The following is a 115,343-nucleotide window of genomic DNA, read 5'->3' on the forward strand; positions in this document are numbered from 1 at the left end:
CGGCCTGCAGCAGCTCGTAGGGCGCCGCCGAGGCGTCAGCGACGCTCAGACTCAGGGTACGACTGATGGCGTCACGGAACAGCGGATGGTCATCCGCGATCAACAGACGGTACATGGAGGCTCCTGGCCGGTAACGGGCGATATCTTGAGCATAACGTCATGGCGTGGTGTCGTGCCTTGCGGCCTTCGCGGTATGGCGGCCTTCGCGGTATGGCGGCGTTCGTGTCTCCTCGCTTTTCTCCTCCCAAGGGATGAGACGGTCTCCACCCATGGGGGCATGTCGGGATCGGCGTGAGTGAACAAGACTGTGAAAGTCGTCTGATCAAGTAGTCATTGATGCAGTCATTGACGGTCAGGTGATGGACAGGAGCGCCACCTCCTGTTCAGGACATCGACAACAACAGGCCGTCGATCACGAGCGCCACTCGTGAATCCGGCCAACAGGAGTTCGCCATGATCTACGCCTCCCCGGGCAGCGCCGATGCGCTGGTCACGTTCAAGGATATCTACGGCAACTATATCGGCGGTCGCTTCGTCGAGCCGGTGAAGGGTGAGTACTTCGACAATGTCAGTCCGGTGACGGGCGAGGCCTTCTGCCGTATTCCGCGCTCCAGCGCGGAGGATATCGATCTCGCGCTGGACGCCGCTCACAAGGCAGCGCCTGCCTGGGGCAAGACCTCGGTGCAGGAGCGCTCCAACATCCTGCTCAGGATCGCCGATCGCATCGAGCAGAACCTCGAGATGCTGGCCGTCGCCGAGACCTGGGACAACGGCAAGGCGGTGCGCGAGACGCTGAACGCCGATATCCCGCTGGCGGCGGACCACTTCCGCTACTTCGCCGGTTGTCTGCGCTCCCAGGAAGGCACCGCGGCGGATATCGATGCCAATACCGTCTCCTATCATTTCCATGAGCCGCTGGGCGTGGTCGGGCAGATCATCCCGTGGAACTTCCCGATCCTGATGGCGGCCTGGAAGCTCGGCCCGGCGCTGGCGGCCGGCAACTGCGTGGTGCTCAAGCCGGCGGAGCAGACCCCGGCCTCGATTCTGGTGCTCGCGGAGCTGGTCGGTGACCTGCTGCCGGCGGGCGTGCTCAACATCGTCAACGGCTACGGGGCCGAGGCCGGCCAGGCGCTGGCCACCAGCAAGCGCATTGCCAAGATCGCCTTCACCGGCTCCACTCCCGTGGGCTCGCACATTCTCAAGTGCGCCGCCGACAGCATCATCCCCTCCACGGTGGAGCTGGGCGGCAAGTCGCCCAACATCTACTTCGCCGACATCATGAATGCCGAACCCGAGTTCATCGACAAGGCCGCCGAAGGCCTGGTACTGGCGTTCTTCAATCAGGGCGAGGTGTGTACCTGCCCGTCACGTGCGCTGATCCAGGAAAGCATCTACGACGACTTCATGGCTCGGGTGATGGAGCGCGTGAAGACCATCAAGCGCGGCAACCCGTTGGACACCGACGTGCAGGTCGGCGCCCAGGCCTCCCGCGAGCAGTTCGACAAGATCATGTCCTACATGGATGTCGCCCGCGAGGAAGGTGCCGAGGTGCTCACCGGTGGCAGCAGCGAGCAGCTGGAGAACGAGCTGGCCAACGGCTATTACATCCAGCCGACCCTGCTCAAGGGCAACAACTCGATGCGTGTCTTCCAGGAGGAGATCTTCGGGCCGGTGGTGGCCGTCACCACCTTCCGTGACGAGGCCGAGGCGTTGGCCATCGCCAATGACACCGAATTCGGTCTCGGCGCCGGCGTCTGGAGTCGCGACATGAACGTCGCCTTCCGCATGGGGCGTGGCATCCAGGCCGGCCGCGTATGGACCAACTGCTACCACCAGTATCCCGCCCATGCCGCCTTCGGTGGCTACAAGAAATCCGGTGTCGGTCGCGAGACCCACAAGATGGCACTGGAGCACTACCAGCAGACCAAGAACCTGCTGGTCAGCTACGACATCAATCCGCTCGGTTTCTTCTAGACTCCAGGTTCCAAGTTCCGGGTTCCAGGCTCGAATGCCAGACACGACAACGCCAGCCCTCGGGCTGGCGTTGTCGTGTCTGGCGTGTGCGTGACGGGGCAAGCGGGCGTTTTACCGAAATCGGCTCTTGCTCACAGCGTGCCGAATTTCTCGTTCTCGCCCATGTCCGGGGTGTGGTCCTTGTCGAGGTTGGCGCGGGCGATCTCGTAGAGTTGGTAGGCCTTGCTTTCCTTGGCCTTCCAGTACTCGCCGGACTGTACCTTGACCTCCAGCAGGGTGACATCGGGGTCATCCTTGCCTTCCGGGAACCAGGCGGCCACGAACGGGTTCCAGAACTTGTCGATCAGGTCCTGATCACGCTTGAGGTTGGCATGGCCGTTGAGCGAGACGTAGACGCCATCATCCTGATCGGAAAAGCTCAGGCAGACCTCGCTGTCCTTGCTGGCCTCGAAGACCTTCTCGGCGCTGGCACGGGTGAAGAACCACAGGGTGCCGTCGTAGTCATCCTGCACCAGATGCATCGGGCGGGCATGGGGCAGGCCGTCGCCCTGCGTCACCAACATGCCGACCTTCACGTCCTTGATCAGCTTCCAGATCTTCTGCTTGTGCTCCGGGCTCGACATCGTCTGTCACTCCTTTGCGTCATGCGAATGAAAATCCGGCTGGCTAGCCGTTGCACAAGACCTTGGAGCGACACCCCACAACTTCAAGGGATGATGGTGAAGCTTTCGCTTGATGAGTCAGCACTTGATCAATCGGCGCTTGATTCAGGCGTCGAGGTGACTCACTGCGCTGCCGGTGCCTGCCAGGCGTCGCTGCCCCATAGCGGCACGCTGCTCAACGCGTGCTTGAAGCTGCCACTGGTTTCCTTGGTGCTGTAGGCGATGTAGAGCAGGCTCTGTGAGTCGCGGTCCAGGATACGGCGAATCTTGAGGCTCTTGAGCAGCACGCTCTTGGACTTGCGATAGACCTCCTCGCCACTCTTGGAGGTGTCGATGTCGGCGATCATCGCCGGGGTGATCGGGCCGGTCTGACGGCAGGCGATGCTCATGTCGGAAGGGTCGGAGAAGTCGAGGTCCGCCTCGATGTTGCTCAGGTGGCAGGTCACGCCTGGCACCTTGGGGTCGATCAGGCTCTCGATCTTGATGTCCTTGGTGGTGAACAGGCCCAGCGAGACATCGCCGACCTCGTTGTCATCACAGCCGGCCAGCAGCAGGCCCGAGGCGATCACTCCGAGCAGGGCAGTACGCGAGGTAAAGCGACGCAGTCGTGTCATGGGGTCATCCTTGAGTCAGTGGGTAAGGCGAAGGGACAAGGCAAAGAGGCAAGGCGATGGTAGCGTGTCAGGCCCGCCGCGGGCATCAAGCAACGTCGTGGCATTGCTGCGTCGTGCGGTCTCACTGGCTGGTGAAGGCGGCGAGATTCAGCGCATGCGAGTTGCCCAGCCACATCACGCCCTGGGTGTGATCGAAGAGGTCATCGTCGGTGCCGACGTGCACGAAGATGTCCAGCGAACCACGGTTGAGTGCCAGCCACGGGATGATGCGGCCGAATTCTTCCGGGGCAAATGACAGCTGACAGCTCCATAGCGGATGCGGGCCTACCGGCTGCTGGTGAAAGCGGCCGACGCGCAGCGGGAACTGCTGCTCGGCGCGTGCCGCCAGCTCGCGAGCGGCGGCCAGGCCCTGCTCATCGGTGTAGTAGAGATGTGCATGGTAGTAGCTGATGCGGCTTGTCATGGAGTCGCTCATGGCGTTGTCTCGATCGTTCTCATGGGGCATTCCGGTACTCGGCCTCAAGGGCCGTACCGGGAGTTTTCAAAGGCTGGCGGCAATGGTCGTCAGGGCGTGATGGGCCTTGCGGCCCTCAGCCCCAGGCCCTGTAGATCAGCTGCACGCCCACCAGCGCCATCGCGATGATGATCAGGCGGAAGAACAGCGTCTCGTTGACGCGGGATTGCAGCCACAGGCCGCTTCTGACGCCCGCCCAGGCCACCGGTACCAGCAGCAGCGAGGTGGAGAGGCTGGTGAGGTTGATCTCGCCCAGCGCCACGTAGGGGCCCAGTTTCATCAGGTTCATGCCAGCGAAGATGATCACCGTGGTGGCGATGAAGGTTTCCTTGGGATGCTGGCGCGGAATCATGTACAGGTTGTAAGGCGGCGCGCCGGCGTGGGCGAAGAAGCTGGTGAAGCCCGCCGTCGCACCTGCAGGCACCGCCAGCCAGCGCGGCAGCGGTTTCCTGGCAGTGGGCTTGAACAGCATATAGGCGGCGAACAGCAGCGAGATGACACCCAGCAGGCCGCGAATCATGTTCTCGTCCAGCTCGTCGAACAGCACCACGCCCACCGCGATGCCGATGGCGGCGCTGGGCAGGATGATGCGCACCTCCGACCACAGCTGCTTGCCCCACCAGGCGCGGGAGCTCAGGAAGTCCATCACCAGCAACAGCGGCAGCAGGATGCCGGCGGCTTCCAGCGGCCCGATGGCCAGCGCCATCAGCGGCACCGAGAGCGAGCCGAAGCCACCGGCGAAGCCGCCCTTGGAGATACCGGTCAGGTAGGTCGAGAAGATGATCGCGCTCCAGGCCAGCGCAGAGTAATCGGGCAGTGTCAGCAGGGCATCGAGAGAATCGGTCACGGGCATCTCATGTCGAGAGGGCGGGCAAGGTGAGTCGTGAAGGCCCATTGTTGAACAATTCTGCCCGCGCTTCATCCCGATACGCTGCAATGAAGTCTTTCCCTTGGCGCACCAATGCGCTAAAAGGCGCATGTCGCACAGTGTTTTCTTTCGAGACACTGAGCGAATAGCCTGATCTGTCGGGCATGTCGCAATGCCTGTCGCTCGTTGGTCGAACAATCTCTGAGGTGGCGATGTCACGCGCTCCATTTGAAATCAGCGGTACCCGCATCGCGCCGGGAACGCGGGCCCAGGTCGATGTGCCTGTCGCCAAGCTCTACACCCATGCGCCGCTGCACATCCCCGTCGAGGTGGTGCATGGTCGCCAGTCCGGCCCGGTGTTGCTGGTATGTGGTGCCATCCACGGTGACGAGATCAACGGCGTCGAGATCGTGCGGCGGCTGCTCAAGAGTTCCAGCCTTGCACGGCTGCGCGGCACCCTGATCGCGGTACCCATCGTCAACGTCTTCGGTTTCGTGCAGCACACGCGCTACCTGCCGGACCGCCGCGACCTCAACCGCTGCTTCCCGGGCAGCGAGAGCGGCTCGCTGGGCTCGCGGGTGGCGGCGCTGTTCCGTGAGGAGATCGCCGATCAGGCTACCCACATCATCGACCTGCACACCGGCGCGATCCACCGCACCAACCTGCCGCAGATCCGCGCCACCATGACGGGCAGTGATGCCACGCGTCAGATGGCGGATGCCTTCGGCGCACCGGTGCTGCTGAATGCCGAGCTGCGCGAGGGCAGTCTGCGTGCCTATGCCAGCGAGCGCGGCGTGCCGGTCATCACCTATGAGGCCGGTGAGGCACTGCGCTTCGATGAGTGGGCGATTCGCCCGGGCGTCAGCGGCGTGAAGCGCGTGATGCGCTCCATCGGCATGCTGGCCAAGGACCGCGACCGCAAGCCCAGCTCGCGTGCGGTGGAGATGTCCAACGGCTCCAGCTGGGCGCGGGCCTCCATCGATGGCATCGTCCAGAGCCGCGTGGGCCTGGGGGACCGCGTCGAGAAGCATCAGGTGCTGGGCATCGTCGCCGACCCCTTCGGAAACAGCGAAAGCGAGGTGCTATCACCCGCCGACGGCATCATCATCGGCATGGCCAATCTACCGCTGGCCAACGAGGGCGAGGCGCTCTATCACGTGGCGCGCTTCCATGCGATCGACGATGCCGAGAGCGCCGTCGACAACTTCCAGCAGCTGTTCGTGCCGGACTCCATCTAGGCGTCTCGTTTCACTTCAGGCCCCCTCATGGTCCTGGTTGCCGGCAGTGACAACGCAAACGCCCCGCTCGATGAGCGGGGCGTTTGCGTTGCAGCAGTCTGTGATGTCGTCGCAGCAAGATGACGACGAGTACGAGATCAGCCGTGACTGCTCTGGGTCTCGAACGGGCCGTCATGACGCGCTTCCGCGCCGTGCATCCAGTCCACCAGCTTGCCGGCGAATACCAGCAACAGCAGGCCGCCGAGTACGCCGGTGATGGCGATGCCGCCGAACACGCTCATGGCACCGGCTTCGCCGACCAGCGAGCCGATCATTCCGGCCAGGTAGTTGGCCAGTGCCACGAAGGCGAACCAGGCGCCCATCATCAGCGCACCCATGCGCACCGGTGACAGCTTGGTGACCATCGACAGCCCCACCGGCGACAGGCACAGCTCGCCGAGGGTGTGGAAGAAGAAGGCGCCGACCAGCCAGATCATCGAGGCGCTGCCTGCGGCTTTCTGCTCCAGCACCGCGCCGATCATGCACACGAAGCCGATGCCGAGGGCGATCAGGCCGAAGGCGAACTTGACCGGCGAGCTGGGCTCGCGGTTGTCCATGCGGGTCCACAGACCCGCCAGCAGCGGCGAGAGCAGGATGATGAACAGCGGGTTGAGCGACTGGAACCAGGCCGCCGGCACTTCAAAGCCCATCAGCATGCGGTCGGTGTAGTCCTGCGCATACAGCGCCATTAGGCCGCCGCCCTGTTCGAAACCGGCCCAGAACAGGATGGTGAACAGGCCCAGCACCAGAATGACCTTGATGCGGTCACGCTCTTCGCGGCTCAGCGGCGTCTTGCGCTCGTGGCTCTTGTTCAGGCGTGCCTCGCGGCGGGCGCTGGGCTCCATCCCGAGATCCCCCAGATGGCGCGGCGCGAAGATGAGCTGGATGACGACTGCCAGCAGCATGCCGATACCGGCCACCAAGAAGCCGGCATTCCAGCCATAGCCTTCGGCCATGGAGCCCGCGACGATACCCGACAGCAGCGCACCGATGTTGATGCCCATATAGAAGATGGTGAAGGCACCATCACGGCGGTGATCGCCCTGCTGGTAGAGGTCGCCGACCATCGTGGAGATGTTGGGCTTGAACAGGCCGTTGCCGATGATCAGCAGGCCAAGGCCGACATACAGCAGCATCTCGGCATCGAGCCCGCTCATGGCCGGCGGCACGGCGAGCACGAACTGTCCGGCCGCCATGATCAGCCCGCCGATCAGGATCGCACGGCGTGCGCCCAGCCAGTTGTCGGCCAGGGCGCCGCCGAACATCGGCGTGATGTACACCAGGCCCGTGAAGATGCCATACAGCTGCAGGGCATCGCCCTGACTCCAGCCCAGACCGCCACTGGTGACGGCATCGGTGAGATAGAGCACCAGCAGGGCGCGCATGGCGTAATAGGAGAAGCGTTCCCACAGTTCGGTGGAGAACAGCAGATAGAGTCCGGCCGGATGCCCGAACAGCTCACGGCCGTTGGCTCCGGAGGAGGAGGATGTGGACATGGAACCTCGAAGGAAGTGTCAGCAGAAGCAGCGCAGCCCGGAGGACGGGACTGCATGGACCGGCCCACAGGTCGCAGAGGAGGACTGTGGAGGAATCGCCGATGACGGAGCAGTTGTGTGGCTGACGTCACTCGCGCAGGGCGTAACGATGTCGAGACCTGTTGTTGTCCGTATGGTCAATCATTTTGCGTGAGATGTCTTTGTCAGACAATCAAACGAAAGTCATGTATGTCATTGGTATTCAAAGAGTTATTAGCTTAGATGGCGACGCAGGGTTGCGTCGGATGTCACGTCTGCCCGTGCCGCGTCGCCACTTCCTGACTGCCAAGACGACGACACCCGGCGTGAGGGCCAGGTGTCGGGGACTGACTTTTGACAGCGCTGCTCTCAAGAGAGGGCAGAAGAGAGAGCAAGAAAGGACAGAAGAGAGCAGAAGCGGCGCGAACAGGCCAGCTCGATCAGGCTTGCTCGACCTGCGCCTCGGGCCGCTGTTCCGGTACGCGCGCCATGGCGTCATCGATGACCTCGATGCCCGCGCCCGGCTTGTGGGCGTTCTCGGAGACATGGCGGCGGAACTGGCGACCGCCCGGTTGGCCCTGGAACAGTCCCAGCAGATGGCGGCTGATGTGGTTGAGACGCACGCCCTCGGCGAGGCGCTTCTCGATATAGGGGCGGAAGGCACGCAGCGCATCGTGGCGGCTGGTGTGCGGATTCTCGGCCTCACCGTACAGCTCGCTGTCCACCGTCGCCAGCAACCAGGGGTTGTGGTACGCCTCACGGCCGACCATCACGCTGTCGACGTGCTCCAGCTGCTCGTGCAGCTCATCCATCCGTTTCAGGCCGCCATTGATGCCGATATGCAAGGACGGGTGCGCCTGCTTGAGGCGGTGCACGCGGCCGTAGTTCAGCGGGGGAATATCGCGGTTCTCCTTCGGCGACAGGCCCTGCAGCCATGCCTTGCGCGCATGCACGCTGAAGGTGTCGCAGCCGGCGTCGGCCACGGTGGTGATGAAGCGCTCGAGATCGGCGTCCTCATCCTGATCATCGATCCCGATGCGGCACTTCACCGTCACCGGAATCTTCACCTGCGCCTGCATCGCCGCCACGCATTTTGCCACCAGCTCCGGATGGCCCATCAGACAGGCACCGATCATGTTGTTCTGCACGCGATCGCTCGGGCAGCCGACATTCAGGTTCACCTCGTCATAGCCCCAGCTCTCGGCGATCGCCGCACACTCGGCCAGCGCCTGCGGATCGCTGCCACCCAGCTGCAACGCCAGCGGATGCTCCGTCTCGTCATGGCCGAGGAAGCGCTCGCGGTCCGGATTGAACAGCAATGCCCCGGTGGTCACCATCTCCGTGTACAGCAGCGTACGACGGCTCAACACGCGCGCGAAGGCGCGGTAGTCACGGGTCGTCCATTCCATCATCGGCGCAACGGAGAAGGTGCGGTCAATCGGTGTCATCGGCATGGCAGTCATATCGGCTGGTGTGGGAGCAGGGATCGGAGCATCAGGCGCTGTCGAGACAAGCGGGCGGTGATTCTAGCAGCTTGTGAGGCGAAGCGCCGAGTCAGAGGGAGCCGCGAGCCAATGCGCCGCTCATGGCTCAATGCGTGTTGTTGACCTTCAGCGCTTCGATATCCTGGGCGATGTCTTCGGCGAGCTGGCGGACGGCGTCGCTTTCGCCTTCACGCTGGGCGTAGGCGCGCAGGCCCATGACTTCGGCCTGCAGGCGGCGGCCGAGGCGTTCCGGCTGGTGAGCGGGGCGCTCGGGGTCGATGAGTTCTCCGGCGTCGCGGGCGTCCGCGAAGGCCTGGCGGAAGCGGGCTTCCATGTTGGCGAGCAGCGTCTCGACCTTGTCGCGGGCGGCCTGTTCACGCTCGCCGAGTTCCAGCAGGCTCTTGGCCAGCATGCAGGCGCGGGACGGCACTTCGCAGTCACGTAGTCCGCCGAGCTTGCGGATATAGGTGGCGAGGGCGGTCAAGGGTGAGTCGTGACTGGCCATCAGGCTTTCCATCTCGCGCAGGCTGCGCGCGGAGTAGCAGTCCAGCGCTTCCTGGAAGAGGCCGTCCTTGCTGCCGAAGGTGGCGTAGATGCTGCCGGGGCGCATGTCGAGCGCGCGCTCGATGTCCTTCAGCGAAGTGGCATGAAAGCCCTTCTGCCAGAAGAGATTGAGCGCCCGTTCGAGGGAATCCTGGCGGTTGTGCAAGGTCGCGCGTGGCATGGCTGTCCTGACGATGGGGCTCGCGAGCGACGCCTGTCTTCGCGCGGCATGGCGAAGCGGGCGGTCTGCAAGGAGCAAGGTATTGAGTGAGTACTCAAGTTTAACTTGAATGATCGCTCAAATCCAGCTAGTGTGTTCCCCGACAACGCAGTGCAGCGGATGGTCAGGCTTTATTTTGAGCGTTTGCTCATATCTTGCCCTGCATCCTCAGGGGCGCCGCTGGAGGCTTCATGCCACTGACTGACAGCCCCTGAGGTTCCGCGCATCTCGCTCATCATTCCGAAGGAGTTCTCATGACTGATTTCACACTCTATACCGCCGACAATGCCCCGCAGGACAGCAAGCCGCTGCTTGGCAAGTCCGTCGAAGCCTTCGGCATGGTACCGGGCCTGCACGCCGTGATGGCGGAAGCACCGGGTCTGCTGGAAGGCTACCAGGTGTTGCACCAGCTGTTCCTCGATAGCAGCTTCGATGATGAAGAGACCACCGTCGTGTGGCAGACCATCAACGTCGAGCACAACTGCCACTACTGCGTGCCGGCGCATACCGGCATCGCCAAGTCGATGAAGGTGGATGACGCCATCACCGAAGCACTGCGCAACGAGACGCCTCTGCCGACCGAGCGTCTGGAAGCTCTGCGCACCTTCACGCTGGCCGTGGTACGTGAGCGTGGCTTCGTGGATGACGCTACCGTGCAGACCTTCCTCGATGCCGGTTATACCAAGCGCAATGTGCTGGAAGTGATTCTGGGCCTGTCCCAGAAGGTGATGAGCAACTACACCAATCACCTGGCCGAGACGCCGATCGACGAGCCGTTCAAGAAGTTCGAGTGGCACAAGCAGGGCTGAAGCTGAGGTGAGAGGCGGCGGCAAGTGCCTGACTCTCCAATACTAATGAAAATATTTCTCATTAGTATTGACGTCTGAGTCCGCGGGTCATATTCTGGGGTCATCGCTTCCCCGCCATGGGTAGCGGTGTCCCGGCCAGCGGAGTCAGGCCCCTGTCCGGGAGGCTTCTCATCAGACAGTTTTACGGTCCTTGCCAGCGGCTCATCCTACGGGGTGGGCCGCTTTTTTATGCGCAAAAAAAGACGCCTCCTTCGCTTGCACGAGGGAGGCGTCCGGAAGCGCTTCTCGAGTCATTCGCTTTCCGTCTGCCAATGACAGGGAGGAAGGCTTGCGAGTCGAGCGGTGCTTCGTGCTCACCAGATTTGGATGTCAGGTCCCTGGCAAGCGTCTCATCAGGCCAGTCACGACCTTGATATTCTGGCGCCATGATACGTCAGCCGGTGAGGGGAGGCCAGCGGCGCGTGAGATAAACGCTGACTCAATGTTAATGAAAATATTTCTCATTAGTATTGACGGCGTCAGCCGGAGAGCATAATCTGGATTCATCGCTTCCCGCCATGGAATGCGGTAGCCAGAACAGCGGAGTCAGGCCCCTGTTCGGGTTTCTCCTCATCAAGCTAGTCACGGTCTTAGGGCGACTCTCACGGGTCGCCTTTTTTCATGTCTGGCGCTTCTCCATTTCGTGTCTGGCACTTCTCTGGCGATTTACCTCGATCTTCCTTCCGTCGCTCTCCCGCTTGCCTCCTCATCTACGCTTGGTGCGCCCCGTCGCTCTGCCTCCGCTGGCGCGCCATCTCGTTTAGAATGACGACATCCTATTCCCACGCCGCCAAGGTGCCCGGGTTCCGCTGCCTTTTCAGAGGGTTGGCCATTGCGGTCAATCATTGTCATCAGTCAGAGCACGGGCGCGACCCGCGGGGCTTTCCGAGGAAGTCATCATGATCACACTCTATCGACTGCACGATGATGGGCGCCTGCGCGGTGAACATATCGTGTTGCCCGACCCGCAGCCCGGCCAGCCCGATACGCCGCCGCGCCTGGCGGATAGCGCTGAAGAGGCGGCAGCCCTGCATGCCGGGTTGCTGGCCGATGACGAGCTGGCGCCACCGATTCTGGTGCGTAGCGATGTGCTGTGGATCGATCTCTGTGAGCCGGATGAGCAGGAAAAGCGCTGGGTGAGCGAACAGTTCACGGTAGAGCTGCCTGATGTCGAGGAGCTGGAGGAGATCGAGTCGTCGTCGCGCTTCTATCTGGAAGGCGATGGCATCCACGTCGTCTCGCTGTTTCCGCATCGCAAGGGGCGCGAGCCACAGACGGCCAACGTCGCCTTCCATCTGCATGGGCGCCAGTTGATCAGCATGCGCCACGAGGATATCGGCCTGCTGCGGCTGTTCCGCAATCACCTGCGTCGCCAGCGACTGAGCCCGGAGGATGGCTGGGAAGTGCTGTTGGCGCTGCTGGCGATGAAGGTCGATTACCTGGCCGATGAGATCGAGGATATCTACCGGGCCCTGGAGGCGTTGGGCAAGCAGGCGGTGCACCCCGAGGCGCTGGAAGACACCCTGCACGGCATCCTGTTGCAGGAGCGCTACAACGACAAGGTGCGCCAGTCGCTGCTGGACAGCCAGCGCCTGCTGCGTCAGCTGACGCGCCATCTGCCCTCGGCGCCACGTCAGAAATCGCGACGTCAGGAGATTCGCGACATGTTGCGCGACATCGACTCGCTCAATCCGCACACCACCTTCATCTTCGACAAGGTCAACTTCCTGCTCGATGCCTCGATCGGTTTCACCAACCTCGATCAGAGCCGCATCATCAAGATCTTCTCGGTGGCGGCGGTAGTCTTCATGCCGCCGACCTTGATCGCCAGCATCTACGGCATGAACTTCCACTGGATGCCGGAGCTGGACGAGAACTGGGGCTATCCCTTCGCGCTGTGCCTGATGGGGGTATCGGCGCTCTCGACCTATCTGTTCTTCAAGTGGAAGAAGTGGCTGTAAGTTGCTGAAGACAGGCATAAAAAAGCGCCTGGCGTCGTGAGACGGCCAGGCGCACAAGAAACTTGCATTACAACACTGAAGATCGCCACCGAGGCCCAGGATGGGCCGACAGCGAAACCGCGCGTGGGGGCGTCGCCATGCAGACCAGTCACCGGGAATCGGTGGGATGAGCAGTGCAACTACCTGAGCGCGAACCTGGACGGTCGGGCTGCGCCACGCAGGCCCGGCCGTCTTCGGTCTAGTCCGGAAGCAGGCGGCCGATGCCGCGGCGCGCCTGCTCCCGCATGTTCGTGGCGCACAGTATAGGGTGCCGCGCTTTGGAGAATAAGCGCGTACAATTGAAAACTAGGGTTTCCAATATGGAAACCTGAGAGATTGATGGGGTGTCTGGCCGTGTCCGGAGGGCCATGGCGGTTGCAGAGCGAGGGAAAGGGAGACACATGGCGACACTTGATGCATTGCGCGTCTTCGTCGAAGTCGTGCGCGCGGCCAGTTTCACTGCGGCGGCGCGCCGACTGGGAATTTCCAAGTCGCTGGCGTCCAAGCGGGTGGCGGCACTGGAAGAGCAGCTGGGCGTCAGCCTGATCAATCGCTCGACCCGCAAGCTGCATCTCACCGAGGCGGGGCGCATCTACTACGAGCACGGCCTGCGCATCCGCGAGGAGCTGGAATCCGCCGAGGCCCGCGTACAGTCCGTGACCTCGCAGCCGATGGGCCAGCTCAAGGTCTCGGCACAGGTGTCGTTCGGCTTCATGTATCTGGCCGCGCCGACCACCGCCTTCATGCGTCGCTACCCGGATGTCAGCGTCGAGATTCTGCTCGAGGATCAGCGCTTCGAGCCCATCGATGAGTCGGTGGACCTGGCGATTCGCATGGGGCCGCTGCCGGATTCCTCGATGGTCTCGCGGCCGCTGTGCAAGGTGGTCTACGGCCTGTACGCCGCACCGGATTACCTGGCGCGCGTCAATTCACCGCCGGTGCAGCCCCAGGACATCCGCGCCTTCGATACCATCTTCTACGGCAATTACGACCTGGGGGCGCATTGGCGCTTCACGCTCAATGGTCAGCCCTTCGATGTGGAGCCGGAGTCGCGGCTGGTGATCAACAATCTGCTCGGCGTGGTGGAGGCGGCCAAGGCCGGCTTCGGTCTCGCCTACCTGCCGACCTTCTCGGCCCGCGCGGCAGTGGAAAGCGGTGAACTGGTGCCGCTGCTGCAGCCCTACTGGAACGAGCATGGCTCGATGGTGGTGCTGTTCCGTTCACGCAAGTACCTGCCTGACAAGACCCGCGCCTACCTCGACTTCATCACCGAGTGGTTTCAGGAGCATCTGCAGCTCTGAGTCGCCTCTACCGAGAGGGTTACCACTCGATGGCCTGGCCGGCCCAGTCGTAGAAGCCGCCGCTGGCGGTGGGCGAGAGTTCGCAGGCGACGCGCAGCAGACGGCGCGCCACGAAGCCCGTCGTGAATAACTTGCCCTCGGGCACGCGGGACTGGAAGGGAGTCGACAGGCCGGTGTCGGTGGTGCCGGGATGCAGCGCGACCAGCAGCGCCTCGGGATTGCGCCGTGCGATCTCGATGGCGGCGGTCTTGAGCAGCATGTTGTGGCTGGCCTTGCTGGCGCGATAGGCATACCAGCCGCCGCTGCGGTTGTCGGAGATCGAGCCGACCCGCGCCGACAGCGAGGCGAAGATCACTGGCGTGCGTCGGCGCAGACGTGGCGCCAGCATCCCCAGCAGCAGGGCCGGGGCGAAGGCATTGACCTGATGCAGACGCGTCAGGGCCGCCAGACTCAAGTCTTCCAGACGCTTCTCCGGCCATAGCTGCTCGCGCTCGTCATGCAGCAGGCCCAGCGCGTTGAGTATCAGCGCCGGTGGCTGCCCCGTCTCGCTCTCGCCATCCAGTTGCTGTGCCAGCCACTTCTCAAGGCGTGCGGTGCCTTGCTCGGTGGTCAGGTCGGCCTCCAGCGTCTCGAGCTCGGGATGCGTCGAAAGGCATGAGACATCGCGACTCACCGCCAGCACTTTTCCACAGTGCGGATGGGCGAGCAGCTCATCGATCAGCGCCCGCCCGATCCCGCCGCTGGCGCCGGTGACCAGTGCGCAGAAGCCCCGTGGCAGGCGCGCGAAGGTGTCCGCCGCCAATGGCTGATCTTCCAGTCTGCTGTCTACCATATATGTCTCCCTCTGTAGTGGCTGAACAGGATTATCGTCAGGCAGTGCGCTCCATCAGCCTGGCGAGGCGGGAATCGCGGCTCAGTGTGGTCGGGGTGGTGTCTTCCTGCAGTCGGCCCGCTTCCAGCAGCGCCAGACGCGCAAAGCGCTCCAGCCCCAGCGGCTGATGAGTGATCATGATCAGGCTGCGGCCCTCGCAGGCGGCGAGAATCGCGCTCATCACCTGCTCGGCGCTGGTGCGGTCCAGTCCTTCGCAGGGCTCATCGAGCAGCACGATCGGCGCCGGTGACAGCAGTGCGCGTGCCACGCCGAAGCGGCGCAGCTGGCCACCGGACAATGAACGTCCCCCTTCATCCGGGAAGCCGGCCAGTCCCTGTGGCTGGCGGGCCAGCCAGTCGCCGAGGCCAAGGCTTTCCAGCATGCGCGTCAGTGACTTATCGCTGGCCTCGGGAGCGGCCAGGCGCAGGTTGTCGGCGTAGCTGGCACAGAACAGGTGCGTGTCCTGCGGGCAGACCGCGAAGCTTGCACGCAGCGTGGCCTCGTCGAGCGAGTCCAGCGCCACGCCACCCAGCGTGATCTGTCCGGCACTGGGGGCATGGAAGCGACTGAGCACGTCCAGCAGGGTGCTCTTGCCGCTGCCGGACGGGCCGAGCAGTGCCAGATGCTCGCCTGCGGCCAGTGTCAGTGACAGCTCTTCAAGCACCGGCGTGTCGCCGTGGGTGACGCTCAGCTGCTCGATCTCCAAGGCGTGTCCCACCGGCGTGGCAGCCTCGGAGTCACTGGGGAACTGGGCCGCCGGCGTATTGGCCTGCACGCGGTTGAGGCGCGCGGCCGCCGACAGACAGCGACCGAGACCCTGCCAGGCCAGCGGCAGTGGCGCCAGTGCCTCGAAGGCGCCGAGTACCGCCAGCAGGAACAGCGCCAGCAGACGACCATCGAGCAGCTCGCCAGAATGCGTCGTGATGTCGTCGTTCGCATATGGCGCCATCTGCATGACGCCGAGCAGGGCGACCCCGGCCAGCGTCAGCCCCAGCAGACTGTGACTCAGCCAGCTGGCCAGTGCCTGACGGCGTGCCTGGGTGCGCTCGATGCGGTCCCGCTCGGCCTGTTGCTCGGCCAGGCGCTCAAGCTCTTCATTCCAGCGATCATAGATCACCAGCTCGCCCAGTCCCTGCAGGCGCTCCAGCAGGCGTGCGCGCAGGCGGCTGGCCGAGGATTGGTGACGCATGGCGTCACGGCTACCACGCCACCAGGCCAGCCACGGCACCAGTCCGCCGGTCAGCACCAGCCCGATCACTGCGACCAGCGCCAGTGTCGGCGCGAAGATGCCGATCAGCGTGCCGGCGGCGAGGATGGCGCAGACCGCCACCAGCGAGGGAATCAACACGCGCACGTAGAGGCTGTCGAGGGCGTCGACATCCGCGCCCAGGCGGGTCATCAGCTCGCCCTGGCCGGCATGCTGCAGGGCGGCGGGGGAGAGCGGCTCGATGGCCTCGAACAGGCGACGGCGCAGGCTCGCCAGCAGACGCAGCGTGCCTTCGTGGGTGGTGAGACGCTCGCCATAGCGTCCGGCGGTGCGCGCCAGTGCCAGACCGCGCACACCTGCCGCCGGGGTGAAGAAGTTGAAGGCCTGGGTGGCAGCGACGCTCAAGCCGGCCACGGCGGTGGCGGAGAGAAACCAGCCCGACAGTGCCAACAGGCCGGTGGCCGCCAGCAGAGTGATCAGCGCCAGCAGTGCGCCGATGCCCAGCCAGCCACGATGCTCGCGCATCAAGGCCAGATAGGGCGTCAGTTCGCGCAGACGTGGGCGCTGTTCGCTATACGCTTCACCTAGTGCTGGCTCGCTGGCTGTGACGGCCGCGGGCGTGTCAGGCGCGGACTTGCAGATGGCGCGGCTCATGCGTCACCTCGCGGCGTCGGGAGGGGGAGCGGGCGGTCCTGCACCAGCTGGCCATCGTCGAGGTGAATCAGGCGCTGGCACAGCGTCAGCAGCTCTGGTCGGTGGGTCAGCAACAGCAGGGTGCGGCCCTCGCCGAGACGCTTGAGCGCGGCGATCACGCGCGCTTCGCTGTCGGCGTCCAGGCTGGCGGTGGGTTCATCCAGCAGCACCAGTGGCGCGTCATGCAAGAATGCGCGGGCCAGTGACAGGCGGCGTGCCTGGCCGCCGGACAGCGCCTGACCGCCCTCGCCAAGGCGCGTCTCGAGCCCTCGCGGCAGCTGCTGGTACCAGTCAAGCAGGTCGGCATTGTCCAGCGCCGCTTCGAGTTGGGTGTCGCTGGCGTGAGGCCTGGCCAGACGCAGGTTGTCGGCCAGCGTGCCGGACAGCACCACCGTCTCCTGACCGACCCAGGTCGCCATGCCCGGCGGCAGGCCGTGGCTCAGCGGATGGCCATTGAGATACAGCAGGCCGTCGCTGGCCTCGACGAAGCCGAGCAGCAGATTGAGCAGCGTCGACTTGCCGGAGCCGGAGGCACCGGTCAGCGCGACGCGTTCGCCCTGGGTGATCCGCAGGGTCAGCGGGCCGAGTGCCGGTGGAGTCAGCGTGCTGGTCTGGCGGGTCCATTGATTGGGATAGCGCACACAGACCTCTTCCAGCATCAGCGAGTGCAGCTTGCGGGTCTGAGGGCGCGCCGCGGGCAGGTCGCTGTTGGCATTGTGCGTCTGTGTGGCAGCCTCGCCATCCGCCTCCTGGGTGAAGGGGGCACTGCCGACGATGGGGGCGAGATCACTGGCGGCAGCCTCGGCCTCGGCCTTGGCGTGATAGTGCACGCCCAGCTCGCGCAGCGGCTGATAGAACTCGGGCGCCAGCACCAGAATGAAGAGTGCGGTCTGCAGGGTCAGCGGTGAGTCGCCCCAGGTGCCGAATTGCAGGTGGCCGAGGAAATGGAAGCCGAGGTAGACCGCCAGCAGCGCGATGGACACCGCGGTGAAGAATTCCAGCACCGTGGAGGACAGGAAGGCCAGGCGCAGTACGCGCATGGTGCGCTTGCGAAAGGCATGGCTGACCGCCTCGACCTGGGGGCCGCGCCTGGCGCTGCCGAATAGCTTGAGGGTCTTGAGACCGGTGAGCAGGTCCATGAAGTGACGGCCCATGCGGTCCATCTCCCGGAACTGCTCCTGCGAGCGCTTGCGCGCCGCGATGCCGACCAGAATCATGAAGATCGGCACCAGTGGTGCGGTGGTGGCGAGAATCAGGCCGGCCGCCCAGTTGAGCGGAAACACCACACACAGCAGCATCAGCGGAATCAGCCCCGCGAGGCGTGTCTGTGGGCGGAAGTCGGCGTAGTAGCCGTGCAGTGACTCGACCTGGTCCCAGGCGCGGTTGGCCAGGCTTGCGCGATGCTGGCGACGCACCCACAGCGGGCCGAGTTCGGCGAAGCGCTGCAGCAGGCGCTCGCGCAGGCGACGGCGGATCTGCTGGCTGGCGCGGGTGCCGGCATAGCCACGCAGGCCAGTGAGCGCGCCGCGCAGCGAGAGACTGGCGGCGAGTACCGCGATGGCCGGCCACAGTGTCGCCAGGCCTTCGCGGTCGATCGCGACGCCCTGGGCCAGGCGGGCGATGGCCCAGGCCTGGGCGAGCAGCACCAGTGTCGAGAGCAGGGCGCACAGGATGGCGAGCTGGGGCCAGTGGCCACCGGCACGTGCCAGTGTCTCCAGCCAGCGGCGTGGCACGAATTCTGCCGAGGCAGTGGCATCGGTGGGGGAGGGTGAAACATCGGGTGCAGCGGCAGTTCGGGGCATTCATGCTCCTGCCGGTGGTGGCAGAGATAGTTGCAGGGAAGCGCTGGCGTCACGTCTCAAGGCAGAGAATGACGCATCTGGCGCAAGCTTACCGCCGAGAGAGCGTTGGTACACGGCGACGCACTGTCGCACATCTTCACCTTGCGTATAATATGCCCCAGCACTCGCTGCTGAGACAGCAGCGTGATTTCACGCCCCGGCAGTCAGTCATTGCCGAGACGCTTGTTGCCCTCTCTTCTCGAACTACTGGACTCCACATGACCGTTCGTACGCGCATCGCACCGTCGCCGACTGGTGATCCCCACGTCGGCACCGCCTACATCGCCCTGTTCAACCAGTGCTTCGCTCGTCAGCACGGTGGCGAGTTCATTCTGCGCATCGAGGATACCGATCAGACGCGTTCCACCGGCGAATCCGAGCAGATGATCCTCGACTCGCTGCGCTGGCTGGGCATCGAATGGGCCGAAGGCCCGGATGTCGGCGGTCCGCACGGCCCGTACCGTCAGAGTGAGCGTGGCGACATCTATGCCACACACTGCCAGCAGCTGATCGATGCCGGCCACGCCTTCAAGTGCTATCGCACCAGTGAAGAGCTGGATGAGCTGCGCGAGTCGCGCAAGGCCGAAGGTCTGCACATGGCGCTCAAGCCGTCCGACCTCGCGCTGCCGGCAGAAGAAGTGGCGCGTCGTGAAGCGGCGGGCGCGCCCTTCGTCATCCGCATGAACGTGCCGGAAAGCGGCACCTGTGTGGTCAAGGACATGCTGCGTGGCGAGATCGAGGTCGACTGGGCCCAGGTCGATGCGCAGATCCTGCTCAAGTCCGACGGCATGCCGACCTACCACCTGGCCAACGTGGTGGATGATCACCTGATGGAGATCACCCACGTGATGCGTGGCGAGGAGTGGATCAACTCGGCGCCCAAGCATCAGCTGCTGTATGAATACTTCGGCTGGCAGATGCCGGAACTGTGCCACATGCCGCTGCTGCGCAATCCGGACAAGACCAAGCTGTCCAAGCGCAAGAACCCGACGTCGATCCTCTACTACCGTCGCATGGGTTACCTGCCGGCGGCGGTGATCAACTATCTCGGTCGTCTGGGCTGGTCCATGCCGGACGAGCGCGAGAAGTTCACCCTGAGCGAGATGCAGGAGCATTTCGATATCCAGCGTGTCTCGCTGGGTGGTCCGGTGTTCGATGTCGAGAAGCTCAGCTGGCTGAACGGTCTCTATATCCGCGATCTGTCCGAGGATGAGCTGCTGAGCGAGCTGCGTCAGTGGGCCTTCAACGAGTCCTACGTCAAGCAGATCCTGCCGGAAGTGAAGCCGCGCATCGAGACGCTGTCCGAGGCGATTCCGCTGGCGGGGCACTTCTTCTCGGGTCTGCCGGCCATCACGCCGGACGACTTCGCCAAGGCGAAGCTGGAAGGCGAAGACCTGGTGCGTCAGATGCAGTTCCTGACCTGGAAGCTTGAAGCCGTGAGCCGCTGGGACAAGGAGCATCTGCTGGCGGAAGTGAAGCTGCTCTCCGAGCACTTCGGGCTCAAGATGAAGGACTTCCTGGCGCCGGTATTCGTGGCGGTGACCGGCTCGGCGACCTCTACCTCGGTGATGGACGCGATGGTCATTCTGGGCTCCGACATGACGCGCGCGCGTCTGCGCCACGCCGTGGCCGTGCTGGGTGGCGTCTCCAAGAAGGCGGCCAAGCGTTTCGAGAAGGAATATCGTGACCTCTGAGCGCAGTCCGTGACCGCGCTCCCGACGGGCGCGTCGCGCTGATGATGGCCTCCATAATGAATGACGTCATGGGGGCCATGCGCCGAAAAGGCGCGAGAGGCGAATTGTGTGAAAAAGAAGTTGACGACCCCGAGGGTTATCAGTAAGATACGCCTCGTTCTTGAGAGACGGGGCCTTAGCTCAGCTGGGAGAGCGCAACACTGGCAGTGTTGAGGTCAGCGGTTCGATCCCGCTAGGCTCCACCAAGTTTCTCAAGCGACTGCGTCCCATTCGTCTAGTGGTCCAGGACACCGCCCTTTCACGGCGGTAACAGGGGTTCGAACCCCCTATGGGACGCCACTCTTTCGACATCTCGAGCCACCTTTCAGGTCTCGTGAAGTCAACAAAAAAGCACACCTTAAGGGGTGTGTTTTTTTTGTCCCTGATTCTGGCTTATGCACAGCCTGTGTGTCGGCAGAAAAGCATGTTATCCCCAAGTCGCCCTTGACAGACCTCGTGTCTTGTCCACTGTTCGCGCGCTGTCACATCTCCCCCTGCATCTCCTCCCAAAGTGCGGCCCCTGCGGCTGGCGCTTACGTCGTGCTACCAAAAATTTCTTTTATATCAATGGCTTATGTGCTGGTTAAATTTTGTGCAATCTGTTGGTAAGCCCGCTGTCATGCTGGTTCGCTGCGCTTGTCTAGGGGTTATCAACGAGGTTATCCACAGATAGTGTGGAAAAGCATGCCGAGCGCCGCTGCTGTCTGGGATGTTGCGCTGCGGCACGAAAAAACGCCTCATTCCCGCGTCCATATGGCGTTGGAATGAGGCGTTTTCAGTGCGAGGCCGTGTGATGCGGTTCGGCTCACTCGCTTGAGTTCAAGGCCGCTTCATCTGGAGAGGCGCTTGAGCAGCGAGGAGGTGTCCCAGCGATTGCCGCCCATGGCCTGCACGTCGGCATAGAACTGATCGACCAGCGCCGTCACCGGCAGGCTGGCATCGATGCGGCGTGCTTCCGCCAGACAGATGTCGAGGTCCTTGCGCATCCAGTCGACGGCAAAGCCGTGATCGTACTCGTCCTTGATCATGGTGGAGTGACGATTTTCCATCTGCCACGAGCCAGCGGCGCCCTTGGAGATCACCTCGATCACCGCCTCGCGATCCAGTCCTGCCTGCTCGGCGAAGTGCAGGCCCTCGGAAAGTGCCTGCACCAGCCCGGCAATGCAGATCTGGTTGACCATCTTGGTGGTCTGGCCGGCACCGGTCTCGCCGATGCGCTTCACCATGCGACCGTAGTGCGTCAGCACCGGCTCGGCACGTGCGTAATCCGCCTCGCTGCCGCCACACATGATGGTCAGCACGCCATTCACGGCGCCTTGCTGGCCGCCGGAGACCGGTGCGTCGACGAATCCGATGCCGGCCTCGCCCGCGGCGGCGGCCAGCTCGCGTGCCAGGTCGGCACTGGCGGTAGTGTGGTCCACCAGCAGGCTGCCGCTCGCCATGCCGGCCAGCACGCCGTCGTCGCCGTAGGTGACGCTGCGCACGTCATCATCATTGCCCACGCACATCAGCACGATATCGGCGCCCTCGGCGGCTTCTCGCGGGGTGGCGTGATGGCTGCCGCCGTACTCCTCGCTCCACTGCTCGGCGCGTGCACCTGTGCGGTTGTAGACCCGCACCTCAAGGCCTGCGCGTTTCAGATGGCCGGCCATGGGGTGACCCATGACCCCGAGTCCGATGAAGGCGGCGGTACGTGGCGTGGTGTGTGTCTCTGACATGCTGGAAGGCTCCTTGCCATCGATCAGGTGTGAGGTTGCGCCGCTCGCGGTGGGGCGCATGGCGTGCCGGTGCTTGCAGGGCGTGACGAAGCCGGTACATCAGCACGCTAGCACGTTCGGGGCGGGGCGGGGCGGCTTTGTGACTTGCATCTCGACAGGGGGGGGGGCGCATGAGAGGCGACAGGCCAAAAAAAACCGCCTCCGAAGAGGCGGTCTGTCCTGCAGGTCGATGACCCGATATTGCCTGGTTGCCAGGCAACTGGTTACTTGGTCGGGTAGTCGCGCTGCGGGTGGCCGGTGTAGAGCTGGCGCGGACGGCCGATACGGTGGCCGCCGGCGATCATCTCGTTCCAGTGGGAAATCCAGCCGATGGTGCGCGACATGGCGAAGATGACCGTGAACATGTTGGTCGGAATGCCGATCGCCTTGAGGATGATGCCGGAGTAGAAGTCGACATTCGGGTACAGCTTGCGCTCGATGAAGTACTCGTCTTCCAGGGCGATCTGCTCCAGACGCTTGGCGATCTTGAGCTGCGGATCGTCGGCCATGCCCAGCTGCTCCAGCACTTCGTCACAGGTCTCTTTCATGACCTTGGCGCGCGGATCGAAGTTGCGATAGACGCGGTGACCGAAGCCCATCAGCTTGAACGGGTCATCCTTGTCCTTGGCCTTGTCGATGAAGCGCTGGATGTTCTCTTCGGAATCCTCGCCGATTTCATCGAGCATGTTGAGTACGGCTTCGTTGGCACCGCCGTGTGCCGGGCCCCACAGTGCCGCGATGCCGGCGCTGATGCAGGCGAACGGGTTGGCACCGGTGGAGCCGGCCAGGCGCACTGTGGAAGTCGAGGCGTTCTGCTCGTGGTCGGCGTGCAGCATGAAGATGGTGTCCATCGCCTTGGCGAACACCGGGTTGATCTTGTACTCCTCACACGGATTGCCGAACATCATGTACAGGAAGTTCTCGCCGTAGGAGAGGTCATTGCGCGGGTACATGAAGGGCTGGCCGATGTTGTACTTGTGGCACATGGCCGCAAGGGTCGGCATCTTGGCGATCAGGCGCACCGCACTGACATAGCGTTCCTTCTCGTTGTTGATGTTCAGGTTGTCGTGGTAGAAGGCGGCCAGGCCACCGACGACACCGCACAGGATCGCCATCGGGTGGGCATCGCGACGGAAGCCCTTGAAGAAGTTGACGATCTGCTCATGCACCATGGTGTGGTTGCTGATCAGCTGGGCGAACTTGTCGTATTCCTCGTCGCTCGGCAGTTCTCCGAACAGCAGCAGATAGCATAGCTCGATGTAGTTGGAGCTCTTGGCCAGCTGGTCGATGGGGTAGCCGCGATGCAGTAGCACGCCTTTCTGGCCATCGATGAAGGTGATGGATGATTCGCAGGCGGCAGTGGAGACGAAGCCCGGGTCATACGTGAACATGCCTTCGGCGGTCAGGCCGCGAACGTCGATGACGTCCTGTCCGAGCGTGCCGGAATAGACCGGGAACTCGATGCTCTTGTCGATACCGTCTACTGTCAATGTCGCTTTCTTGTCAGTCATGCCGACCTCCTCATTATTCGCGTAACTCTTTGACTTGCTTGCCATGCCGGGCTTGCATCAATCCCGCCCACTATAGAAGCCCGCCAAGGATTGTCAATTCGCCACACGGCGTAGAGACGCGCGCCATGCTGTTGTGCGTGAGTTCCCCGACGTTTGCCTATCCCGTGGTGTCAGGTCGCGTCCTGTTCACTGCATTTTGTGCAATCTGTGGTTGCGGCCCTGCGACGTCATGTCATTTGTCATGCCAATGGCCAACCCCTATAATCCCCCGTCGCGCGACTGGCGGGAAATTCGGCTCGGTACCGTGGATGGCCTGCGCCCGAGACCCTTCCTCAAACCACCGCCCCTGCGGGCTTGCGTCCGTGTTGGGCCAAGAGAGTGTGTAAGAGCCGTGAATAGCAAACGACCCGTAAATCTCGATCTGACGACGATAAAGTTCCCTCTCCCTGCGCTGACTTCAATCACCCACCGTATTACCGGCGTGATTCTGTTCGTGGGCCTGGTATTTGCGCTGTGGGCACTCGATGCCTCGCTGTCCTCCCCGGAAGGGTTCGAGGCGGTGCGTGATGCTCTGGCAACCAATTTCCTGGCCAAGCTCGTGGCCTGGGGCCTGCTGTCTGCCCTCGGTTTCCACTTCGTGGCTGGTATCAAGCACCTGTTGATGGACATGGATATTGGTGTCGAACTGGAAAGTGCTAATCGCAAGGCGCAGGTCACTGTCGTGATCAGTGCTGTTCTCGTAGTCCTGGCGGGAGTCTGGGTATGGTAAACAACATCACCAATTTCAGCCGCAGCGGTCTGTCCGACTGGGTACTGCAGCGTGTTTCTGCCGTGATTCTGGCAGCCTATTCCGTGTTCATGGTCGGCTATCTGCTGCTCCATCCGAACCTCGACTACACCACCTGGAGTGGTCTGTTCGAGAACACGGCAATGCGCATCTTCTCTCTGATGGCATTCATCTCGATTGCCGCACACGCCTGGATCGGTCTGTGGACCGTGGCGACCGATTACATGAAGCCGACCGCAGTGCGCTTCGGTTTCCAGGTCTTCGTCATCCTTGCGTTGTTCATCTTCTTGGTCTGGGGCGTTCAAGTCCTGTGGGGAGCCTGATACATGTCCACCATGCGTAGCCTGACATTCGACGCGATCATCATCGGCGGTGGCGGCTCTGGCCTGCGTGCCGGCCTCGAGCTGTCCCAGTCCGGCAAGAAGACCGCCGTGCTGTCCAAGGTCTTCCCGACCCGTTCGCACACTGTCTCTGCCCAGGGCGGTATCACCTGTGCCATCGCTTCTGCTGATCCGAATGATGATTGGCGCTGGCACATGTATGACACCGTCAAGGGCGGCGACTACATCGCCGACCAGGACGCCGCCGAATACATGTGTACCGAAGGCCCGAAGGCGGTCTTCGAACTCGAGCACATGGGTCTGCCGTTCTCTCGCTTCGACAACGGTCGCATCTATCAGCGTCCGTTCGGTGGTCAGTCCAAGGACTTCGGCAAGGGCGGCCAGGCGGCACGCACCTGCGCCGCGGCTGACCGTACCGGTCACGCTCTGCTGCACACCCTCTATCAGGCCAACCTGAAGAATGGCACCGTCTTCCTCGACGAGTGGTACGCCATCGACCTGGTCAAGAATGCCAACGGCGATATCGTCGGCGTGATTGCCCTGTGCATCGAGACCGGCGAGACCGTGGTCGTGAAGTCCAAGGCGACCGTTCTGGCTACCGGCGGTGCCGGCCGCATCTACGCCTCCACCACCAATGCCCTGATCAACACCGGCGACGGTATCGGCATGGCGCTGCGCGCCGGCCTGCCGGTCCAGGACATGGAAATGTGGCAGTTCCACCCGACCGGCATCCACGGTGCAGGCGTGCTGGTCACCGAAGGCTGCCGTGGTGAAGGTGGCTACCTGGTCAACAAGGACGGCGAGCGCTTCATGGAGCGTTATGCGCCGAACGCCAAGGACCTCGCGGGCCGTGACGTCGTCGCGCGCTCCATGGTCATGGAAATCCTCGAAGGCCGTGGCTGTGGCGAGAATGGCGACCACGTCTTCCTGAAGCTGGACCACCTGGGCGAGGAAGTGCTCAACAAGCGCCTGCCGGGTATCTCCGAGCTGTCCAAGACCTTCGCGCACGTCGATCCGGTCAATGCACCGATCCCGGTCGTGCCGACCTGTCACTACATGATGGGCGGCATCGCCACCAACGTGCACGGTCAGGCCATCGCACAGAACGAAGACGGCAGCGATCGCATCGTCAACGGCCTCTATGCCGTGGGTGAAGTGGCCTGCGTGTCCGTGCACGGTGCCAACCGTCTGGGCGGCAACTCGCTGCTGGATCTGGTCGTCTTCGGCCGTGCCGCGGGCAAGTACATCGAGAGCGCGCTCAATGAAGGTGTCGAGTACCTCGAGCCGACCCAGAGCGACATCGATGCTGCCCTGGTGCGCCTGAACCGCTGGAACGAGTCCGAGAGCGGTGAGTCCGTGCCGGAACTCAAGCGTGAACTGCAGCAGATCATGCAGAACTCCTTCGGCGTCTTCCGTCAGGAAGACAAGATGGAAGAGGGCGTCAAGCAACTGGCCGAGCTGCGTGAGCGTATCGCCAAGGCGGGTCTGGCCGACAAGTCCCAGGTCTTCAATACCGCACGTATCGAAGCCCTTGAGCTGGACAACCTGATGGAAGTGGCGGAAGCCACTGCCATCGCGGCCCTGACCCGCAAGGAAAGCCGTGGTGCCCACTCCCGTTACGACTTCCCGGATCGTGATGACGAGAACTGGCTCAAGCATTCCCTGTTCTTCCCGAACGAGAAGCGTGTCGGCAAGCGCGACGTGAACTTCGCGCCGAAGACCGTCGAGCGTTTCGAGCCGAAGATTCGTACCTACTGAGTCTGGACCTGACACGTGCGTCCCGCTTCGAGGGGCGCACGTTTCTCCAGACCAAGTTCGCACTCGCTCGAGTTCACGCTCGCTTGAGTTCGCCGTGATCGAGGTGCGTGCAGGTCACCGCACGCACCTGACCCGTTTGCCCGGAGGGGAAACCATGCTTCAGGTATCCATATACCGCTACAACCCTGAAACCGATACTGCGCCGTACATGCAGGAGTTTCAGGTCGACACCCAGGGTCGTGACCTGATGGTGTTGAACGTGATGGAAATGCTCAAGGAACAGGACAGCTCGCTGGCCTATCGTCGCAGCTGCCGTGAAGGTGTCTGTGGTTCGGACGGCATGAACATGAACGGCAAGAACGGCCTGACCTGCGTCACTGCACTGTCCGAAGTCGTCAAGGACAACAAACTGGTGCTGCGTCCGCTGCCGGGCCTGCCGGTCGTGCGTGACCTGGTCGTCGACATGAGCCTGTTCTACAAGCAGTACGAGCGCATCCAGCCGTACCTGCTCAACGACACGCCGGCGCCGGCCATCGAGCGTCTGCAGTCGCCGGAAGACCGTGACAAGCTCGACGGTCTCTACGAGTGCATCCTGTGTGCCTGCTGTTCCACGGCCTGCCCGTCCTTCTGGTGGAACCCGGACAAGTTCGTCGGTCCGAGCGGTCTGTTGCAGGCCTATCGCTTCCTGGCGGACTCGCGTGACACCGCCACCAAGGAGCGTCTGAGCGAGCTGGACGATCCGTTTGCCGTATTCCGTTGTCGCGGAATCATGAATTGTGTCGCGGTTTGCCCCAAGGGTCTGAACCCGACACGTGCCATCGGCAAGATTCGTGAGCTTTTGCTGGCAAACGCCACTTAAAAGCCGCGCCTTAGCTTGCTATGATGCACGTCAGCTGCGGCAGGGTGTCACACCTTGCCGCAGCGCACAGCTTGCTGAAGCCGGTGCCTTGTGCACCGGCTTTTGACGATAAAAGAAGACTCAGATGGTGAAGGCCTCCATGGTTTCGCCATACAGGGCATAATCGAGTGACGCCGACAGCGCTTGTCAGGCGCCTACCCCACCCCATCAGTCAGGGTGACCGAGAGATGCAAGAAGGCACAATGGAGTTGATGTGGCGCACTTCCCATATGAGCGGGGGGAATGTCCACTACGTAGAAGATCTCTACGAGCGTTATCTTGTCGACCCGAATGAGGTTCCCGACGAGTGGCGCAACTACTTTGATACTCTGCCGCGTCATGACGGCAGCCCCTCCCAGGATGTTCCGCTAGCGCCGATCCGTGATCAGTTCTACGAGATGGGTCGCAACAGTCGCCGCCCGGTGGCTGTCTCTGCGGGCGAAAGCAGCGAGAACAAGAAGCAGGTTCGTGTTCTCCAGCTGATCAACGCCTACCGCTTCCGTGGCCACCAGAAGGCGGATATCGACCCCCTCGGTCTGCGCAAGCCGGCACCGGTACCGGACCTCGAGCTGTCCTTCCATCAGCTGTCCGCCGCTGACATGGACGTCGAGTTCCAGACCGGCTCGCTGTTCCTCGGCAAGGATGTTGCACCGCTCAAGGAAATCCACGCCGCGCTGGAGCAGACCTACTGCCGCAGCATCGGCGCCGAGTTCATGCACATCGTCAACACGGAAGAGAAGCGCTGGCTGCAACAGCGTTTCGAGTCCGTGCGTTCCAAGCCGAACTTCTCACGCGATGTCCGTCATCACGTGCTGGAACGTCTGACCGCCGCCGAAGGCCTCGAGAGCTATCTCGCCAGCAAGTACCCGGGCACCAAGCGCTTTGGTCTGGAAGGCGGTGAATCCTTCATTCCGATGATGGATGAGCTGATCCAGCGCAGCGGCAAGTACGGTACCAAGGAAGTCGTGATCGGCATGGCCCACCGTGGCCGTCTCAACCTGCTGGTCAACCTGCTGGGCAAGAGCCCGTCCGAGCTGATCGATGAATTCGACGGCAAGAAGCAGATCGCCAAGGGTTCCGGCGACGTGAAGTACCACCAGGGCTTCAGCTCGAATGTCATGACCCCAGGCGGCGAAGTCCACCTGGCGCTGGCGTTCAACCCGTCGCACCTGGAGATCGTCTCTCCGGTGGTGGAAGGCTCCGTGCGTGCCCGTCAGGATCGTCGTGAAGACGCCGAGGGTGACAGCGTACTGCCGATTTCCATCCACGGTGACGCGGCCTTCGCCGGTCAGGGCGTGGTCATGGAAACCTTCCAGATGTCGCAGACCCGTGCCTACAAGACGGGCGGTACCGTGCATGTCGTCATCAACAACCAGGTGGGCTTCACCACCTCGCGTGCCGATGACGCTCGCTCGACCGAATACTGCACCGACATCGCCAAGATGGTTCAGGCGCCGATCATCCACGTCAATGGCGATGATCCGGACGCCGTGCTGCACGCCGCCCAGGTGGCCATCGACTATCGCCAGCAGTTCAAGCGTGATGTGGTGATCGACCTCGTGTGTTACCGCAAGCGCGGTCACAACGAAGCCGACGAGCCGTCCGGTACCCAGCCGCTGATGTACGCCAAGATCAAGTCCCAGAAGACCGCTCGCGAGAAGTATGCGCAACGTCTGGTCGAGGAAGGTGTGCTCAGCGAGGAAGAGACCAAGCAGCTGGTCGACCAGTACCGTTCGGATCTCGATGCCGGCAATCACGTGGCCAACGCCCTGGTGAAACAGCCGAATACCGGCCTGTTCGTCGACTGGACGCCGTACCTGGGTCATGAGTGGACCGGCGTTGCCGATACCTCGATGGACATGAAGCAGCTGCAAGCGCTCGCCAACAAGATGTGCGAAGTGCCGGACGGTGTCTCGGTCCAGCGTCAGGTCAACAAGATCTATGAAGACCGTCGCAAGATGGCCGCTGGTGGCATGCCGCTGAACTGGGGCTTCGCCGAGACACTGGCCTACGCCACCCTGGTCGGTGCCGACCATCCGGTGCGTATCACCGGTCAGGACGTAGGTCGCGGCACCTTCTCCCACCGTCACGCGGTGGTGCATAACCAGAAGGATGGCAATACCTACGTGCCGCTGCAGCACATCAAGGATGGTCAGGCGACCTTCACCATCCATGATTCCTACCTCTCCGAGGAAGCCGTGCTGGCCTTCGAATATGGCTACGCCACCACCATGCCGAATGCGCTGGTGGTGTGGGAAGCCCAGTTCGGTGACTTCGCCAACGGTGCCCAGGTGGTGATGGACCAGTTCATCTCTTCCGGCGAGAGCAAGTGGGGCCGCCTGTGTGGTCTGACCATGCTGCTGCCGCACGGCTACGAGGGCCAGGGACCGGAGCACAGCTCCGCACGCCTCGAGCGTTACCTTCAGCTGTGTGCCGAGCACAACATGCAGGTCTGCATGCCGACCACGCCGGCGCAGATCTATCATCTGCTGCGTCGTCAGGTCATCCGCTCGCTGCGCAAGCCGCTGGTCGTGCTGTCACCCAAGTCTCTGCTGCGTCACAAGGAAGCGACTTCCACCCTCGACGAGCTGGCCGATGGCCGCTTCGAGATGGTGCTGTCCGACAAGGGCAACCTGGAAGCTTCCAAGGTCAAGCGCGTCGTGCTGTGTGCGGGCAAGGTCTACTATGACCTGGCCGCCTATCGCGCCGAGCAGGGCCGTGAAGATGTTGCCATCATCCGTGTCGAGCAGCTCTATCCCTTCCCGAAGGAAGAGCTCCAGGCTGCCATCGCCGACTACGAGAATCTCGAGCAGGTGATGTGGTGCCAGGAAGAGCCGCTCAACCAGGGTGCCTGGTATCAGAGTCAGCACCATATGCGTCAGGTCGCTGAGCAGCACCGTCAGGGGCTTGGCATGAGCCTGGACTTCGCCGGACGCCCGGCCTCTGCGGCACCTGCCGCGGGCTACATGTCCGTTCATAACGAGCAGCAGCGCCAGCTGGTCGACGACGCCTTCAACAAGTAAAGGCTCGCGACCCGCAAGGGCACCGAGAGAGAATTGAGTTAAGGAACTCCAATGGCTATCGATATCAAAGCGCCGTCTTTTCCGGAATCCGTCGCCGAAGGCACCGTGGCGACCTGGCACAAGCAGCCCGGCGACAGCGTCGAGCGTGACGAGCTGATCGTCGAGATCGAGACCGACAAGGTCGTGCTGGAAGTCGTCGCCCCGCAGGACGGCACCCTGGGCGAGATCAAGGTTCAGGAAGGTGACACCTGCGAGTCCGAGCAGGTGCTGGGCTCCATCGGTGAGGCAGGTGCTTCCGCCTCTGCTGACACCAAGGGTGACTCCGCTTCCGAAGAGAGCAAGTCCGACAGCAAGCCGGCCGCCGGTGGCGAAGGCAAGACGCTGGAAGTCAAGGCGCCGAGCTTCCCGGAATCCGTCGCCGAAGGCACCGTCGCCACCTGGCACAAGAAGGTCGGTGAAGCCTGCGAGCGCGACGAGCTGATCGTCGAGATCGAGACCGACAAGGTCGTGCTGGAAGTCGTGGCTCCGGCCGACGGCGCCCTGAGCGAGATCAAGGTCGAGGAAGGCGATACCTGCGAGACCGAAGCCGTATTGGCGCTGTTCAGCGCTGGTGCTACCGGTGGTGCCGCGCCGCCCGCTGAGGCAAGCGACGACAAGTCCGGCTCTGACGAAGGTCAGGACGAGAAGGTCGGCGACAAGATCCTCGCCCCGGCAGCGCGCAAGATGGTGGCCGAGCACGATCTGGACGTCAGCAAGCTGGTCGGTTCCGGCAAGGGCGGACGCGTGCTGAAGGAAGACGTGGCCAAGGCCGTCAAGGAAGGCACTGCGGCCAAGTCCGCTGCCAAGCCGGCTGCCGCACCCAAGGCTGCTGCACCGAAGGCCGCTCCGGCCTTCGAGGGTGAGCGTCCCGAGAAGCGCGTGCCGATGAGCCGCATGCGTCAGACCATCGCCAAGCGTCTGGTCAATGCCCAGCAGACTGCCGCCATGCTCACCACTTACAACGAAGTGGACATGAGTGCGGTGATGGAGCTGCGCAAGCAGTACAAGGACACCTTCCAGAAGGTGCACGACACCAAGCTCGGCTTCATGGGCTTCTTCGTCAAGGCGGCCACCGAAGCGCTCAAGCGCTTCCCGGACGTCAATGCCTCCATCGACGGCACCGACATCGTCTACCACGGTTACCAGGACATCGGTGTGGCCGTGTCTTCCGATCGCGGTCTGGTCGTGCCGGTGCTGCGTGATACCGATAGCATGAAGCTCGCCGATGTCGAAAAGACCATCGTCGACTTCGGCCAGCGTGCCCGCGCCGGCAAGCTGGGCATCGATGAGATGCAGGGCGGTACCTTCACGATCACCAACGGCGGCATCTTCGGTTCCCTGATGTCCACCCCGATCCTGAATCCGCCGCAGACCGCCATTCTGGGCATGCACAAGATCCAGGAGCGTCCGATGGCCGTGAACGGTCAGGTCGTCATCCGTCCGATGATGTATCTGGCACTGTCCTACGATCACCGCATGATCGATGGCAAGGATGCAGTCCAGTTCCTCGTCGCCATCAAGGACCTGCTGGAAGATCCGGCTCGTTTCCTGCTCGACGTCTGAGACCGCAATGTCTCACGGCCTTGAGGATCTCGAGGCCGTGAGCGGCCCCGGCGAGTGGCACTGACACTCGCCGGGTTGCCAACCCGAATCGAACTGCACCAACAGGAAGAGACATGGCCGATAAATTTGATGTGATCGTCATTGGCGCTGGCCCTGGTGGCTATGTCGCCGCCATCCGCGCTGCTCAGCTGGGTCTGAAGACCGCCTGCGTCGAGAAGTGGGTCAACAAGGAAGGCAAGGTCGTTCACGGCGGTACCTGCCTGAACGTCGGCTGCATTCCGTCCAAGGCATTGCTGGAAACCTCGCACAAGTACGTCGAAGCGCGTGATGAGTTTGCCGAACTGGGCATCAAGGCCGACGGCGTCGAGATCGACGTGGCCAAGATGATCGAGCGCAAGGCGCAGATCGTGAAGAACCTGACCGGCGGTATCTCCGGTCTGTTCAAGGCCAACGGTGTCACCGCGCTGGAAGGTACCGGCAAGGTGCTTCCCAACAAGCAGGTCGAAGTGACCGATCACGACGGTGGCAAGACCACCTACGAAGCCGAGAACATCGTCATCGCGTCCGGTTCCGTGCCGGTCGAGATTCCGCCGACGCCGCTGACCGAAGGTCTGATCGTCGATTCCACCGGCGCGCTCGAGTTCGAGGAAGCGCCGAAGCGTCTGGGTGTCATCGGTGCCGGTGTCATCGGTCTCGAGCTCGGCAGTGTCTGGAGCCGTTGCGGTTCTGAAGTCACCGTGCTGGAAGCCGTCGACAGCTTCCTGCCGATGGTCGATGCGGCCGTCGCCAAGGAAGCCCAGAAGCTGCTCAAGAAGCAGGGTCTGGACATCAAGCTCGGCGCCCGTGTGACCGGTTCCGACATCAAGGACAGCGAAGTCGTCGTCAAGTACACCGACGCCAACGGCGAACAGGAACAGACCTTCGACAAGGTCATCGTCGCGGTTGGCCGTCGTCCTTACACCCAGAGCCTGCTCGACAGCGATGTGGGTATCAATCTGGACGAGCGTGGCTTCATCCACGTCGACGACCAGTGCGCGACCAGCGTGCCGGGCGTCTACGCCATCGGCGACGTGGTGCGTGGCCCGATGCTGGCGCACAAGGCCTCCGAAGAGGGCGTGATGGTTGCCGACATCATCGCCGGCCACAAGGCCGAGATGAACTACGACGCCATCCCGAGCATCATCTACACCTTCCCGGAAGTGGCGTGGGTCGGCAAGACCGAACAGCAAGCCAAGTCCGAAGGCATCGAAGTCAAGACCGGCAGCTTCCCGTTCGCGGCAAGCGGTCGTGCCATGGCCAACAATGCCACTGAAGGTCTGGCCAAGATCATTGCCGACGCTGAGACTGATCGCGTCCTGGGCGTTCACATCATCGGCCAGCATGCCGGTGAGCTGATCGCACAGGGTGTGACTGCCCTCGAGTTCGGCGCAAGCGCCGAAGACCTCGCACTGATCTGCACGGCTCACCCGACCCTGTCGGAAGCCGTGCACGAAGCCGCGCTGGCCGTTGACGGGCATGCGATTCACATCGCAAACCGCAAGAAGCGCAAGTAAGCGTCCTTCCGAACAAGAGGCGCGTCGCCCCGGCCAGGCCGGGGCGAACGGTGGCAGTGGCATCTTGCGACTGCCGTTCGAGTCTAATGCAACCAATGGCATGACACGATGAACCTTCACGAATATCAGGCAAAACAACTTTTTGCCGACTATGGCCTGCCGGTGTCCAAGGGCTTTGCCGTTGACACCCCGGAAGACGCTGCTGAAGCGTGCAAGAAGATTGGCGGCGACAAGTGGGTCGTCAAGGCACAGGTCCACGCTGGTGGCCGCGGCAAGGCTGGCGGCGTCAAGCTGGTCGACAGCGCACAGGCCGCTTCCGACTTCGCGACCCAGTGGCTGGGCAAGAATCTGGTGACCTACCAGACTGACGAAAACGGTCAGCCGGTCACCAAGATTCTCGTCGAGAACTGCACCGACATCGCCGAAGAGCTGTACCTGGGCGCCGTCGTTGACCGCACCACTCGTCGCATCGTCTTCATGGCTTCCACCGAAGGCGGCGTGGAAATCGAGAAGGTTGCTGAAGAGACGCCGGAAAAGATCCTGAAAGCCGAGATCGATCCGCTGGTCGGCGCACAGCCGTACCAGGCGCGCGAACTGGCCTTCAAGCTGGGTCTGAACCCGACCCAGATCAAGCAGTTCACCAAGATCTTCCTGGGTCTGGCGAAGATGTTCGCCGACAAGGATTTCGCGCTGCTGGAAATCAACCCGCTGGTCATCACCGACGAAGGCAACCTCCACTGTCTCGACGGCAAGATCAACATCGACGCCAACGCCGTCTACCGTCACCCGGACCTGCAGGCGATGCACGATCCGTCCCAGGAAGACGAGCGTGAAGCGCATGCTGCCCAGTTCGAACTGAACTACGTTGCCCTCGACGGCAACATCGGCTGCATGGTCAACGGCGCAGGCCTGGCGATGGGCACCATGGACATCGTCAACCTGTCTGGCGGCAAGCCGGCCAACTTCCTCGACGTGGGTGGCGGTGCTACCAAGGAACGCGTTGCAGAAGCCTTCAAGATCATCCTGTCCGACGACAACGTCAAAGCTGTTCTGGTGAACATCTTCGGCGGCATCGTGCGTTGTGACATGATCGCCGAAGGCATCATCGGCGCCGTCGAGCAGGTCGGTGTCAACGTGCCGGTCGTGGTGCGTCTGGAAGGTAACAACGCTGAACTCGGCGCCAAGAAGCTGGCCGAAAGCGGTCTGAACATCATCGCTGCTACCAGCCTGACTGACGCGGCGCAGCAGGTTGTCAAAGCTGCGGAGGGCAAGTAATGAGCATTTTGATCGACAAGAACACCAAGGTGATCTGCCAGGGCTTCACTGGCGGCCAGGGTACCTTCCACTCTGAACAGGCCATCGCCTACGGCACCAAGATGGTCGGTGGCGTGACGCCGGGCAAGGGTGGTCAGACTCACCTGGGCCTGCCGGTGTTCAACACCGTTGCCGAAGCCGTTGCCGAGACTGGCGCTGAAGCGTCCGTCATCTACGTGCCGGCACCGTTCTGCAAGGATTCCATCCTTGAAGCGGCCAATGCAGGCATCAAGCTGATCGTCTGCATCACCGAAGGCGTGCCGACTCTCGACATGCTGGAAGTCAAGGTCAAGTGCGACGAGCTGGGCGCGCGCGTCATCGGTCCGAACTGCCCGGGTGTCATCACTCCGGGTGAGTGCAAGATCGGTATCATGCCGGGTCACATCCACCAGCCGGGCAAGGTCGGTATCGTGTCTCGTTCTGGCACCCTGACCTACGAAGCCGTCAAGCAGACCACTGACCACGGTTTCGGTCAGTCCAGCTGTGTCGGTATCGGCGGCGACCCGATCCCGGGTTCCAACTTCATCGACATCCTCGAGATGTTCGAGAAGGACCCGAAGACCGAAGCCATCGTCATGATCGGCGAGATCGGCGGCTCTGCTGAAGAAGAAGCGGCTGCCTACATCAAGGCGAACGTCACCAAGCCGGTCGTCTCCTACATCGCTGGTGTGACTGCGCCTCCGGGCAAGCGCATGGGCCATGCAGGCGCCATCATCTCCGGCGGCAAGGGTACTGCCGACGAGAAGTTCGCGGCTCTGGAAGCGGCTGGCGTCAAGACTGTGCGTTCCCTCGCGCAGATCGGCGATGCCATCAAGGAAGTCACTGGCTGGTAAGCCATTGATCTCCTGACACGATCGGCGTCAAGCGGATCGCATGTCACCGAAAGGGCAGGCCCACAGGGCCTGCCCTTTTTTTGTTTCTGGCCCCCAATAGTGGCTCCCGAATGCATGTCAGTGGGTCTACCAGCGGCCTGTGACGTAGGGCGAGGGGCGAGGTGTTTCGGCTGATGCAGGCGGGGCAGGTGCGTTCATATCAAGCAATTGATAGTCTGATGACTGTTCATTGGCACCTGACCAAGCGACACGTGCAGATGCCCCACGGCGTAACACGACTCACTGATAAGGATGTTCCATGCTCAAGTCATTCCCAGCCCTCACGCGTTCCGCGCGCCTGCTGGCGCTGCTGTCCCTGCCGTTGGCTGCTGGCGTGCCGCTGGCTGCCAGTGCAGATTCCGGCGCGGCGGCAGCCTCCGCCCCTGAAGCTTCAGCGAGCATGCAGGTACCTGCCAAGGGCATCGAGTCGGTGACCAGTCGTGATGATGTCGCCTCCGTCCAGGCGCGTCTCGAGACGGCTCTCGAGGCCAAGGGGCTGACGCTGTTCAGCGTCATCGATCATGAAGCGGGAGCCAAGAAGGTGGGCATGGAGCTGCCCGCGACGCATACCGTCATCTTCGGCAATCCCAAGGTGGGCACCCTGTTGATGCAGTGCAACGGGGCGGCCGCCCTGGACTTGCCGCAGAAGATGCTGATTCGCGCCGTGGAGGGCGGCAGCGTGATCGAGTGGAATGATCCCCAGTACATGGCCAATCGTCATGATCTGGGCGACTGCAAGCTGCCGCTGGACAAGACCGCCGGGCTGCTCAAGGGGTTGGCCGCCGAAGCGGCGGGTCAATGAAGGCAGCGCTTATCACGTGCCGATGCTGATATCGTGCACTGACAACGGGGACTGACGATCGATCGCTGCCAATCAAGCAGGACGAGAAACAAGCAGGACGAGAAAGCCGGACTCCTCACGGAGTCCGGCTTTTTGATGTTCCTCTGCCAAGGACTGCCTGTCTTGAAGGGCTGCTTACAGAGCCTCACCGTGCTGCTTCAGCCACTGTACGGCGCGGTCCGGGTAGTCCGTGAAGATACCATCGACCCTGGCGTCGACGAAGAAGGCGCGCAGCATGTCGTCGTAATCGCTGGCCCAGTCCGGAATGCGCCCTTCATCGAGCCGGAAGGTGTAGGGCATCACGATCAGCCCCTGCGCATGGGCTTCCTCGACCAGCGGCGTGACCTTGATGTCGTCCCGGGTCGAGCTGTCTTCGATCACCATCGGCTTCCATGGCCCGATGCCATCGGCGTAGGTGGCGATGCGCTGCATGCCGCCTTCCTGATACATCCAGTCATAGTCGTAGGGCTCAAGCTTGCCATCCGCATCCGGCTGGAAGGTCATGTCCCAGCTGGTCTCGCCCATCAGCTGTACCAGGCGCAGGTCCATCTCCAGCTCAGGCTGCAGCGTGTCGTGGATGCGCTTGAGGCCATTGGGGTCGAAGACCTGCACGACGGCATTGTCATCGTGCGCGATGTAGCCGTACTGCTTGAGGGTCTCGAGCATGGCTCGGGAGACCTGCTTGCCTTCCGACTGGTGGAACCAGGGTGCCTTGATCTCCACGTACAGGCCGACATCGCGTCCGGTTGAGTGATTCAGGCCCTGGATCATCTCGATTTCTTCACTCAGGGTATGCAGGCCGAAGTGCGACTTGCCCAGCGGGAAGCGTTCAGGGTAGTCGGCGACGGGCTCGCCATCCTTGACGGTGAAGCCCTCGCTGAACGACAGCTTGCGCAGCTCATCCAGCGTGAAGTCGATGGCGTAGTAGCGGCCATCGTCGCGCGCACGCTCGGGGAAGACCTCGGCGACATTGGTCACGCGATCCAGGAAGCGGTCGTGCAGCACCACCAGCTGGTCGTCCTTGCTCATCACCACGTCCTGCTCGAGGAAGTCGGCGCCCTGGGCGTAGGCCATCGCCTTGGCGGCGAGTGTGTGCTCGGGCAGGTAGCCCGAGGCCCCCCGGTGGGCGACCACGACCTTGTCGGTGCCATGGCCGGGGTCGATGCTGCGCAGAGGCCTGTCATCAGCGAGTGCCGCTGAGGTCGAGGTGGCCAGCAGAGAGCCGACCACGCCCATCATGGCCAGCGGACGACGAATACGGGGGTAAGTCGGGTGACGCTGGGAAGGATGCGGCATGTGAGATCACCTTGAGCTGTGGTTATTGTATGACCGTTCAATAAAGTCGTCTGCCAACATAACAAAGTCTTATTCATAAGGCGATCATCAAGTGTTTTTCATGATGAGTAAGAGCCGCTGCTCGGTCGTCCGGTCATGTGGTCGCCGAGCGACGCTTGAGCAAGCTTCCCAGCATGCTGCGTCCCGCCATCACGAAGAACACAGGAGCGCCGGCGATCAGGTAGAAATAGAAGGTCACCGCTCGCCAGATCACCACGGCCGCCGCGGCACTGGCGGCGCCGATTATCGGGCTGAGCAGGGCAGTGGAGGACAGCTCCGCGCCTCCAGCACCGCCGGGCAGCAGCGTCAGCTGGCCCGCTGCCAGCGAGAGCATCTGCACGATGAAGGTCCAGCTCCAGTCGATGTCCTGCCCCAGCCCGGACACGGCCAGATAGAGGATCGAGTAGCGCAGCAGCCAATGCGCACAGCAGAGCAGGAAGATCAGGCTCAGTGTCAGGCGCGGCAGGGCGAGCGTCTCGACCAGCGCATGGCGAAAGTGGATCAGACCCCTCGCCAGCTTGACGCGTGAGCGATGACGTACCTTGAGCCAGCGCAGCAGGCGTCCGCTGGTTTTGAGCAGGCGCCGATGATGCTTGCCCAGCGCGGCCAGCAGGCCAAAGCCGATGATCAGCAACAGCGCCGGCACGGCCAGCATCCACCCCAGGCGCAGGTCGATGGTATGCGAGAGGGCGTAGAGGCCGATGCTGGCCAGTGCCGAGAGGAAGAACAGCATGTCGGTGATCTGATCGACCGCGAAGACCGCCGTGGCCTGCGCCGGGCGCACCCCCTGACGTGACAGCAGCCCCATCAGGGTAAGCGGACCGCCACTGCCGCCGGGGGTGGCGCTGATGGCGAACTCGGTCGCCATCACCATGCCGACGGCGCGCCGTTGCCCCAGGTGACCGCCACGCCCGGCCAGCAGCAGACGCAGCCGGCCGGCGTTCAGGTTCCAACACATGACGATCATGCCGAGCATCAAGAGGAAGGTGTCGAGGGGGAACTGGCGCAACTGGCCGCCAAGTCCGCTGCCACCCAGCACCAGCGGTATCGCGATGACCATCACAAGGCCAGCACCCAGTAACCAGAGGGCACGATTCATGGCAGATTCCCGCAGCGGGTTGTCACAAGGCCCATACGACGGGACTCATACAGTGGGTGGGTCTCAGGCAGCACTGTGCGCCGCCTGGTACGAATTCAGTTGCGTCGTATCAGGCGTGGCGGAGGGGAGCAGTCCCTGCTGCGTCAGCCAGCCGATCTTGGTCATCGGCAGGCGTCCCTCATCGAGCAGGCGCTCGACCAGCGTCAGCCAATACTGGCGTGAGCGTGCATGACGCATATCGACCGGATGCAGGCCCAGACGCAACACCGGCGCCTGTTGCTCGCGGCTCAGCTTGCGCTGCGTCACCCACTGCGACATCAGGCGGCGTGGCGCGGAGCGTGCGCTCCATACGAGCCCTGGCGCATCGATGACCGTGAAGTCAGGTAGTCGATAGAGATGTTGGGGGTCGCTGGTGTAGCGGAAGTCGAGAGACTTCAGGGCTTGACGAGTGCCGTCACTCATCAGCCAGGCGGGAGCCACGAAGCCCTCCAGCGGCCAACCAAGACGCTTGAAGAGTGCGGCGCCTTTGAGCAGGCGTCGTCTGGCTTCGGCCTCATCGAGGGGGTAGAACTCGCCCTCCCAGGTCAGTACGCGGCGCATCAGGTAATCGCGCGGGGTGCGGGGGGCCGGAGCGTCATCGCAGTGATAAAAGCCATGCAGGGCAAGCTCGTCTCCCTGTTGGCGGCGAGAGTCCAGCAGGGTGATGAATTCGGGAGCGTCTTCCAGAGCGCTGCGATGATGGAAGTCAGGCACCACCAGCCAGGTGATCGGACAGGGGTGGTTCAGGCGCGCCTGGCAGAGGGCATCCACCTCGGCGACGAAGTCCCGGTAGTCGGACCAGGTCTCGGGCGCGACATCATGCAGGACCAGCAGAAAGTGCTGTTTGGCAGCTGGCGACTCAGCCATGGGTCACCTCCTCGAGCACCGGTTGCATGCGAGTCCCGGTGACCGCGTGATAATGCCCGAGCAAGCCATCCACGACACGGTCCCAGGCATGGTGCTTCTCGACATGACGCCGCGCCAGGCGACCCAGTGCGGCGGGGTCATTGGCGAAGACTTCCTGCACGGCACGCGCCATGGCATGCGGCGAGTGCGGGTTGCAGAGCTGACCGCAGCCCAGTGGCACATTCTCGGCCAGGGCGCCTGCGCGTGCCGCCACCACCGGCGTGCCGCAGGCCATGGCTTCCAGTACCACCAGACCGAAGGTTTCCTGGGTGCCGGCATGCAGCAGCACATCCACCGAGGCCACCAGGCGTGCCACTTCGGTGCTACTGCAGAAATGCCCGGTCACGCTGACATTATCGGGTAGATGCCGTGGCATGCCCGAGCCGATCAACAGTAGATGGTAGTCGGGGCCGAGCAGACGGGCGGCTTCCAGCAGCTCATCAAGATTCTTCTCGCGTGAGCCGCGCCCGGCGAAGGCCAGCAGGCGCACGTGGTCTTCCAGGCCAAGCTCGCGGCGCAGGTCCTCATCGCGGCAGTCAGGGTGGAAGGTGGAAAGATCGACACCGAGTGGCTGGATATGGACATTGTCGACACCGAGCCGGTCGAGTCGGTCGGCCATCACCTGGCTGGGAGCCAGTACGCGGTCGAAGTGGCGATAGAGGCGTTTGACGTAGCGATCGACGTTTGCCCCTGACCACTCGCCCAAGCGATTGGTGATCAGGCGCGGCAGGTCCGAGTGATAGAAACCCAGCACCGGGACATCGAGCTTGCGACCGGCATCGAGTGCCGCCCACGCCGTGATGTAAGGGTCGCCGGCCTCGATGACATCGGGTTGCAGTGCCAGCAGCGTGCTGACCCAGCCGCCTCGGCGCAGTGGGAAGCGATAGCCGTTGCCGAAGGGAATGGGCGGTGCCGACACGCTATAGAGGTCATCACTGACGCTGGTGGTCTCACCGGGGACCAGCAGGCTGTGACGAACATCGGGCCGCGTCCGCAGACGTCGTCGCTTGGCTTCCAGGTAGGTTCTGACGCCGCCACTGGAGGGGGCGTGGAACATGGTCATGTCAGCGATATGCACACGGACTCCTCAAGACCGCTTTACCGGTCGTGCGCGATGAAGATGAATCCCAGCGTCACTGCCCGCCATGGCTGTCTTGTCGTGCTTCCGGGTGCTTGAGACAGACGCAAACGAGCACGCAGATTCCAGCAGGCCAGTGGCATTGACGAACGAGCCTCTGGTCAAGTCATGGGGGGAACCCGACGTGAAACCAAGGGCACGCGGCATGACATGCGGTGTCGCGCGTGACGAGACGCCTCGCCACGCGATGTTCCACACTGCGGCCGGCAATGACGTTACATCAGGAGATGGCTGGTCTGTGTGACAACAGGGAACAATGTTGGTGCGATGCGCTCCCGCGCTCGGATATTCGTCATCAAGCTCTTGGCATCAAGCTCTTGGCATCAGGCAATTGGCACAGGCTACTGGCATCAGGCAATTGGCACAGGCTACTGGTATCAGGTTCACTGCCAGGGGAAGAAAGGCGTTTCGCCATGCTGGCGTGCTTCAGCAGGGCGTGCGGCAGTTGGCCTCTGGTCAGTGCTGCGCAAGAGAAGCCATACGACAGGCAAAAAAAGACCCTGTCCGGAGCCACCGGACAGGGCAAGTGCGTGCACTACAGGAATACAGGGGGCGACAGGGGGAGGGTCGTCGAAGCGGGCATTGCAGGGTCTAGCAGTGGATCGACTCAGTCATGTCTGGCATCCGAGCCTGGTGTTGCATGGGGTCCTGGCATCGTTATCTGTCCTGAAGGATGGAGATCGGGCGTCATCACGCCAGTTCCTGCTGGGACAGGTGCAGGGCGCTGGGCATGGCCTGGCCGAGTTCCTGTGAGAAGGCGGCTTCCGGCACGGCTGGGCGCTGACTGGCGAGCAGCACAAGGCTCAGCAGCAGACCGGCGGCCAGCAGCAGGCGGTTTCGGGTGCGGCGACGATCACGTTCCAGCAGCATCGCGACATGCTCCATTGCTTCACGTTGGATCTCACGCTGGCGTTCCGGAGTGGTGGCGGTGTCGTTCGAGACGGGGTCTGTGTCGGAGTCGATACGGGCATAGTTCATGACTGGATGACGAACGATGGCGGCATGTTCGGCCAGGTGACGCAGTGAGGTAGCTGCAGTGGAGCGATGAGTTTTCATTTCGAGTCCTCGCATGGACGAACTTCATCAGGGGCAGGCATCAGTCATTCGCGCTTGGGTCAATCCAGTGATGCTGCAGCAGTGAAAGCAGGTGTCGTGTATTGATGCAAAGAGCTTAGCGTGAGCTCCTGTTTCACAAAATTACAATTTTTCACGCTTGGCACACGATACGTATACGTCATGCACAGGAACGAAAAACGCCCCGGGCGCAGAGCGCTCCGGGGCGTAGATGGCCGTGGAATTTGCCCGTGATGACAAGGCAGTTACATACGGCAGTGGTGGGTCGCGGCTTATTCGGCCGGGCGACCTACCAGTGAACGACGCTCTTCACGGGCTTCGGTCAAGGAGACCTTGATGATGTCGCCCAATGAGTAACGCAGCTCGTCTTCGATGCGCACGCGGCCTTCCTTGTCATCGATCGCGACCTTCTTGCGATCGCTGTAGATCAGCGGTGCCGGAATGAAGACGCTGGCGCCATTCTCTTCCAGACGCACGCGCATGCCGCCACGACGGATGTCGATGATCTCGCCAGTGAAGACCTGCTGTTCTTCGGCGGCCTTGGTCAGGTAGCGCACGTAGAGCCAGTCCTTCACATCACGCTCGGCCATGCGGTTGAGGCGACGACGTTCGCTGAGGTGCTCGGTCAGCTGCTCGGTGGCTTCCGCCGGCACGTCCTGGCCGAGAATCACGCGCTTGATCAAGCGGTGGTTGACCATGTCGCCGTACTTGCGGATCGGCGAGGTCCAGGTCGCGTAGGCCTCCAGACCCAGGCCGAAGTGCGGTCCCGGCTGAGCGGACATCACGGTGTAACCCTGGAAGCGACGCATGCGCACGTCCAGCCAGGTGTCTTCGCGGCTGTCCAGCTCCTGACGGATCAAGCGGTAGCCTTCCAGGCTGCTCAGCTGTTCCGGCGTGGCGGTGATGTTCTGGCCAGCCAGGAACTCGATGGTGTCGTCGTACTTCTCCGGTGCGAAGCCCTGGTGCACGTTGAAGATACCGTGACCGATATGCTTGGAGAGCAGACGTGCGCAGCTCAGGTTCGCGGTGATCATGGATTCTTCGATCATGCGATTGCTGATGCGGCGGTGGTCGGCACGTACGTTGAGCACGTTGCCTTCCTCATCCAGCTCGAACTCGAAGTCCGGGCGCTCGCGGAAGACCTGGGAATTGCGTGCACGCCAGGCGATACGCGCCTGGGTGAAGGCTTCCAGCTGACGCAGACCTTCGGCCAGCTCTTCGGTTTCCGGCTTCCAGCTGCCTTCCTGGCCTTCGATCCAGTCGGAGACATTGTCGTAGGTCAGGCGGTGGTGGGAGCGCATGGTGGCCGCGAAGAACTTCGGCTCACCGATCACGCCATCGGTATCGATGTCGACGATGCACATCAGCGTCGGACGATCTTCACCTTCCTTCAGCGAGCACAGGTCGTCGGCCAGGATTTCCGGCAGCATGGTGACGTTCTGGCTCGGCAGGTAGACGGTGAAGGAGCGCGTGCGCGCCTCTTCGTCGACACGGCTGCCTTCCGGCACGTAGGCGGTCGGGTCGGCGATGGCGATGCTCAGGGTCCAGCCGCCTTCCGGGCGCTCGACGATGTGCAGGGCATCATCCATGTCACGGGTCTTCTCACCATCGATGGTGAAGAAGGGCACGTGGGTCATGTCTTCACGTGTCAGGCCCTCATCCAGCAGCGGCCAGTCATTGCCGCCCTCCGGAGAAGCCTGTTCCAGCGCGTGACGCGCCAGGGTGACACGCCACGGCACGCGCGGGTTGTCCACCTCGGCGATGACTTCCTCGATCTGGGCGAAGAAGCTGCGGTCATCCTTGCGCATCGGGTGACGCAGCAGGCGTGCCACGACCCAGTCGCCATCATTGAGCTTTTCCTCATTGATGCCGCGCTTCACGCGCGCTTTCATGCGCGTGTTGATGGAGGGGTGATCCGGCATCACGTTCAGGCGGCCATCACGCTTGCCGACACGAGCGACGAAGCGATCGACACCCGTCTCGATCAGCACTTCCGGCTGTACGGATTTCTTCTCGCCTTCGACCTTGACGGTCGCTTCGACGGTGTCACCGTGCAGCACCTGCTTCATGGCGGGCGGCGGCACGAAATAGGATTCGCCGTCCTCGCACTCGAGGAAGCCGAAGCCCTTGTCGGTGCCTTTGATCACCCCCGTGACACGGGGAATTTCCTGGCGGATTTGATCTTTCAGCTGCGCCAGCAGCGAATTGTTCTGCAGCATTTCGGAAGTTCTGTTGGCGGGGTCAGTGGCTCACTATACGGACATGGGGCATGGGGGGAAAGCTACCTGATGGCTCAACGCCCGCGCGGGCTGCGCGCAGGCGTGGATGAGCGGTGGGACAACCGCGGGAAACCCAGATGAAAGCGGCCTGCCTGTGCACTTTGTCACGGGCTCGGGCGCGCTCAGTCGGCGGTCGTCGTGGCGTTCAGCAGACCCGAAACCGGCGTATCACCGTCGAACAGGGTGAAGATGGGCGCCTTGCGCTGGCGGCCACCGATCTCGCGGGCCTTGATCAAGCCGAGCAGGAACTCGGCGACATTGGCGCGCGAGACCTGCATCTCGTCGGAGTCATCGACATTCTGGGTCAGCTTGCCGCTGCCGCTGTCGTTGGTGAGACGGCCGGGCTTGACGATGACATGGCGCAGGCCGCTCTCGGCGAGGCACAGGTCGGCCGCCTTCTTGGCCGCGAAGTAGGGGCGCATCGCTGCCGGGCCGGCCAGTGGTGTCTCGGAGCGGATCGAGCTGACCTGGATCACGCGCGACAGCCCGAATTCGGCGGCCAGCTCCGCGGTGCGCATCGCACCATGCAGGTCGATGGTCAGCGTCTTGTCCGGGCCGGTATTCGGGCCGGAGCCCGCGACGAACACCGCCTGATCGCAGCCATAGAAGGCCTGGCGCATCTCGCCTTCCAGATCGCCCAGAACCGTCGGGATGCTGCGTTCATGGAACCAGCTCTGCTGCTCGGTCGAGCGGATCATCGCCACGATGGGTTCGCCGGCGGCCTGAGCCTTCTCGCAGAGTTGACGACCGATCTTGCCGTTGGCACCGATGATGAGCGTCTTGCGCATGCTGTCTGCTCCTTCGCGAATCAAATGGCGAGGTGGCTTGCGAGTGGTATTCCCACTCACTGCCATGCCTCTCCTTGTAGAGCAAGGTCTGCGGGCTGAGCCACATGACTTCAAGGGGACTGCTGTTCGATGGCGGGCATTACGCGGCGACTCGCTCACGGGATGAAGTCTGCGATGGTCAAGTATCAAAGGCGGCTGTCATCTCTGTCTGTGGCACGGGAGCCTTGCTAGGATGGCGCTGCCAGGTACGACTCCCCAAAGATTGCGCCAACGACAAGGATGCCCGATGAGCCGCATAGCCCACCCCGATAATGATGAGCACAGCGACACCGCCGCATGGCACGGCGCCGCCTTCCCCTCCGAGAGCGCGATCCGGGTCGGGCTGATCGGTTATGGCATGGCGGTACGCACCTTCCACGCGCCCTTGATCGAGGCCACGGACGGGCTGGCTCTGGTGGCACTGTCCACCTCGCGGCCCGAGATCGTCAGGGCCGAGCGTCCGCAGCTTGAGGTGGAGGCCACCCCGGAGGCCTTGCTTGCGCGTGACGACATCGACCTGATCATCATCGCGACGCCCAACGAGACCCACGCCCCGCTGGCCTCTGCGGCGCTGGCGGCAGGCAAGCATGTGGTCGTCGACAAGCCCTTCACGGTGACGCTTGAAGAAGGTGAGGCCCTGACCCGCCAGGCCGAGCAGGCCGGACGGGTGCTGGCGGTATTTCACAATCGGCGCTTCGATGCCGACTTCCTGACGCTGGCGGAATTGATCAACGACGGCACGCTGGGCCGTATCGCGCATCTGGAATCCCACTTCGACCGCTTCCGTCCGACGGTGCCGAACCGCTGGCGTGAACAGGCACTGCCCGGCAGCGGCCTGTGGTATGACCTCGGTCCGCATCTGCTGGATCAGGCGCTGTGCCTGTTCGGCGAGCCGAGCACCATCCAGCTCACGCGTCGCACCCAGCGCGAGGGCGCGGTGACCGATGATTTCTTCCACGCCGTGCTCGATTACGCCCACCATCCAGGGCACCCCGGTCTGGTGGTGGAGCTGCACGCCAGTGCTCTGACGGCGGCGTCGACGGCACGCTTCGCCGCGCACGGCACCCGTGGCAGCTTCGTGGTGTTCGGGCTCGACCCTCAGGAGGATTGCCTCAAGGCTGGTGACTGGCCCTCGCGTGACCCGCTGGAGCGTCAGGCGCGCCAGTGGGGGCGGGATGCGCGTCCCGGGATGCTGACCGTGCTGGAGGCCGACCCGGATGGCGCCGAAGGCGAGCAGGTGCTGGTGGGCGGCACCCATCAGGGCCGCGATGGCGACTATCCGGCCTGGTATGCGGGGCTGCGCGACTGCATTCGTGGCCAGGGCGGCAATCCGACCTCACCCCATGAGGCGCTGCGCGTGATGAAGTGGCTGGAGGCCGGCATCGCCAGCGAAGGCTGAAACCAGCGAAGGCTGAAACCATCGAAGGTGAGATGACTCACGAAAGACGCGCGCCCTGAAGGCCGAATGGCCAGCAATCAGAGGCGCGCGTCTTGCTTTCGAGGTAGTGGCAGGGGAGGTCGCGGCCTGCTCAGCTTGGGTCGTCCTCGCCCTTGTCGGCCTTGCGCATGCGCGAGAACAGCTCCGCGCGCAGCTCACCGATGCGCGGCACCTCCTCTGCATGGAAGGGGATGGGGCGCAGCAGGCGCATGGCTCGCAGGCCGAGACGTGCGTTCATCAGGCCACTGCCCAATCCCTGACCGGCCTTGGTGGAGAGGCGGCCGGCCAGATTCATCGACAGCAGGTCCATGCTGGCCTCGGCGGCCAGTTCGCTGGCACCGGCGAAGGCCATCGAGGCCAGCACCTCCTTGAACAGCCGCAGGCGGCTGGCATAGCCCAGCTCCAGGCCGTAGAGGCGCGACAGGCGCTCCATCATGCGCAGCCCGCGCCAGGCCACCAGGCTCATGTCGACCCAGGTCAGCGGCGAGACCGCCACCATCACCGCCGTCTCGCCACTCATGCGCGAGATCAGACGCCGCGCCTCACGGTCCCGCGGCCCCAGCACGTGGAAGGCGAACAGCTCGCGGCGCTCCGACGGGGAGTGATGCGCTTCACAGGCGGCGCGCCAGGCGCGTACGCCAGCGTCATCATCGCCGAGCTTCATTTGACGACGCAGCTGTTCGAGCAGGTCTTCCTGCGGGCTGTCGGCCTTGCCGCCTGTCTTGCCGCCGGTCTTGGCTGAGTCCTCGTCAGGCGTGGACAGCGCATCACCGCGCTGACCAAAGCCCTTTTGGCCAAAGCTTTTCTGGCCAAAGTCATCCTGCTGATGTTCTTCCAGCTCGGCGCGCAGCGCGACGTGCCTGCGCAGGTGACGCAGCCTGAAGAGCTCCTTGCCCAGCGCGCGGGCGCCAAGCCCGATGGCGCCAAGGCCCAGCAGACCCCAGGCACCGGCGATCAGATCCCCGCCCATGGCCGCCTGATACAGCGCATGACCGGCTTCGACACCCCCGAGTGTCAGGGTGCCGAGCAGCAGCCATTTGAGGCCGCGATGACGTGGCCGGGCGCTCAGCGTCGCATCGAGCCCCGGCGTGGCGGGTTCCGGTTCGGCCGCCGCCAGCGGCTGGCTTTCCATCTCCGGCGAGAAGTGACGCGCGCCGCGCAGGGCCTCTGCCGCGCTCTTCGATGCGCTCTCGGTGGGGCGCTCTGCATAGGAGGTCGAGGCGGCATCGGCCTTTGTCGAACCGGGGCTCGTGAAGCGTTTGCCCGGGCGCGGATGGCGGGATTCGGTAGTCATTTCAGGTGGTCTCCCAGCAGCCAGTCGAGCACGGCGTCCATGCGAATGTGAGGTGGCGCATTGCCGTCGATCTTCGGCGGAGCGAAGTGGGGGAAGTCGAAGCGACTTTCGGCCCAGAAATTCGGGTCGGGCAGCCGTGAAGGCACCTCGCCCGGGAACAGCAGAACGGACTCGCGGCCAGCGCCTTGCGTGTCCAAGTCACTCGCCCCCTCGTGCTCGCCGAGCAGTTGTCCCGCCAGTGCCGGATGACGTTGGCCATTCTCTACCACCTCACGCGCCTCGCTGGCGCGGATGGCGGCGATGGTGAAGGCCTTGAGTGGTACATCGCGATAGCGCAGGCGCTTGAGCGGGTCCGCCAGCAGCTGCTCGAGCAGGTCGCGCATCGCGCCATGCTGCTCCGGCGTGACGTGGTCGGCCTTGGTGGCGGCGATGGCCAGGCGGTCGATGCGGCGGTCGATCAGGCGCGCCAGCAGGTGGCGGCGGCCATAGGCGAAGCTGTCGAACAGCTTGTCCAGCGCACGGCTCAGGTCGCGGAAGGGCGCCGGGCCGGCATTCAGCGCGCCCAGCACGTCGATAAGCACGATCTGGCGATCAAAGCGCCGGAAGTGGTCGTGATAGAAAGGGCGCACCACGCGGCGGCGATAGTGATCGAAGCGCCGCGCCAGGGTGCGATACAGGCTGGCTTCCGGCAGGGCGGCCAACGCGTCGGGTGTCCAGTCACCGAGCCCCGGCAGCGGGAAGAACTGCAGTACCGGCGCCTCGTCCAGCTCGCCAGGCAGCAGGAAGCGGCCCGGTGTCAGGTCGACGAAGCCACCCTTGCGGCGCGCGGCGTGCAGATAGTCGGTATAGAGGCTCGCGATCTCGGCGAGGCGGTCTTCATCCACTTCGCTGTCCGGTGTCAGGCCCTCGATGGCCGCCATCCAGTCCTGCGCCCAGTCGCCACGACCGTCGGCCAGCCGGGTCTCGCACTCACTGCTCCAGCCGCTGAAGTCCTGCTCCAGCATCGGCAGGTCCAGCAGCCATTCGCCGGGATAGTCGATCAGGTCCAGCGTCAGGGTGGCGCGCTGGCTGTCGAGCATGCGCGCGGCGCGCGAGGTGGGGCGAAAGCCTATCTTGAGGCGCAGTTCGCTGATGCTGCGGGTCGGCGTCGGCCATTCGGGGCCGTGGTGCGCCTGCTGGCCGGACAGCGAGCGCAAGCCGGCCTCCAGCGGGAAGCGCGGGATGGAGAGGTCCGGCTGGCTGACGCGTTCCGCGCCGAGCAGGCGGCCATCGCGTGCGGCGGGCAGCAGTTCCAGGCGCGCACCGAGTCCGGCATGGCGCAGCTGTTCGATCAGCGAGACGAGGAACGCCGTCTTGCCGGCGCCGGACAGGCCCGTGACGGCGAGGCGCAGCTGGCGGTCGAGGCCGCGCTCCAGCAGGTCATGTGCTTCGCGGCCCACATCGCGGGCAAGCTGGCGGGCGTTGCGGGTCATGGTGTTGAACATCAGGCATTCCCTGTCAGTGGGGGCGAGGCGGCGGCGCGACGTGCAGACGTCCTGGCAGGTGAAGGTGAGCTGGGTGATGGTCGGGACTTTTCAGCGTGCGCCGCTCGGCTCGCCATCATCCCTCTATCTGCGGGCGATCGGCGCGCAAGGCAAGCTGACGCCACGCCAGCAGGGCGATGGGCAGCAGGCAGGCGGGGATCAGCAGCAGGTTGAGCAGCGCCCAGCCCAGCGTGCTGACCAGGGGGCCGGCCAGCAGCGCCGTCACCGCCCCGGTGGTGAAGACGAGGAACTCGTTGGCAGCCTGGGTGCGGGCCTTCTCGTTGGGTCGATGGCAGTGGGTCAGCAGCGTGGTGGCGGGCAGGAAGGTGAAGTTCCAGCCGATGCCGAGCAGGATGAGACCGAGGAAGAACCCCTGGGTTCCCGTCAGGTAGTCGACGGCCAGCAGCTGCGCGGTGGCAAGACTTGCCAGCAGAAAGCCACAGCCTGCCACGATCATGGTGCCCGATCCGAAGCGGGCGACCAGCCGCCCGGTGAAGAAGGACGGCAGGAACATGGCGACCACATGCCATTGGATGATGGTGGCGACGTGACCGAAGCCGTGTCCGGCATGGGCCATCGCCAGCGGTGTGGCCGTCATCGCCAGATTCATCACTCCATAGCCGACCATCGCGCTGAGCACGGCCAGCAGGAAGGTCGGCTGACGCAGGATCACGCCCAGAGGGCGTGCAGGTTCCACTGCATCATCGTCGGCTGACCGGGCATTGCTCTCGCTGGGCAGGCGGATGAAGGCCAGCAAGAGAAGCGCCAGCAGATAGAGCGCCCCCAGCCCGATGAAGCTGCCCAGGAAGGGCGTGTCGGCCAGCGCATGACTGGTGCGGGCAAGCCAGGGTCCGAAGAAGGCCGCCAGCACGCCACCTCCCATTACCAGCCCGATGGCGCGTTCGCGCTGCTCCTCCGGGGCGACCTCCATCGCGGCGAAGCGATACAGCTGACCGAAGCCGATGCCGATGCCCACCAGCCAGGTGGCGAGCAGGAACAGCCCGAAATGCTGCAGATGCAGCGCCAGCACGGCCAGCCCCGCGCCAGCCAGCCCGCACAGATTGCCGAGCACGAAGCCACGTCGCCGCCCGAGGCGGGCGGTGATCAGCGAGGCGGGAATGGTGGCACACATCAGTCCCAGCCACTGGGTGGCGACCGGCGCGGTCGACCAGCTGCTCGAGGCCAGCTGGGCACCGATCAGTGGTGAGACCGCGATCAGCAGGATGTTGCCGCTGACCAGCAAGGCCTGACACAGCGACAGCAGCGTGACGGCCAAGGGCAGGCGTGCCCGGTCGGCAGCGGGAGAAGATAGTGGCATGAAGGCGCAGCTCCGTCGGATGTCGGCGCCCGGCGCGCCTGACCTGATTATGCCTGTACTCCGTCCAGGCGTTCCAACTCCGTGCCCAGGATTGCGCTCACGGCGCGCCTAGTCTCCCGCCCATTCCCGCAGGCTGCCCTGGCGCACACGGTGAATGGCGTGTGACAGCTCGCCCTGCTCGGCAAGGCGCTGGATGACTGCGGGCAGCGCAGCGCGGACCTGTGTAGCTGACATGCCGGGAGAGAGTTCCGAGGCATACAGCATCTTGAGCAGCACGTAATCCAGCGGGCTCAGCCAGGTATCCACCGTGACGTCACTGAAGACGGAGGGAAAGACGTTATCCGAATCATTGGGCAGCCCCATCAGCTGGGCGCTCTCCTCGACGACGCAGTCCACCAGACGCGCCTTCTGGCGGGCATAGTCCGCGGGGATCAGGATCAGGCCGCTGGTGATGGCGTGATCTGGCCCGGTCTTGAACAGCGTCAGGCATACGCCTTCCCGCAGAGCCTTGCGCATGCCCGGGGTGGCGGCCTGCTGCTTGCCGACATAGGCGGTGGCCTCGCGCGTCATGTGGTCCCGGGGTATGAAGGCGATGCGCAGATTGGCCTCCATGGCGGAAGACACGAAACTCAGCGGATGACCGGTGATGGTGGATAGATGACGGAACTGGATCTCGCTCATCTGTCGCTGCAGAGATGAGTCGCCCAGTTGCGAGTCGACCCAGACCGTGATCGGTTCCTGCCAGCGCACCAGCGAGGCGCTGCTGCCGGGTAGGTATTCACGCTTGAGCGCCACTTCCATGAAGCTGTCCGTCAGCACATCGGCCCGCTGCCAGCGCTCGGCGGCCTGACTGAGCGGTGTTGACATCAGTGAGGCGAGCAGGGACAAGCACAGTGCCAGCATCTTGAGACGCGGACGACAGCAACGACGGCGGTAGCGGGACATGTAAGACCTCGGTGGTGAGCGACTCATCCAGCATGCCTGAAATGCACACGCCCCGCGTGTCCGGGAGGACATCACGGGGCGTGATACACGATTGATGACGATTTGGCGCCGGGGCAAGCTCGTCGGCAGGCGTCAGATGAAGGCCAGATAGATGGCGATCACCAGCACGACCAGCAGCAGTGCACAGACCTTGGCACCTTTCCAGGGCGTCATGTCGATGGCGCCGACATCCTGCTGGATCCACGGCTCGTCACGCGGCGCCAGCTTGCCGATGATCAGCATCATCGCGATCAGCAGCACGAATACCAGGCCGACGAAGTGGAACTCGTGGATCACGTCAAGCACGCCGGAGAAGGCCGGCACGAAGTAGACCACCCCGATCACGCTGCAACCGATCAGCAGCGCCAGGTTGGCGGCGATGGTCGGCACGCGACGCGTCAGCAGCCCCATCAGCACCACGGCGAAGATCGGGATGAAGTAGATGGCATTCATCTTCTGCAGGTAACCGAACAGGCTCTCTTGACCGGCCAGCAGCGGCGCGAGGGTCATGGAGGCGATCGCCAGCACCCAGCCGAAGCCCTTGGAGACCTTGACCACTTCCTCGTCGCTGGCATCACGACGCAGATGCGCCTTGTAGATACCGGTGGAGAACAGCGTGGTGGTGGCGTTCAGCGCCGAGTTGAAGGACGACAGGATCGCCCCGACCATCGCCGCGGCGAAGAAGCCGGTCAGCGGTGCGGGCAGCACATCGAAGACCAGCTGGCCGTAGGCGCTGTCGGCCTTGACGCCGGAAGAGGCATAGAGGTGATACGCGATGATGCCGGGAATCACCAGATACAGCGGGCCCAGCAGCTTGAGGGCACCGGTCAGCAGTACGCCTTTCTGGCCCTCGGCGAGGGTCTTGGCGGCGAAGGTGCGCTGGATGATCTGCTGGTTGGTACACCAGTAGAAGAAGTTGATGATCATCACGCCGGTGAACAGGGTCGAGAAGGGCACCGACTGGCCTTCACCACCCATGGAGTTGAATTTCTCCGGGTTGGCGGCGGTCAGCGTGTCCCAGCCGGCCATCACGCCCTGACCATCACTCACCGCATCGAGGCCGAAATAGACGATCAGCATGCCGCCGATCAACAGGCCCACGCCGTTCAAGGTGTCGGAGATGGCGATGGAGCGCATGCCGCCGAACAGGGCATAGATGGCGCCGATGATGCCGACCACCCAGATGGTCATCCACAGCAGCGCATTGGGCGAGCTGATGCCGGTCAGCGAGGGCAGATCCAGCATGCCCTGCAGGCCGATGGCACCGGAGTAGAGGATGATCGGCAGCAGGATCACCGCGTAGGCGAACAGGAAGATCAGGTTGGTGATCAGCTCGGTGCTGCGTCCGAAGCGCAAGGCCAGCAGCTCGGGCAGGGTGGTGATGCCACTCTTGAGGAAGCGTGGCAGGAAGAACATCGCCATCACCACCATGGCCAGTACCGCCATGACTTCCCAGGCCATCACCGACAGGCCATCGGTGAAGGCGGCGCCATTCAGGCCGACCATCTGTTCGGTGGACAGGTTGGTCATCAACAGCGAGCCCGCGATCAGCGGGAAGGTCAGACTGCGTCCGGCGAGGAAATAGCCGGTGGAATGCGAGGTGTCATCGCGATGTGTCCACCACCAGGTCAAGGCGGCGACCAGGCCGGTAAAGAACACGAAAGAAACAAGGGTAAGGGCATGCATGGGGAGATTCCTGTGGGCCTGCGGCGGCGAATCTTCGGGAAATGGGCAGGTTGCCCGGGGAGAGATTCGCTGCCGACAAGGCCGTGGCGATGCAATGCACACAGCAGGCTGTGTCATCGTCCGTGATGAGACTTACCGATAACATTCAGGGCAAGGCTGGCGATAGTGTAGGTATCTCCCGATATCTCGCTATCCGCCATTTGTAGAACATACGTTGGTTTTGTGGCGGGCTCGGCGTCGATTGAGCGTTGAGGATGGGCAGGTGGGCATCCCTTCTCAGTTTCTGGCATCAGTCGCTGAGCGCAGGATCTTGAAAAGATGCATGTCGCGGCGCTTGCCGCGCATTGCGGGGCATCCTTGATGCCCGACTAGATACGCCGGCGCCCCGCCATCGGCGAGGATGGCGGGGCGCCGGCGTGGTCATTTCCTGTGGTCCTCTCTTTCGGTCATGCCGTACTGTCATGTCGAGAACGTGTGTCGTGCAGTCGCCCTGGCGAGTGGAGCGATCAGCCGGCGAAGGCCAGATAGATCACCATCACCAGTACCAGCAGAACGATGCTGGCGATACGCGTGCCGGCCCAGGGCGTCATGTCGATGGCGCCGACATCCTGCTGGACCCAGGGTTCGGCACGCGGTGACAGCTTGCCGATCACCAGCATCAGAGCGATCAATACCACCAGCACGATGGCGATGAAGTGGAAGTTGTGCACCTGGTCGACCAGCTCGGAGAGCGTCGGCACGAAGTAGAACAGGCCGATGACCGCGCAGCCGAGTACCAGCGCCAGATTGGCGGCGATGGCGGGTACGCGCTCGGAGGCCAGACCTACCACGATCACCGCCAGCAACGGGATGTAGTAGATCGAGTTCACCTTCTGGATGTAAACGAACAGGCTTTCCTGGGTCGCCAGCAGCGGCGCGATGGCCATCGCGGCGGCGGCCATGATCCAGCCGGCCCACTTGGAGGCAGTGACCACTTCCTCATCGCTGGCACCGGGCTTGAGGCGTGCCTTGTAGACATCGAGGCTGAACAGGGTGGCGGTGGAGTTGAGCGCCGAGTTGAAGGACGACAGGATCGCGCCGACCATCGCCGCAGCGAAGAAGCCGGTCAGCGGAGCAGGCAATACATCGAAGACCAGCCGGCCATAGGCGGCATCGGCCTTGATGCCGTCACCGGCGTACAGTTGATAGGCGATGATGCCCGGCAGCACCAGGTACAGCGGGCCCAGCAGCTTGAGGGCACCGGTCAGCAGTACGCCCTTCTGGCCCTCGGCCAGAGTCTTGGCGGCAAAGGTGCGTTGGATGATCTGCTGATTGGTACACCAGTAGAACATGTTGAGCAGCAGCACCCCGGTGAATAGGGTCGAGACCGGCACTGACTGGTCATCCCCGCCCAGCGAATTGAGCTTCTCCGGGTGGGTCTCCTTGAGCGTCTCCCAGCCGGCGAGAATGCCATTGCCGTCACCGACACGGTCCAGCCCGTAGTAGACGATGATCATGCCGCCGATCAGCAGGCCGATGCCGTTCAAGGTATCGGAGATGGCGATGGAGCGCAGGCCACCGAAGAGGGCATAGATGGCACCGGCGATGCCGACGGCGATCACGGTGCCGGTCAGCAGCACCATCTGCGAGTCGATGCCGGTCAGGGCGTGCAGGTCGAGCACGCCCATCAGGCCGAGGGCGCCGGAGTAGAGAATGCTGGGCAGCAGGATGATGGCGTAGGCCAGCATGAAGATCAGGTTGGCCAGCAGTTGGGTGGTGCGATCGAAGCGCAGTGCCAGCAGTTCCGGCAGGGTGGTGATGCCGCTCTTGAGGAAGCGTGGCAGGAAGAACATGGCCATCGCGACCAGCGAGACCACGGCCACCACTTCCCAGGCCATCACGGAGAGGCCGTCGGTGAAGGCGGCGCCGTTGAGGCCCACCATCTGCTCGGTGGAGAGATTGGTCATCAGCAGGGAGCCTGCGATGATCGGGAAGGTCAGACTGCGCCCGGCGAGGAAATAGCCGGTGGAATGTTGATGATCGTCACGACGGGTCAGCCACCAGGTGATCACGGCGACCAGCCCCGTGAAGAACACGAAGGAGCTCAGGGTGAGGGCGTTCATGGCGTTATCCTTGTTGAACAACAGGGCTCGGAGGCCTGCTTGCTCAGCTGCCCATCGTCTGCAGAACATGCCTCACCGTTGGCGCGCGGTACCACGAGACACGCTGTCAGCGACCGACATCTAGCGTGCCGGTCAGTGTCAAAGAAATGCAGAACCCTCACCATTGACAATTTGTCTGACATTTTTCTGTAATTGTCTGATTCATGCAGACATAGCCCGCCAGCGGCTGTCGACCTGTCGCCATGACCAGAACGCCCCGCCTCTTGCGTGTCGATCGACGGCAGGAGGCGGGGCGTTGTCGTTGTCAGAACCTGGTATCGCAAGCCGCCAGTCAGCCGCGAGTGCCAGAAGCGGGTGGCGGAACAGAAACCGCTGTCAGGCGCTGGCGGCGGGAGTCAGCACCTGCTGATAGAGCGAGGCGCCATGGATGTCCTTGAGCGTGACGGTCAGCGCCTCACTTTCCGGATCAAGATCCACCTGGCCGAAGAACTGGAATCCTTCACTGGGTGACATATTGGCGCGCCCTTGCGGCGGGGCCTTCACGAACTCCAGTTTTGGCCCGAAGGTATTGTCCAGCTCGCCCGGCCCGTAGGTGCCGGCGTGGATCGGACCGCTGACGAATTCCCAGAACGGCGTGAAGTCCTTGAAGACGGCGCGCTCGGGCGAATAGTGATGTGCGGCGGTGTAATGCACGTCGGCAGTCAGCCAGACCAGATTCTGGATGTCGTGATCGCGCACGAACTTGAGCAGTTCGGCAATCTCCTGCTCGCGTCCCAGCGCCTCGCCATCGCCATTGGCGCCGTTCTCGAAGTTGTCGCCATCACGCACCAGCAGCCCGATGGGCATGTCGGAGGCGATGATCTTCCAGGTGGCGGTGCTGGCCTTGAGCGACTGCTTGAGCCAGGCAAGCTGATCACGGCCCAGGAAGTCGGTCTCGGGGCCACGCTCGGACTGGCGGTTGGCGGAATTGGCGCCGCGGAAGCTGCGCATGTCGAGCATGAACATCTCGAGCCCCGGCCCGAAGCTGAAGTTGCGGTGGATGCGCTCCGGCGCCTCTGGGCCGGTGCGCAGCGGCATGTTCTCGAGGAAGGCACGCCGCGCATTGGCGGACAGCACATCGAGATTCTTCTCGGTGTAGCGACTGTCCTCGAGAATCTCGCCCGGGTACCAGTTGTTGGTGGTCTCGTGGTCATCCCACTGGGCGAACATCGGCACTTCGGCATTGAAACGGCGCAGGTTCTCGTCCATCAGGTTGTAGGCGTACTGGCCACGATACTCGTCCAGCGTTTCTGCCACCTTGGACTTGGCCGGTGTGACGATGTTGCGCCACAGGCTGCCGTCATGCTGGGTGACGCTCTCCTCGAGCGGGCCATCGGCATAGATGGTGTCACCGGAGTGGAGGAAGAAGTCCGGCTGGACCTGACGCATGGTCTCGTAGAGACGCAGGCCGCCGAAGTCCGGATTGATGCCCCAGCCCTGGCCGACGGTGTCGCCGGACCACACGAAGCGCAAGGCGCGCGGTCGCTGGGCGCTCGGCGGCAGAACCAGGCGACCGGCGGTGGCCTCGCTGATGGCGCGGTGGTCATCCAGCGCTGCGTAACGTACCCGGTAGAAGACCTCGCCGCTGGCGTTGGCGCGAGTATTGATACGGGTCAGGTCCAGCTTGCTGGTCAGGCCATCCGTCGGCAGGGCCACCGGGCCACGCATCTGGAAGGCGCCGCGCATCTCGGGATTGTCGGCCAGCTCGATCAGCATGCGTGCCGGCTTGTCGCTCTGACTCCACAGCATGGCGCGGCTGGCGGTCACGTCGCCGCTCATCACGCCAGAGGGCATGCGTGGTCGCCGCCCCTCAGCCATCACGATGGCGGGAGCGCCGAGCAGGCCCGTGGTCGCCAGCAGCCCGACCCCAGCACCCTGCAGGCCACGCCCCAGCAGCTGGCGGCGGTCCATCCGTGACGGGGCGCCGGCGGGGGTGACTGTCGCAGCGTCATTGCCGGCTGGCGCAGCGCTTGGCGAAGAGGGGGATATGGGGGTGGTTTGAGCGGCGTGGGACTTGCGAGAGGAGCGCAAAGGCAGCAGATCAGACAGACGGCGGGACATGACGGGCTTCCTTGTAAGGGTCTGGCGTCAGGTTGGGGTAGAGAGTGGCAACATAAGTGACATCAAGGCACCAGCCAGCGCGGGACAGGCCGCAAAGGCTGACAGCACTGATGGGAGAGGCTACTTTCCACGCTCAAGATGAAGATCCGGTGTCAGAACCATGATCACCACGCGCTGCTCAGGACCGGCACTCGCAGTGCAAGGTGGTGCGCTCCGTCAGGCCTGTCTCGCGGCTTTCTTCCCGACTCCACGCAAGGACACCTTCGATGCCCCCCTCCATGCCCCCCTCAAGCCCCTCGGAATCCCCGCAACCTGACGCCGCCAGGCTGATCGCGGACAGCCATCCCCAGGCACGGCAGGTACTCGATTACTGGTTCACTCAGCTGACGCCCAAGGACTGGTTTCGCAAGAGCGATGCCCTCGATGCTCAGCTGCGCGAACGATTCGCGGAGCTACTCGAGCAGGCGCAGGCCTGTGAACTGTGGGAGTGGCGCACCACTCCCGGTGGGCGGCTGGCGGAAATCCTGCTGCTGGACCAGTTTGCGCGCAATATCCATCGCGATACGCCGCGCGCCTTCAGTGGCGACAACCTGGCACTCGCGCTCTCCCAGCAGGCCGTCATGCTGGGCGATCTGGAGCACTTGCCGATCGCGTGGCAGCCCTTCGCGATCATGCCGTGGATGCACAGCGAATCGTTGCGCATCCATGAATACGCCGAACAATTGTTCGCACGCCCCGGTCTCGAGCACACCTTGCGCTACGAGCATCTGCATGCGGACATCGTGCGTAGATTCGGCCGTTACCCGCATCGCAATGCGATTCTCGGTCGCGAGTCCACGCCTGACGAGGTCGCCTTCCTGGGCCAGCCAGGCTCATCCTTCTGACAAATGAAAGATCGCCCCCTTTTAATTGTATGGCGTCGTCTCCAAGACTTTTACAGCGGCGCCAAGCGCCCGTACATCAGTAAGGAAGGAGACAGCAGATGGGTATCATTCTCGGATTGATCATCGGTGGTCTGGCCGGCTGGATCGCAGGCAACATCATGCGCGGCGGCAGCTTCGGCATTCTTGGCAACATCGTCGTCGGTGTCGTCGGCGGCCTGCTGGGCAGCGTCATCTTCAAGCTGCTGGGGCTCGCCACCACCGGCATCATCGGCTCGCTGGTCGTCTCGGTCGTGGGGGCGGTGGTGTTGCTGTGGATCGTCTCGAAGGTCAAGTCCAAAGCCTGACGGCGCGCTGTCGAGCCCCGTCAGGCGCGAATTAGCAAGCGCAAGCAGCAAGTACAGTCGTCAACAGCAAGTGAAGTCCCTTGCGGGTGTCTGGATGGATTCGATGTAGCCACCCGCCGCAGCAACGCCTCTTGTCACCCGGGGTACCTGAATGCCCGGTGATCTGTCACGGCGCCTAGAGGCGCCTTGTCGAGGTGTGTACCTGGACAGGAAGTACCTGGACAAGAAGTACGCCGGCAAGAGGCGGCAAGGCCGAATCATCCTCCAGCGCCACAGTAGTGGCGCGTTGCGGATCTAGCGAAAACAGGAGCGTTTGAGCATGGCGAGCAATGAGCACGATTCTGCACCTTCTTCCCCGTCGAATGCCGACAGTGCGAAGTGCCCCTATCATGAGGGCCAGAATCGCTCGGCAGAGGGAGAGAACCCCTATACCCATCCCAACCGCAATGGGCCGCACGACACCAGGCCCAATGCCGGTGATGGCCATGCCAAGGACGAGGCGTTGGAGACCTATCGCACCGACGCCGAAGGGCATGATCTGCGTACCAACCAGGGGCTGCGCATCGCGGACAACCACAACTCGCTGAAGGCGGGAGAGCGCGGTCCGACCCTGATGGAAGATTTCATCTTCCGCGAGAAGATGAACCACTTCGACAATGAACGTATTCCTGAGCGTATCGTTCACGCGCGCGGCGCGGCCGCGCACGGGTATTTTCAGGCCTACGACAATGCCGCCAGATATTCCAAGGCTGGTGTGTTCAGCGACCCGTCCAGGAAGACGCCGGTATTCGTGCGCTTCTCGACCGTGCAGGGCTCGCGTGGCTCCAACGACACCGTGCGCGACGTGCGCGGCTTCGCGACCAAGTTCTATACCGATGACGGCAACTGGGACCTGGTCGGCAATGACATCCCGGTCTTCTTCATCCAGGACGCGATGAAGTTTCCCGACTTCGTGCACGCGGTGAAGCCGGAACCGCACAACGAGATTCCCCAGGGGCAGTCGGCCCACGATACCTTCTGGGACTTCGTGTCACTGATGCCGGAAACCACTCACACCGTGCTGTGGACCATGTCGGACCGCGCCTTCCCGCGTCATTACCGCAACATGGAAGGCTTCGGTGTGCATACCTTCCGTCTGATTGACAGCGAAGGCGTGTCGCGCTTCGTCAAGTTCCACTGGAAGCCGGTGGCCGGTACCTGCTCGCTGATCTGGGATGAAGCCCAGAAGCTGTGGGGGCGTGACCCGGACTTCAACCGTCGCATGATGTGGGATGACATCAAGAGCGGTGCACCGCTGGAGTGGGAGCTGGGCATTCAGGTGGTCGAGGAGAAGGACGAGCACAGCTTCGACTTCGACATTCTCGACCCCACCAAGCTGATCCCCGAATCGCTGGTACCGGTGGTGCCGATCGGCAAGATGGTGCTGGACCGCAATCCGGACAACTACTTCGCCGAGACCGAGCAGGTCGCCTTCAATCCGGCCAACATCGTGCCGGGGATCGACTTCTCCAATGACCCGCTGCTGCAGGGGCGTCTGTTCTCCTATCTGGATACCCAGATGCTGCGCCTTGGTGGGCCGAACTTCCACGAGATTCCCATCAACCAGCCGGTGTGCCCGTTCCACAACAACCAGCGCGATGCCCAGCATCGACAGACCATCAACACGGGGCAGGCGTCCTACGAGCCGAACTCCATCGATGGTGGCTGGCCGGCCGAGACACCGCCGTCCAACGATGCCCATGGCGGCTTCGAGCCGCATCATGAGCGCATCGAGGCGCACAAGGTACGTGCGCGCAGTGCCTCCTTCGGGGATCACTATTCCCAGGCCACCCTGTTCTGGAACAGTCAGACTGACGTGGAGAAGGAGCACATCATCGCGGCCTACACCTTCGAGCTTTCCAAGGTCGAGCGTCCGTGGATCCGAGAGCGGGTGATCACCGAGATCCTGCCCAACATCGATCTGGAGCTGGCACGTCGCGTCGGTGAGAATCACGGCATCGAGACACCGACCAGCAAGCCCGCGCCGGACGGTGAACTGGGCACCCGCCAGGTCGACAGCGACCCGGCGCTGAGCCTGATGGCGCGCCTGCCGGACTCGATCGCCACCCGCAAGGTCGCGATTCTGGCCGCCGATGGCGTCGCCATGGAAGATGTTCGCTCGACCAAGGAACAGCTGGCCGCCGAGGGTGCCGAAGGGGTGTTGATCGCCCCGAGCATGGCGCCGATCAAGGCCGGAGACGGCACCATGCTGTCGCCGGATGCGATGCTCAATGGCCTGCCGTCCGTGGCGGTGGATGCCGTCGTCGTCGCTGGCGGTGTGGGTAGCGTCGAGACGCTGAGCGGCTCGGGCCTCGGGCTCTATTATGTCCAGGAAGCCTACAAGCACCTGAAGCCCATCGTGGCCATCGGCGAAGGCAAGGAGCTGCTGGCCGCCGCACGCGTGTCGGTCGAGGAGGGCGTCATCCTGGTGGATGATGTACTCGCCGCCAGCCTGCCGCTGCGTGATGCCCTGATGGCTCACCGGGTGTGGTCGCGCGATGCGCGTGCCAATCAGATGCCAGCATGAGGCGCTGACGCCCCACAAGGTATGGTATGACTCACCAAGCCCCCTGACCTGCGAAGGTCAGGGGGCTTTTTCATGGTCATGATGTGGTCATCTGTGAACGTGAAGATGGGGTGGCGGTGATAAGGTGTAAACAGGGTTGATGATGTCGTCGGGTTGAGTGCCGTCCTGCGGTTCACGCCGCTGAGAGGGGTTGATAGGCTCGGTGATAGGGGCTGATTATCGAAGGCATGCTGGTAATTGATTATCGCTGGATTCATCAGATGCGTAAGGTAAATAGGCATCAAGGGGTCACAAGCCAGCACATGCCGGGCAGGCATCGGCCCCGACCCGATCCGACAATGGGCTGCAGGCCTTCACATCAAGCAGCGCATGAAAATGTGACATCAGCAGTATCTGGCCTTGCCAGTCGAGTTTGATAGCGCTTTTTTCTACCTGACAGGAGAACGTCTACATGTCCCAGACTCCACGCTATACCACAGGTAACGGCGCCCCGGTGCCTCACGATGACATCAGCCAGACAGCGGGCCCGAATGGTTCACTGACCTTCGACAACTGGCGTCTGTTCGAGAAGCTGGCGCACTTCAACCGTGAGCGCATTCCGGAGCGTGTCGTCCACGCCCGCGGCGTTGCCGCCTACGGCACCTTCACCCTGACCCGTGACCTGTCTGATCTGACCATCGCCCGCTTCCTGCAGGGTGTCGGCAAGCAGACCCCGTTGCTGGCGCGTTTCTCCACCGTGGCCGGTGGCCAGGACAGCGGCGACAATACCCGTGACGTGCGTGGCTTCTCCTTGAAGTTCTATACCGAGGAAGGCAACTGGGACATGGTCGGCAACAACACGCCGGTGTTCTTCATCCGCGAACCGTCCAAGTTTCCTGACTTCATTCACACCCAGAAGAAAGACCCGCGCACCAACATGGTCGACTGGCAGAACCGCTGGGAATTCTGGGCCAACCATCCGCAGGCGCTGCATCAGGTCACCATCCTGATGTCCGACCGCGGCATCCCGAAGTCGTTGACCACCATGAACGGCTACAGCTCGCACACGCTGAGCCTGTGGAACGACAAGGGCGAGCGCGTCTGGGTCAAGTGGCACTTCAAGACCGATCAGGGCCACGAGACACTGACCGATGACGAAGCGGCACAGGTCGCACCGGACTTCCACCAGCACGACATGTTCACCCGCCTCGAGCGTGGCGAGCGTCCGAGCTGGACCGTCAACATCCAGGTGATGACCGAGCAGCAGGCACGTGATTACCACATCAACCCGTTCGATCTGACCAAGGTGTGGCCGCATGGTGACTTCCCGCTGATCGAGATCGGCAAGATGGAGCTCAACCGCAACCCGGAGAACTACTTCGCGGAAGTCGAGCAGTCCGTCTTCTCGCCGTCCAACTTCGTGCCGGGTATCGGCGCCTCGCCGGACCGTGTGCTGCAGTCTCGTCTGTGGGCCTACGCCGATGCACACCGCTATCGTGTCGGTGCCAACGCCGAGCAGCTGCCGGTCAATCGTCCGATCTGCCCGGTCAACCACTACCAGCGTGATGGCGTGATGGCGGGCATGTGCCCGGTCACCGGCCACGGTGGCGGCCCGCTGGGCGGCCAGGCCGGTCAGGGCGTGCCGGGAGAGACGAAGGAAGGTGGCCAGTACTCACGCACCAACTTCTATCCCAACGAGCGTGCTGACCAGGGCGCCCCGGTGCCGGACGCTACCGTCGCCGAGCCGCCGATGCCGCTGGAGCAGAACGCCTGGATGGGCTATCACGACAACAGCGATGAGGATAACTACAGCCAGGCCGGCAACCTCTATCGTCTGTTCGACGAAGGCCAGAAGACGCGCATCACCGACGTCATCGCCGGCACCATGGTTGGCGTCAGCCACGTGGTCCAGGACAAGATGATCGCGCACTTCCGTCAGGCGGATGCCGATTATGGTGATCGTATCGCCACCAAGCTGGCCAAGCTCGATCCGCGCTGAGTCAGTCATGCTGCACCCTTCGTCAGGTCAGTAGTGCTACCTTGAGCTGACGAGAAACTCAAGGCCCCCGCCGGGTAACCGGCGGGGGCCTTGTCGTATGCGGCTTTCAGGGTGCTATCCGACAGTCACAGCGCTGTGCGAAAGACACGCAAGCACAGGCACCTCAGTCGTTGTCGCGCGTGGCCTCATTGCCGTCAGCTTTCTCGCACACGCCCAGCGCCCACAGCAGGAAGGCGTCCTGGCGCGCATTGTCATGCCACGCCTTGAAGCGACCCGAGGCGCCGCCATGTCCGGCGCTCATGTCGGTGCGCAACAGCACCGGATGCGGCGTGCAGTCCATCTGGCGCAGACGCGCATACAGCTTGGCCGGCTCCCAGTAGGGCACGCGGGTGTCATGCCAGCTGCCCTGCAGGAACAGCGGCGGATAGGGCGCGGCGCTCAGGTTGTCCAGCGGCGAATAGGCGCGGATGCGACGCCGCGCCTCGTTCTCGTGCGGGTTGCCCCACTCGGTGTATTCCGCGGTGGTCAGCGGCAGCTCCGGGTTTTCCATGGTGCGCAGCACATCGACGAAGGGCACATCGAGCACCGCGGCGCAGAAGGCCTCTGGGCGCTTGTTGAGGCTGGCGCCGACCAGCAGACCACCGGCGCTGGCACCGTAGGCGGCAATGCGATCCGCGGCCCCGACGCCGTGCTCGACCAGCGCATCACGCGCGGCGAGGAAGTCGTTGAAGCTGTTTTCCTTGTGTTCCAGCTTGCCGGCCAGATACCAGGGCTCGCCACGGTCTCCGCCCCCCCGCACGTGGGCGACCGCGAAGGCGACACCGCGCGTCAGCAGTTCCAGACGGGCGATCGAGAACCACGGGTCCAGCGTCTCGCCGTAGGCCCCATAGCCGTAGAGCAACACCGGCAGCGGGGCGTGGGGACGGCCCGTGTCATCACACAGGTCGCGACGCATCACCACCGAGACCGGCACCTGCTCGCCATCGTTGGACGTCGCCCACAGGCGGCGGCTGATCAACTGTTCGGGCGCGAGATCGCCATGCACGGTCTGGCGCTTGAGCAGTCGGCGCGCACCCGTGTCGAGGTCCAGCTCGATCCAGCTCGGCGGGGTGGTGAAGCTTTCCTCGCGGATGCGCAGGCGGCGAGCGTCGAAATGCGGGCAGTCGCCCAGCCCCTGACTCAGAGGTTGTTCCGGCATGGCCAGGCGTTCGTCGCGACTGATCGCCTGTGTCTGTGCCGTGCCCTCGAATTCGATCACGCGCAGCCATGCCTGGGCCTGACGGTGATCGCGTTCATCGACCATCAGCCCCCAGCTGAAGGCTTCGACGCCTTCCAGCGTCACCTCATCGCGGGTGGCGATCAGCGGCTGCCAGTCGCCGGGCGCATGCTCGGAGGCGATATCGAGCTGGAAGTGCGGCGCTTGCCTGTTGTGCAGCACATAGAAGTGGCCGGGGCGGTGGTCGACACCGTACTCGACACCGGTCTCGCGGGCGCGCACCAGGCGCATCTCATCCAGCGGGGCATCGGCCTTGAGCAACCAGGTCTCGCTGGTGTCCTTGGAGGCGGTTTCCAGAATCAGCCAGGCGCGTGAGCGGGTCTTGCCCATGCCGACCCAGAATTCGCTGTCTTCCTCGCGGTAGAGCAGCGTCTCGGCGCGGCTCGTGACATTCAGACACCAGATCTCGAAGGGGCGCTGGGTGCTGTCATAGCGCGTGAACAGCAGATGCTGGCCGTCCTCGGCCCACACCAGGTCCGGCCCGATATCCTCCAGCAGGCACTCGTCATCGTGGCCGGCGTTGCGTGAGTCGCCATCCGTCGCGTTCAGTGTTGCAAGACGCAGGCTGAACACCTCGTCGCCGCTGGTGTCCAGAGTCCATGCCAGTTGCTGTTCATCCGGGGAGATGGCCATCTCGCCCAGTTCGACGAAGTCGTGATGGCGCGACAGGCTCTGCAGGTCCAGCAGGCATTCGTGCTGGCGGGTATCGGCGGGGTCGGCGCCGATCGCATGGCGCCACCAGACCGGATAGTCGGCGTCTGCCGCGGTCTCGCTCCAATAGACGTAGTGATCCAGTGCCTCGGCCAGGCTTGAGACGGCCAGTTCGCGGCGCGCAAGATGGCCGTGATAGAGGGCGTCGCTCAGCGGCGCGAGCGGTGCGAACCAGCGATCACTCTCGGCGTTGACCGCCGTGAGAAAGGTGGTGACCTCTGGCGTGTCGCGTTCTTCAAGCCAGTGCCATTCGGGGTCATCGGCACGATAATGGCGCTGGACGGGGCTATCGGGCATGGCTACCTCGTGAAAGTGGGGTGCTCGAGTGTGTCGGGCGGGCATGGAGTGTAACATTGAGCCTGTCCCACAGCGTGCGCAAGCCCTTGCCTCATGGGAGGCATCGCCGCCGTGAGAGATGAATGCGCAGCCTCTGGTGCCACGCAACGTGTGGCTCCCGATGATGGGATGACTCGATGGCTGAACTGAGGTGTCGGGTGCTTCTGCACAGGACAGGCACCCCTCTGAATGTCAGTCTCGACAGGATGTTATGACAGGAGTGAAGGGCATGATGATTTCCGATTCGTTGCCGCAGATGTGGCTGATCTATTTTGGCCTGGCAGCGGTAGTGCTGTTTACCGGCTATATGGCGGTGCGAATACTGCCGCGTTTCCTGCGCTGGATCCTCGTCGGCGGCATCGCCGGCATGATCGCCGTGCCGACCAGTTTTCACGTCACGGCCAGCGTCGCGGAAGATGCCTACACCGGCCTTGCGCCAGCCATCGTGGCCTTTGCCGTCAGCGTGATACAGAAGGATGGTGGTGGCATGGCCTCGGCCTTCGGCATGCTGGTGCTGGGCATCGGGGCCGGTGTGGTGCTGGGTCTGGTGATCTGGTGGCTGGGACGCGGGCGTGAACAGCGTCGCCGCGCCGCCCAGCAGCGCCGCCAGCCTCATGCCCATGAGCAGGAGGATGAGGAAGTGCGCGAGGGCCACGCCGCTGGCGCCAGCTTGCGCAGCGAGAAACGTGGCACCTCGGCCCGTGCGGCGGCGCGTACCCGCGCAGGCCGCGACCGTCAGGAACCGTCGCTCTGATCGAGCGTCGTTCGATCAGCGCCAGCCGTGCATTGTCCGAGCGTGGACTAAGGATCTGTCATGCCCCGTGATGTAGCTGTCACTTCGTCTCTTGAGCCAGTCCGTTCACCAGGGCATGTATCCGGCTCTTCATTCGGCCCTGTCGCCAAGGTTGCGGGGGCGCGCTGGCTGGCGGCCCTGATGCTGGCGGGCATCAGCCTCGCGTCGCCCTCGGCCTTCGCCGAGCAGGCGTCGTCAGCGGCCAACGCTTCGGCAAGTGAGCCGATGAGCGAGCCGGTAAGTGGGCCGGTAGATGAGTCGGCCAGCGAACAGGCTGAGCAGATGCCGTTCGTGGCCCGGGATGTCGCGAGTGACGCGAACGCAGCCAGTGGCTCGGCGCGCGACATTGCGCCTGACCTGCGCATGGCGATCGATGTCTCCGGCAGCATGAAGCACAACGATCCGACCAATCTGCGCGCCAGTGCGCTGGACCTGCTGGTCACCTTGCTGCCGGAGCGCTCGCGTGCGGGGCTGTGGGGCTTCGGTGAGCAGGTACAGCCCTTGCTGGCGCTGGGCGCGGTCGATGCGGGCTGGAAACAGGCGGCCCGCGGGCTGGAAGGGCGGTTGGACGATTACGAGCAGTACACTGACCTCGAGGCGGGCCTGCGTGCCGCCGCCGAAGGCGCCGATGTGAGCATCGATGGCCAGGGGCCGCGTCAGATCATTCTACTCTCCGATGGCATGGTCGACCTGCGTGAGCCGAGCAGCGAGAAGGCCGCCTCGGACAGCGCCTCGCGCCAGCGCATCACCGATGAGCTGACGCCGACGCTTGCCGCGCACAACATCACGGTGCATACCGTCGCGCTGTCGCGCAATGCCGATATCGATCTGCTGCAGCAGGTCGCCGATGGCACCGGCGGGCTGGCGACGGTCGCCGAGACCCCGGAAGACCTGCTGCGTGCCTTCCTCGGGGCGCTCGACCGTATCGTGCCCGGCGAGCTGGTGCCGCTCGAGGACAAGCGCTTCACCATCGATGGCAGCGTCGAGGAATTCACGGCGCTGGTCTTCCACGGCCCCGATGACAGCGCGCCGATATTGATCGCACCGGATGGTCAGCGCTATTCGCTGGCCGACAAGGCATCGTTGCCCGAGGGCGTGCGCTGGGAACATCAGCCGCGCTATGACCTGATCACCGTGACCGACCCCGAGGCCGGGCAGTGGCGTATCGAAGGGCAGGTGGGCGTCGACAGCCGCATCACCGTGGTGTCAGACCTGGCGCTGGTGTCGCGCCCGCTGCCGGCCACGCTGTATCGCGGCTTTGGCTATTCCCTCTCAGCCTCGCTGGTCGACGGCGCACGTGATGTCGCTGAGCAGGACTTCCTGGCGACGCTGGACGGCAATGCGCGTCTGGTGCCGGAAGACGAGGGTGGCATGTCAGCAGAAACGGCAGCCGTGACCAGCGCCCAGCAGCGCGGTCTTGAGCGTGACGGCGCGCAGTTCAGCGTCAACATGCCGCCACCGCAGCAACCGGGTGGTGCTCGCCTGACGCTGACCATCGAGGGCCAGCGCGATGGCGCGCCCTTTGCACGTCAGTTGAGTCAGCGCACCAGCGTGGTCGACCCGCTGCTGGTCGAGCCGATCGGTGGCAATGCGCAGAACTCGACGCCGCCGAGCGCGCTGGAGGTCAGCGCGCGTCATCCGCTGCTCAACACCGCCAATACCCAGCTGGATGCGACGCTGCAGGGTGAGCCGTTGAGCGTGGCGGAAGCGGGCGAGAGTCGCTGGCGTATCGAACTGCCGCCGCTGGAGCGTGACGTCAGTGCCGATGTGCAGATCAGTGCGCGCATCGCACTGGGCGGGAGCTCACGGGTGATCGACCTGGCGCCCTATACCCTCAACGAGAATGCGGCGCGGCGTGCCGCCAATCTGGACCGCTCGCCCATCGAGGGCGAGTCCTTCGGTGAGATTCAGGGCCTGGATCAGGCGGTAGAGGAGAAGGAAGACCTCAATGACCTGCTGGTGAAGGGCCGCCTGCCCATCGACAAGGTGCCTGCGTTGATCAGTCAGTGGTTCGAAGGAGCTTCGGACTTTGCCAAACGTGAGGCAGAATCACCGCAAAGCCGCATGATCGCTTACGCCGTTGCCGGTGTGATCGGCCTGCTGGTAGTGATCATGTTGGTGCGTCGCATGACGCGCAAGCCGACTCAGCGGGAGGAACCCCATGTGTGAACTGCTCGGCATGAGTGCCAATGTGCCGACCGATATCTGCTTCAGCTTCGCCGGTTTTCTGCAGCGAGGCGGTGGTACTGGTCCGCACCGCGATGGTTGGGGAATCGCCTTCTACGAAGAGGGCGGTTATCGCGAATTCCGTGACCCGCATCCGTCGGTGGATTCGCCCATCGCGCGCATGATTCTCGACTATCCGATCAAGTCGCAGATGGTCATCAGCCATATTCGCCAGGCCAATGTCGGCCAGGTGACGCTGGCCAATACCCACCCGTTCACGCGCGAGCTGTGGGGTCGGCAGTGGTGCTATGCCCACAACGGTCAGCTGGCGGACTGGCAGGCACTGCCCCTGCCGTACTACCGCCCGGTGGGCAGTACGGACAGCGAGCACGCTGCCTGCTTCCTGCTCGGCGAGATCCGGCGCGCCTTCCCGAATCCGCCGGCCCGGTGCGAAGACCTGTGGCGGCATCTGCACGCCCAGTGCGAGCGTCTGCGCGGGCTTGGCGTCTTCAATCTGCTGCTCTCCGATGGCGTGCATCTCTACGCCTACTGCTCCACCAGGCTGGCGCACATCACGCGCCGCGCGCCCTTCGGGCAGGCGAGTCTCACCGACTTCGAGATGAGCGTCGACTTCCAGCAGCACACCACCGATGCCGATGTGGTCTCGGTGATCGCCACCGATCCGCTCACCGACAACGAGCAGTGGCAGCGCCTGCTTCCGGGTCAGCTGGTGGTGTTCCGCGAAGGCGAGCTGGTCGCCAGTCTTGGTGGCGAGTTGCCGCTGAGCCAGGAAGAGCCAGGGCAGGAGCAGGCCGAGAACGGAGCGGTCGATCGCACCGCGACCGCGCGCCTCAAGCCGGATTGGCTGGCGTCTGACTTGAGCTGCTGACGTTTGGTTGAGTCGCTGACGTTTGGCTGAGTCGCTGACGCTGAGCGACGCAGAAAGAAATTGAACGCCAGACACACGAAGGGCCGCGATTGCGGCCCTTCGTGTTTGCGGCTTTTGCCTGGTCAATGCGTGAGGCTCAGCCTTCGACGTCGTCGAACATGCCGGCGAACATCGGCGAGGACAGGTAGCGCTCGCCGCTGTCCGGCAGGATGACGACGATGGACTTGTCGGCGTAGGCCGGGTCTTCCGCCAGGCGCAGCGCCGCGGTCATCGCCGCACCGCAGGAGATGCCGCACATGATGCCTTCTTCCTGCATGATGCGACGCGCCATGGCCATGGCGTCTTCACTGGCGACCGGCTCGACGCGGTCGATCAGCGTCAGGTCCAGGTTGTCGGGAATGAAGTTGGCACCGATGCCCTGGATCTTGTGCGGGGCCGGCGTGATCGACTCGCCCTGCATGCGCTGGGTGATGATGGTGGATTCTGCCGGCTCCACCGCCACGGCCTCGAGTGACAGGCCGCGCACCGTCTTGAAGTAGCGGGCGATGCCGCTGATGGTTCCGCCGGTACCGACGCCCGCCACCAGCACATCCATTTCGCCGTCCAGCGCGTCCCACAGCTCCGGGCCAGTGGTCTCTTCGTGGATGCGCGGGTTGGCCGGGTTGGAGAACTGCTGCGGCAGGAAGTAGCGTTCCGGCTCGGCCTTCTGCAGCTCGCAGGCCTTGTCGATGGCACCCTGCATGCCCTTGGCCGGATCGGTCAGCACCAGGTTGGCGCCGAGGGACTTCAGCACCTTGCGGCGCTCCATGCTCATCGAGGAAGGCATGGTCAGGGTGACGGGGTAGCCACGCGCCGCGCCGACGAAGGCCAGCGCGATACCGGTGTTGCCGGAAGTCGGCTCGATGATCTCCATGCCCGGCTTGAGCACGCCGCGTTCTTCGGCGTCCCACACCATGCTGGCACCGATACGGCACTTGACCGAGAACGCCGGGTTGCGGGCTTCCACCTTGGCGTACAGGCGTGGATGGCTGCTGAGGCGGTTGATCTTGACCAGCGGCGTATTGCCGATGGCTTGCGAGTTGTCCTGATAGATCCTGGCCATGCGAGGTCCTCTGGGTATCTGGCGGCTAGACAGCGAGCATGCCCGCTGCTTGAGTGAAGTGATGACGCTCAGCAGCGGCTGTCGCGACTGTATGAGCATAAGGTTAAGGGCTAGCCGAGCGCGACTCAAAGGCCTGAAGCGCATAACGACATGGCTAGGTTGGCAGTCGAGGCTAGCCTCTGACCAAGGTCGTACAAGAGTAGTGATCTGATTCAACAAGACTTTTTCTGATGTGAACGATGGTTTCAATCGGTCGTTTTACATCATTGGCGTGACTGGTTAAGGTGAAGCTCGGCGGCCCTGAAGGTTCCTGCCGGGGTGTCGCCGGTGCGTTGCCGGCACCTGCGCGCGCGTTGTCGCGCCGACCTTTTCCCATCACGCCGTCATTCATGTCATTGTTCACATGTGGGCGTGACGCCCTGATAACAACAAGTGCTGAATTCTCGCCTGTGGCTGCCAGTGAAAGACGCCGCGCCCGGCCACGATCCAGCAGACGAATGCAGTCATGGAGCCCAAGCCATGCATGATGCCAATCCTGCCAACGCCTCGGCAGACCCGGAAGCCGACAAGGCGTCTGATCCCGCTGGCCCCGTGACCGGGGACGCCAACCTGATTCTCAGCGGTGAGCCGTTGTCCGGTCTCGAGGATTACCCCTCGATTCTCGAGGTCTTCGAGGCCAGCTGCGCCAACTATGCCAGCCGTCCGGCCTTCAGCTGCATGGACAAGACGCTCAGCTACGCCGATGTGGACCGCCTGTCGCGCAATTTCGCCGCCTGGCTGGAACACGAGACCGGCCTTGAGCCCGGTGATCGCATTGCCATCCAGCTGCCGAACCTGCTGCAGTTCCCGGTGGCGGTATTCGGCGCGCTGCGCGCCGGTCTGGTGGTGGTCAACACCAACCCGCTCTACACCGAGCGCGAGATGCAGCATCAGTTCCATGATTCCGGTGCACGTGCCATCGTGATTCTGGCCAACATGGCGGACAAGCTCGAGAAGGTGCTCAAGCGTACCGACATCGAGGAGGTCATCATCACCGAGATAGGTGACCTGCATGACTTTCCCAAGCGTCCGCTGATCAACCTGGCGGTGCGCTACGTCAAGAAGATGGTGCCGAAGTACCACCTGCCCGAGGCACACGGCCTGCGTGAGGTGCTCAAGCGCGGCGCGGGGCTCTCGCACACGCGTGTCACGCGAAAGCCCGAGGACATCGCCGCGCTGCAGTACACCGGCGGCACCACCGGGGTTGCCAAGGGCACCATGCTGACCCACCGCAATCTGGTCGCCAACATGCTGCAGGCGCGCGGCGTGATCAGTGACGTGCTCAATGAAGGCCAGGAGGTGCTGATCGCGCCGCTGCCGGTCTATCACATCTATACCTTCACGGTGAATTGCCTCTACAGCATGGAGAGCGGCAATCACAGCGTGCTGATCACCAATCCGCGCGATATCGATGGCTTCATCAAGACACTGGGCAGGACACCGTTCACTGCCTTCGTCGGCCTCAACACGCTGTTCTCGGCGCTATGCCAGCGTGATGACTTCAAGGCGCTGGACTTCTCGAGTCTCAAGCTGACCATCTCCGGCGGCATGGCGCTGACGCGCAGCGCGGCCGAGCGCTGGGAAGCCGTCACCGGCTGCCCGATCGCCGAGGGCTACGGCATGACCGAGACCTCGCCCATCGTCAGCTTCAATCCGCCGCGTGAGCTGCAGCTGGGCACCATCGGCAAGCCGGTGCCGGGTACCGAGCTCAAGGTGGTGGACGCCGATGGTGTGACGCTGGGGCGTGATGCGCCGGGCGAGCTGTGCGTGCGCGGCCCCCAGGTGATGAAGGGCTACTGGCAGCGTGACGATGCCACGCGTGAGGCGATGGATGAAGAGGGCTTCATCCGCACCGGCGATATCGCGGTCATCCAACAGGATGGCTTCGTGCGCATCGTCGATCGCAAGAAGGACATGATCATCGTCTCCGGCTTCAATGTGTTCCCCAACGAGATCGAGGACGTGGTCAGCGGCCATCCGGATATCGTCGAGGCGGCGGCAGTGGGCGTGCCGGACGAGCAGAGCGGAGAGGCGATCAAGCTGTTCGTGGTCTCCAGCAACCCGGATCTGGATCGCGACAGCCTGCGCAGCTGGTGCAAGGAGCAGCTGACCGGCTACAAGGTGCCGCGCTTCGTCGAATTCCGCGATGAACTGCCCAAGACCAACGTCGGCAAGGTGCTGCGTCGTGAGCTGCGCGACAGCGAAGAGAGCGGTGGCAATACGCCGCTACGCGAGCACTGAGGACAGTACTGAGGACAGCGCTGAATCGGCGGCGGGGCAGGGGACAAGCGCCGCCAAGGTTGGGCGCGGCTACGCGCAGGGCTACAATGGACGGCCCGTCACTTGTTGACGGGCCGTTTTGTCATTCAGGTGTCATGGCTTGCTGCCTCGTGCAGGCGAGCGTGAGGCTGAATTCCCGAGAGTTTCCGGCTGCGCGCGTGGCGTGTGGTCGCTGGTTGAGAAGAGGCAGTCCTTGAGCGACACCGCTACCGCACCGTCCGAACATGCGCGTCTTGAAGCCCTCGCGGCTCGCCTTGAACGCGCCCTGAGCCGTGATCAGCGCGAGCTGGGCAAGCGCCTGGCTGGCCTGCGGCGGCGTCTCAAGGAAGGCAAGCCGGTCGATCGTGCCATCAACGACATCGAGAGCCGCCTTGAGGCGAGCATCGCCCAGCGCGCCGCGCGCGAGACGGCACTGGCCCGCTGGCAGACCCCCGCCGCGCTCAACTATCCGCCGGAGCTGCCGGTGGTGGAGCGTCGCGAAGACATCCTCGCCGCGCTTGCCGAGCATCAGGTGGTGGTCGTTGCCGGTGAGACCGGCTCGGGCAAGACCACCCAGCTGCCCAAGCTCTGTCTGGAGATGGGGCTGGGGCGCAATGGCCTGATCGGCCACACCCAGCCACGTCGTCTGGCGGCGCGCTCGGTGGCGGCGCGTCTGGCCGAGGAGCTCGAGACGACGCTCGGCGAGACGGTCGGCTATCAGGTGCGCTTCAACGACACCACCGGCCCGTCGACGCTGGTCAAGCTGATGACCGACGGTATCCTCCTGGCGGAAACCCAGCATGATCCGGACCTGAGCCGCTACGAGGCGATCATCATCGATGAGGCCCACGAGCGCAGTCTGAACATCGACTTCCTGCTCGGTTATCTCAAGCGTCTCACTGCGCGCCGCCCGGACCTCAAGATCATCATCACCTCGGCGACCATCGACGTGGAGCGCTTCAGTCAGCACTTCGCGGCCCAGGATGGCACGCCGGCGCCCATCGTCTCGGTCAGCGGGCGCAATTTCCCGGTCGAGACCCGGTACCTGCCACTGGTGCGCGACGCCGAGGATGAGGAAGACCTCAGCCTGCAGGAAGGTATCCTGCGCGCGGTGGAAGAGCTGTCGTTGATCGAGCGCGAGAAGGGCTGGATGCGGGGCCCGCGTGACGTGCTGATCTTCCTGCCCGGCGAGCGCGAGATCCGCGCCACCGCGGACACCCTGCGTCGCGCCCAGCTGCGTGATACCGAGGTGCTGCCACTGTACGCGCGCCTCTCCAACGAAGAGCAGAACCGCGTCTTCCAGCCGCATCGTGGCCGCCGCATCGTGCTGGCCACCAATGTCGCCGAGACCTCGCTGACCGTGCCGGGCATCCGCTATGTGATCGACCCGGGCCTGGTGCGCATCAGCCGCTACAGCTATCGCTCCAAGATCCAGCGTCTGCCGGTGGAACCGATCAGCCAGGCCAGCGCCAACCAGCGCAAGGGCCGCTGCGGGCGTATCGCCGAAGGCCTGTGCATCCGCCTTTACAGCGAGGAGGACTTCCTCGCGCGCCCGGAATACACCGAGCCGGAAATCCAGCGCACCAACCTGGCCTCGGTGATTCTGTCGATGCTGTCGCTCAAGCTGGGTGACATCGAGAAGTTCCCCTTCGTCGATGCGCCGGATTCGCGCTTCGTCACCGATGGCTTCCGCCTGCTGCGCGAACTGGGCGCGGTGGATGAACACAACCGTCTGAGCCGTGATGGCCGCACCTTGGCGCGTCTGCCCATCGACCCGCGTCTGGCGCGCATGGTGCTTGAGGGCGCCTCGCGCGGTTGCCTGCGCGAAGTGCTGATCATCGTCAGCGCGCTGTCGATCCAGGACCCGCGCGAGCGCCCCGCCGACAAGCGCCAGCAGGCCGATCAGATCCACCACGAGTGGGATGACGACAACTCCGACTTCGTCAGCTGGCTGAATCTGTGGGAAGGCTTCGAACTGGCGCGTGATGCCTTGGGGGCCAACCCGCTGCGCCGCTGGTGCAAGGCGCGTTTCCTCAACTATCTGCGCCTGCGCGAGTGGCATGACACCTTCCGTCAGCTCAAGCAGCTGACGCGTGACCTGGGGCTGGAGATGACCAGCGCCCAGCAAGAGCGCGACGCCGAGGCGCAGGCCGAGGTCACCGCGCGGGTACTGGCCTCGCCGGGGCAGGGCCGCCGCCCGTCGGTGGCCATCGATCACGAATCACTGCATCGCGCGCTGCTGACCGGGCTGCTCTCCAATCTCGGCCTCAAGCAGGAAAATCGCGAGTATCTCGGCGCGCGCAACCGACGCTTCTTCGTCCACCCGGGTTCCGGTGTGGCCAAGAAGTCGCCCAAGTGGGTGATGGCGGCCGAGATGGTCGAGACCACCAAGCTCTACGCGCGTCAGGTCGCGGCGATCAAGCCCGAGTGGGTCGAGCCGCTGGCCGAGCATCTGGTCAAGCGCAGCTACAGCGAGCCGCACTGGGAGATGAAGCGCGCCCAGGTGGTCGCCAGTGAGCAGGTGACCCTGTTCGGGCTGCCCATCGTCACCGCGCGCAAGGTGCATTACGGCCCGCTGGCGCCACAGGAGTCCCGCGAGCTGTTCATTCGCCGTGCGCTGGTCGAGGGCGAATTCCAGACCCGTGCGCCGTTCTTCGCCCACAATCGCGGCCTGATGGATGAGGTTGGTGAGCTTGAGGACCGCGCGCGCAAGCGAGACATCCTCGTCGACGAAGAGACGCTGTTCGCCTTCTATGCCGAGCGGATTCCGGAAGGCATCTACAACGGGCGCAGCTTCGACAGGTGGCGCAAGGAGGCCGAGCGCAACAATCCCGATGTCCTGCATCTGAATCTCGACGACCTGATGGCGCGCGACGCCGAGGAAGTCACCGTCGCGCGCTACCCCGAGCAGCTGCACCACAACAGCGTCGCCTACCCGCTGAGCTATCACTTCGCGCCCGGTGCGGTGGATGACGGCGTGACGATGATCGTGCCGGCGGCGATGCTCTCGCAGCTGCCACGCTATCGCATCGAATGGCTGGTGCCGGGGCTTCTGCGTGACAAGGCCATCGCGCTGATGAAATCGCTGCCCAAGCAGTACCGCAAGCAGGTAGTGCCGATTCCCAACTGGGTCGATGCCGCACTTGAGGCGCTGACCCCGGACGACGTGCCGCTGACCGATGCGCTGGCCGAGTTCATGCGCGTCAAGACTGGCCTGCGCCTGCCGCAGGATGCCTGGGCGCCCGAAACGCTGGAACCGCACCTGAAGATGAACCTGCGTATCGTCGATCAGGACGGCAAGGTGCTGGGCGAAGGGCGTGATCTCGAAGCGCTGGAAGCTCGCTTCAAGGACTCGGCCGCGGCCGCCGCGCGGGCGATGGCCAACCGCAGCCGTGAAGCCGACAGCGAAGTGCTGGAAGATCTGCCGGAGACGCCGATCGCCACCTCGCACAGCACCACCCAGGCAGGCATCCGCGTCGAGGCTTATCCGGCGCTGGTGGTGAAGGCGGCGGCGCCTGCCGACGGCGGCATGAGTGCCAAGCAGCGCAAGCTGGCGCGCAAGACCGGCAAGAACAGCGCGCCGTCCAGCCATGCGCCTGCCAGCGCGACGGCTCAGGTCGAGCAGAATCTGAGCGTGGAGCTGTTCGATCATCCGGCCAAGGCCGCCGCCGCGCACCGTGATGGCATCACGCGTCTGGCGATGGCACGCCTGCCGGACCAGGTGCGCTATCTGGACCGTGATCTCAAGGCGCTGGAGCGCTGTGCGTTGCTGTTCGCCAAGGTCGGCACGCGTCGCCAGCTGGCGGATGACTTCATCTACGGCGTCTTCGAGCAGGTGATGGCCGTCGAGCCGCTGCCGCGTTCGCGCAGCGAGCTGCAGGCGCGTCTCGATGACAAGCGGGCCGAGCTGGTGCCGCACGCCGAGGCGCTGCTCAAGCCATTGGAAGCCGCGCTCAAGCAGCATCTGGAGCTTTCCAAGCGTCTCAAGGGCAAGATCGACTTCTCGATGGCGTTGGTGGTGGCTGATCTCAAGGCCCAGCAGGCGCGCCTGATCACGCCGGGCTTCATCCAGGCCTCCGGTGAATGGCTGCATCAGCTGCCGCGTTATGTGGAGGCGATGCTGATCCGTCTCGACAAGGCACCGCGTGAGCGCATGCGCGACCAGCGTGACATGGAAGAGGTCAAGGGCTTCGAATCCCGCCTTGATGCCCGCCTGAGCAAGGCGCGCGAGCAGGGGCTGCCGGATGCGGAGCTGGAAGAGTTCGGCTGGTGGCTGCAGGAACTGCGCGTCTCGCTGTTTGCCCAGCAGCTCGGCACCCTGGAGACTGTCTCCGCCAAGCGCCTCGAGAAGCGCTGGCAGGAGCTGATGGCGCGCCGCTGATGTCCTGGGACTGGGCTTTGTCTTGGCTGAGCTTTGTCTTGGCTGAAGTTCTGCCTTGGCTGAGGCTCGGCCTTGGCTGGGGCAGCGCCAGGACGTTGTGTGTGGCATCAGAGTCTTGCGTGACCGGTACGTGGAGGCGTGCCGAGGCGGGATGGCCCAAGCTGCATACAGGAAATGCTGTTTAAGCATTCACTGTGGTCGCTCGACAAATGCTGACTCGGGCGTCTGGAATCGCCGAGACAGCGTACACTGAACATGGGGCATGACGACGCGGTACCGGATCGTGCCCCGCTCAATTCTGGTGATATCCCGCGGGATAGCACTGTCAGGAGTGGATGCATGCCAAACAATGACAATGTTCACGCTGCCGATACGCAACACGCCAACGCCGGTCAGTCCATGAGCGCCAGCGGCAATCATCGGGTACTGATCACCGGCAGCGGGCTCTACACGCCGCCCAATGCCATCAGCAACGAGGCACTGGTGGCGTCCTTCAATGCCTGGGTGGCGGCGGACAATGCCGCCAATGCCGACGCCATCGCGCGTGGTGAGCGTGAGGCGCGTACCGAGTCCAGCGGCGAATTCATCGTCAAGGCCTCGGGTATCCACAGCCGCTACGTGCTGGATGCCGAGGGCATTCTCGACCCGGAGCGCATGCGCCCACGCCTGCCGGCGCGCGCCAATGACCAGCCCTCGGTGCAGTGCGAGATGGGCGTGGCGGCCGCGCGTGAAGCACTGGCAGCGGCGGGCGTCAATGCCGCGGACCTGGATCTGGTCATCGTGGCCTGTTCCAACCTCGAGCGCCCCTATCCGGCGGTGGCGGTGGAACTGCAGGCCGCGCTTGAGGCCGGTGGCTATGCCTTCGACATGAACGTGGCGTGCAGCTCCGCCACCTTCGGCATCGAGACCGCCGCCAACGCGATTCGCAGCGGCAGTGCCAAGCGTGTGCTGATGGTCAATCCGGAGATCTGCAGTGCGCATCTCAACTTCCGCGACCGAGACAGCCATTTCATCTTCGGGGATGCTTGCACGGCCGTGGTGCTGGAAGCCGCGGATGTCGCCACGCGCACCGATGGCTTCGAGGTGCTCGGCACGCGTCTGGTGACGCGCTTCTCCAACGCGATACGCAACAATTTCGGCTTCCTCAATCGCACGGCGGTGCTTGAGGACGACGTGGCATCCGCGATGACACTCGACAGCGCAAGCCATCGTGTAAAGGCCGATGACAAGTTGTTCATCCAGGAAGGTCGGCGCGTCTTCCGCGAGGTCTGCCCGATGGTGGCCGAGCTGATCACCACCCATCTGGGCGAGATCGAGGCAGACGGCGGTGATCTTGATCGCATGTGGCTGCACCAGGCCAACCGCCACATGAACGACATGATCGCGCGGCGTGTGCTGGGGCGTGACCCGTCGAGCGAGGAAGCGCCGATCATTCTCGATCGCTACGCCAATACCAGCTCCGCGGGCTCGGTGATCGCCTTCCACCTCCATCATGCGGATCTGGCGCCGGGGAGCCTTGGGGTATTGTGTTCTTTCGGGGCAGGCTACAGTGCCGGCAGCGTGCTGCTGAAACGCTGCGGTTGAAGCAGGACATTGCGCGAATCCACGTGGCCTGTGCTGGCTCTTGGCGGGCGCGGAACGTATAAAGAAGGCCGGACCTGACAGCCAGGGATGTGGCAAGGACCGCTGCAGGAATCCAATAGACTTACAGGTGACGAGATGCACACGATCAAGACTTCCCTGCCGGCACTGCTGGCCATGTCCCTGCTGGCGGGTTGCGCCAGCACCGGAGACAGCGAGCCGAATCCTCAGGACCCCTGGGAGGGCTTCAACCGTAACGTCTATACCTTCAATGACACCCTGGACCGCTATGCCCTCAAGCCGGTCGCGCAGGGCTATGACTATGTGACGCCGGAGCTTGTGCAGGATGGCGTGGGCAACTTCTTCTCGAACCTGGGAGAGGTCCGCACCATGTTCAACTCGGTGCTGCAGTGGAAGTGGGCCAATGCCGGAGTCTCCACCGGCCGTCTGTTGCTCAACTCCACCGTCGGCATCGGCGGCCTGTTCGATCCGGCCAGCGAACTGGGCTGGACGGTCGACGAAGAGGACTTCGGTCAGACGCTCGCCGTGTGGGGAGTCGGTCAGGGGCCGTACCTCGTGCTGCCGCTGTTCGGCCCGAGCACCGTGCGTGACACCGCGGGCATGCCGGTCGACTACTTCAATGATCCGGTCAATTACATCGAGAATGACAAGGTACGTTACGGCCTGAAGGCGCTGGATCTGGTCGACACCCGTGCCGGTCTGCTCGAGCAGGAGAAGCTGATCCAGGGGGATCGCTACAGCTTCATTCGTGATGCCTACCTGCAGCGCCGCAACTTCGAGATCAACGATGGCAAGCTGGGCGATGATCCCTTCGCCAGCGACAGCTTCGATGATGCCGATCTCGATGGTGCCTTCGCACCGGAAGACGACAGCCAGTAATGCGTCACCCGCAGCAGGCGGCCGGTACCGTGAATGGTCAGTGGTGCCGGTCGCGAGGGCAAGCAGCATCAAGACTGCGAGTGGATGGCAGCAAGGACGGGAATGAGGGGTTGGCATGGCGGATGAGCAAGGCAAGCGTCTGTTGATCGGTCTGATTGATCTTCCCGGCTCGCGGCGTGATGCGCTGGCGAAGCTGTTGACGGATGAACGCTGTGCGGTGGCGGCCTGTGGTGGCATCGCGACACTGCCCAGCGGAGTGGCGGTGGTGGTCGCGCATGTCGAGGCCGTTTCCAGTCATGAGTGGTCGCGTCTGGCCGAGCGCCTGCCGACGGTGGTGGTGGCCGAGAGTCGTGGGGATGAATGCCTGTTGCCGGCGGTGGAGGCCGGGCTGGTCGATTACCTCATCGCGCCGCGCGAGCATGGCTCGGTACTGCGCAGTCTGCTCAAACGGGCGGCGGAGCATCACCAGCTGGCCCATGAGCACGCCAAGGCACGCGCGCGCCTCGAGGAGCTCAACGAGCATCTGGAGACGCATCTGGCGCTGCTGCGTCAGGACCAGCAGGCCGGTGGCCAGATCCAGCAGCGTCTGCTGCCCCAGAGCGGACAGCACATCAATGGCGTCAGTTATGAGTACTGCCTGTCGCCGTCGCTGTATCTGTCGGGTGACTTCCTCGAGTATCAGGCGATCGACGAACGCTTCAGCCTGTTCTACTTTGCGGATGTCTCCGGTCATGGCGCCTCGTCGGCCTTCGTGACCGTGCTGCTCAAGCTGTTGTTCGCACGCGCGATCCGCCACTGGGAGGAACATACGCCGGAAACCTTCGGCCCCGAGTGGCTGGCACTGCTCAACCGTGAACTGATCGACAGTGGTATCGGCAAGCATGCCACGGTGATGTGTGGTGTGATGGACCGTGATACGCGCACGCTGCATTACACCCTGGGCGCCCAGCTGCCGATGCCGGTACTGGTCACGCCCGACGGCGAGCTGCGTGAGCTGGAGGGCAGCGGTCGGCCGGTGGGGCTCTTCCCAGACACCCGCTATCCAGCGTATCGTGTGGCGCTTCCTGAGCGCTTCCGCCTGTGGCTGGCCAGTGATGGTGTGCTGGAATGCCTGCCGGGCGAGGCGCTGGAGGACAGGACTCGAGCACTGCATCAACGGATTCTGAGCAGTGAGGATGTGCAAGGATTGCGTCGTGGACTGGCGCTGGATGGCGAGCTGCCGGATGACCTTACCTTGATGACGCTGACAGGATTCCATGATGGATGAAGGACGTATCCAGGCCGTGTTCGAAGACGGCCTGTTCGTGCTCAAGCTATCCGGTGATGTACGCCTGACGCTGTGTGCCACGCTGGATCAGCAGGTACAGCGCGTGGCTGCGGTTGAGGGACTGGAAAGCGTGATCATCGATCTGCGCGAAGCGACCAATGTCGATTCCACCGCACTGGGCTTTCTGGCCAAGCTGGCGCTGGCGGTCCGCGATCGGCTGGTGATGCCGGCGCAGGTGGTGGCTGCCCATCCCGACGTGCTGACCATGCTCAAGGTGATGGGGTTCGACGAGGTGGCCAGTGTCGTGGATGCCGGCAGCCTGCCGGAGGCGGACCAGGCCGATCTGGACGGAGCCTCCTGCTGCAACGCGCCAGCGCTGAACGAGTCTCAGGATGACGTCGATGCCTCGCCCCAGCAGGAACAGGAGCTGCGCGGGCGCATTCTCGAGGCTCACCGGCTGTTGATGTGCCTGAATGGTCACAATCGCCTGGAGTTCCAGCCGCTGATCGAGCTGCTGGAAAGCGAGGAGCATCGCCAGCCGCACTGAAGGCGCCGGGGCATTGAGCCTGACAGCTCGTTTCTAAAAGCACGAATCTGGCAGCGCGAATCAGACAGCACGTTTCTGAAAGCACGTTTCTAAAAGCATAAAGAAAGCGCCTGCCGTGAAACACGGCAGGCGCTTTTTGTTGCCTTGGCCGTTCAATGAGCTCTTGCTTAACAAGAGTTCATCATCGGCGCTATGCTCTGTTGGCTCAGTGGCTGCGCAGTTCGGCCAGCAGGGTCTCAAGCTTGCGCTGATCGGCCATGAACTTGCGGATACCTTCGCCCATCTTCTCGGTGGCCATGGCATCTTCGTTCATGTCCCAGCGGAAGTTGGACTCGGTCAGCACTTCCGGCACGTTCTGCTCGGCATCGCCGGCCAGCAGGCGACGTTCCAGCGTGCCGGTGCTCTCGGCCAGCTCACCCAGCAGTGCCGGCGAGATGGTCAGGCGATCACAGCCGGCCAGCGCTTCGATCTCGCCGGTGTTGCGGAAGCTGGCGCCCATCACGATGGTCTTGTAGCCGTGTCCCTTGTAGTGCTCGTAGATGGCCTTGACCGACTTCACGCCCGGGTCGTTGTCACCGCTGAAGTCGGCGTCCGGCTGATTGGCCTTGTGCCAGTCGAGGATACGGCCGACGAAGGGCGAGATCAGCGTCACGCCGGCATCGGCACACGCCTGGGCCTGGGCGAAGCTGAACAGCAGCGTCAGGTTGGTGCGGATGCCTTCGCGCTCGAGCTTCTCGGCGGCGCGGATGCCTTCCCAGGTGGAGGCGGTCTTGATCAGGATGCGTTCCTGACCGACGCCATTGGCGGCGTAGCGCTCGATGATGCGATGCGCGCGACGGATGGTCTCGTCGGCATCGAAGGACAGACGGGCACTGACCTCGGTGGAGACATAGCCCGGTACCAGGCCGGCGATCTCGGTGCCGATATCCACGGCCACGGCGTCGACGGCATCATCGATGTCGGTGGCCTTGCGCGCGACTTCGGTCAGGCGCTCGCGACGTGACGGGGCCTGAGCGGCCTGCAGGATCAGTGACGGGTTGGTGGTAGCATCAGTGGGCGCGAAGCGACGAATGGCCTCGAGGTCACCGGTGTCGGCGACGACGGTGGTCATTTCCTTGAGTTGGGAGAGCTTGTCCTGTGCCATGCAAGAGTTTCCTGTACTGAGCGTGAGCCACCCGAAGGGATGAGTGGCCCTCATGAATAAGGCAAGAGGTGAAGGGCAGGGGCCGCCGGAGCGAGCGCTGCCACCGAGTGTGCACCCACGCCTGCCGGCTGTGAAGACACCTCGGGTCGATCGCCCCAAGTGGATGATCCGCGGGGATTTCATCAGCGTGATGTGACATTCGTCACCTGTGTAGGTCAACTGTATCAATTGTGCGGCGGCGCGCCCACTGTCGTCATCTGACGGCAAGGGCGTGGCGTTTTCGGCACCTGGGCATACCATCGACAAACGATTGCAGGAGGGGATGTGGACAAGCGTCAAACCCGTCAGCTGGCCTTGCTGGTCGCGGCCAATACAGCCCTGGCTCCATTGGCCATCGATGCCTATCTGCCGGCATTGCCGGCCATGGCGGAAGACCTGGCGACCACGGTGCACCATACGGAGCTGTCGCTGTCGATCTTCCTGCTCGGCTTCTCGCTGGGGCAGTTGATCTTCGGCCCGCTGTCAGACCGTATCGGGCGCAAGCCGGTCCTGCTGTCAGGCATCTTCGTCTTCCTGCTGGCGAGTCTGGCCATCACCCGGGTCGAGAGCCTCGAGGGGCTCTATGCGCTGCGCTTCCTGCAGGCGCTGGGCGGCGGCGCCTCGGTGGTCAATTCCTCGGCGATCGTGCGCGATTGCTTCAGTGGCCGCGAGGCGGCCAAGGTGCTGTCCACCGTCGCGGTGATCATGATGCTGGCGCCCTTGATCGCGCCTGCCATCGGCAGCCTTTTGCTGGGCATGGCGGGCTGGTGGCTGATCTTCGCCTTCCTCGCCGCCTATGCCGCCTTCCTGCTGGTGGTACTGCCGCTGCGCTTGCCCGAGACCCGACGCAAGCGCGAGGCGGATGAGCCGCCGGCCAGCCTCCTGCAGGTCGCGCGTGACTATGCCAGCGTGCTTCGCCACGGGCCGGCGATGGGCTATGCGCTGACGCAGGCGATGGGCTTCGGTGGCATGTTCGCCTTCATCACCGCGTCGCCCTACGTCTATATTCAGCATTTCGGAGTGACGGCGGCCTGGTACCCGGTGCTGTTCGGCGCCAACATCCTGTTCATGTTCACCGCCAACCGTCTCAACGTGCGCCTGCTGTCACGCCTGTCGCCGCCGCGCCTGCTGCGCATCGGCATCGGTATCCAGCTGTGTGCCGCCATCCTGCTGGTATCGGCGCTGGTACTGGGGCTGGATCTGCTCTACGTCCTCGCGCCGCTGTTGATGGTGTTCGTCGGGGCCAACGGCATGGTGGCGCCCAATGCGATCTCCTCGGCGCTGGAGTATTTTCCGCGCATCAGCGCCACGGCCAATGCGTTGATCGGCAGCATGCAGTTTGCCAGTGGCGCCATGATCGGCATGCTGATCGCAGGCCTGGCGATGGACAGCCTGTGGCCGATGATCCTCGGCATGCTGGGCACGGCGCTGATCAGCAATATTCTGCTGCGGGTGCTGGCAGGGCGCAGTGCCCTGGCGCGCCACGCGACGCCGTCCGACTGAGAAAGGCGTGAGTCGGCGACTGTCACACAGTTGTCATGAATGCTTGGCAAGGTACTCCCTGTAGACAAGAAGCCACCTCACTGGCTCATTCCTATCGCAAGGAGTTTCAGGCATGAAGGCGTTCCTCAAGTCCGGTCTCGCAGCGGCTGTCATCGCTGCATCAGTGGGTGCAGCAGAAGCCCGTGAACAGCTGCGCATCGTGGGGTCTTCCACGGTCTATCCGTTCTCCAGCTACGTTGCTGAAGAGCTGGGTGCCACCAGCGATTTCCCGACTCCGGTCATCGAATCCACCGGTTCCGGCGGCGGCATGAAGCTGTTCTGTGAAGGTGTCGGTGACAGCACTCCGGACATCACCAACGCCTCTCGTCGCATGAAGACGTCTGAATTCGAGCGCTGTGAAGAGAACGGCGTGACCGATATCACCGAAGCCATGATCGGCTTCGACGGTATCGCCTTCGCCCAGTCTGTCCGCGATGGCAGCATCAACCTGACCCGTGAGCAGATCACCCTGGCGGTCGCCGCTCAGGTGCCGGTCGACGGCAAGTTGGTCGACAACCCCTACACCAAGTGGTCCGAGATCGATTCCTCCCTGCCGGACCGCAAGATCACCGTCTACGGGCCGCCTTCCACTTCCGGTACCCGTGACGCCTTCGAAGAGCTGGTGATGGAAGTCTCCACCGAAGAGATGGAAGGCTACGGCGGTGAGGGTTACACCAACATCCGTCAGGACGGTCACTACATCGCTGCTGGCGAGAATGACAACCTGATCATCCAGAAGCTGGTCGAGAACACCGAAGCCTTCGGTATCTTCGGCTACTCCTTCCTCGAAGAGAACGCTGACAAGGTCGTCGGTGCTTCCATCGATGGCGTGCAGCCGGAAGCCGATGCCATCTCCTCTGGCGAGTATCCGGTCTCCCGCTCCCTGTTCTACTACGTGAAGAACCAGCACAAGGATGACGTGCCGGCTCAGCAGGCCTACAACGACCTGTTCATGAGCGAGAAGATGATCGGTGAGCTGGGCTACCTGAAGGGCATCGGTCTGATCCCGCTGCCGAAGGAAGAGCGCGCCAAGCTTCGCGAGCAGGTCACTGAGCGCACCAAGCTGACTCTGGCCGATCTCCAGAAGTAAGCAACGCAGCTGACCCTCTGACGCGGCCGGTTGCCTTTGGCAGCCGGCCCGTTTGCTTGACTGGTCGCAGGGTTTCGCAAGGCATGAAGCCTTCCCCCTGTGAACAACGCGACTCCGGGACCCGAAAGATGCAGACTCAGCAGATCTTTCTCTTCTTCATAGGCATCGTGGCGCTGGCTGGCCTGGTAGCCTTCTTCAGCGGCCGCAGCAAGGCACAGCGTGTACGTGCCAGCGGTGCTGAAATGTACGCTCAGCCGGATCAGTACGGCTGGTTCACGGCAATTTCCAGCGCAGGGCCTGCTCTGCTGGTCGGTCTGGCAGCCGTCGTTGCGATTGCCACCGCAGGTATCGATATCGAAGGCATGCAGCTGCTGATCGCCAGTCTGGTCGTCGCAGCCGCCGGTCTGGTCATCGGCCTCGCGCTGGTGAAGCCTGATTTCCATGCGCGCAATGCCATCGAGACTCTCATTCGCTATGTGTTGATCGGCGCGGCGATGATTTCCATCGTCACGACGTTCGGCATTCTGGTCTCCATCATCTTCGAGGCCATCCGCTTCTTCCAGATGGAAAGCTTCTGGACCTTCATCACCGGGACCACCTGGGATCCGGGCAACAGCTTCCAGATGGCCGCCGGTCGTGGTGAAGGCGTCGAGAGCACCGCCAACTTCGGTGCCGTACCGCTGTTCGCCGGTACCTTCATGATCACCCTGATCGCGATGCTGGTGGCCATTCCCATCGGTCTGCTCGCCGCGGTCTACATGGCGGAGTTCGCCCCCGAGAGAGTGCGTACCGTCGCCAAGCCGGTGCTGGAAGTGCTCGCCGGTATCCCGACCGTGGTCTACGGCTTCTTCGCCGCCATCACCGTCGCGCCGCTGGTCGTCGATATCTTCTCTCCGCTGGGCATCGAGGCGTCCTACAACAACGCGTTGGCACCGGGTCTGGTCATGGGCATCATGATCATTCCGTTCATCTCCTCACTGTCCGATGACGTCATCACCTCCGTGCCGGACACCATGCGCCAGGGCTCTCTGGCGCTGGGCATGACCCACGGCGAGACCATTCGCAACGTCATCCTGCCCGCCGCGCTGCCGGGCATCGTGTCCGCTTCGCTGCTGGCGATGTCACGCGCGCTTGGCGAGACCATGATCGTGGTGATGGCGGCGGGCATGCGTCCGAACCTGACCGCCAACCCGCTGGAAGACATGACCACCGTCACGGTGCGCATCGTCGCCGCCTTGACCGGTGACCAGGAGTTCGCGAGTGCCGAGACATTGTCGGCCTTCGCGCTGGGTCTGGTGCTGTTCGTTGTCACTCTGCTGCTGAACATGGTCTCGGTGGTTCTGATCCGCCGCTTCCGTGAGAAGTACAGCGCCAACAACCTCTGAGGCCGAGACTAGACATGAGCCAATCATTCGACGATATCTCGGCCCAGCTGAAGGGCCGTCATCGCCGCACCAAGCGCCTGAAATTCATGTCCATGGGCGCACTCGCCCTGGCTGCCACCTTCCTGGTGGTCTTCATCGGCGACATGATCATGCGCGGCTATCCGGCCTTCCAGCAGGCAGAACTGCACGTGCCGGTTACCTACAGCGAGCAGTCGCAGGAAATCCCGCTGGCAGCGGTGGAAGAAGACGTGCGTGATCTGGTCAGCCGCGGCTGGCTGCGTCAGCTGCCGCGCGACATGGCCGCTGACGCCAGCCTGATGGGTCAAACGATCGAGCGCTGGGTGATCGCCGATGACCAGGTCGATCAGTATCTCAAGGGCCACAAGTCACATCTGAAGCCCAGGCAGACCGCCGTGCTGGACCGCATGGTCGAGAACGGCACGGCCGAGCTCAAGTTCAACGTCAACTTCTTCACCACCGGCGACTCCAAGCTTCCGGAGTACGCTGGTATCTGGTCGGCGGCGATGGGGACGATCCTGACGTTGCTGGTCACGCTGGCCTTCGCCTTCCCTGTCGGCGTGCTGACGGCGGTCTACCTGGAGGAGTTCGCGCCGGACAACCGCTTCACCCAGGCGATCGAGGTCAACATCAACAACCTGGCGGCGGTGCCGTCGATCCTGTTCGGTCTGCTGGGTCTGGCGATCTTCATCAACTTCTTCGGCATGCCGCGTTCCTCCCCGCTGGTCGGTGGTCTGACACTGGGTCTGATGACCTTGCCGGTGATCATCATCACCACGCGCTCGGCGCTGCGCAGCGTACCGGACACCATTCGTCAGGCCGCCTTCGGCGTCGGCTGCTCCCGCTGGCAGGTGGTGCGTGACCACGTACTGCCGCTGTCACTGCCGGGGATCCTGACCGGTTCCATCATCGGTCTGGCACAGGCGATGGGTGAGACCGCGCCGTTGATCATCGTCGGCATGGTGGCCTTCATTCCGGATGCGCCGACTGCCATCACCCAGGCTGCCACCGTGCTGCCGGCCCAGATTTTCACCTGGGCGGGCGAGCCTGAGCAGGCCTATGTTGAGCGTACTGCAGCGGGCATTCTGGTGCTGCTGTCAGTGCTGATCTTCCTCAATGCCGCAGCCGTGATGCTGCGCAAGAAATTCGAGCGTCGCTGGTAGGCAGCTGCGAGGCGGCCCGTCGATTGGCCGGTCGCCTCACACCTAAAGCCCTGGCCCACGACTCATAAAGGAATACGAGACATGAACAGCACCGTCGCCACTCCCGCCAAGCCTGCCGCGGCCACTCGTCCCGGTAGCCCGGTCGTCACGAACGAAGATGCCAACCACGAGCTGGCCATTCGTGTGGAAGATCTCAACCTGTGGTACGGCGAGAAGCAGGCGTTGAAGAACATCAACATTGATGTCTTCCAGAAAAATGTCACCGCTCTGATCGGCCCTTCCGGTTGTGGCAAGTCGACCTTCCTGCGCTGCCTTAACCGCATGAATGACCTGATCCGCAGCGTGCGCATCGAAGGTCTGGTCGAGATGGATGGCCGTGACGTCAACGCGCGCGACATGGATGAAGTGGCATTGCGTCGTCGCGTCGGCATGGTGTTCCAGAAGCCGAACCCGTTCCCCAAGTCCATCTACGACAACATCGCCTACGCGCCGACCATGCACGACCTGGTCAGCCGCCGCGCCGACAAGGATGATCTGGTCGAGAGCGCGCTGCGTGATGCGGGTCTGTGGGAAGAGGTGAAGGACATTCTTGACCAGCCGGGCACCTCGCTGTCCGGTGGCCAGCAGCAGCGTCTTTGCATCGCGCGTGCCATCGCGGTCAAGCCTGACGTCATCCTGATGGATGAGCCGACCTCGGCGCTCGATCCGATCTCCACCGCGACCATCGAAGACCTGATGGACAAGTTGAAGACCCAGTTCTCCATCGTCACCGTGACGCACAACATGCAGCAGGCGGCACGTGTCGCTGATTACACCGCCTTCTTCCATATGGGCGAGCTGGTGGAGTACAACGACACCAAGACGATGTTCTCCAATCCGAATACCAAGAAGGCCGAGGACTACATCACTGGTCGCTATGGCTAAGCGGCGCCAGCGTCAGGGCTCGGAAGGCTGAGCCCTTGATAGCTGTCTGAGAGCATTTCAGGCCGCACGACGACACGAGGCCCGGATCCATGATCCGGGCCTCGTGTCGTTGCAGCATCAGGTCGAGTCAGTGTCGAGTAGGATGTCAGTCTTCCAGCTCGACGGCGATCGCGGTGGCTTCGCCGCCGCCGATACACAGCGCCGCGATGCCACGTTTCTTGCCACGGCGCTCCAGCGCGTTGATCAGAGTGACGATGATGCGTGAGCCGGTGGAGCCGACCGGATGCCCCTGGGCGCAGGCCCCTCCGAAGACATTGACCTTCTCATGCGGGATATCGTGGGCATCCATCGCCAGCAGGGTGACCACCGCGAAGGCCTCGTTGATCTCGAACAGGTCGACGTCGTCCGTGGTCCACTCCAGGCGCTTCATCAGCGAGTCGATGGCGCCGATGGGCGCCAGTGTGAATTCGCTGGGGTGCTGGGAGTGGGTGCTGTGCCCGAGGATACGCGCCTTGACGGCCAGCCCGCGTCGTTCGGCTTCATCACGGCGCGTCAGCACCAGCGCCGAGGCGCCGTCGGAGATGGAGCTGGCATTGGCGGCGGTGATGGTGCCGTCCTTGGCGAAGGCCGGACGCAGGGCGGGAATCTTGTCAAGATTGGCCTGGAAGGGCTGCTCGTCCTGCTCGACCACGCTCTCGCCCTTGCGGCTCTTGACCGTGACGGCGGCGATTTCCGGCGCGATGTCGCCCGACTCGGTGGCCGTCATGGCACGCCTGAGCGATTCGATGGCGAAGTCATCCATGCGCTGGCGATCGTAGCCGCGGGCATCGGCCACTTCCTGGGCGAACACGCCCATCAGCTTGCCGGTCTCGGCATCTTCCAGCCCATCGAAGAACATGTGGTCCTTCAGCTCGCCATGGCCGAGGCGATAGCCGCCACGTGCCTGGGTGAGCAGATGCGGAGCGTTGGACATCGATTCCATCCCGCCGGCCAGCATGATGCGGTTGGTGCCTGCGCGTATCAGGTCATGCGCCAACATGGTGGCCTTCATGCCGGAACCACATAGCTTGTTGATGGTGGTGGCGCCGATGCTGTCCGGCACGCCGGCCTGGCGCATGGCCTGACGCGCCGGACCCTGCTTGACGCCAGCGGGCAGCACGCAGCCGAAGATGCCCTCGTCGACATCGGCAGGCGTGAGGCCTGCGCGTTCGATGGCCGCCTTGATGGCCACGGCGGCGAGCTGTGGCGCGCTCAGCGTCGAGAGTGAGCCCTTGAGGCCACCCATCGGCGTGCGGGCGCCGGCGAGAATCACGATGTCATCGGCGCTGGCGGAAGGGCTTGGCGTAGTGCGGGAAGCGGTCGTCATGACGGTCTCCTGTGTCTTGTTATTGGAAGATCGAGTCGTGCAGTCGGCGTTGTGATCACTGCGTGGCTATGCTTTGATCCATTCAATCCCATAAACCAAGCAAGCGCTAGTTATACGATGAATGTAGCCACCGCCTCACCCCGTCGCAAGGAGCTGGTCCGCATCGCCGCCCGCCTGTTCGTCGAGGAGGGTTTCGATCGCACCACCGTCCGCATGCTGGCCCAGGAAATGGGCATCAAGTCCGGCAGCCTCTTCCATCACTTCGCCGACAAGCAGGAAATCCTGTGCGCCGTGATCGAGGAGGGCATGTTCAGTGCGCTGGCCATCGCCCGTGAGCATCTGGCGCGCTGCGAGCCGTGCCAGGCAAGCGAAGTGACCGCCTCGGCGGCATCGCAGCAGCAGGCGCGTGAGCGACTGCTGGCCCTGGCGCGCGCACATCTGGACACGCTGCTCACCGATCGCAATGCCCATGTGGTCGCGCTCTATGAGTGGCGGCGGCTGGAGGGCCCGGCGCGCGAGCATCTCGTCCAGCTGCGTGATGACTACGAAGACCTGTGGCGTGACGCCATCGCCTCTGCCGTCGCTGCAGGGCTGCTCAAGGGCGACGCCACACTGCTGCGCCAGTTCATGCTCGGCGCGCTCAACTGGACGGTACGCTGGTATCGCCCCGAGGGAGAGCGCTCCCCCGATGAGCTGGCTGAGGCACTGGTCGACAGCCTGTGTCGTCTGCCCTGAACGAGCGTGCGGTACACGGCGTCTGCTACGCAGCGTCTGCAACTTTTGGCCAGTCGAGCATCACAATGCTTGCCGCCCGACAGGCTTGTCGCTAACTTGACGTTTACGTTAACTGTAGATGGCTGGCGCCCAGTCATCTCACTTCGCCCCGGAGCACCACTCAGGAGCCAGTCACGCCATGACGCCAAGCGATACAACAACAAACCGCACGTCACGCGCCCCCTCTGCTGAATCTGCGAATTCATACGCCATGCAACCCGCCGCCAGCCAGACGCTGAGCGATTATCTGGCCGCCTTCGATATCCAGGCACTGCGCGATGAATTGTTCACCACGCCGCTCGACACCAATGACGAGGGCGAGCTCGGCAATGCCTATGAGGCGTGTGTCGGGCGTCATCTGCGCGCCGGGCAGGGCGAACGTATCGCGCTGGTCCACGAAGACGAACAGGGCCGGGTACGTGAGCTGAGTTACGCACAGCTCGACGAGCAGAGCGCGCGGCTGGCGGCTGCCTTGAAGGCACAGGGCGTGATGGCGGGGCAGCGGGTCGCCTGCATGCTGTCGCGTACGCCGGAGCTGATGATCGCGCTGGCTGCGACCTGGCGGCTGGGCGCCGTCTATCAGCCGCTGTTCACCGCCTTCGGCACCGATGCGCTCGACTATCGCCTGTCGCGCGCCGAGACGCAGATCGTGATCACCGAGACGAGCCAGCGCAGCAAGTTCACAGAGCTCGCCCGCCATCCCGTGATCATCTGCGTGCGCGATGAGGAAGATGCGCTGGAGGCGGGTGATCTCGACTGGCAGACATTGATGCAGAGCGAGCCACTGACCGAGCCGCCAGTGTGGCTTCCGGCGGAGGCGCCCTTCCTGCAGATGTTCACCTCCGGCACGGTCGGCAAGCCCAAGGGCGTGGCGGTGGCGCTGAATGCGCTGCCGGCCTTCTGGCTCTATCAACGCCTGGCGGTGGACCTGCGCCCCGGCGAGCGCTTCTGGAACATGGCCGACCCCGGCTGGGCTTACGGGCTCTATTACGCCATCACCGGCCCGCTGTTGCTGGGGGCCACCACCTACTTCATGCAGGCGCCGTTCAGTGCAGAAGGCGGGCTGGCCTTCCTGGAGCGTCACCGCATCGACAATTTCGCGGCCGCGCCCACGGCCTATCGCATGCTCAAGGCCTCCGGGCTCGGCGAAGGCGCCTTCGAGCGCCTGAACCTGCGGGTCGCAAGCTCCGCTGGCGAGCCCCTCAACACCGAGGTAGTGGGCTGGGTCGCGCGGGAGCTGGGCTGTGCGGTGATGGACCATTACGGCCAGACGGAGACCGGCATGACTTGCTGCAATCATCACGCGCTGGCCCATGAGGTCGTGGTCGGCAGTGTCGGCTTCCCGCTGCCCGGCTACCGACTTGCCGTGCTCGACGCCGAGTATCGTGAGCTGCCGCCGGGCGAGCCGGGTGTGCTGGCGGTGGATATCGCCCGCTCTCCCGCGCACTTCTTCGCCGGCTACACCTGGCAGGAGAAGCAACCCTGCGTCGAGGGCTATTACCTGACCGGAGACGTGGTGGTGGCAGAGCCCGATGGGCGCTTCACCTTTGCCGGGCGTGATGACGACATCATCACCACCGCGGGCTATCGCGTCGGCCCGGCGGATGTCGAGAACGCTGTGCTGGTGCATCCGGCGGTGGCGGAATCGGCGGCGGTCGGCAAGCCGGATGCGCTGCGCGGCGAGATCATCAAGGCCTATGTGGTGTTGCGCGATGGCCATGTCGGCAGTGACGAACTGGCGGAGGAAATTCGCGCCAGCGTGCGCCAGCGACTCTCGGCGCACAGCTATCCGCGTGAGATCGACTTCGTCGACAGCCTGCCCAAGACGCCGTCGGGCAAGATCCAGCGTTTCCTGCTGCGGGCACAGGCGCGCGAAAGCTGAACGCCGCCATCTACGGGACTTTTCTGTCATCGCCTGCCTCTCATCACCTTTCCTGCCATCACCTTTCGGGAGACTCGTTTCATGAAGATCGCCGACCACTGCTTTTTTATCACCGGCGCAGCATCCGGCCTCGGGGCCGCCACGGCGTCACGTATCGTCGCGGCCGGCGGCCAGGTGGTGCTGGCGGATCTCTCGGAGAGTGCACGTGAACAGGCCGATGCGCTGGGGGAGGCGGCATGCTTCTGTCATTGCGACATCACCGACAGCGCCAGTGTCGAGGCCGCGCTGGATGTCGCGGAGCAGACCTTCGGTGCCATTCATGGGGTGATCCATTGTGCGGGGATGGTGAGCGTCGCCAAGCTGGTGGATCGTGATGGCGAGCCTGCTCCGCTGGAGGGCTTCGAGAAGACACTGGCGATCAACCTGAGCGGTACCTTCAACGTGGCGCGCCTGACGGCGGCACGCATGGCGCGCAATGCCGCCGAGGGCGAGGACGGCGAGCGGGGCATCATTCTCAATACCGCCTCGGTCGCGGCCTTCGATGGCCAGGTGGGGCAGTGTGCCTATAGCGCCTCCAAGGCCGGGGTCGCCGGCATGACGCTGCCGATGGCGCGTGAGCTGGCACGCCATGGCATTCGCGTGATGGCGATTGCGCCCGGCGTGTTCGAGACACCGATGATGGCCGGCATCCCGGAGCCTGCCCGTGAAGCGCTGTGCGAGGCGGTGCCGTTTCCCAAGCGACTGGGCAAGCCCGATGAGTTCGCGCGTCTGGCCGAGCACATCATCACCAACAGCATGCTCAATGGGGAGGTGATCCGCCTCGATGGCAGCATTCGCATGGCCTGAGGCTGGCGGGCAAGGCCTTTAACATTTGGATCGGCTCTCTGGATCGGCATCTCTGGATAGGATCTCTGGAGAGAGCACGGGACACAAGGAATCTTGCAGGACAGGTTATCTCTGGGGGAGATATTGCTCGATCGCGGCTGCGGTCGGGCTTTTTTGCGTCTGTTTCTCGTGTCATCTCTTGTTTCTGCCATGCGCGCGGGGGCGGCCTGAAGACAGGACTTGCCACCGATGAGACAGGGCTTGCCACCAATGTCGCAGACCAGAAATCAAACGACCGCTTGACGACCAACTGGAGGAGGCGCTAATTTCAAACGCATGTTTGATGGTGTGTGGGAGTCGTCTTTTCGCCTCTTTCATGAGTCTTGAGCAACAACGACAGCAAGCCCATCACCATTCCTTTTGATTCAGCGCCGCCGTGCCGCGACGGCTCAAGGAGTAAAGCATGCCGGACTATCAGGCGCCGTTGCGCGACATCCGCTTCGTGATGAATGAGCTGCTCGACTATCCCGCTCACTATGCCAGCCTGCCGGGTGGCGATGAGGCCAGCGACGATATCGTGACCGCCATCCTGGAGGAGGGCGCACGCTTCGCGCACGAGGTGCTGACGCCGCTGAACCAGTCGGGCGACCGCGAGGGTTGTACCTTCGAGGGCGGCGAGGTCAAGGCGCCGAGCGGCTTCAAGGCTGCCTATCAGCAGTATGTCGAGGGCGGATGGCCGAGTCTGGCTGCCTCACCGGAACATGGCGGTCAGGGGCTGCCACCGTCACTGGCGATGGTGCTCTCGGAAATGGTCGCCTCCGCCAACCTGTCGTGGGGCATGTATCCGGGCCTCTCGCATGGCGCGATGAATGCACTCGAGCATCACGGCAGCGAGGCGCTCAAGCAGACCTATCTGATTAAGCTGGTCGAAGGCAGCTGGACCGGTACCATGTGCCTGACCGAGCCGCATTGCGGCACGGACCTGGGCCTGATCAAGACACGTGCCGTGCCGCTGGATGACAGCGATGACAGCAAGGGCTACCGCATCAGCGGCACCAAGATCTTCATCTCGGCCGGTGAGCACGATCTTTCCGAGAACATCGTGCACCTGGTGCTGGCCAAGCTGCCGGATGCCCCGGAAGGCTCGCGTGGCATATCGCTGTTCGTGGTGCCCAAGTTCCTGCCCGACGCCAATGGCGAGGCTGGTGAGCGCAATGGCGTCAGCTGTGGCTCCATCGAGCACAAGATGGGCATTCACGGCAACGCGACCTGCGTGATGAACTTCGATTCCGCCACAGGCTTCCTGGTCGGCCCGCCGCACAAGGGACTGGCCTGCATGTTCACCATGATGAATGCCGCGCGTCTCGGGGTGGGGATCCAGGGCGTGGCGCTGGCCGAGGCCAGCTTCCAGAATGCGCTGAGCTATGCGCGTGACCGTCTGCAAATGCGTGCCCTGTCCGGTGCCAAGGCGCCGGAGAAGGCGGCCGACCCGATCATCGTGCATCCGGACGTGCGCCGCATGCTGCTGACCCAGAAGGCCATCGCCGAGGGTGGGCGCATGCTGGTGATGTATGCCGCCCAGTTCAATGACATCGTCGAGAATGCCCCGGACAGCGAAGACAAAACACGTGCCGATACCTTGCTCGGCCTGCTGACGCCCATCGTCAAGGCCTTCCTGACCGAGACCGGCTTCGAGGCGACCAATCACGGCGTTCAGGTCTATGGCGGCCACGGCTTCATTCAGGAATGGGGCATGGAGCAGTTCGTGCGCGATGCGCGCATCACTCTGCTTTATGAAGGCACCACCGGTATCCAGGCGCTGGACCTGCTGGGCCGCAAGATCCTGATGAGCCAGGGCGAATCGCTCAAGGTCTTCACCAAGGAGATCCACAAGTTCTGCCAGGCCAGCGAAGGCAGCGAGTTTGCCAATCCGCTCGCCGAGCTCAACCGCGAATGGGGCGAGCTGACCATGGCGGTGGGCATGGGCGCGATGCAGGACCGCGAAGCGGTCGGCGCCGCCAGTGTCGATTACCTGATGTACGCCGGTTACGTCGCGCTGGGCTACCTGTGGGCTCGTGCCGGCGAGACGGCCAGGGCGGCGCTGGCGGCCGGCGAAGGGGATACTGCCTTCTATCAGGCCAAGCTGGATACCGCGCGCTTCTACTTCCAGCGCATCCTGCCGCGCACGCAAGGCCATGCCGCGATGATTCGCGCCGGTGGCGAGACGCTGATGGCGCCGACGGTGGAAGGCTTCGGCAGCGGCTTCGAGATCTGATGACGGTTTCAAGCCTGAGAGCAGTTTCAAGCCTTAGCGAAGTTTCAAGACTCAGCAGTTCGATGTATCGGCAACAGTCGTGTCTTATGCCTCCAGTCAGTGCGCTCTGACTCGGTACCCTTGGGGAGACTTCGGTCTCCCCATTTTTTGTGCGCTTGGTGTCAGGCAGGAGTTTTTCCCGGCACGAGCAATCAATCTCGTTTCAGTCTTGGCTTGTGACAGGCATGCGCCCAAGATAGGCGCATCGATGGCTGTCCCGATGAACCCGCGGGGCAGCGACGCGCATGTGCTGATGGCAAGTACTTATGGCATGTACTGATGGCAAGCATTGACAGGATAGGTGGCGCAGGATGCACGCGAACGATACGCCTGAGGAAAGATCGCGGCACGAGGAAGTGCCGCCCGAGGCGCAGATGGCCGATGCGCAAGCGCCTGACGATAGCGTTGGCGAGCCACGCAGTGTCAGTGAGGGCACTTCCATCGAGGAGGCCGTGACACGCATGCAGGTGCCACGCGACGAGCGTCAGCAGGAGGCGCTCGAACGCTCCGGGCGTTCTCGCCACGCGCCCAACGTGCGCCGCGCGCTGGAGATTCACCCCCTGCTGGTCGGCATGGCCGCAGTGGTCATCATCATCGGCGGCCTCAAGCTGGCGGCGGACCTGGTGGTGCCGCTGCTGCTGGCGGTGTTCGTCGCTGCGGTCTGCGATGCGCCGGTGCGCTGGCTGGCCCGTCACGGCATCGGGCAACGCTTCGGGGTGCCCATCGTCATCCTGACGGTCTGCGTGCTGTTCTCGTCGCTGACGGCGCTGCTGGTCTCGCGCTTTACCCTGTTCAGCGATGAGATGCCCAAGCTTGAGGAGAGCCTGCGCGAACAGTATCAGAGCATGCTGGAATGGCTGGCAGACAGCGGCGTATCCATCGCGCCGGCCCGCTTCAGCGAGTTGGTCGACCCGGCCTCGTTGACCCAGTGGGTGCCGAATCTACTGACCGGGCTCGGGGGCCTGCTGTCCTCGAGCGTCATCATCGTGCTGACGGCCACCTTCCTGCTCTACGAGGCATTGTCACTGCGCGACAAGCTGGTCAGCACGCTGCGCAGCCCGCATGTCAGTCTGCGGCGCTTCACGCTGTTCTCGCTGACGCTGCGCCGCTATCTGGCGGTCAAGACCTTGATCAGCCTCGTGACCGGGGGGCTGGTCGCGATCAGCTGTCTGGTGCTCGATGTGGAGTTTGCCTTCCTGTGGGCCACGCTGGCCTTCTGCCTCAACTACATCCCCAACATCGGCTCGGCACTGGCCGCGGTGCCTGCGGTGTTGCTGACGCTGGTGATGCCGGAGGGTGGCGCAGTCAAGGCGCTGATGCTGGGCGGCTGTTACCTGGCGATCAACTTCATTCTCGGCAACTTGATCGAGCCGCGCGTGATGGGGCGCACCCTGGGGCTGTCGACGCTGGCCGCCTTCCTGTCGCTGGTGGTGTGGGGCTGGGTGTTCGGGCCGGTGGGCATGCTGTTGTCAGTGCCGATCACCATGACGCTCAAGATCGCCTTCGACTCGCACCCGGGCACGCGCTGGGCGGCGCGTCTGCTGGGCCCCTCCGTGCGCCGGATTCGCCGTCGTCGTCGCCTGGCGGAGGAGTGACCTACGGGCCAGCTCTGCGTGGATGACCCGCTGCCTGAATGCCAAAGGCCCCGTCACGCTGTGCGTGACGGGGCCTTTGATTATCGAATCAGTGCGCGGTGGCTGGTGGGCCAGTCACCTGTCAGCAAGTCGACTCAGAGGTTCTGCTCGATGAACTGGCTCAGTTGACCCTTGGACTGGGCACCGACCAGAGAGGCGACCTTGGCGCCGGACTTGAACAGGATCACTGTCGGCACGCCACGCACGCCTTGCTCGGCAGCGATTTCCGGTGCGTCATCGACATTCACGTTGACGATTTTCAGGCCTTCGCCTTTCTCGTTGGCGACTTCTTCGACGACCGGCGCCATCATCTTGCACGGACCACACCACGGGGCCCAGAACTTCAGCAGGACCGGGGCTTCAGCGTTGAGAACTTCCTGTTCGAAGTTGGCGCCGGTGACATCGACGTGATTGGACATCTTGTTTCTCCAGGGGATTCGTTTCGCTGTCTGCGGCATTGCCGGACATGCAGGCTGCGTCCGATGGTAGCGCCACTTTGCATCACTGACAAATGAGCATTGCCCATCGGCTCAATAGCACGGGGTTATGATCGCTAGTGTTTTTATAGCTGTTTTATTGGTTTGAGGGAATAGCAACGGGGCAGGCAATGTGGATTGCCTGCCCCGACTTTGGTATTGCCTGTGCGAAGGCCCTTCAGCAAGGAGAGCTCAGAAGAAGGCGTAACGGATACCCAGTCCCAGCAGCAGTGTCGTCAGCAGGCCCTGCAGCAGGCCGCTGGGCATGTGGCGCGTCAGGCGTGCACCAAGGTTGATGGCAGGCAGTGAGCCGACCAGCAATGCGCCGAGCAGCAGGAAATCGACGTTGCCCAGCCATAGATGTCCCAATCCCGCGACCAGCGTCAGCGGTACGGCGTGAGCGATATCGGTGCCCACGATGCGCGCGGTGCTCAACAGCGGGAACAGCATGATCAGCACGGCAGCGCCGAAGGCACCGGCACCCACGGAGGACAGGGTGACGCACACGCCGAGCACGATGCCGGCCAGAATGGTCAGCGGTGCCGCGTGGCGTACGATGAAGCTTTCCGGGCTGATCAGCCCCAGCAGGCGTTTCTTGAACAGCAGCACGCCGGCGGTGAGGATCAACATTACACCGAGCATGCCCTTGATCAGGCCCGCGTAGGCGGTGGGGTCAGTAAAGAAGGTATGCAGGACCGCAATCGTCAACAGCGCCGCCGGCAGCGAGCCGATGGCCAGGCGCCGGGCGATGGTCCAGTCCACATGGCCCTGGCGATGGTGCGCGAAGGCGCCGCCCGCCTTGGTAATGGCGGCATAGAGCAGGTCGGTGCCCACGGCGATGTGCGGCGGGAAGCCGAACATCAACAGCAGAGGCGTCATCAGCGAGCCGCCGCCCACGCCAGTGACACCGACCGCGAAACCCACTCCGGCGCCTGCCAGCACGTATAGCAGCAGTTGTGTGACTTCCATCCCTACCTACCCCCTTGTCAGGTTACTGTCGCCAATCTACTCTTGAGCGTATATTCCCGAAAGGAATCATTATTCATGATTTTATCGCCCGATCATCTTAGCAAGGTGACCGGCCATGTCCGGGCCACTGTCACGCCGCGTCGCGTCGATGGTGCTTCTCAGGAGAGTGAAGCCGCATGAAACTCCAGCAGTTGCGTTATATCTGGGAAGTCACCCGCCACAACCTGAACGTGTCCGCCACCGCGCAAAGTCTGTATACCTCCCAGCCGGGCATTTCCAAGCAGATTCGTCTGTTGGAAGATGAGCTTGGCGTCGAAATTTTCGCGCGCAGTGGCAAGCACCTGACGCGGGTGACCCCGGCCGGCGAGTCCATCGTCGAGCTGGCAAGCCAGGTGCTGCGCACGGTGGAGAACATCAAGCACGTCGCCCAGGAGCACAGTGATGACCGTCGTGGCAGCCTGTCGATCGCCACCACACACACCCAGGCGCGTTATGCCTTGCCGCCGGTGATCGCCGATTTCACGCGCAAGTACCCGGATGTCGCGCTGCACATGCAGCAGGGTACGCCGAAGCAGATCGCCAACATGGTCAGTGAGGGGCAGGCCGACTTCGCCATCTGCACCGAGTCGCTGGAGCTGTTCAACGACCTCATCCTGCTGCCGTGCTATCGCTGGAATCGCTGCGTGCTGGTGCCCAAGGATCATCCGCTGGCCAATGGTGAGGAACTGACCCTCGAGTCGCTGGCCAGCTATGCGCTGGTTACCTATACCTACGGCTTCACCGGCCGCAGCCAGCTGGACGATGCCTTCAAGTCCCACGGCCTGGCGCCCAACGTGGTGCTGACCGCCTCGGACGCCGATGTCATCAAGACCTATGTGCGGCTCGGCATGGGTATCGGCATCGTCGCGCACATGGCAGTGGATGAGGTGGCCGACGAAGACCTGGTCGCGCTGGACGCCACGCATCTGTTCGAGAGCTCCACGACCAAGATCGGCATCCGCCGCGGCACCTTCATGCGCAGCTACATGTTCGAATTCGTCGAGCGCTTCGCGCCGCACCTGACGCGGGAGCGTGTCGAAGCGGCACTGGCCGCCGGCCCGCGCCACGAGCATGAGATCTTCCACGACATCGAGCTGCCGGTGCGCTGAGTGCCGGTGGACTGAGTGTCGGTGGACTGAGCCTCGCTCGCCTGATCTGCCACAGCGCAGATGAAAAAGCCCGCCTCCTGAGAGGCGGGCTTTTTGCTGGCTGGGCGATTCGAGCGCACAGCGTCAACCACAGGGCTCAGTGTGCCAGGTGCAGGCCACACTCGCGGTTGTCTTCCGCCTTGGTCGGGTCGACGTAGTCGAACTCGTTGGGCAGGTCATGGGCGACCAGGTACTCGTGCATCTGCTTGGACGACCAGTGGAGCACCGGGGCGACCTTGATCAGGCCATCGCCATTCAGCGAGACCGGCTGCATGCCGGCACGGAAGGCGGTGTCACTGGCGCGCACGGCGGTGAACCACATCTCGGGGTTCAGTTCGCGCAGCGCACGCTCGAACGGTTCGAGCTTCACTTCACGGGTGAAGGCTTCGTGGCGCGGGTCATCGATATGCGGAGTGAGGCCATCGACGGCTTCACGGTGCGCACGCGTACGCTGCGGCAGATAGATGATGCGGTTCAGGTTCAGCTTGCGCGTCACCTCATCGGCGAAGCGATAGGTGGCATCGGTATTGTAGCCGTTGTCCATCCACACGATCGGGATGTCAGGACGGAAGCGCGTCACCATGTGCAGGATCACCGCCTCGAAGGGACGGAAGTTGGTGGTGCAGATGGCGTGCTTGTCCAGCGACAGGGCCCAGCGGGTCAAGGCTTCCGGGTCGTTGCCGAATTCGGCGTTGATGCGAGAGAGATCGAAGGTATCGGACATGAGGAGTCTCCAGAACGAGGGCACGTCCGATGGAGCGGGGCGCAGGGCTGATCAATGGCCAGGAAAGACCATCAGCAGAGGCGGGGAGCGCTCAAGGAGACGTGCAGGAATGCGCCTACCCTATCAAAGGCAGGCACCGCTTCCCCAATACGAATTCGTTCGATCGTTATATGTCATCGAGTTATGGCACTCATGATGCCTTATAACATCGCCTGTCAGCCAAGCGCTTCCATCAGGCGCTGGATCTTGGCCAGGCTCTCGCGGTATTCGGCCTCTTCCTCGGAATCGGCGACCAGGCCGCCGCCGCCCCACAGATGCACCTGGCCCTCGGCGATCACCGCCGTGCGGATCGCGATGGAGGTATCCATGTGGCCGCGGATATCCAGATAGCCGAGGCTGCCGCAATAGGCGCTGCGGCGTACCGGCTCCAGCTCCTCGATGATCTGCATGGCACGGATCTTGGGCGCGCCGGTGATGGAGCCGCCGGGGAAGGCGGCGCCGAGCAGGTCCAGCGCATCGCGCCCTTCATCCAGGGTGCTGGTGATGGTACTGACGGAGTGGTGCACGTTGGCGTAGCTCTCCAGCGCGCACAGCGATGGCACCTTGACGCTGCCGGGCGCGGAGACGCGGCCCAGGTCATTGCGCAGCAGGTCGACGATCATCACGTTCTCGGCGCGGTCCTTGGGGCTTTCCAGCAGCTCGGCGGCCAGCCGGGCGTCCTCTTCCGGCGTCGCGCCACGTGCGCGGGTGCCCTTGATCGGCTTGGTCTCGACCGCGCGGTGATTGACCTCGACGAAGCGCTCCGGCGAGACGGAGACGATCGCCATCTCCTCGCCCTTGGCGTCCTGCCAGCTCAGATAGCCGGCGTAAGGTGTCGGCGTGGCCTGGCGCAGACGCAGGTAGGCGTGCCAGCTATCACCGCTGCACTCGGCGGAGAAGCGCTGGGTCAGGTTGATCTGGTAGCAGTCACCGGCATGCAGATACTCCATCACCTGGCGGAAGCGCTCTCCATAGCCTGCGCGATCCAGCAGCGGCGAGAAGGGGGTGTCGAGGGCGAAGTCAGCGCTGCGCGGCGCGGGTTGCTCCAGCCATTCCAATACCTGCCTGCGCCGTTGGGGCGAGGCGATCAGCCAGCTCTGCTGGCGCTGATGGTCACTGATCAATGCCCAGTCATACAGACCAAGACGCGCCCAGGGCAGCGCGATGTCGTCCTCGGTCGTGGCGGGCAGGTCTTCCAGCGCGCGCCCGAAGTCGTAGCTCCAGTAGCCCAGCAGGCCGGCGATGAACGGCAGGTCCTCGGCTGTCAGGTCATGCCGGGCGAGCTCTTCGCCTGCCAGCGTCTGCGGCAGCAGGGTCAGCAGCTGACGCTGGGCCTCGATCACCGGCAGACGGGCGAGGCGCTCCAGCGCTTCACTGAACTGGCTCAGATCCCGCATCGTTTCCGGCAGCGGGCCGGTGAGCTTGCCACCCTGTGGGCCTTGCTCCAGTACGGCCAGCGGGTCGCTGCTGATGATGTCGAAGCGACCGCCGGCCAGCGACGGCTGGCCGCTGTCGAGCAGCACGGCGTCGGGTCGCGTACGCAGGCGTGCGAAGCGCGACAGCGTGGAGGCTTCATCCTCGGCGGTGAGGGCGTAGGGTAGGGCGTTGATTTCGAGCGAGATGGTCATGACAGCTTCCGTTGGCGGACAGGGCATTCTAGGCATCCGGAGGCGTTTTGTCCGCCCATGCGTGCGGATTCCGGTGAGGGGCGGCCCTTGTTGGCTTGCCGTTCTCCTGCGTGCTGATTAAGGTGCCTGCCTCTGAATGCCCTGCGTTGTCATCGATGACGGCGTTGGCGCACGTGCAGACATTCGCCCAGCCCTATTGCCTAGCCCTATTGCCCAGTCTCTTGCCCAGCCCCTGGCACCCCACCGGAGCCCTTGCATGCATCCCGAGTTCGAACATGGCCAACATCTGCTGTCACGTCCCGATCAGAACATCTTCTGGCAGCGTCTCAAGCGGCATGACGCCCAGGGCGGGCGTCGTCTGCTGATGCTGCACGGCGCGGGGGTGGCCGGTACGCTGACCTGGGCACCGCTGGTCGGGCATCTCACGGCCCATGATGAACTGATCATCCCCGACTTGCGTGGCATGGGGCAGACGCTGGCGCCGCAGGGTGGCGAGCCTCCTTTCACTCTCGAGCAGGTGGTCGAGGACGTGATGGCGTTGATCGAGACCCAGCGCATCACGCATTTCGACCTGATCGGCTACAGCTTCGGCGGGCTGGTCGCCATGCGTCTCGTCCAGCGCCTGCGCGCCGAGCGCCCGGAGGTGAAGGTCGGCGACATCAGCCTGCTGGAGCCGGCGCTGCTGGAGCGCGAATGCCACGCCACCATGGTCAAGGTGCGTGACGGCTACGCCGCGGCGGCGCGTGCCATGCGCGAAGCCCCAAGCCCCGAGGCGGGCATCACCGCCTTTCTCGACCTCATCTCGCCGCATCGTACGCGCAACCCGCGCGCCGAGCGCATGATGGTGGCACGTCTGGCGCATCGCCATCTGGGGTTTGCCAATGCGCTGGACTGTGTCACCCATGCCGTGCGCGAGATCGACCGCGAGGCACTGCTGGCCGACGTGCTGGCCTCAGGCAGCGAGGTGCGCAGCCTGGTCGGTGGCAAGAGCCCGCAGACCCTGCGCGACTATCACAGCCTGCTGGCCGAGCGTCATGTAGGTTGGCAATCGCTGGAAATTCCCGGCACCGATCACTCGCTGCCTTTCCAGAAACCCCGCCGCATCGGCGCGGAGCTCAGCTTCACATAAATCGCATGATTGTCGACAAGCCGGCCGATGAGCGGTCTGGCCTTGAGACGAAAGACGCCCCGTCAGCCTGTGCTGACGGGGCGTCTTTCGTCTCGGCCTCTGCCAGCTGGAATGCCTCTGTCCTGTCGGTGTGTGAAGGCTGAAATGGCGGCTTCTCAGGCGGTTCGTCCTTGTTCTTGCAGCCGTTTATCCAACGCATGCCAACTCTCTTACGCCAAAGGTGTAGAGGATTTGGCGGATTGTGTCTTGACCCACTCAGGCTCGCTGGCTAGTCTGGCAGTCATTGAATGATTGTCGACAATGGTGCTGAAAGTCCCTCATCGCCATTGTCCTGTCTCAGCCCCTTGTCCAGCCGGATCGCCTGACCACCATGACCACCGATGCCTTTCACAATGCCACCACCGCTCGAAGCCTCGCGCGCGGCGCCACTGCCGAGCAGGCAGGCCACACCGCCTCCGCCAGTGCTCCGGCGCCTGAGGTGCGCACCCTGGCCGAGCGCGTCTTCCACCAGCTGCAGGACGCCATCGTGCGCGGTGAGCTGGCACCTGGCAGCAAGATCACCGAGCCGGGGCTGGCGCAGGCCTATGGCATCTCGCGCGGCCCATTGCGTGAGGCGATGCGTCGTCTCGAGGTCCATCGCCTGATCGAGCGCGTGCCCCACGTCGGCGCGCGGGTGGTCAAGCTCTCGATGACCGAGCTGCTGGAGCTGTTCGACGTGCGTGAGGCGCTGGAGAGCATGGCTGCGCGTCTGGCGGCGCGGCACATGACGCAGGAGGAGGTCACGCGGCTGCGCAGCGTGCTCAAGACCCACGAGCAGCAGTCGGACCTCAAGACCGGCACCGCCTACTTCCAGAAGGAAGGCGATCTCGACTTCCACTATCAGATCGTCCTCGGCAGCCACAACCACATGCTGATGACGATTCTCTGCGACGACCTCTACTACCTGGTGCGCATGTATCGCACCCAGTTCAGCGCCAGTGGCTCGCGTCCGCAGAAGGCCTTCGTCGAGCACCACCGTATCGTCGATGCCATCGAGGCCGGCGACGAGGAGCTGGCGGAGCTTCTGATGCGGCGCCACGTCAGCGCCTCTCGGGAGAACGTCGCTCGTCGCTATGCCGCCACGCTCAAGGAGGAGCAGGGCGAGGAGTGAACTGCCACACCGCTTGCGACCGGATCACCCCCAACAATTCCAACCCCGTCATGGGCCCAGCCCGGGAGATGTCATGTCACGCCATCTGAGTTCCACCGCCTTGCCAAGCCCCGGCGCCCGCTTCCGCGCGGCGCTGGAAGCCAATCGTCCGCTGCCCATCGTCGGCACCATCAATGCCTATACCGCCATCATGGCCGAGCGCGTCGGGCATCAGGCGATCTACCTGTCCGGTGGCGGCGTGGCCAACGCCTCCTACGGTCTGCCGGACCTGGGCATGACCAGCATGAATGACGTGCTGGAAGATGCGCGTCGCATCACCGCTGCCAGCGAGCTTCCGCTGCTGGTGGACATCGACACCGGCTGGGGTGGCGCCTTCAACATCGCGCGCACCATTCAGGAGATGGAGCGTGCCGGTGTGGCGGCCGTGCATCTGGAAGATCAGGTCGCCCAGAAGCGCTGCGGTCATCGTCCCAACAAGGCGATCGTCTCCAGCCAGGAGATGGTCGACCGCATCAAGGCCGCTGCCGATGCCCGCCGTGATGATGACTTCTACCTGATCGCGCGTACCGATGCCTTCCAGAAGGAAGGGCTCGAGGCCGCCGTGGCGCGTGCCAACGCCTGTGTCGAAGCCGGAGCGGACGCGATCTTCGCCGAGGCGGTGCATACCCTCGAGGACTACCGTGCCTTCTGCGAGGGCGTCGACGCGCCGATACTGGCCAACATCACCGAATTCGGTGCCACGCCGCTGTTCAATCAGCGCGAGCTGGGCGACGTCGGCTGCCGGATGGTGCTCTATCCGCTGTCCGCCTTCCGCGCCATGAACGCCGCCGCCCTCAAGGTCTACCAGAACATCCACGACAAGGGTGATCAGAAGGACGTGGTCGACGACATGCAGACCCGCATGGAGCTCTACGACTTCCTCGATTACCACACCTTCGAGCAGAAGCTGGACACCCTGTTCGAGGTCGAAAGCCGCAAGGATTGATGCCAGACGCTCGAGGCGGATGCCATGTTTCGTCTCAGGAGGCCATTGGCTTCACGGGCCGGCACTTTCGGCCCGATCGTTTCACCCTCGCTGGCAGACGCCTGGCCGGCGAGGGGCTTGACGCTTTATGCCCTACAAGAAAAAGAACAACTCAATGACGTCACTGCCAAGGAGATCACGCCATGTCAGATACCACCGCTACCCCGAGCCCTAGGGCCTCCAGCGGCCTGCGCGGCCAGAGTGCCGGCGAGACCGCCTTGTGCACCGTCGGCCAGACCGGCTCCGGCCTGCGCTATCGCGGCTACGATCTGGAGGATCTCGCCGCCCACGCAAGCTTTGAAGAAGTCGCCTATCTGCTGCTCAAGGGCAAGCTGCCCAATCGTTCGGAGCTGGATGCCTACATCACGCGCCTCAAGGGGTTGCGTGGTCTGCCGGATGCCCTGAAGGCGGTACTGGAGCAGATTCCGGCCAGCGCCCATCCGATGGACGTGATGCGCACCGGTTGCTCGATGCTCGGCAATCTGGAGACCGAAGAGAGCTTCGCTGAGCAGTCCGATCAGGCCGACCGCATGCTGGCGGTGTTCCCGTCGATCATCAATTACTGGTATCGCTTCAGCCATGACGGCGTGCGCATCGACACCGAGACCGATGACGACTCCATCGGCGCGCACTTCCTGCACCTTTTGCACGGCGAGGCCCCCAGCGAGCTGCATGCCGCGGTGATGAACACCTCGCTGATCCTCTATGCCGAGCACGAATTCAATGCCTCGACCTTCACCGCGCGTGTCTGCGCCTCGACGCTCTCCGATCTGCATTCCTGCGTGACCGGGGCCATCGGCTCGCTGCGCGGTCCGTTGCATGGCGGTGCCAACGAGGCGGCGATGGCGATGATCGAGCACTGGCGCTCACCGGAGGAAGCCGAGCGCGAGATTCTCGGCATGCTGGAACGCCGCGAGAAGATCATGGGCTTCGGCCACGCCATCTATCGTGAACGTGACCCGCGCAACGCCATCATCAAGGAGTGGTCACGCAAGCTGTCCGAGGATGTGGGCGACACTCAGCTCTACGCCGTTTCCGAGCGCGTCGAAGCCGTGATGTGGCGCGAGAAGAAGCTGTTCTGCAATGCCGACTTCTTCCACGCCAGCGCCTATCACTTCATGGGCATCCCCACCAAGTTGTTCACGCCGATCTTCGTCTGTTCACGCCTGACCGGCTGGGCGGCGCATGTCTTCGAGCAACGCGCCAACAATCGCATCATCCGCCCGAGCGCCGATTACACCGGCCCGGAGCATTGCGACTGGCTGCCCATCGAGCAGCGCGACTGACCCTTCCCTCGGCCAGTCCGCGTGCTGGCCGATTGTTTTCTTGACCGCCTGATGAGTCCGGATGCCCATGAATACCGAGTATCGCAAACCCCTGCCTAGCACGGCGTCACCGGGTACCCCGGTCGACTACTTCGATGCGCGTGCCGCCGTGGAAGACATCGCCCCCGGCGCCTATGCCGGTCTGCCCTATACCTCACGCGTACTGGCCGAGAACCTGGTGCGTCGCTGCCCGCCGGACCAGCTGCGCGACAGTCTCGTGCAATTGATCGAGCGTCGGCGTGATCTCGATTTCCCCTGGTATCCCGCGCGCGTCGTGTGTCATGACATCCTCGGTCAGACCGCGCTGGTCGACCTGGCCGGTCTGCGCGATGCCATCGCCGAGCGCGGCGGAGACCCGGCCAAGGTCAATCCGGTGGTGCCGACCCAGTTGATCGTCGACCACTCGCTGGCGGTGGAACACGCCGGCTTCGACAAGGACGCCTTCGCCAAGAACCGCGCCATCGAGGAGCGGCGCAACGAGGACCGCTTCCACTTCATCGACTGGACCCGTCAGGCCTTCGAGAACATCGACGTGATTCCGCCGGGCAACGGCATCATGCACCAGATCAATCTGGAGCGGATGTCGCCGGTGATCGAGTCGCGCGCCGATGTGAAGGGCCATCAGGTCGCCTTCCCGGATACCCTGGTGGGTACCGACAGCCACACGCCGCATGTCGATGCGCTGGGCGTGATCGCCGTCGGCGTCGGTGGGCTCGAGGCCGAGAGCGTGATGCTGGGGCGCGCCTCCTACATGCGCCTGCCGGACATCATCGGCGTGCGCCTCACCGGGCGTCCGCAGCCGGGCATCACCGCCACCGACATCGTGCTGGCGCTGACCGAATTCCTGCGCGCCGAGAAGGTCGTCTCCTCCTATCTGGAATTCTTCGGCGAAGGCGCGGCCAGCCTGACCCTGGGCGATCGTGCCACCATCTCCAACATGACGCCGGAGTACGGCGCCACGGCGGCGATGTTCTACATCGATCAGCAGACGCTGGACTACCTGACCCTTACGGGGCGTGAGCCGGAGAACATCGCGCTGGTCGAGCGCTACGCGCGTGAGACCGGGCTGTGGGCCGATGAGAGCGGCCATATCGAAGGCGCGGTGAAATATGAGCGCGAGCTGACCTTCGATCTGTCCTCGGTGGTGCGCACCCTGGCGGGCCCCTCCAACCCGCACAGTCGCGTGCCGACCAGCGAGCTTGCCGCGCGTGGCATCTCTGGGGTGATCGAGCATGAGCAGGATGAGGATGGGCGCGACCTGATGCCGGATGGCGCGGTGATCATCGCCGCCATCACCAGTTGCACCAATACCTCGAATCCGCGCAATGTCATCGCCGCCGGCCTGCTGGCCAGACGCGCCAATGCGCTGGGGCTGACGCGCAAGCCGTGGGTCAAGACCTCGCTGGCGCCGGGCTCCAAGGCCGTGCAGCTGTATCTGGAAGAGGCGGAACTGCTGCCGGAACTCGAGCAGCTCGGCTTCGGTATCGTCGGCTTCGCCTGCACCACCTGCAATGGCATGAGCGGTGCGCTGGACCCGGCGATCCAGCAGGAAATCGTCGAGCGTGATCTCTACTCCACCGCAGTGCTGTCCGGCAATCGCAACTTCGATGGCCGTATCCACCCCTACGCCAAGCAGGCCTTCCTGGCCTCGCCGCCGCTGGTGGTCGCCTACGCCATCGCAGGCACCATCCGCTTCGACATCGAGAAGGATGTTCTCGGGCATGCGCCGGACGGCTCGCCGATCATGCTCAAGGACCTGTGGCCGAGCGACGAGGAAATCGACGCCATCGTCGGTGCCAGCGTCAAGCCGGACCACTTCCGTCAGGTCTACATCCCGATGTTCGAGACCCGTCAGGGTCGCGACGACACGACCAGTCCGCTCTACGACTGGCGCGAGATGAGCACCTACATCCGTCGTCCGCCGTACTGGGAAGGTGGCCTGGCCAGCGCGCCGACGCTCAAGGGCATGCGGGCACTGGCGGTGCTGGGGGACAACATCACCACCGATCACCTGTCACCCTCCAATGCCATCATGGCCAGCAGTGCGGCAGGCGAGTACCTGGCCGCGATGGGCCTGCCGGAGGAGGACTTCAATTCCTACGCCACCCACCGTGGCGATCACCTCACCGCGCAGCGGGCCACCTTCGCCAATCCCAAGCTGATCAACGAGATGGCCGTGGTGGAAGGGGCGGACGGCAAGCGCGAGGTCAAGCAGGGCTCGCTCACGCGTCTGGAGCCGGAAGGCAAGGTGGTACGCATGTGGGAGGCCATCGAGGCCTATATGCAGCGCAAGCAGCCGTTGATCATCATCGCGGGCGCGGATTACGGCCAGGGCTCGTCGCGTGACTGGGCGGCCAAGGGCGTGCGGCTGGCGGGCGTCGAGGCCATCGTCGCGGAAGGTTTCGAGCGTATCCACCGCACCAATCTGGTCGGCATGGGCGTGATGCCGCTGCAGTTCGCCGCCGGGACCACGCGCAAGACGCTGGCGCTGGATGGCAGCGAGATCTACGCCGTCGAGGGCGAGCCGGCGCCGGGGGCAGAACTCACGCTGGTGATCGAGCGCACCGCCGGTGACAAGGCAGGCAAGCTCGAGCGCGTGCCGGTCACCTGCCGTCTCGATACCCGTGAGGAGGTCTCCATCTACTCGGCGGGTGGAGTGCTGCAACGCTTCGCCGAGGACTTCCTGAACTCGCAGGCGCCGGGCGAGACGGCGGCGGAGGTATCGGCATGAGCCAGCAGGCACAGCTCAGGATTCCCGCCACCTACCTGCGTGGCGGCACCAGCAAGGGCGTGTTCTTCCTGCGCGATGAACTGCCGGAAGCGGCGCAGGTGCCGGGCCCGGCGCGCGATGCCCTGCTGCTGCGCGTGATCGGCAGCCCCGACCCCTATGCCAAGCAGATCGACGGCATGGGGGGCGCGACCTCCAGCACCAGCAAGACGGTGATCATCAGTCGTAGCGAACAGCCGGACCACGACGTCGACTATCTGTTTGGCCAGGTCTCCATCGACTCGCCCTTCGTCGACTGGAGCGGCAACTGCGGCAATCTCTCGGCGGCGGTGGGGCCCTTCGCCATCGAGAAGGGCCTGGTGCCGGCCGAGCGCCTGCCGCGTGACGGTATCGCCGAGGTGCGTATCTGGCAGGCCAACATCGGCAAGACCATCATCGCGCGGGTACCGATGTGCGAAGGGCGCGTCCAGGAAACCGGCGACTTCGCCCTGGATGGCGTGACCTTCCCGGCCGCCGAAGTGGCGGTCGCCTTCCGCGACCCTGCCGCCGGCGAAGGCAGCATGTTCCCCACCGGCAATGTGGTCGATACGCTGGAAGTGCCGGAATCGGTGGTCGCGGGCGGGAGAATCCGGGCGACCCTGATCAATGCCGGCATCCCGACCATCTTCGTCGCTGCCCGTGATCTCGGCTATCAGGGCACCGAGCTTCAGGAGGCGATCAACTCGGACGCCGAGGCCCTCGCGCGCCTCGAGACATTGCGCGCCCACGGCGCACTGCGCATGGGACTGATCCAGGAGTTGGGCGAGGCCGCCACGCGCCAACACACCCCCAAGGTCGCCTTCGTGGCGCCGCCGGTGGATCACGTTGTCTCCAGTGGTCGCGAGATCAAGGCCGACGAGATCGATGTGCTGATCCGCGCCGTGTCGATGGGCAAGCTGCACCACGCCATGATGGGCACCGCGGCCGTCGCCATCGCCGCGGCGGCTGCGGTACCGGGCACGCTGGTCAATCTTGCCGCCGCTGGCGGAGCCGATGCTGAGTCTGGGGCTGGGCAGACTGACGCGGCGCGTGACTCGGTGTGCTTCGGGCATCCCTCCGGCACACTCAGGGTCGGCGCGAGTGCCCATCGGCAGACAGAGGCAGGCCAAGGCAGTGATGGCCAGCAAGGCGAGGGCGAGTGGACCGTCAGTGAAGCGGTGATGAGTCGCAGCGCGCGTATCCTGATGGAAGGCTGGGTGCGGGTGCCGGCGAAGACCTTGATGCGCTAGCGCCGGCATAGGCAGGTGAGGGTCGGTTGTCATGTTCGACAGTCAAAGCCCCTTCTGCGGCACCCCGATGAAAGCCGGCCTGGCATGCATGTGCAGAGGGCCGGCTTTCGCGTGTCTGTGGTGTGTACACAGGTATTTCGGAGGGTGTGCCGGTGTCGCGGGAGCCGCACATGGGCAAAGACGATCCACGACAGGAGGTCATGTATGAGCACGCCATCCTCTGATCAGAAAGGCGAAAGCCGTCTCAGCGCCACTCAAGCCAGTACAAGTCAGGCCAGCGCCAATCAGCGCCCGGACTATGACCCGGAGCTGCAGCAGATCGCCGACTATGTGCTGGGGTATTGCGATGGACCGCATATCGCGGATGCGGATGCTAATGTGGATGACCGGGCTGGCAAGAGCGAGCGCTCAGGTCCCTCGGCGGAGGCGATGGACACTGCTCGCCTGTGTCTGATGGATACCCTCGGCTGCGGCATCCTGGCGCTGCGCTTCCCGGAATGCACCAAGCATCTCGGGCCGCTGGTGGCCGAGACCGTGGTGCCGCATGGTGCGCGGGTGCCCGGCACCGCCTTCAGTCTCGATCCCGTCAAGGCTGCGTGGGATATCGGCTGCACCATCCGCTGGCTGGATTACAACGATACCTGGCTGGCGGCGGAGTGGGGGCATCCCTCGGATAATCTCGGCGGCATTCTGGCGGTGGCGGATCACCTCTCGCGCCAGCGTGTCGCGCAGGGCAAGCCGCCTCTGGTGATGCGTGATGTGTTGGAGAGCATGGTGATGGCCCACGAGATCCAGGGTGTGCTGGCGCTGGACAACAGCTTCAATCGCGTCGGGCTCGACCATGTCATGCTGGTCAAGGTGGCGACCACTGCCGTGACGGCGCGCTTGATGGGGGCGAATCGCGAGCAGTTGCTGTCGGCGCTGTCGCACGCGTTCGTCGATGGCCAGAGTCTGCGTACCTATCGTCATGCGCCCAATGCCGGCTCGCGCAAGAGCTGGGCGGCGGGGGACGCCACCTCACGCGGCGTGCGGCTGGCGGATATCGCCCTGCGTGGCGAGATGGGCATCCCCGGCGCTCTCAGTGCGCCGCAGTGGGGCTTCAATGATGTTTCCTTCAGTCACGGCAACAGCGATCTCGCCCTCAAGCCTGAAAACGAACGGCACCTGACGCTGGCGCGCCCTCTGGGTAGCTATGTGATGGAGAACGTGCTCTTCAAGGTCTCCTTTCCGGCCGAATTCCATGCCCAGACCGCCGCCGAGGCGGCCGTCCAGCTCCATCCCGAGGTTCGCGACCGGCTCGAGGAGATCGAGCGCATCGAGATCACCACCCACGAATCCGCGATCCGCATCATCTCCAAGCAGGGTGCACTCGCCAATGCGGCGGACCGCGATCACTGCCTTCAATACATGGTCGCGGTGCCGCTGATCTTCGGCGAGTTGAACGCGGATCACTATGAAGATGGCTTCCATGCCGCTCACCCGGAGATCGACCGGCTGCGTGGCAGGATGGTCGTCAAGGAAGAGGCGCGCTTCACCCGCGAGTATCTGGAAGCCGACAAGCGCTCGATCGCCAATTCCCTGCGGGTGGTCTTTTGCGATGGCAGTGCCACTGAGCAGGTGACGGTGGAATACCCGCTGGGACATCGCCGGCGGCGTGAAGAGTCGCTCGCCCCGCTCGAGGACAAGTGTCGGGCCAATCTGGCCACCTGCTTCCCGCCTTCGCGTTGCGACACCCTGATGGCGTTGCTGGGTGATCGCGAGCGACTCGAAGCACTGTCGGTGCACGAGTTCATGGCGCATTGGGTGCCGTGAGGTTGCCGGCCGCATGATGCCCCGTTGGCAATCAGTCATCCAATTGACTGGTGCCGTCATCCGGTATGGGTAAACTGGAAGCGGATTGCACAGGGCGATCGCCAGGAGTGCTTGCAAAGACTCGCCGGAGAGCGGGGCAACGCCTGCCGAGCCTTCATTGCAAAGGCATCATGGCAAAGGCTTCATCACAAGGGACTCATCATGAAAACATTTCTGCTGCTGGGCGCCATCGCGCTGATCGTCATCTACGTGATCTCGATCTACAACAAGCTGGTCAGCCTCAAGGCGCGCTTCGAGAATGCCTTCGCGCAGATAGAGGTGCAGCTCAAGCGGCGCTACGACCTGATTCCCAATCTGGTCGAGACGGCCAAGGGCTATCTGAGTCATGAGCGTGGCACCTTGGAAGAAGTGATCAATGCCCGCAACAAGGCGATGGCTGCCTTGAATGCCGCAGCGGCGCACCCCGGCAGCATGGACAAGCTGGCCAGCCTGGCCGGTGCCGAGCAGGGGCTGGCGGCGAGTCTGGGCAAGCTGGATGTGGTGGTCGAGGCCTATCCGGAGCTCAAGGCGGACCAGACCATGAGCGACCTGATGGAAGAGCTGACCGCCACCGAGAACCGCGTCGCCTTCGCGCGTCAGGCCTACAATGATGCCGTCACCGACTACAACGTCTATCGCCAGAGCTTCCCGCAGGTGATGTTCGCGCCGACCTTCGGTCATCGCAGTGATGCAGGTCTGCTGGCCTTCGATGACAGCGTGAAGATCCGCCAGGCCCCGGATGTCAGTTTCTCCTGAGTCGACCGGCTGATGCTTCTCTCGCAGCGGTCTTGCGCTGTGATCCTGACTGGGTAGATGGCGAGCGCGAATGAATTTCTATCATGAGCAGGACAGTGCGCGGCGTCGTACGCGGCTATTGCTGGTGGCCTTCACGGTCATGTCGCTGGTGGTGTCTCTTGCCGCCGGCGCCGTGGTGCATGTCGCGATCAGCAGTTTCCTGGGGCGCCCGGCCACCACGACGTTTGAATATGTCTGGCCAGTGGCGAGCATCATCTTCCTGTGCAATGCATTGGTCGCAGCGCGTGAGCTGCGGCGTCTGCAGCAGGGCGGCGCGGTCGTGGCCGCACGCCTGGGTGGCAAGCTGGTGGATGTCGAGACCCAGGACTCGCGCGAGCGGCGGGCACTGAATGTGGTGGAAGAGATGGCGATCGCCGCCAATCTGCCCACGCCGCAGCTGTTCCTGCTTCCGCATGAGGCGATGATCAATGCCTTCGCGGCGGGCTATCGGCCACATGATGCGGTGATCGCGCTGAGTCGCGGGGCGTTGGAGCAGCTGGATCGCAACGAGCTGCAGGGCGTGGTCGCTCACGAGTTCGCCCATATCGCCAATGGCGATATTCGCCTCAACCTGCGTCTGGCGAGTGCGGTCCATGGCCTGGTGTTTCTCTCCGAGGCGGGACGCTTCCTGATGGGGACGGGGCGCATCGGCTTCGTGCTGGGCAGGGCGCGCTCCTCCGGCTCCGACAGGAAAGGCGGCATGCCACAGCTGATGCTGGTCGGTGTGGCGCTGTGGTTGCTCGGCAGTCTCGGCGGGCTGGGCGGCAGGCTGCTGCAACGCGGGGTCGCGCGCTCACGCGAATATCTCGCCGATGCCAGTGCGGTGCGTCTGACGCGCTTTCCGGATGGCATCGCCTCGGCCCTCAAGCGTATCGGCGGCATGGGTTGGCAGGGGCGCATCCAGCATCCGCGCGCCATGACCTACAACCATCTCTTCTTCGTCGAAGCGCGTCCGCCATGGCTGACGGGCTGGTTCGACTCGCATCCGCCGCTGGATGAACGCATCAAGCGCCTGGAACCCCGTTGGGACAGGCAATATCTGAGCGCGCGTCAGCAACCGGTGCATACCTTCGAGCAGCAGGGGCCCATCGGGGCAGAAGTGCTTGGCGGGGTCATGGCGGGTATCGCCGGCGCGGCTGTCCTGGGCGAGCTGTCGCGTTCCCGGGGGGAACTCGAGAACCTGACGCTGTCACGTTTTCTCTGCCCGCAGCTGGTGGTGGCGATGATCGCGCCCTCGGAACTCACCCGGCGTGGGGTCTGGCTCACCGAGCTTGAACGTCAGCATGACTGGCTGGATGGCAAGCGCGTGCGCGAGGCGCGGCGCAAGCTCGAGTCCTTGCCGCGAGTCGAGTGGATCCCCTTGCTCAA

General features: G+C 63.6%; 85 protein-coding genes and 2 tRNA genes (2 of these 87 only partly in view). 52 read left to right on the forward strand and 35 right to left on the reverse strand.

The genetic code is table 11. The features are described 5' to 3' along the window. Positions 1 to 115, reverse strand: partial view of a response regulator transcription factor gene (locus FLM52_02515; GenBank protein NVN54678.1) — the 5' portion only. It extends 692 nt beyond the left edge of the window; only the first 115 of its 807 coding nucleotides appear in the window; the start codon lies at positions 113 to 115; its stop codon lies beyond the left edge, outside the window. A 338-nt stretch (positions 116 to 453) separates the two neighbouring features. On the opposite strand from FLM52_02515, the gene FLM52_02520 reads away from it, so the two are divergent. Next, entirely contained in the window at positions 454 to 1,974 is a 1,521-nt protein-coding gene (locus tag FLM52_02520) for an aldehyde dehydrogenase (GenBank protein NVN54679.1), read from the forward strand. A gap of 131 nt (positions 1,975 to 2,105) precedes the next feature. Here FLM52_02520 and FLM52_02525 read toward each other — a convergent pair whose 3' ends face one another. The 4 genes from FLM52_02525 to FLM52_02540 all read right to left on the reverse strand — a co-directional run bounded on the left by FLM52_02525 (position 2,106) and on the right by FLM52_02540 (position 4,617). Then, entirely contained in the window at positions 2,106 to 2,597 is a 492-nt protein-coding gene (locus FLM52_02525) for a pyridoxamine 5'-phosphate oxidase family protein (protein NVN54680.1), read from the reverse strand. A 161-nt stretch (positions 2,598 to 2,758) separates the two neighbouring features. Then, entirely contained in the window at positions 2,759 to 3,250 is a 492-nt protein-coding gene (locus FLM52_02530) for a hypothetical protein (GenBank protein ID NVN54681.1), read from the reverse strand. A 121-nt stretch (positions 3,251 to 3,371) separates the two neighbouring features. Then, positions 3,372 to 3,725 carry a 4,5-dioxygenase gene (locus FLM52_02535; GenBank protein ID NVN54682.1) on the reverse strand — a complete coding sequence of 118 codons (354 nt, stop codon included), beginning with the start codon at positions 3,723 to 3,725 and terminating at the stop codon, positions 3,372 to 3,374. Positions 3,726 to 3,840: 115 nt separating this feature from the next. Further along, the gene (locus tag FLM52_02540; GenBank protein ID NVN54683.1) at positions 3,841 to 4,617 is read right to left on the reverse strand and encodes a sulfite exporter TauE/SafE family protein; all 777 of its coding nucleotides are present in this window, start codon (positions 4,615 to 4,617) and stop codon (positions 3,841 to 3,843) included. 227 nt (positions 4,618 to 4,844) lie between these two features. On the opposite strand from FLM52_02540, the gene FLM52_02545 reads away from it, so the two are divergent. Then, positions 4,845 to 5,870, forward strand: a complete 1,026-nt coding sequence (locus FLM52_02545) for a succinylglutamate desuccinylase/aspartoacylase family protein (protein NVN54684.1) — start codon at positions 4,845 to 4,847, stop codon at positions 5,868 to 5,870. Positions 5,871 to 6,007: 137 nt separating this feature from the next. Here FLM52_02545 and FLM52_02550 read toward each other — a convergent pair whose 3' ends face one another. The 3 genes from FLM52_02550 to FLM52_02560 form a co-directional block, all read right to left on the reverse strand. Next, entirely contained in the window at positions 6,008 to 7,405 is a 1,398-nt protein-coding gene (locus FLM52_02550; protein NVN54685.1) for a peptide MFS transporter, read from the reverse strand. Positions 7,406 to 7,863: 458 nt separating this feature from the next. Next, the gene (gene dusA / locus FLM52_02555) at positions 7,864 to 8,871 is read right to left on the reverse strand and encodes a tRNA dihydrouridine(20/20a) synthase DusA (GenBank protein NVN54686.1); all 1,008 of its coding nucleotides are present in this window, start codon (positions 8,869 to 8,871) and stop codon (positions 7,864 to 7,866) included. Positions 8,872 to 9,013: 142 nt separating this feature from the next. After that, positions 9,014 to 9,631: a TetR/AcrR family transcriptional regulator gene (locus tag FLM52_02560; protein ID NVN54687.1), complete on the reverse strand. Its 618-nt coding sequence runs from the start codon at positions 9,629 to 9,631 to the stop codon at positions 9,014 to 9,016. A gap of 293 nt (positions 9,632 to 9,924) precedes the next feature. Between FLM52_02560 and FLM52_02565 the strand changes: the two genes are divergently transcribed. From FLM52_02565 to FLM52_02575, 3 genes are all read left to right on the forward strand, one after another. After that, positions 9,925 to 10,479, forward strand: a complete 555-nt coding sequence (locus FLM52_02565) for a carboxymuconolactone decarboxylase family protein (protein ID NVN54688.1) — start codon at positions 9,925 to 9,927, stop codon at positions 10,477 to 10,479. A 938-nt stretch (positions 10,480 to 11,417) separates the two neighbouring features. Further along, on the forward strand, positions 11,418 to 12,479 hold the full coding sequence (corA, locus tag FLM52_02570) for a magnesium/cobalt transporter CorA (GenBank protein NVN54689.1): 1,062 nt from the start codon (positions 11,418 to 11,420) through the stop codon (positions 12,477 to 12,479). A 440-nt stretch (positions 12,480 to 12,919) separates the two neighbouring features. Continuing rightward, entirely contained in the window at positions 12,920 to 13,819 is a 900-nt protein-coding gene (locus FLM52_02575; protein NVN54690.1) for a LysR family transcriptional regulator, read from the forward strand. 19 nt (positions 13,820 to 13,838) lie between these two features. Here the strand turns inward: FLM52_02575 and FLM52_02580 are convergent, their stop codons facing one another. Genes FLM52_02580 through cydD form a run of 3 tightly spaced genes read right to left on the reverse strand, consistent with a single transcriptional unit; the run spans position 13,839 to position 18,392 of the window. Beyond that, on the reverse strand, positions 13,839 to 14,651 hold the full coding sequence (locus tag FLM52_02580; protein ID NVN54691.1) for an SDR family NAD(P)-dependent oxidoreductase: 813 nt from the start codon (positions 14,649 to 14,651) through the stop codon (positions 13,839 to 13,841). Positions 14,652 to 14,688: 37 nt separating this feature from the next. Further along, positions 14,689 to 16,551, reverse strand: a complete 1,863-nt coding sequence (gene cydC, locus FLM52_02585) for a thiol reductant ABC exporter subunit CydC (protein ID NVN54692.1) — start codon at positions 16,549 to 16,551, stop codon at positions 14,689 to 14,691. Then, on the reverse strand, positions 16,548 to 18,392 hold the full coding sequence (gene cydD, locus FLM52_02590; GenBank protein ID NVN54693.1) for a thiol reductant ABC exporter subunit CydD: 1,845 nt from the start codon (positions 18,390 to 18,392) through the stop codon (positions 16,548 to 16,550). The genes cydC and cydD overlap by 4 nt, the downstream gene beginning before the upstream one ends. Positions 18,393 to 18,649: 257 nt before the next feature. Here cydD and FLM52_02595 point away from each other — a divergent pair, with 257 nt between their 5' ends. From FLM52_02595 to FLM52_02605, 3 genes are all read left to right on the forward strand, one after another. After that, a complete protein-coding gene (locus FLM52_02595; GenBank protein ID NVN54694.1) occupies positions 18,650 to 20,125 on the forward strand; it encodes a glutamate--tRNA ligase in 1,476 nt (491 codons plus the stop codon). A 169-nt stretch (positions 20,126 to 20,294) separates the two neighbouring features. Further along, positions 20,295 to 20,370, forward strand: a tRNA-Ala gene (locus tag FLM52_02600). 18 nt (positions 20,371 to 20,388) lie between these two features. Continuing rightward, positions 20,389 to 20,464 (forward strand) — tRNA-Glu (locus FLM52_02605). Positions 20,465 to 20,994: 530 nt separating this feature from the next. Here the strand turns inward: FLM52_02605 and FLM52_02610 are convergent. Then, positions 20,995 to 21,882 carry an NAD(P)-dependent oxidoreductase gene (locus FLM52_02610; GenBank protein NVN54695.1) on the reverse strand — a complete coding sequence of 296 codons (888 nt, stop codon included), beginning with the start codon at positions 21,880 to 21,882 and terminating at the stop codon, positions 20,995 to 20,997. A gap of 263 nt (positions 21,883 to 22,145) precedes the next feature. Continuing rightward, positions 22,146 to 23,432 (reverse strand): citrate (Si)-synthase, encoded by a 1,287-nt coding sequence (gltA, locus tag FLM52_02615; protein ID NVN54696.1) that lies wholly within the window; start codon positions 23,430 to 23,432, stop codon positions 22,146 to 22,148. 247 nt (positions 23,433 to 23,679) lie between these two features. Between gltA and sdhC the strand changes: the two genes are divergently transcribed. From sdhC to FLM52_02665, 10 genes are all read left to right on the forward strand, one after another. Continuing rightward, positions 23,680 to 24,201: a succinate dehydrogenase, cytochrome b556 subunit gene (gene sdhC, locus FLM52_02620; protein NVN54697.1), complete on the forward strand. Its 522-nt coding sequence runs from the start codon at positions 23,680 to 23,682 to the stop codon at positions 24,199 to 24,201. Beyond that, positions 24,195 to 24,542 carry a succinate dehydrogenase, hydrophobic membrane anchor protein gene (gene sdhD, locus FLM52_02625; protein NVN54698.1) on the forward strand — a complete coding sequence of 116 codons (348 nt, stop codon included), beginning with the start codon at positions 24,195 to 24,197 and terminating at the stop codon, positions 24,540 to 24,542. The genes sdhC and sdhD overlap by 7 nt, the downstream gene beginning before the upstream one ends. A 3-nt stretch (positions 24,543 to 24,545) precedes the next feature. After that, entirely contained in the window at positions 24,546 to 26,318 is a 1,773-nt protein-coding gene (locus FLM52_02630; protein NVN54699.1) for a succinate dehydrogenase flavoprotein subunit, read from the forward strand. A gap of 154 nt (positions 26,319 to 26,472) precedes the next feature. Then, entirely contained in the window at positions 26,473 to 27,177 is a 705-nt protein-coding gene (locus FLM52_02635) for a succinate dehydrogenase iron-sulfur subunit (GenBank protein NVN54700.1), read from the forward strand. Between the two features lie 227 nt (positions 27,178 to 27,404). Continuing rightward, a complete protein-coding gene (locus FLM52_02640) occupies positions 27,405 to 30,239 on the forward strand; it encodes a 2-oxoglutarate dehydrogenase E1 component (GenBank protein ID NVN54701.1) in 2,835 nt (944 codons plus the stop codon). A 51-nt stretch (positions 30,240 to 30,290) separates the two neighbouring features. Beyond that, complete coding sequence (odhB, locus tag FLM52_02645) at positions 30,291 to 31,841, forward strand: 2-oxoglutarate dehydrogenase complex dihydrolipoyllysine-residue succinyltransferase (protein ID NVN54702.1); 1,551 nt, start codon at positions 30,291 to 30,293, stop codon at positions 31,839 to 31,841. A gap of 113 nt (positions 31,842 to 31,954) precedes the next feature. Beyond that, positions 31,955 to 33,394: a dihydrolipoyl dehydrogenase gene (gene lpdA / locus FLM52_02650; protein ID NVN54703.1), complete on the forward strand. Its 1,440-nt coding sequence runs from the start codon at positions 31,955 to 31,957 to the stop codon at positions 33,392 to 33,394. Between the two features lie 108 nt (positions 33,395 to 33,502). Further along, complete coding sequence (gene sucC, locus FLM52_02655) at positions 33,503 to 34,669, forward strand: ADP-forming succinate--CoA ligase subunit beta (protein NVN54704.1); 1,167 nt, start codon at positions 33,503 to 33,505, stop codon at positions 34,667 to 34,669. Continuing rightward, positions 34,669 to 35,541: a succinate--CoA ligase subunit alpha gene (gene sucD / locus FLM52_02660; protein ID NVN54705.1), complete on the forward strand. Its 873-nt coding sequence runs from the start codon at positions 34,669 to 34,671 to the stop codon at positions 35,539 to 35,541. The genes sucC and sucD overlap by 1 nt, the downstream gene beginning before the upstream one ends. 298 nt (positions 35,542 to 35,839) lie before the next feature. Then, a complete protein-coding gene (locus FLM52_02665; GenBank protein ID NVN54706.1) occupies positions 35,840 to 36,382 on the forward strand; it encodes a DUF302 domain-containing protein in 543 nt (180 codons plus the stop codon). A 174-nt stretch (positions 36,383 to 36,556) separates the two neighbouring features. Here FLM52_02665 and glpQ read toward each other — a convergent pair whose 3' ends face one another. From glpQ to FLM52_02700, 7 genes are all read right to left on the reverse strand, one after another. Then, positions 36,557 to 37,657, reverse strand: a complete 1,101-nt coding sequence (gene glpQ, locus FLM52_02670) for a glycerophosphodiester phosphodiesterase (GenBank protein ID NVN54707.1) — start codon at positions 37,655 to 37,657, stop codon at positions 36,557 to 36,559. Between the two features lie 193 nt (positions 37,658 to 37,850). Then, a complete protein-coding gene (locus tag FLM52_02675; protein ID NVN54708.1) occupies positions 37,851 to 38,855 on the reverse strand; it encodes a flippase-like domain-containing protein in 1,005 nt (334 codons plus the stop codon). Positions 38,856 to 38,918: 63 nt separating this feature from the next. Next, complete coding sequence (locus FLM52_02680) at positions 38,919 to 39,761, reverse strand: DUF2334 domain-containing protein (GenBank protein NVN54709.1); 843 nt, start codon at positions 39,759 to 39,761, stop codon at positions 38,919 to 38,921. Beyond that, complete coding sequence (locus tag FLM52_02685) at positions 39,754 to 40,878, reverse strand: glycosyltransferase family 1 protein (protein ID NVN54710.1); 1,125 nt, start codon at positions 40,876 to 40,878, stop codon at positions 39,754 to 39,756. The genes FLM52_02680 and FLM52_02685 overlap by 8 nt, the downstream gene beginning before the upstream one ends. Before the next feature lie 750 nt (positions 40,879 to 41,628). Next, complete coding sequence (locus FLM52_02690) at positions 41,629 to 41,994, reverse strand: hypothetical protein (protein ID NVN54711.1); 366 nt, start codon at positions 41,992 to 41,994, stop codon at positions 41,629 to 41,631. A 290-nt stretch (positions 41,995 to 42,284) separates the two neighbouring features. Continuing rightward, a complete protein-coding gene (locus tag FLM52_02695) occupies positions 42,285 to 44,231 on the reverse strand; it encodes an exoribonuclease II (protein NVN54712.1) in 1,947 nt (648 codons plus the stop codon). A gap of 182 nt (positions 44,232 to 44,413) precedes the next feature. Continuing rightward, positions 44,414 to 45,079, reverse strand: coding sequence for an SDR family oxidoreductase (locus FLM52_02700; GenBank protein ID NVN54713.1), 666 nt, complete (start codon positions 45,077 to 45,079; stop codon positions 44,414 to 44,416). 286 nt (positions 45,080 to 45,365) lie between these two features. On the opposite strand from FLM52_02700, the gene FLM52_02705 reads away from it, so the two are divergent. Further along, entirely contained in the window at positions 45,366 to 46,517 is a 1,152-nt protein-coding gene (locus FLM52_02705) for an oxidoreductase (GenBank protein NVN54714.1), read from the forward strand. A 130-nt stretch (positions 46,518 to 46,647) separates the two neighbouring features. Here the strand turns inward: FLM52_02705 and FLM52_02710 are convergent, their stop codons facing one another. The 7 genes from FLM52_02710 to FLM52_02740 form a co-directional block, all read right to left on the reverse strand. Continuing rightward, entirely contained in the window at positions 46,648 to 47,850 is a 1,203-nt protein-coding gene (locus FLM52_02710; GenBank protein NVN54715.1) for a TIGR01620 family protein, read from the reverse strand. Further along, a complete protein-coding gene (locus FLM52_02715) occupies positions 47,847 to 49,322 on the reverse strand; it encodes a YcjX family protein (protein NVN54716.1) in 1,476 nt (491 codons plus the stop codon). The genes FLM52_02710 and FLM52_02715 overlap by 4 nt, the downstream gene beginning before the upstream one ends. Positions 49,323 to 49,449: 127 nt before the next feature. Continuing rightward, positions 49,450 to 50,655: an MFS transporter gene (locus tag FLM52_02720; GenBank protein NVN54717.1), complete on the reverse strand. Its 1,206-nt coding sequence runs from the start codon at positions 50,653 to 50,655 to the stop codon at positions 49,450 to 49,452. Between the two features lie 144 nt (positions 50,656 to 50,799). Beyond that, a complete protein-coding gene (locus tag FLM52_02725; protein ID NVN54718.1) occupies positions 50,800 to 51,708 on the reverse strand; it encodes a DUF2927 domain-containing protein in 909 nt (302 codons plus the stop codon). Positions 51,709 to 51,768: 60 nt separating this feature from the next. After that, complete coding sequence (locus FLM52_02730) at positions 51,769 to 53,361, reverse strand: solute:sodium symporter family transporter (protein NVN54719.1); 1,593 nt, start codon at positions 53,359 to 53,361, stop codon at positions 51,769 to 51,771. Between the two features lie 506 nt (positions 53,362 to 53,867). Then, positions 53,868 to 55,463: a solute:sodium symporter family transporter gene (locus FLM52_02735; protein NVN54720.1), complete on the reverse strand. Its 1,596-nt coding sequence runs from the start codon at positions 55,461 to 55,463 to the stop codon at positions 53,868 to 53,870. 375 nt (positions 55,464 to 55,838) lie between these two features. Then, a complete protein-coding gene (locus FLM52_02740; GenBank protein NVN54721.1) occupies positions 55,839 to 57,413 on the reverse strand; it encodes an alkaline phosphatase in 1,575 nt (524 codons plus the stop codon). Positions 57,414 to 57,841: 428 nt separating this feature from the next. On the opposite strand from FLM52_02740, the gene FLM52_02745 reads away from it, so the two are divergent. The 4 genes from FLM52_02745 to FLM52_02760 all read left to right on the forward strand — a co-directional run bounded on the left by FLM52_02745 (position 57,842) and on the right by FLM52_02760 (position 63,335). Then, positions 57,842 to 58,447, forward strand: coding sequence for a DUF924 domain-containing protein (locus FLM52_02745; GenBank protein NVN54722.1), 606 nt, complete (start codon positions 57,842 to 57,844; stop codon positions 58,445 to 58,447). A gap of 98 nt (positions 58,448 to 58,545) precedes the next feature. Beyond that, positions 58,546 to 58,791, forward strand: coding sequence for a GlsB/YeaQ/YmgE family stress response membrane protein (locus FLM52_02750; protein ID NVN54723.1), 246 nt, complete (start codon positions 58,546 to 58,548; stop codon positions 58,789 to 58,791). A 319-nt stretch (positions 58,792 to 59,110) separates the two neighbouring features. Next, positions 59,111 to 61,357 (forward strand): catalase HPII, encoded by a 2,247-nt coding sequence (gene katE / locus FLM52_02755; GenBank protein NVN54724.1) that lies wholly within the window; start codon positions 59,111 to 59,113, stop codon positions 61,355 to 61,357. A gap of 451 nt (positions 61,358 to 61,808) precedes the next feature. Continuing rightward, positions 61,809 to 63,335 (forward strand): catalase, encoded by a 1,527-nt coding sequence (locus FLM52_02760; GenBank protein ID NVN54725.1) that lies wholly within the window; start codon positions 61,809 to 61,811, stop codon positions 63,333 to 63,335. A gap of 163 nt (positions 63,336 to 63,498) precedes the next feature. Here FLM52_02760 and FLM52_02765 read toward each other — a convergent pair whose 3' ends face one another. Beyond that, entirely contained in the window at positions 63,499 to 65,664 is a 2,166-nt protein-coding gene (locus tag FLM52_02765; protein NVN54726.1) for a S9 family peptidase, read from the reverse strand. 223 nt (positions 65,665 to 65,887) lie between these two features. Here FLM52_02765 and FLM52_02770 point away from each other — a divergent pair, with 223 nt between their 5' ends. The 3 genes from FLM52_02770 to FLM52_02780 are packed head-to-tail and all read left to right on the forward strand — an operon-like array spanning position 65,888 to position 69,506. Beyond that, positions 65,888 to 66,412, forward strand: coding sequence for a hypothetical protein (locus FLM52_02770; GenBank protein ID NVN54727.1), 525 nt, complete (start codon positions 65,888 to 65,890; stop codon positions 66,410 to 66,412). Between the two features lie 60 nt (positions 66,413 to 66,472). Beyond that, positions 66,473 to 68,620 (forward strand): VWA domain-containing protein, encoded by a 2,148-nt coding sequence (locus FLM52_02775; GenBank protein ID NVN54728.1) that lies wholly within the window; start codon positions 66,473 to 66,475, stop codon positions 68,618 to 68,620. Then, on the forward strand, positions 68,613 to 69,506 hold the full coding sequence (locus FLM52_02780; protein NVN54729.1) for a class II glutamine amidotransferase: 894 nt from the start codon (positions 68,613 to 68,615) through the stop codon (positions 69,504 to 69,506). The genes FLM52_02775 and FLM52_02780 overlap by 8 nt, the downstream gene beginning before the upstream one ends. Positions 69,507 to 69,642: 136 nt before the next feature. Here the strand turns inward: FLM52_02780 and cysK are convergent, their stop codons facing one another. Beyond that, positions 69,643 to 70,608 (reverse strand): cysteine synthase A, encoded by a 966-nt coding sequence (gene cysK, locus FLM52_02785; protein ID NVN54730.1) that lies wholly within the window; start codon positions 70,606 to 70,608, stop codon positions 69,643 to 69,645. A gap of 519 nt (positions 70,609 to 71,127) precedes the next feature. Between cysK and FLM52_02790 the strand changes: the two genes are divergently transcribed. The 6 genes from FLM52_02790 to FLM52_02815 all read left to right on the forward strand — a co-directional run bounded on the left by FLM52_02790 (position 71,128) and on the right by FLM52_02815 (position 81,582). After that, positions 71,128 to 72,888, forward strand: a complete 1,761-nt coding sequence (locus FLM52_02790; protein NVN54731.1) for an AMP-binding protein — start codon at positions 71,128 to 71,130, stop codon at positions 72,886 to 72,888. Between the two features lie 232 nt (positions 72,889 to 73,120). Further along, complete coding sequence (gene hrpA, locus FLM52_02795) at positions 73,121 to 77,287, forward strand: ATP-dependent RNA helicase HrpA (protein NVN54732.1); 4,167 nt, start codon at positions 73,121 to 73,123, stop codon at positions 77,285 to 77,287. Positions 77,288 to 77,686: 399 nt separating this feature from the next. Then, complete coding sequence (locus FLM52_02800; GenBank protein NVN54733.1) at positions 77,687 to 78,871, forward strand: beta-ketoacyl-ACP synthase III; 1,185 nt, start codon at positions 77,687 to 77,689, stop codon at positions 78,869 to 78,871. Positions 78,872 to 79,006: 135 nt separating this feature from the next. Beyond that, positions 79,007 to 79,768 carry a VacJ family lipoprotein gene (locus tag FLM52_02805; GenBank protein NVN54734.1) on the forward strand — a complete coding sequence of 254 codons (762 nt, stop codon included), beginning with the start codon at positions 79,007 to 79,009 and terminating at the stop codon, positions 79,766 to 79,768. A gap of 115 nt (positions 79,769 to 79,883) precedes the next feature. Beyond that, positions 79,884 to 81,035 carry a serine/threonine-protein phosphatase gene (locus tag FLM52_02810; GenBank protein NVN54735.1) on the forward strand — a complete coding sequence of 384 codons (1,152 nt, stop codon included), beginning with the start codon at positions 79,884 to 79,886 and terminating at the stop codon, positions 81,033 to 81,035. Then, complete coding sequence (locus tag FLM52_02815; GenBank protein NVN54736.1) at positions 81,028 to 81,582, forward strand: STAS domain-containing protein; 555 nt, start codon at positions 81,028 to 81,030, stop codon at positions 81,580 to 81,582. The genes FLM52_02810 and FLM52_02815 overlap by 8 nt, the downstream gene beginning before the upstream one ends. Positions 81,583 to 81,787: 205 nt before the next feature. Here the strand turns inward: FLM52_02815 and tal are convergent, their stop codons facing one another. Next, positions 81,788 to 82,726, reverse strand: coding sequence for a transaldolase (gene tal / locus FLM52_02820; protein NVN54737.1), 939 nt, complete (start codon positions 82,724 to 82,726; stop codon positions 81,788 to 81,790). Positions 82,727 to 83,050: 324 nt separating this feature from the next. On the opposite strand from tal, the gene FLM52_02825 reads away from it, so the two are divergent. The 5 genes from FLM52_02825 (at position 83,051) to FLM52_02845 (ending at position 88,887) form a co-directional block, all read left to right on the forward strand. Next, a complete protein-coding gene (locus FLM52_02825) occupies positions 83,051 to 84,268 on the forward strand; it encodes a Bcr/CflA family multidrug efflux MFS transporter (GenBank protein NVN54738.1) in 1,218 nt (405 codons plus the stop codon). A 112-nt stretch (positions 84,269 to 84,380) separates the two neighbouring features. Further along, positions 84,381 to 85,397: a phosphate-binding protein gene (locus FLM52_02830; GenBank protein ID NVN54739.1), complete on the forward strand. Its 1,017-nt coding sequence runs from the start codon at positions 84,381 to 84,383 to the stop codon at positions 85,395 to 85,397. A gap of 128 nt (positions 85,398 to 85,525) precedes the next feature. Further along, positions 85,526 to 86,782 (forward strand): phosphate ABC transporter permease subunit PstC, encoded by a 1,257-nt coding sequence (gene pstC / locus FLM52_02835; protein ID NVN54740.1) that lies wholly within the window; start codon positions 85,526 to 85,528, stop codon positions 86,780 to 86,782. A 14-nt stretch (positions 86,783 to 86,796) separates the two neighbouring features. Next, positions 86,797 to 87,963, forward strand: a complete 1,167-nt coding sequence (gene pstA / locus FLM52_02840; protein NVN54741.1) for a phosphate ABC transporter permease PstA — start codon at positions 86,797 to 86,799, stop codon at positions 87,961 to 87,963. Between the two features lie 81 nt (positions 87,964 to 88,044). Beyond that, the gene (locus tag FLM52_02845; GenBank protein NVN54742.1) at positions 88,045 to 88,887 is read left to right on the forward strand and encodes a phosphate ABC transporter ATP-binding protein; all 843 of its coding nucleotides are present in this window, start codon (positions 88,045 to 88,047) and stop codon (positions 88,885 to 88,887) included. A 145-nt stretch (positions 88,888 to 89,032) separates the two neighbouring features. Here the strand turns inward: FLM52_02845 and FLM52_02850 are convergent, their stop codons facing one another. Continuing rightward, positions 89,033 to 90,253 (reverse strand): acetyl-CoA C-acyltransferase, encoded by a 1,221-nt coding sequence (locus FLM52_02850; protein ID NVN54743.1) that lies wholly within the window; start codon positions 90,251 to 90,253, stop codon positions 89,033 to 89,035. A 117-nt stretch (positions 90,254 to 90,370) separates the two neighbouring features. Between FLM52_02850 and FLM52_02855 the strand changes: the two genes are divergently transcribed. The 5 genes from FLM52_02855 (at position 90,371) to FLM52_02875 (ending at position 97,643) form a co-directional block, all read left to right on the forward strand. Further along, positions 90,371 to 90,988, forward strand: a complete 618-nt coding sequence (locus tag FLM52_02855) for a TetR/AcrR family transcriptional regulator (protein ID NVN54744.1) — start codon at positions 90,371 to 90,373, stop codon at positions 90,986 to 90,988. Between the two features lie 250 nt (positions 90,989 to 91,238). Next, positions 91,239 to 92,909: an AMP-binding protein gene (locus FLM52_02860; GenBank protein NVN54745.1), complete on the forward strand. Its 1,671-nt coding sequence runs from the start codon at positions 91,239 to 91,241 to the stop codon at positions 92,907 to 92,909. Between the two features lie 81 nt (positions 92,910 to 92,990). Beyond that, positions 92,991 to 93,755: an SDR family NAD(P)-dependent oxidoreductase gene (locus FLM52_02865; GenBank protein NVN54746.1), complete on the forward strand. Its 765-nt coding sequence runs from the start codon at positions 92,991 to 92,993 to the stop codon at positions 93,753 to 93,755. A 442-nt stretch (positions 93,756 to 94,197) separates the two neighbouring features. Then, complete coding sequence (locus FLM52_02870) at positions 94,198 to 96,009, forward strand: acyl-CoA dehydrogenase (protein NVN54747.1); 1,812 nt, start codon at positions 94,198 to 94,200, stop codon at positions 96,007 to 96,009. A 500-nt stretch (positions 96,010 to 96,509) separates the two neighbouring features. Then, positions 96,510 to 97,643: an AI-2E family transporter gene (locus FLM52_02875; protein ID NVN54748.1), complete on the forward strand. Its 1,134-nt coding sequence runs from the start codon at positions 96,510 to 96,512 to the stop codon at positions 97,641 to 97,643. Between the two features lie 134 nt (positions 97,644 to 97,777). On the opposite strand, the gene trxA is transcribed toward FLM52_02875, so the two are convergent. Then, positions 97,778 to 98,101 (reverse strand): thioredoxin, encoded by a 324-nt coding sequence (gene trxA / locus FLM52_02880; GenBank protein ID NVN54749.1) that lies wholly within the window; start codon positions 98,099 to 98,101, stop codon positions 97,778 to 97,780. A 249-nt stretch (positions 98,102 to 98,350) separates the two neighbouring features. Next, positions 98,351 to 99,127, reverse strand: a complete 777-nt coding sequence (locus tag FLM52_02885; protein ID NVN54750.1) for a sulfite exporter TauE/SafE family protein — start codon at positions 99,125 to 99,127, stop codon at positions 98,351 to 98,353. A 176-nt stretch (positions 99,128 to 99,303) separates the two neighbouring features. Here FLM52_02885 and cysB point away from each other — a divergent pair, with 176 nt between their 5' ends. After that, positions 99,304 to 100,275: an HTH-type transcriptional regulator CysB gene (cysB, locus tag FLM52_02890; protein NVN54751.1), complete on the forward strand. Its 972-nt coding sequence runs from the start codon at positions 99,304 to 99,306 to the stop codon at positions 100,273 to 100,275. Between the two features lie 136 nt (positions 100,276 to 100,411). Here cysB and FLM52_02895 read toward each other — a convergent pair whose 3' ends face one another. After that, complete coding sequence (locus FLM52_02895; protein NVN54752.1) at positions 100,412 to 101,038, reverse strand: phosphoadenylylsulfate reductase; 627 nt, start codon at positions 101,036 to 101,038, stop codon at positions 100,412 to 100,414. Positions 101,039 to 101,253: 215 nt separating this feature from the next. After that, positions 101,254 to 102,705 carry an aminodeoxychorismate synthase component I gene (pabB, locus tag FLM52_02900; GenBank protein NVN54753.1) on the reverse strand — a complete coding sequence of 484 codons (1,452 nt, stop codon included), beginning with the start codon at positions 102,703 to 102,705 and terminating at the stop codon, positions 101,254 to 101,256. Positions 102,706 to 102,961: 256 nt separating this feature from the next. On the opposite strand from pabB, the gene FLM52_02905 reads away from it, so the two are divergent. The 9 genes from FLM52_02905 to FLM52_02945 form a co-directional block, all read left to right on the forward strand. After that, complete coding sequence (locus FLM52_02905; GenBank protein NVN54754.1) at positions 102,962 to 103,834, forward strand: alpha/beta fold hydrolase; 873 nt, start codon at positions 102,962 to 102,964, stop codon at positions 103,832 to 103,834. 370 nt (positions 103,835 to 104,204) lie between these two features. Then, positions 104,205 to 104,984, forward strand: a complete 780-nt coding sequence (locus FLM52_02910; GenBank protein NVN54755.1) for a GntR family transcriptional regulator — start codon at positions 104,205 to 104,207, stop codon at positions 104,982 to 104,984. Positions 104,985 to 105,057: 73 nt separating this feature from the next. Beyond that, positions 105,058 to 105,969, forward strand: a complete 912-nt coding sequence (gene prpB / locus FLM52_02915; GenBank protein NVN54756.1) for a methylisocitrate lyase — start codon at positions 105,058 to 105,060, stop codon at positions 105,967 to 105,969. A gap of 182 nt (positions 105,970 to 106,151) precedes the next feature. Further along, on the forward strand, positions 106,152 to 107,294 hold the full coding sequence (prpC, locus tag FLM52_02920) for a 2-methylcitrate synthase (protein NVN54757.1): 1,143 nt from the start codon (positions 106,152 to 106,154) through the stop codon (positions 107,292 to 107,294). Positions 107,295 to 107,361: 67 nt separating this feature from the next. Beyond that, positions 107,362 to 110,064: a Fe/S-dependent 2-methylisocitrate dehydratase AcnD gene (acnD, locus tag FLM52_02925; protein NVN54758.1), complete on the forward strand. Its 2,703-nt coding sequence runs from the start codon at positions 107,362 to 107,364 to the stop codon at positions 110,062 to 110,064. Continuing rightward, positions 110,061 to 111,329, forward strand: coding sequence for a 2-methylaconitate cis-trans isomerase PrpF (gene prpF, locus FLM52_02930; GenBank protein NVN54759.1), 1,269 nt, complete (start codon positions 110,061 to 110,063; stop codon positions 111,327 to 111,329). Before acnD ends, prpF begins: the two co-directional genes overlap by 4 nt. Before the next feature lie 204 nt (positions 111,330 to 111,533). Beyond that, positions 111,534 to 113,141, forward strand: coding sequence for a bifunctional 2-methylcitrate dehydratase/aconitate hydratase (locus tag FLM52_02935; protein ID NVN54760.1), 1,608 nt, complete (start codon positions 111,534 to 111,536; stop codon positions 113,139 to 113,141). Between the two features lie 201 nt (positions 113,142 to 113,342). Next, positions 113,343 to 113,936: a LemA family protein gene (locus FLM52_02940; protein NVN54761.1), complete on the forward strand. Its 594-nt coding sequence runs from the start codon at positions 113,343 to 113,345 to the stop codon at positions 113,934 to 113,936. Between the two features lie 70 nt (positions 113,937 to 114,006). Beyond that, a protein-coding gene (locus FLM52_02945) for a M48 family metallopeptidase (protein ID NVN54762.1) crosses the window boundary here: on the forward strand, positions 114,007 to 115,343 show its 5' portion. Its footprint extends 568 nt past the window's final position; the window shows 1,337 of its 1,905 coding nt (coding positions 1-1,337); it begins with the start codon at positions 114,007 to 114,009; its stop codon lies beyond the right edge, outside the window.

The sequence above is a fragment of the bacterium Scap17 genome (genome assembly GCA_013376735.1).
Taxonomy (GTDB): domain Bacteria; phylum Pseudomonadota; class Gammaproteobacteria; order Pseudomonadales; family Halomonadaceae; genus Cobetia.

What these genes read in the sequence shown, in the direction of transcription:
- FLM52_02520 (NVN54679.1), top strand. Translation starts at nt 454, where the DNA reads ATGATCTACGCCTCCCCGGGCAGCGCCGATGCGCTGGTCACGTTCAAG.
- sdhC (NVN54697.1), top strand. Translation starts at nt 23,680, where the DNA reads ATGGCCAACCCCTATAATCCCCCGTCGCGCGACTGGCGGGAAATTCGG.
- odhB (NVN54702.1), top strand. Translation starts at nt 30,291, where the DNA reads ATGGCTATCGATATCAAAGCGCCGTCTTTTCCGGAATCCGTCGCCGAA.
- FLM52_02610 (NVN54695.1), bottom strand. Translation starts at nt 21,882, where the DNA reads ATGTCAGAGACACACACCACGCCACGTACCGCCGCCTTCATCGGACTC.
- FLM52_02870 (NVN54747.1), top strand. Translation starts at nt 94,198, where the DNA reads ATGCCGGACTATCAGGCGCCGTTGCGCGACATCCGCTTCGTGATGAAT.
- FLM52_02730 (NVN54719.1), bottom strand. Translation starts at nt 53,361, where the DNA reads ATGCATGCCCTTACCCTTGTTTCTTTCGTGTTCTTTACCGGCCTGGTC.
- FLM52_02765 (NVN54726.1), bottom strand. Translation starts at nt 65,664, where the DNA reads ATGCCCGCCCGACACACTCGAGCACCCCACTTTCACGAGGTAGCCATG.
- FLM52_02910 (NVN54755.1), top strand. Translation starts at nt 104,205, where the DNA reads ATGACCACCGATGCCTTTCACAATGCCACCACCGCTCGAAGCCTCGCG.
- FLM52_02705 (NVN54714.1), top strand. Translation starts at nt 45,366, where the DNA reads ATGAGCCGCATAGCCCACCCCGATAATGATGAGCACAGCGACACCGCC.
- pstA (NVN54741.1), top strand. Translation starts at nt 86,797, where the DNA reads ATGAGCCAATCATTCGACGATATCTCGGCCCAGCTGAAGGGCCGTCAT.
- tal (NVN54737.1), bottom strand. Translation starts at nt 82,726, where the DNA reads ATGGCACAGGACAAGCTCTCCCAACTCAAGGAAATGACCACCGTCGTC.
- FLM52_02815 (NVN54736.1), top strand. Translation starts at nt 81,028, where the DNA reads ATGGATGAAGGACGTATCCAGGCCGTGTTCGAAGACGGCCTGTTCGTG.
- FLM52_02575 (NVN54690.1), top strand. Translation starts at nt 12,920, where the DNA reads ATGGCGACACTTGATGCATTGCGCGTCTTCGTCGAAGTCGTGCGCGCG.
- FLM52_02540 (NVN54683.1), bottom strand. Translation starts at nt 4,617, where the DNA reads ATGCCCGTGACCGATTCTCTCGATGCCCTGCTGACACTGCCCGATTAC.
- FLM52_02710 (NVN54715.1), bottom strand. Translation starts at nt 47,850, where the DNA reads ATGACTACCGAATCCCGCCATCCGCGCCCGGGCAAACGCTTCACGAGC.
- FLM52_02830 (NVN54739.1), top strand. Translation starts at nt 84,381, where the DNA reads ATGAAGGCGTTCCTCAAGTCCGGTCTCGCAGCGGCTGTCATCGCTGCA.
- FLM52_02535 (NVN54682.1), bottom strand. Translation starts at nt 3,725, where the DNA reads ATGAGCGACTCCATGACAAGCCGCATCAGCTACTACCATGCACATCTC.
- lpdA (NVN54703.1), top strand. Translation starts at nt 31,955, where the DNA reads ATGGCCGATAAATTTGATGTGATCGTCATTGGCGCTGGCCCTGGTGGC.
- FLM52_02675 (NVN54708.1), bottom strand. Translation starts at nt 38,855, where the DNA reads ATGAATCGTGCCCTCTGGTTACTGGGTGCTGGCCTTGTGATGGTCATC.
- FLM52_02715 (NVN54716.1), bottom strand. Translation starts at nt 49,322, where the DNA reads ATGACCCGCAACGCCCGCCAGCTTGCCCGCGATGTGGGCCGCGAAGCA.
- FLM52_02640 (NVN54701.1), top strand. Translation starts at nt 27,405, where the DNA reads ATGCAAGAAGGCACAATGGAGTTGATGTGGCGCACTTCCCATATGAGC.
- FLM52_02850 (NVN54743.1), bottom strand. Translation starts at nt 90,253, where the DNA reads ATGACGACCGCTTCCCGCACTACGCCAAGCCCTTCCGCCAGCGCCGAT.
- FLM52_02560 (NVN54687.1), bottom strand. Translation starts at nt 9,631, where the DNA reads ATGCCACGCGCGACCTTGCACAACCGCCAGGATTCCCTCGAACGGGCG.
- sdhD (NVN54698.1), top strand. Translation starts at nt 24,195, where the DNA reads ATGGTAAACAACATCACCAATTTCAGCCGCAGCGGTCTGTCCGACTGG.
- corA (NVN54689.1), top strand. Translation starts at nt 11,418, where the DNA reads ATGATCACACTCTATCGACTGCACGATGATGGGCGCCTGCGCGGTGAA.
- dusA (NVN54686.1), bottom strand. Translation starts at nt 8,871, where the DNA reads ATGACACCGATTGACCGCACCTTCTCCGTTGCGCCGATGATGGAATGG.
- FLM52_02885 (NVN54750.1), bottom strand. Translation starts at nt 99,127, where the DNA reads ATGGAAGTCACACAACTGCTGCTATACGTGCTGGCAGGCGCCGGAGTG.
- FLM52_02800 (NVN54733.1), top strand. Translation starts at nt 77,687, where the DNA reads ATGAGCGCCAGCGGCAATCATCGGGTACTGATCACCGGCAGCGGGCTC.
- FLM52_02770 (NVN54727.1), top strand. Translation starts at nt 65,888, where the DNA reads ATGATGATTTCCGATTCGTTGCCGCAGATGTGGCTGATCTATTTTGGC.
- FLM52_02595 (NVN54694.1), top strand. Translation starts at nt 18,650, where the DNA reads ATGACCGTTCGTACGCGCATCGCACCGTCGCCGACTGGTGATCCCCAC.
- FLM52_02760 (NVN54725.1), top strand. Translation starts at nt 61,809, where the DNA reads ATGTCCCAGACTCCACGCTATACCACAGGTAACGGCGCCCCGGTGCCT.
- FLM52_02845 (NVN54742.1), top strand. Translation starts at nt 88,045, where the DNA reads ATGAACAGCACCGTCGCCACTCCCGCCAAGCCTGCCGCGGCCACTCGT.
- FLM52_02875 (NVN54748.1), top strand. Translation starts at nt 96,510, where the DNA reads ATGCAGGTGCCACGCGACGAGCGTCAGCAGGAGGCGCTCGAACGCTCC.
- FLM52_02580 (NVN54691.1), bottom strand. Translation starts at nt 14,651, where the DNA reads ATGGTAGACAGCAGACTGGAAGATCAGCCATTGGCGGCGGACACCTTC.
- pstC (NVN54740.1), top strand. Translation starts at nt 85,526, where the DNA reads ATGCAGACTCAGCAGATCTTTCTCTTCTTCATAGGCATCGTGGCGCTG.
- FLM52_02550 (NVN54685.1), bottom strand. Translation starts at nt 7,405, where the DNA reads ATGTCCACATCCTCCTCCTCCGGAGCCAACGGCCGTGAGCTGTTCGGG.
- trxA (NVN54749.1), bottom strand. Translation starts at nt 98,101, where the DNA reads ATGTCCAATCACGTCGATGTCACCGGCGCCAACTTCGAACAGGAAGTT.
- prpB (NVN54756.1), top strand. Translation starts at nt 105,058, where the DNA reads ATGTCACGCCATCTGAGTTCCACCGCCTTGCCAAGCCCCGGCGCCCGC.
- katE (NVN54724.1), top strand. Translation starts at nt 59,111, where the DNA reads ATGGCGAGCAATGAGCACGATTCTGCACCTTCTTCCCCGTCGAATGCC.
- FLM52_02665 (NVN54706.1), top strand. Translation starts at nt 35,840, where the DNA reads ATGCTCAAGTCATTCCCAGCCCTCACGCGTTCCGCGCGCCTGCTGGCG.
- FLM52_02810 (NVN54735.1), top strand. Translation starts at nt 79,884, where the DNA reads ATGGCGGATGAGCAAGGCAAGCGTCTGTTGATCGGTCTGATTGATCTT.
- glpQ (NVN54707.1), bottom strand. Translation starts at nt 37,657, where the DNA reads ATGGGCGTGGTCGGCTCTCTGCTGGCCACCTCGACCTCAGCGGCACTC.
- FLM52_02530 (NVN54681.1), bottom strand. Translation starts at nt 3,250, where the DNA reads ATGACACGACTGCGTCGCTTTACCTCGCGTACTGCCCTGCTCGGAGTG.
- FLM52_02545 (NVN54684.1), top strand. Translation starts at nt 4,845, where the DNA reads ATGTCACGCGCTCCATTTGAAATCAGCGGTACCCGCATCGCGCCGGGA.
- prpC (NVN54757.1), top strand. Translation starts at nt 106,152, where the DNA reads ATGTCAGATACCACCGCTACCCCGAGCCCTAGGGCCTCCAGCGGCCTG.
- FLM52_02745 (NVN54722.1), top strand. Translation starts at nt 57,842, where the DNA reads ATGCCCCCCTCAAGCCCCTCGGAATCCCCGCAACCTGACGCCGCCAGG.
- FLM52_02865 (NVN54746.1), top strand. Translation starts at nt 92,991, where the DNA reads ATGAAGATCGCCGACCACTGCTTTTTTATCACCGGCGCAGCATCCGGC.
- FLM52_02700 (NVN54713.1), bottom strand. Translation starts at nt 45,079, where the DNA reads ATGCGCAAGACGCTCATCATCGGTGCCAACGGCAAGATCGGTCGTCAA.
- FLM52_02905 (NVN54754.1), top strand. Translation starts at nt 102,962, where the DNA reads ATGCATCCCGAGTTCGAACATGGCCAACATCTGCTGTCACGTCCCGAT.
- FLM52_02940 (NVN54761.1), top strand. Translation starts at nt 113,343, where the DNA reads ATGAAAACATTTCTGCTGCTGGGCGCCATCGCGCTGATCGTCATCTAC.
- FLM52_02630 (NVN54699.1), top strand. Translation starts at nt 24,546, where the DNA reads ATGTCCACCATGCGTAGCCTGACATTCGACGCGATCATCATCGGCGGT.
- FLM52_02525 (NVN54680.1), bottom strand. Translation starts at nt 2,597, where the DNA reads ATGTCGAGCCCGGAGCACAAGCAGAAGATCTGGAAGCTGATCAAGGAC.
- FLM52_02790 (NVN54731.1), top strand. Translation starts at nt 71,128, where the DNA reads ATGCATGATGCCAATCCTGCCAACGCCTCGGCAGACCCGGAAGCCGAC.
- FLM52_02690 (NVN54711.1), bottom strand. Translation starts at nt 41,994, where the DNA reads ATGAAAACTCATCGCTCCACTGCAGCTACCTCACTGCGTCACCTGGCC.
- FLM52_02635 (NVN54700.1), top strand. Translation starts at nt 26,473, where the DNA reads ATGCTTCAGGTATCCATATACCGCTACAACCCTGAAACCGATACTGCG.
- FLM52_02735 (NVN54720.1), bottom strand. Translation starts at nt 55,463, where the DNA reads ATGAACGCCCTCACCCTGAGCTCCTTCGTGTTCTTCACGGGGCTGGTC.
- sucD (NVN54705.1), top strand. Translation starts at nt 34,669, where the DNA reads ATGAGCATTTTGATCGACAAGAACACCAAGGTGATCTGCCAGGGCTTC.
- cydD (NVN54693.1), bottom strand. Translation starts at nt 18,392, where the DNA reads ATGCCCCGAACTGCCGCTGCACCCGATGTTTCACCCTCCCCCACCGAT.
- FLM52_02695 (NVN54712.1), bottom strand. Translation starts at nt 44,231, where the DNA reads ATGCTGCAGAACAATTCGCTGCTGGCGCAGCTGAAAGATCAAATCCGC.
- FLM52_02860 (NVN54745.1), top strand. Translation starts at nt 91,239, where the DNA reads ATGCAACCCGCCGCCAGCCAGACGCTGAGCGATTATCTGGCCGCCTTC.
- prpF (NVN54759.1), top strand. Translation starts at nt 110,061, where the DNA reads ATGAGCCAGCAGGCACAGCTCAGGATTCCCGCCACCTACCTGCGTGGC.
- FLM52_02680 (NVN54709.1), bottom strand. Translation starts at nt 39,761, where the DNA reads ATGGCTGAGTCGCCAGCTGCCAAACAGCACTTTCTGCTGGTCCTGCAT.
- FLM52_02740 (NVN54721.1), bottom strand. Translation starts at nt 57,413, where the DNA reads ATGGACCGCCGCCAGCTGCTGGGGCGTGGCCTGCAGGGTGCTGGGGTC.
- FLM52_02855 (NVN54744.1), top strand. Translation starts at nt 90,371, where the DNA reads ATGAATGTAGCCACCGCCTCACCCCGTCGCAAGGAGCTGGTCCGCATC.
- FLM52_02805 (NVN54734.1), top strand. Translation starts at nt 79,007, where the DNA reads ATGCACACGATCAAGACTTCCCTGCCGGCACTGCTGGCCATGTCCCTG.
- FLM52_02895 (NVN54752.1), bottom strand. Translation starts at nt 101,038, where the DNA reads ATGTCCGATACCTTCGATCTCTCTCGCATCAACGCCGAATTCGGCAAC.
- FLM52_02565 (NVN54688.1), top strand. Translation starts at nt 9,925, where the DNA reads ATGACTGATTTCACACTCTATACCGCCGACAATGCCCCGCAGGACAGC.
- cydC (NVN54692.1), bottom strand. Translation starts at nt 16,551, where the DNA reads ATGAGCCGCGCCATCTGCAAGTCCGCGCCTGACACGCCCGCGGCCGTC.
- sucC (NVN54704.1), top strand. Translation starts at nt 33,503, where the DNA reads ATGAACCTTCACGAATATCAGGCAAAACAACTTTTTGCCGACTATGGC.
- pabB (NVN54753.1), bottom strand. Translation starts at nt 102,705, where the DNA reads ATGACCATCTCGCTCGAAATCAACGCCCTACCCTACGCCCTCACCGCC.
- FLM52_02935 (NVN54760.1), top strand. Translation starts at nt 111,534, where the DNA reads ATGAGCACGCCATCCTCTGATCAGAAAGGCGAAAGCCGTCTCAGCGCC.
- FLM52_02780 (NVN54729.1), top strand. Translation starts at nt 68,613, where the DNA reads ATGTGTGAACTGCTCGGCATGAGTGCCAATGTGCCGACCGATATCTGC.
- acnD (NVN54758.1), top strand. Translation starts at nt 107,362, where the DNA reads ATGAATACCGAGTATCGCAAACCCCTGCCTAGCACGGCGTCACCGGGT.
- FLM52_02750 (NVN54723.1), top strand. Translation starts at nt 58,546, where the DNA reads ATGGGTATCATTCTCGGATTGATCATCGGTGGTCTGGCCGGCTGGATC.
- FLM52_02725 (NVN54718.1), bottom strand. Translation starts at nt 51,708, where the DNA reads ATGTCCTCCCGGACACGCGGGGCGTGTGCATTTCAGGCATGCTGGATG.
- gltA (NVN54696.1), bottom strand. Translation starts at nt 23,432, where the DNA reads ATGACTGACAAGAAAGCGACATTGACAGTAGACGGTATCGACAAGAGC.
- FLM52_02775 (NVN54728.1), top strand. Translation starts at nt 66,473, where the DNA reads ATGCCCCGTGATGTAGCTGTCACTTCGTCTCTTGAGCCAGTCCGTTCA.
- cysK (NVN54730.1), bottom strand. Translation starts at nt 70,608, where the DNA reads ATGGCCAGGATCTATCAGGACAACTCGCAAGCCATCGGCAATACGCCG.
- cysB (NVN54751.1), top strand. Translation starts at nt 99,304, where the DNA reads ATGAAACTCCAGCAGTTGCGTTATATCTGGGAAGTCACCCGCCACAAC.